Consider the following 111,963-nt stretch of genomic DNA (forward strand, 5'->3'; position numbering starts at 1 on the left):
GATCCAGTGCTCGCCGGAGGGCACGGGGAACGAGGGTGCGGTGTGCTTAGGGGTCATATCGGCGGTAGCCATGGCAATTTCCTCGTTTGCAAAAAAGGACGATGGAGATTCAGTTTCAACGTTCAGGCGTTGATCGACTTGATCGTTATCAAGTGCCCGGTTGCCGGTCATCGCAGCCGCTCGCGTCGAGGTCTATCCTCGGCTCAGGTAACCGTTGGGGTCACCGGAAACGATTGCCTGGCGCATGAGCATGACGAGGGCTCGCGGGCTTGTCTTGATCTTGCTCAGGTTCAGGCAGGGAGGCAGATGACCCTTGGTCTGCCATGGCGCATGGCTCAGACGAAGCAGCTAGTTTTTATATATGCCCTGCATGAGAAAGCGGAGGCATCGTCATGTCAGGCTCTGAAGATTTGGGGGCAAGGCCCCAGGTGAAGTGCCTTGCGTGCTCGTTGAGCCGGCTTTGCCTGCCCGCCAGCCTCAGTGCTGACGAAGTGGACAAGCTCGAGCACATCGTGCGCCGGAATCGCCCGCTAAAGAAGGGCGAGTACCTGTTCAAGGCCGATGAGCCCATGGATCACGTGTTTGCCCTGCGCTCAGGGGCCATCAAGAATTTCCTGCTCGACGCCGAAGGCAACGAGCGGGTCAGCGGATTCATCCTGCCGGGGGAAATGCTGGGCCTGGATGCCATCGGTGCCAGTCATTACCGAAGCTACGCCCTGGCGCTGGACATATCGCTGGTCTGCTCGATCAAGCTCGATCAACTGGTTGACCTGTCGGGGCAGATTCCAGGCTTGCGCTACCAGCTGTTGCACATGCTCAGCCTGGGGATCCAGGGCAAGGATGAACACCTGCGCTGCTGCCATGGGCGTGCCGACCAGCGCCTTGCGATATTCCTGCTGGGCATGTCGGCTCGGTATCACCAGCGAGGCCTACGTACCGACCTGTTCAGACTGCCCATGTCCCGAGGCGACATTGCCAATTACCTGGATCTGACGCTTGAAACCGTCAGCCGGCTGTTCAGCCGATTCACCCAGGCAGGGTTCATTGAATGCGTCGGTCGGGAAGTCCGGCTTGTCGACCAGCAAAGCTTGGTCAATCTCACCCGGGTGGAGGAGGCCGGTTGAGCATCGCGAGCACCCGGTCATAGCGTTGCACCGGGCCTTCCAGCGCAGATCGCCAGCGCTCTGCTTGGGGCGCCACTTGATCCGTACGTAGCCAGATACGCTGTGCAGGTACGCCGTGTTGCCAGCACAGGCGGGCGGCTTGGCGGGCGATGTGCGCCGGCGCGCAGCAGTAGACGGTGTCGGGCTTGAAATGCGTCAGTTGATCTGCAAGTTGCGCCCATCCGCTGCAGCTGTTGCGGGGCAGGGTAGACAGCGTCGAGAGCCTGTGGAGACAATCATCGGGTAGCTGATCGTGGGGGAAGCCTTCGTGTGACAGTTGCACCTGCACCCAGGGCAGCCAGCAGAGGATTTCATCCAGGCAGCCAAGAAGCGCCAGGATCCCTTCTCCTCGGGTGATCGCCAGCAGCCGCGTACTGTGCAACGGAATCGGCCAAGCGCTGCCCAGCGGCCCTGAGTAATCGAGAACATCACCTGCCTGCCCCAATGCTTGGGTGCGATGCGTGGTCACGGTGAAGCGCCTGGCCATGCCTGGCAGGCTGACGTAGCTGCATGACAGGTCAACGCCTCGGCTGCCCAGCAGGCAGTACTGGCCCGGCATCGCTTCCGTGAGCTGCGAGCCGCACAGCTCCAGGCGCAAGCATTGCTGGATGCCTGGGCCCGGTAACACTTCCAGTAACCGGACACCTCCGCTGTCTTCCCGCCTCATACGCGCCTCGAACGTGCAAGCGTTACGTGCTTGCTTCAGGCTAGGCCTCTGCCACAGGCGCACTTTGATCAGGGTCAAACCGGCATCCTCGGGCTTCCTTCAGCCGATGACGCATCGCTACTTGGCCTTCCAGTACTTCTGCATCTCCAGGAACAGGAACGATGCCGTCCAGGTGATCAACACCAGGCCTGTCAGCGCTTGCAGGCCTGTGAGGTACTTGAGATTGCCCGTGGGGGCGATGTCGCCGAAGCCGATGGTGGTGTAGGTGGTGAAGGAGAAGTACACGCAGTCCATGAACGTGCCGTCGAAATTGCCACTGAACGAGCCCCAGCCTTCGGCATTGGCCATCAGGTAGTAGGCCAGGGCGAAGCACCACACCTCCAATGCGTGGGCTAGCAGCGCCCCGAACACACCGACCACGATCCGGAAGCGGCTCCATAGCTTCAGCCGTGGCAGCCAGTCGTTCAGGCGCAGAAGGCATTCGTAGTGAATGATCACCACAAGAATCACGACCAGTGTGTTGATCAGCGTGACGGTGAACATGGCAGGCACCCTGGCCGAAATCGGGTGATTATTTTGCAGTGCCGATCAATGGGCATGCCACAGGCTCCTTGAGCTGCGGCTGCAGGGCGGGAAACTCCTCGGGCGTGATGGTTTCTTTGGCCAGCAGCAAGCGCGCGCCTGCGTCCAGATCGGCACGGCGTTGCTCGAGCAATGCCTGGGCTCGCTTGTAGGCCTGCTCGAGCAGCTCACGAATGCCAAGGTCGATTTCCCGCGCCGTTTGCTCGGAGTAATCCTTGTGCTCCTGACGCAACAGGGCGTCTCCAAGGTAACTGGCCTGCTGGCGCTCCAGCACTGCCTGGCCCAATTCAGGGCTCATGCCGAACCGGGTGATCAGCTGTCGGGCAATATCGGTGGCGCGGCCCAGGTCATCGGCGGCCCCGGTGGACACCTGGCCGAATGCCAGGCTTTCGGCCGCACGGCCTGCCATCAGCACCACGATACGGTCTCTGAGCATCTGCCCGCTGATCAGGAAGCGGTCGTCCGTCGGCCTTTGCAGGGTATAGCCCAGCGAGCCCGCGGCCCGTGGGATGATCGACACCTTGTGGACCGGGTCCATCGCCGGCAGGCTGCTGGCGGCCAGGGCATGGCCCATTTCGTGATACGCCACGACCTGGCGCTCGTCTTCACGCAGCACGGTGCTCTTGCGCTCTACCCCAGCGACCAGGCGCTCGACCGCCTCGGTGAAGTCCTCCAGTTCGACCCACTGACTGGCGCGCCGGGTGGCGACGATGGCCGCCTCGTTGACCAGGTTGGCCAGGTCGGCGCCGGTCAGGCCAGGCGTGATATCGGCGATGCGTTCGCAATCCAGGTCGTTCTTGTAGACGATCTTGTGCAGGTGCACTTTCAGGATCGCCAGGCGGCCCTTGCGATCGGGCCGGTCTATCAAGATCTGCCGGTCGAATCGTCCCGCGCGCAGCAGCGCCGGGTCCAACACCTCGGGGCGATTGGTGGCTGCCAGCAGCACGACGCCTTCGCGCGGATCGAAGCCGTCCAGTTCGGCCAGCAGTTGGTTCAGCGTCTGCTCCTTCTCGTCATTGCCACCCAGGTTGCCGATACCGCGCATCTTGCCCAGGGCGTCCAGCTCATCGATGAAAATGATGCACGGTGCCGCGTGTCGAGCCTGGTCGAACAGGTCGCGCACTCGGGCGGCGCCCACGCCCACGAACATTTCCACGAACTCCGATCCGGAGATCGAGAAGAAGGGGACTCCCGCCTCTCCGGCGATTGCCTTGGCCACCAAGGTCTTGCCGGTTCCGGGGGGACCGACCAGCAAGGTGCCTTTGGGGACGTGGGCCCCCAGGCGTGCGTACCAGGCCTGGTTTTTCAGGAACGAGACGATTTCGATCAGTTCATCCTTGACGTCATCGATCCCGGCAACATCGGCGAAGGTGACCTTGATGTCCCGCTGGGCATAGACCCGCGCACGGGACTTGCCGACACTCATCAAGCCCCCCAGCCCCTGCTTTTCCCCAAACCCACGGAAGATGAAGAACCAGGCGCCGAGCATGACCATCAACGGCAGTAACCAGCCCGCCAAGTCCGCGACCGTGTTGTCTTCTGCCAGACCGGTGAAGGCGACCCCGGACTGGCTGAGCTGCGCCGACAGCGCCGGATCGACGCGGACGGTGGAAAACCGTTCGCGCCCATCGATGGGTTCCTGCAGCCTGCCCTGGATACGATTGCGCTTGATTTGCAGATCACTGACTTTTTGCTGTTCGAGCAGTTGCAGGAACTGGCTGTAAGGGAGGGTTGCGACAGCCGAGCGGTCGAACAGACTGAACAGCAGGGCGGTGAGCAGCGCGATCGCGATCGCCAGGTAATACAGTTTCGATGGCTGATCTTTATTCATGGCCGCAGTTCCTCGAGACGATCACTGGACGGGCCTCGTGCCACGCATTCTATGAAGCGCTTCAGGCGATCAGCAGACAATCGTCGACCTTCCTCACGCCGGGCACCGCCCCCTGAAAGCGTGACGACGCCATTGCCTTTAGTCCTTGTTTTTACCCGTCGATGGCCTGGCGCGATTGACAAAGGTCAAGATCGACGTGCTGCCCACGCCGCAGGAGCTTGATAAATGTCAGGCCGCTGCCCGATGCGCTACGGATACTCAAGTCATCTTAGGCACCTGCGAGGGCATGGACATGCGACGCTATCTGCTTATCGGGTTGTCGATCGTGCTGGTATCCGTTTCAGGCTGCAGTCCTTGGCGCGCCGAGGAAATCGATGCGCGCCTGGAGTCGGCGGAGAACAACGCCGCCACCGCAAGGCTGCGCGCTGACGAGGTCTGCTACCGGATCGATCTGGTCGAGCAGACTGCCAACCAGGCGCTGCGCATCGCGACCCAGACCCAGCAAGAGGTCCAACGGTTGCAGCGGCAGGCCAAACAGAAGTAACCGCCATGTCACGTCGTTGGCTGGACCCGGGCCTGTTGCTCGTGAGTGCAGTGGCCTTGCTGTTTGGCGGGGTCGCCTATGCCGCGCAGCAGCCTGCCTGGGCGGCGCTGATCTGGGCGGGAGGCAGCAGTGTGATGGCCCTGGTGCTGGCCGTGGAGATCGCCAGGCGCCTGGCCAGGCGCGAAGCTGGCATCGATCTCATCGCCCTGGTGTCGATCCTGGCGGCGCTGTGGCTGGAGCAGATGCTGGTCGGTGCGGTGGTCGCGCTGATGCTGGCGACCGGGCGTGCATTGGAGGCGCTCAGCCTGCAACACGCCGAGCGCGAACTGCGGGCCTTGATCGAGCGGGCTCCCCAGCGTGCCTGGATTCAAGAAAACGACGGGCTGCGTGAAGTACCCGTGGACGAAGTTCAGCCCGGTCAAATCGTATGGGTGCGCCTGGGCGAGGTGGTGCCGGTCGATGGTCGTCTGCTGAGCGATCAGGTGATACTGGATGAGGCTGCGCTCACGGGCGAGTCCTTGCCGGTCACACGCTATTGCGGTGAGCTTCTGGCCAGTGGCGTGACCAACACCGGCGCGCCAGTGCTGTTACTGGCCACGCGCACGGCAGCGCAGAGCACCTATGCTGGCATCGTACGTCTGGCCGAAACGGCGCGTCGATCTCGCGCGCCTTTCGTTCGCTTGGCCGATCGTTACGCCTTGGGCTTCATTGCGCTGACGTTGCTGGTCGCGGGGGCCGCCTGGTGGCTCAGTGGCGATGTGTATCGCGTGCTCGCAGTGTTGGTGGTCGCCACCCCCTGTCCGCTCATATTGGCCGTGCCCATCGCCATCATCTCCGGTATTTCCAGGGCCGCGCGACGCAACATCCTCGTGCGGGATGGCCAGGTTCTGGAAGCGCTTGCCGGGATCCGGCAGGTCTTTCTGGACAAGACCGGTACCTTGACCGGTGGTCATGCCCAGATGCAATCGATCGAGCTCCAGGGTGAAGGGCTGCCGCTGCAGCTTCTGCAGTGGGCCGCCTCGCTGGCACAGGCCTCTTCGCACCCGATCGCCCAGGCCATTGTCCAGGCCGCTCGCGTGCGCGGTTTGTCGCTGACACCTCCTCAGGATGTGCAGGAGACTCCCGGGCAGGGGCTTGCCGGCACCGTGCAGGGGCATGCCGTGCGCTTGGGAGCGGTGGGCTATGTGCAAGGCGAAGCGCAAAGCGATGCCTGGGCGCAGGCGCGCTTGCAGCAGCTGGATTACCTGGCCAGCAGTGGCAGTTTTGTCGCGATCGACGGTCAACTCAAAGGGATGATCAGGCTGGCCGACAACCTGCGCCTGGAAGCACCCCAGAGCCTGCGCTTGCTCCGTAACCGAGGTATCGAAAAGATCGTCATGCTGACGGGGGATAGTCTGGAAACGGCACAGGCAATCGCACTGACTGCGGGCATCGACGAACTGCATTCTGGCCTGACGCCCGAGGACAAGGTGCGTCTGGTGCAGGAAGGCTGCCGCCGCGAGCCAACGCTGATGGTCGGCGATGGCATCAATGATGCTCCAGCCCTGGCCGCTGCCGATGTCGGCGTGGCCATGGGGGCGTCTGGCGTCACCGCTTCGGCACAGGCGGCGGGTGTGGTGCTGCTGGTGGACCGATTCGACCGGCTGGTCGAAGCACTGGATATTGCCCGGCATGCCGTGCACATCGCGCGGCAAGGCGTGTGGGCCGGGATGAGCCTGTCGTTGCTGGCCATGCTCATCGCCGCGGCAGGCTATCTGCCGGCCTTGCTCGGCGCCATCCTGCAGGAAGGGATCGATCTGCTGATCATCGGCAATGCCCTGCGCGCATTGGGACCCTGGCCCGGTAGGCGGCGCGCCGGCATCGACGTCGCCGCGATCGATCGGCTCCAGGATGAGCACCGGCAACTGGAGGGGGTGCTAACGGACCTGAGCCAGATGGCTCGCGACTTTTCCAGTCGTCCTTTCGACAAGGCACAGGCCGACTTGAGCAACTTGGTCGCTGCTCTGCACAACCTGCTGGAGCGTCACGAACGCGATGACGAACGCCGGCTCTACCCGCTGCTTAGCCGCTTCATGCCAGGTGATGATCCACTGTCGACCATGAGCCATACCCATCGCGAAATCTTTCGCCTGATTCATCTGCTGTCGCGTATGAGCGAAGATTTCAGCCAGGCAACGCGAGCTCCAAGTGCTGAAGAGATACAGCAACAGCTTGTTCGTCTGGACACCCTGGCCAAGCTTCACTTCGACCAGGAGGACGCGCTGTATCGCTCCTTGGATCGACGCTGAGCTTGGGTGTGAGCGGTTGCTGTATCAGGTGTCCTGCAATTGCTCGGCACGCAGCAGTGTCTGACCGGTGCTGATCAGGTCGTCGAAAACGATGACGGTTCTGCCGGCCACGTCACCTATCAGATGCTCGCCCCTCAGCCCTGCCTTGGCCAGCATCAAGCCTAAACGGTGCGCCACCGCATTCAACCGTGAATGGCCAGAATGCTGGACTGGACCTTGTACAGGGCCTGCTCGGTGGTGCTGCCGACAACCTTGGTGCGCCCTTCATGGTAGAGCGTTCCCATCACCACCACGTCGAAACCCTGTTGATTGGCGAACTCGCTGACGACTTTGCTGGCGGGTCCGCGCACCAGATGCAGGTGATCCTGCCGAATGCTTTGGTCGGCACCCAGCTTTGCCAGACGCTCGCGTGCGCGGCCGGTCATTTCCTCGACCAGCGCCTCGGTCCAGGCCACAGGGGCGGCTGCATAGGCAACGAAGCTGGGGCTGGGTTCGTATGCCTGAAGCAGGTGCAGTTGCGCTTTACAGCGCTGCGCAAGGGTGTGTGCCGCTTGCAAGATGCGATCGTTGAGTTTCTGGATCGTTGGGCCGTTCTCGGCCAGTTCCACAGCGGCAATGACACGTGTTGGCAGCGTGGGCTCGGCATGGGCCACCAGGTGTAGAGGGATCGGGCAACGACGCAGCAACTGCCAATCTAGTGGCGTGAGCAGGGCGCGGCTCAGGGCGGTTTCGTGCTTGATGTCCTTGATCACCATTTCCACACGATGCAGTTGGGCCAGGTGAATCAAGTCCTTCAGCGGATCGTCTTCGTCCACGGTTTCGGCGTAGGCGGTGATGCCGAGCGCCCCCAGCGCCGCGACCTGTTCAGCCAGCCAGGCCTTGCGATGCTCGGCGTCCTGCTTGCGGGCATTGCTGCGCAGTACCTGGTCCAGCGTCGCCAAGCGGCTTGGCAGTTGGCTCAACACCACAAGGTGCAGAGTAGCCCCCGTGCCACTGGCCAGCGCTTGCGCGCGGGCCATGGCGGGCGAGGGGTGCAGGTCTGGATGGCAGATCAACAGGAGTCGCGAATAGGTAGTCATGATGGCCTCCTCGGCGATGGCAGCCTTGAGCAAGGCGCATCGGTACAGGCCAAGGGTGACGTATCGGGCCTTTCAAGCCTTGATTTTTATCAAGCTTGCGCCAGCACCTGCTCTGATAATGACGGGGCTGCGAGTGTCGACCCTCGTCTCGGGAGGTGGCCTATGAGCCCGTACCGCCGGATTCTCTTGATCATGACCCAGCCCGAGTCATGTCCGGCCGCCTTGCTTCGGGCGCTGGCGTTGGCGGATGCTTCGGGCGCGGCGTTGCATGTACTGGCTGTCTATGAGCCCACGGAGCTGCGATTGCACCACGAACTGCAGCAACCCCCGGCATCGACAGCATCGTTCGTGCATTTCAATGCCGAGCTCAATGCGTTGCTCGACGAGCAGTGCGCCCACCGGCCCCGTCCATCGTTCGAGGCCGTGCAGACCCTCAACCCGCGTGATTTCCTCCCCGCCTATATTGCGAAGTTCGCACCTGACCTGGTGATCAAGGATTGCCCCGCCAGCTCGATGTTTGGGCAGATCGCGCAGGCCTCGCTCGACTATGCGTTGTTGCATGCCTGCCAAGGGCTGTTCCAGTTCGTGCCGGTCAATGCGCCGGCCATGCCGGCCCAGGTGTTGATTGCAGTGGATGTGGCCAGTCCCGAGCCTGCTCAGCACGTGCTCAACCACCGGTTGATAGAGGCCGGTCAGCAACTGGCGCTCCAGTGCAATGGGCACGCGCACCTGTTGTCGGCCTACGACCTGCCCATGGCCATGCTGGCCAATGCAGAGCTCGCCGAGCCATGGGCACAGGAGGTGCGAGCGTCACTGCGGGTACCGTTCGATACCTTGGCCGATGCGCACGGTATTGCCTATTCGCATCGGTACTTCGTCGAGGGGGCGCCACTTCGCATCATCAAGGCGCATATCAGCTCGCTGATGATCGATGTGGTCGTGGTGGGCGTGGTGCAGCCCAAGCGTTGGGCCAAACTGATTGGGGACACCACCGAAAGACTCATCGGCAGTGCCCCCTGCAGCATTCTGGCGGTCAAGCCGACACCTGCGGTCTGACACGGTGCTATGTGCACGGCCATGGCGCACCAGCTCAATACAAAGGTCGACTTCATAGGGAGGAACGTGGCACTCGATGATGTCCTGTGCGGTCACCCTGGTGGCCGGTCGCACGGCCGCCCGGGGGGCTAATGCGCACCGACAACCCCCTTGGCATGCCTTGGCAACGCGACCGAAATCAAGGCCGCCAGCAGCACGAAGGCGCAGGAGATCCACAGGCACGCCTGTAGGCCATACGCCTGGAACACCCACCCCGAAAGCAGTGTGCCGATCAGCCGCCCCAGGGCGTTGGACATGTAGTAGAAGCCCACATCCAGCGATACGCCGTCTTCCTTGGCATAGCTGACGATCAGATAGCTGTGCAGCGACGAATTCACCGCAAACAGCACGCCGAACAGCATCAGCCCGCCGAGCAGCACGACCTGGGCTGGCGCCCCGGCAGTCAGGCCCAAGGCGATCAGCGCGGGCACGCCAGCGAGGGCGGTGGCCCAGGCCAAGGCCGCCCGGCCGTCGGGGACATGACCGCGCGCCTTGCCGGTGAGGCGAGGGGCAAGCGATTGGACGATGCCATAGCCGATGATCCAGCTGGCCAGGAAGCCGCCGACCTGCCAGAAATCCCAGCCAAAGGCGGTGCTCAGGTACACCGGCAGTGCCACGACGAACCACACATCGCGGGCGCCGAAGAGAAACAGTCGTGCGCCCGAGAGCAGGTTGATCGCCAGGCTCTTGGACAACAGGTCGCGGAATTTCGGTTTGGCCTTGGCCTTGCCCAGATCCTTTTTCAGCAGGATCAGGCTGGCGAGCCAGATCAAGGCCAGTACTATCGCCATGGCCAGCACAGCCTGGGTGAAGCCGAGCAGGGCAAGCAGTGCGCCGCCAAGGAAGAACCCCACGCCCTTGAGCGCGTTTTTCGAGCCCGTGAGTAGGGCAACCCATTGGTAGAGAGTGCCTTGCTGGCTGCCCGGAACCAGCAGCTTGATAGTGCTTTTGGCACTCATCTTGTTGAGGTCCTTGGCGATGCCGGACAGCGCCTGGGTGGCCATCACCCAAGGCACCGTCAGCCAGGCGGCCGGCACCGTGAGCATCAGCAAGGCCAGCACCTGCAGGCCCAGGCCGATGTTCATGGTGCGGTTGAGCCCCAGACGGGCGCCCAGGTAGCCGCCCACCAGGTTGGTGATCACCCCGAACACTTCGTAGAACAGGAACAGCGCCGCGATCTGCAGCGGCGTGTAGCCCAGTGCATGGAAGTGCAGCACCACCAGCATGCGCAAGGCGCCGTCGGTGAGGGTGAAAGCCCAGTAATTGCCGGTCACCAGCAGGTACTGACGGACTTGCGAAGACAGGGCAGACAACGCCTTCATGATCGCTGCTTACTCCGCCGTGCCGACCAGCCGGGCCAGCTCCGCTGCGCGGTTGGCATAGCCCCATTCGTTGTCGTACCAGGCGTAGACCTTCACCTGGGTGCCGTTGACCACCAGCGTCGACAAGGCATCGATGATCGAGGAGCGTGGATCGGTGCGGTAGTCGATGGACACCAGGGGGCGTTCTTCATAACCCAGGATGTCCTTGAGCGGGCCTTCGGCGGCTGCCTTGAGCAGCGCGTTGACTTCTTCGGCCGTGGTCGCACGCTCCACTTCGAACACGCAGTCGGTCAGCGAGGCGTTGGCCAGCGGGATGCGCACGGCATGGCCGTTCAGCTTGCCGCGCAGTTCGGGGAAAATCTCGGCGATCGCAGTGGCCGAGCCAGTGGTGGTGGGAATCAGGCTCATGCCCGAGGCGCGGGCACGACGCAGGTCCTTGTGCGGCGTGTCGAGAATGCTCTGGGTGTTGGTCAAGTCGTGGATGGTGGTGATCGAGCCGTGGCGGATGCCCAGGTGCTGGTGAATCACCTTGACCACCGGCGCCAGGCAGTTGGTGGTGCAGGAGGCGGCGGTGACGATGCGGTGCTGCGCCGGATCGAACAAGTGCTGGTTGACGCCCATCACCACGTTCAACGCGCCGCTTTCCTTCACCGGGGCACAGACCACCACGCGTTTGACGCCTTGGTCGAGGTAGGCCTGGAGCACGGCCACCGATTTCATCTTGCCGCTGGCCTCGATCACCAGGTCGCAGCCCGACCAATCGGTGTCGGAGATCGTCTTGTTGGCGGTGACTTTGATGCGCTTGCCCTCGATCACCACCGAGTCGCCTTCGGCATTGGCTTGACGGTGCCAGCGTCCGTGGACCGAGTCGAAGTTGATCAGGTGGGCGTGGGTTTCAGCGTCGCCGGCCGGGTCATTGATCTGCACGAACTCGAATTCTGGCCACTCCCAGGACGCACGCAGCGCCAGACGACCAATACGTCCAAAACCATTGATGCCTACTTTGATTGTCATGTTCTTGTGCTCGTAGTGCGGTAAACCCACCTCCGACGGAAGTGAGGAAGGTCATGAGGGGGTCAGATAGAACGTTGATTGACGCGCTTGGACAGTTCCTCGGCCGACTCCTTGCGCTCGGAGTAGCGGTCGACCAGGTAATCGGCGCGGTCGCGCAACAGCAGGGTGAATTTCACCAGTTCCTCCATGACATCGACGACGCGGTCGTAGTACGCAGACGGCTTCATGCGCCCGGCTTCGTCGAACTCCAGGTAGGCCTTGGGCACTGACGACTGGTTAGGGATGGTGAACATGCGCATCCAGCGGCCGAGCACACGCAACTGGTTCACCACGTTGAACGACTGCGATCCACCGCAGACCTGCATCAGTGCAAGGGTCTTGCCCTGGGTCGGACGTACCGCGCCCATGCTCAAAGGAATCCAGTCGATCTGCGACTTGAACACGCCGGTCATTGCGCCGTGGCGCTCAGGCGAGCACCAGACCATGCCTTCGGACCAGAGCACCAGTTCGCGCAGTTCCTTGACCTTGGGATGATCGTCCGGGGCGTCATCGGCCAGCGGCAGGCCTGAGGGGTTGAAGATGCGCGTCTGGGCACCGAAGTGTTCCAGCAGGCGGGCCGCTTCTTCGGTCAACAGCCGGCTGAAGGAGCGCTCGCGGGTCGATCCGTAGAGCAGCAGGATCCGTGGTTTGTGCGTGGAGGTCTGCACGCGCGCCAGTTTGTCCACGGTCGGCAGGTCAACGAGTGCGTTGTCCAGGTTGGGAATAGGGTGTTCGTTCATGATTTCACTCTTGGCAGAGGGACGGCGTTCTTTGCTCGCACGCCAATGGTGGCAATCAGCAGCAGGAGGCGAGGCGCTGGGGCCGCTCGCCCATGACATCCAGGCGTCGAGTGCTGGTGCTGAGCCATTCGCGGTTGGCCTCCAGCGTGGTTGCCAGCACTTCGCGTACCCAGGCGGGCAATGCGGGATGTAACCGGTAATACACCCATTGGCCTTGGCGGCGGTCTTCCAGCAGGCCACAGGTGCGAAGTTGCGCCAGGTGGCGGGAGACCTTGGGTTGGCTTTCATCCAGGGCGCAGATCAGTTCGCACACGCAGAGTTCTTCCTCGCGGGCAATCAGCAGCATCATGCGCACACGGTTCTCGTCGGCGAGGCACTTGAAAACCTGGGTGGGCGACAAAGGGTCAATCATGGCGGTTCTCATGGGCTGACGAGCACGAGTTTCGAGGGATATATGATTTTGTGAATATACGCCTTATCGAATATATCTCAAGCCCCCGCTGATCAGAGGCAGAGCTCAGCGGGGCGGTCAGGCGCCAAGGGCCTGCCCACCTCGTCCGGCATTGGCCGGCGACCGCTCAGCGCATGTGAAGGATGATCGGGCTGCTGCTGGCCGGGTCGGTGTGTTCGCGCAGCTTGGCGACCGCCTGGGCCTGCACTGCACCGCCCCGATTACCCCAGGCGCTGCGCATGAAAGTCAGGACATCGGCAATCTGCCGGTCCGACAGCTGCTCGCGAAACGCCGGCATGCGGTAAGCGTCCGGTTGGCCTTGGGCGACGACCCGTTGCGAGCCGTTGAGGGTGATGTTGATGGCCGAGGCGTCTTCCTCCGCCAGCGCCGAGGTGGCCCCGGCCAGGGGCGGCATCCATTCGGGCTGGCCCTTGCCATCGAGGCCGTGGCAGGAGGCGCAGTGGGTCAGGTAGGTCTGGGCGCCTGGGGTGTCCAAGTGCGTGGCAGGCAAGGTCTGGTATTGCCAGGGCGCACCGTCGCGCTCACGGTCGCCCGGCAATGACTTGAGATAGCGCGCGATCGCCGTCAGGTCCTCGTCGTTCATGAACTGGGTGGAGTTGTTGAAGGCTTCGGTCATCGAGCCGAATACCACGGCATGCTGGTTTCGCCCGGTCTTGAGGAAGTGCACGATGTCCGCCTCGCTCCAGCGCCCAAGGCCGGTGTTGTGGTCGCCGCGCAGGCTCGGGGCATACCAGCCATCGAGCAGGGCACCGGCCAGGAACGGCGCACCTCGCTCATCCAGGGCCTTCTCGTTGAAGGCCAGGCCCCGAGGGGTATGGCAACTGCCGCAATGACCGGGGCCCTGGACGATATAGGCGCCGCGGTTCCACAGTGCATCCTGTGCGGGTTTGACCGCATAGGGTGTGGTGGGCGAGAACAGGCCGTTCCACAGGGCGATGGGCCAGCGCAGGTTGAGCGGCCAGGGAATGTCGCTCTGGATGTTGGCCTGGTTGACGGGCGGTACGCCGTGCATGAAGAAGGCATACAGCGCCCTGACGTCATCGTCGCTGAGCTTGGCGTAAGAGGGGTAGGGCATGGCCGGGTACAGCCGTCGGCCTCCTGGCGCGACGCCCTGGCGCACGGCGCGGTCGAAGTCAGCCAGGCTGTAGGTGCCAATGCCGGTCTGCCGGTCGGGGGTGATGTTGGTGGCATGGATCGAGCCCAGCGGCGTGGCCATTTCCAGACCGCCAGCGAATGGCTTGCCCGCCGGCAGGCTGTGGCAGGCGACACAGTCGCTCAGGCGAGCGACGTACTCGCCACGACTGACCAGCGCAGCGTCCGGTGGCGCCTCGCCGGCCAGGGGCGAGGCTGGCTCACGGGTGACATACCAGGCCAACAGGCCTGCCGCAGCCAGGCACGGCAGGGCCAGCCAACGGGCGGCGGTTGCGAGTCGACGGTTGTGCATGGGTGGCCCCTGGGCGTCAGCTGAAGGTATAGCGACTGAGCGGCATGCTGCGAATGCGCTGACCGGTCAGCCGTGCCACCGCGTTGGCCACGGCAGGCGCCACCGCTGGTAGCGGGGGCTCGCCGATCCCGCCCATCTTCGCGCCGCTCTCGATGATGCGCACATGCACCCTCGCCATGCGCGAAGGCGGCAGCACCGGATACAGGTCGTAGTTGCGCGCCCGCGGCATGCCGTTTTGCCATACCGCTTCCTCCAGCAGCACCTGGGACAGCCCCAGGGCCACCGCGCCGTTGACCTGGGCTTCGATGATCGCCGGGTTGACGATGCTGCCCGGGTCGATCGCCTGCCAAATGTCGTGCACCTTGACCTGGCCGTTCTCGATCGACACCTCGGCGATCACCGCCGCCTCGGAGCCGAATGGCGAGGCCATGGCCACGCCACGGGCGCGCGTGCTGCCATCCTCGGCCGTGAACGGACCGCGCTTCCAACCGCCGGACAATTCGCCGACCGCCTGCAGTAATGTGGTCAAGCGCGCGTTGCCCTGCAGCAGTTGCAGACGCAACGCGTAGGGGTCCTGGCCGCCCTTGTCGGCCAGTTCGTCGAGAAAGGCTTCGTAGAAGAAGTCGTTGAGCGAATTACCCACCGAACGCCAGTAGCCGAGCATGGCCGGCCCTTTGACGTAGATCTGGGCGATGCGCGTGTTGGCGATGGCGTAGGCCTTGCCCGACAGCCCCTCGAGCGCTGTAGGGTCCAGTCGCTCGCCCTGTTTGCCGGCGATGGCTTCGGTAGGACCCTCGGTGGCGCTCACCGCTTCAAGCGCCACCGGCAGCCCTTTGTCATCGAGCCCGGCGCGGAACTTGACCACGGCGACGGGGCGCAGCACATCGCGCAGGAATTCTTCCTCGCGGCTCCAGATCACCTTGACTGGGCGGCCGACCGCCTTGGCCAGCGCGATGGCTTGTGGGTAGGGGTTGGCCGAGTCATAGAGAAAATGCCGACCGAAAAAGCCGCCGAGCAGAGGCGAGTGCAGGGTGATCCGCGCAGGGTCGAGCCCGGTGCGTTTGGCGATGTCGTCGCGGAACATGTCTGGCGCCTGGTTGGGCAGCCACACCTCCAGCGAACCGTCCGGGTTGAAGCGCGCGGTCGCCGAGGGCGGCTCCAGCTGGGCATGGTTGAGGTACTGATTGTGGTAGGTGGCCTCGACGGTGGTCTTGGCGCTGGCCAGGGCCGCAGCTACATCACCATGTTTTTCGTCATCGCGGCCTGGACCTGGTTGGGCTGCCAGGTGCTCGCGCCAGGCATCGCTGGAAAAATCCTTGGGCATGGGCCGTACCGTCGCGTCGGGCCCCGGCTCCTGCCAGTCGACCTGAAGCGCCTCGGCTGCACGCTTGGCGTACCACCAACGCTCGGCGACCACTGCGACCGCACCGGGCAGTAGGTGCACGGAATGTACGCCTTTCATGGCCTTGACCTGGGCTTCGTTGCGGATGCCGCCAGGGGTCATGCCCAGACGTGGCGCATGCTGCACGGCGGCCTGGAGCATGCCGTCGAGGTGGATGTCGATGCTGTACTGGGCCTTGCCGGTGGACTTGTCGTAGGCATCGACGCGCTTGACCGGCTTGCCGATCCAGCGGAACTGGCTGGGGTCGCGCAGCGGGACACTGGCCGGGTCCGGCACGGGCAGGTCCATGGCGCGTCCGGCCAGCTCGCCATAGGTGATGCTGCGCCCAGAGGCGCCATGGACGACCTTGCCAGGCTCGGTGGAGAGTTCGCCCACCGGCACGTCGAAGTGCTCGGCGCCGGCCTGCAGCAGCATGGCGCGGGCCATGGCGCCGAGACGGCGCATGGTCGGGTAGCTCATGCGCACCGACATGCTGCCGCCGGTGATGCGCATGCCGTTTTCCATCACCACGTAGGCTTCGCCAGGTGGGGCGCTGTCGACCACGAACGTGGCCGGGTCGGCATCCAGTTCCTCGCCGACGATCTGCGCCATGGCGGTGTAGGTGCCTTGGCCGCCTTCCATGAACGGGCTGAGCAGGCGCACGGTGTTGTCCGGGCGAATCTCCAGGAAGGCCGGTACCTGGGTGCCGCGTTCAGTGCCGGTGGCTGTGGCCGCCTGCACCCTGGGTGAACCCAGGGGCAGGCCGAAGCCCAGCACCAGTGCACCGACGGCGGTACCGGCGAGAAAACGCCGGCGCGACAGGTTGACGGTTGCACCGAGCGTCAGGCTCAGCAGGTCTTCGGGGAGCTCCAGGGGCGTTTTCATCAGGCTTTACCCCCTTGGGCCAGGTCGTGCATGGCGGCGTGGATGGCGTTGTAGGTGCCGCAGCGGCACAGGTTGACCATCGCCGCGTTGATCTGCTCGTCGCTGGGCGTGGGCGTGTGCTTGAGCAGCGCGGTGGCCGCCATCACCTGGCCGGACTGGCAATAGCCGCACTGGGCCACCTGGTGCTCGACCCACGCCGCCACCACGCGCTTGCCGACCTCATCGGCCTCGATCGCCTCGATGGTGGTCACCTCCCGCCCGACCACACCGGCCACCGGCGTGACGCAGGCGCGCACCACGTTGCCGTCGACCAGCACCGAACAGGCGCCGCACTGGGCCAGGCCGCAGCCGTATTTGGTGCCGGTCAGCCCCAGGTCGTCGCGAATCACCCACAGCAGCGGCGTGTCGGCTTCGGCATCGACCTGGTAGGTCTTTTGGTTGATTTTCAGCTCCATGGCTCACCTGTAATCAGTCGGTTGATGTGTCGATTCTCGTCGGCAGGAGGGCAGGGCACCCAATCAGGAAACGCTAGCACAGGCGCAGCTCGAGGGCGGCAGCATTAGACCGATGCTGGACGATCATTAGCCTGATTGCAGGGTAGCCCACCGGTTGTCTGATTCAGTTCTCATTCCTGCCCATGGAGGTTGCATGCCAGGGCGGTTTCGATAGGGTGGCGCTCTGGACAGGAGTCGCAGGAGGCCGACATGCGTATCAGGGGTAATGTGTTTTGGAACTGGGCTGATGCGACCCTTCATCATCGAACGCATCAGGAGGCGCTCGACGATGGCACCTGTATCGATGTGCAGGTAAGGCTGTCGCGCACCGGGGCCACGCAGTTGTTCATCGGTGTGTATGCACGTGGCGGCAAGGCCTTGCACGAAGAAGCGTTCGATGCTCGCCCAGGCGAGACCATGACCCGGGCGCTGGCCTGGGGGGTGGGCCGCGCCAGGTGGATAGCCGGCGAGCGCGTCGCGGTCCCCGCCTGCGCCAAGTGACCGACACCCCGCGGCGCGGCCGGTGCGCTGCCATTTATCGGCCACCACGAACCGACGTAGCGGGCGATGACTCCACACAGGGCAAGTCTTTGTATTCCATCGACTGATGAGGCCCGACAATGAATGCCATCGAACTGCTGATCCAGGATCATGAAACCGTCAAGAAACTGCTCGAGGAACTGTCCAGCACCACCGAGCGCGCCGTGAAAAAGCGCAGTGAGTTGCTCGCCCGCATCGAACAGGAGCTGCAGATCCATACCGCGCTCGAAGAGCAGATCCTCTACCCGGCCATCAAGCAGGCCGGAGGCAAGGAAGAGGAGAAAATGTACTACGAGGCCAAGGAGGAACACCGCACCGTCGACTCGCTGGTCTTGCCCGACTTGCTGCAGACCGACACTGGCACCGTGGAATTCGCAGGCAGGGTCAAGGTGATGAAGGAGCTGCTGGAGCACCATATCGAGGAGGAGGAAGGCGAGCTCTTTCCGACTGCCAAGAAGCTGCTGGGCAAGCAGGCGCTCGAGGAGATGGGCGTCGCCATGCAGGCCCACAAGAAAATGCTAAAGGCCGACCAGAGCGCCGCCTGACGCCCATACGCGACCGGGTAGCCGGTCGCGTTTCATTTTCTCGACAGGAGCGCCGTCCATGGCCAGTCATCTGTTTCTGATCAGCTACATCCTCGATAACCAACCAGGCACCTGCGAAATGCGCAGCGACGAACAGGACATCAGCGTGGAATGCGCGCGCAGCTATCTGCAGGGGCTGCATCGCGGCGAGTCATCGTCGTTCACCGATGTACAGGTGCAGCGCATCGAGCATGAACATGAGCCGGGCACATCCCCGGCCCACTACCAACAACCCTGAGCGGTGTGGCCGGATGGTAGTCCGCACCGGCGACCGCCCTGAGGAACGCCCGGTCGGCCAGCCGGCGCAGGTCGCGCCATTCGGTCCACTCCACCAACCCGAGTCGGTCCATTTCATCCGCTTGGCGCAACAGCGTCTCGTGGTAGGTGCTGGGGCAGTCCTGGCGTAGCGTGTGATCGTCGAACAGGGCGAACCAGCAATCGATCGCCAGGCGCTTGCGTCGCTCCCGCTCCAAAGGCTCGTTGAATGCATTCATGGCCGTTTTCCTGCGCGCTTTGGCAATCGAGCCCGAGAGCGGGGCCAAGGTTCATTGCGAGCGTTCCGGCGGTCGTTTGGGGCGACTGTACCAAGCGTGTGAATCTCGAATGAATTTTCTTTCCCTGCCCCTGCTCCATAGGCTTGGAACCACTGAGGAGGCTTGTGATGGCAGGGCAGCAATTGTTTGTGATCGAGTACGAACTCCATGGCGAGTACCGCACGTTCATCATCCGCCTGGGGCGCATGGACAATGCCGAGGCCTGGCATTGGGCCTGTTGCGATGCGGGCGTGGGCATCATTCCACGGTTCGGCCAGCACACGATCAAGAAGGTCAGCCGACCCATGGCCGAGCGCTACGGCCTGGCCAACGTGCGTTGGCGTCCAGCGGGGCAGGGGCCCGAATTTGTCGCCCCGCCCATCGATGTGAAGAAGTTCAACGGCTCATGAGCCCGGGGGCACGTCATCATGGAAATCGATCCGCTACTCCACGCACTGCTGCTGGCCCGCGGACCGGGCGGGCAGGAGGATGAAGTCCGGCACATCTGCCTGCGCGAACTGGCTCGTCACTGCGACGAAACCCGCATCGATCGCGCCGGCAACGTGCTCGGCGTGCTGCGCGCAACCCAGCCTTGCGAGCCTGAACAGAGCATCCGATTGATGGCTCACATGGATGAGATCGCCATGATCGTGAAGCGCGTGAAGACCGACGGCACGCTCGAAGTACTGGCACTGGGAGGCGCGCAACCGATCAGTTTTGGCGTGTGCCCGGTGGAGCTGCTCGGCGACCAGCAGTGCCTGCCGGGCGTGCTCTCCTATGGCTCGATGCACAACAGCGGCCGCTCCACCAATGGTCGCGAAGTCCTGTCTGGTGACGTGCATTGGCAGGACGTGCACGTGGTCACACGCCAGGATACCGCTGCACTGGAACGCGCCGGGATCAGGCCTGGCACGCGGGTCGTGCTCAGCCGGCACTGGCGTCAACCCTACGCGGTCAACGACTGCATCGCGGCGCATTTTCTCGATGATCGCGCGCCGGTTGCAGCGCTGCTGGGCTGTGCCCGTGATCTTAAGGCACGCCGCGCCGGGCTGCGCCAGGATGTCTGGTTCGTCTTCACCACCCTGGAGGAAGAGTCCAACGCCGGGGCCATGTACGCCGCGGCGCGCCTGCCGGGCGATACTACCGTGGCAGTCGAAGTGGGCCCGGTGCTGGACGAGTACGGTACCCGGTTGAGCGCCGACCCGATCATCAATACCGGGGATCAAAAAGGTCTCTACAGCCGTAGTGTCGTCCATGGGCTGACGGCGGCGGCGCAGCGCGCCGGGTACAGGCCGCAAGCCGCCTTGCTGGTGGATTTCGCCAGTGACGCGAGCGCGGTCATGAGCGCGGGTGTCGCGGCGCAGGCAGGCTGCCTGGCCATTCCCACGGAGAACACCCATGGCTTCGAGATGATCCATGGCGATGGCATCACGGCCTGTGCAGCGACGTTGGTGGAATACGCGCTGGCGCCGCAAACCCCATCAGCCCCCCACAATCCACGTTGAACCCTCTCCCAGGAGCGACCGGTGCCGCGCATCATCACCCCCGCAACCCCAGAGCACGAAATCAGCGAGCGCAATGCCAAGCTGTTCGGTTCTCCAAAGGAGCGTCTGGATTTCTACCGCCGGGAAATCCAGTACGAGACGAGCATCCTGGCCAACCGCACCGATGCCTTTCTTGCGGCCCAGTCGTTTCTGGTCATCGCGTTCGTGTCCTCCATGGGCAATCTCAATCCGGACTGGGGGGCGGCGTTCACCTTGATCGTGCCGCCGTTTCTCGCCTTGTTGGGGGCGTTGAGTTCGTTGAGTGCCTGGCCGGGCATCCGCGCGGCCTACAAGATCATCGACCATTGGCAGTTCAAGCAGAGCCACCTGCTGCGCAGCGAGCCCTTGATGGGGTTGGCTTATGACGAGTCACCCCTGTTTTGCGAGACGGAAATCTCGCGACCTGGGTATCGCAAGTCATTGCTGTTTTCGTTGCGCACTCCTTGGGTATTCCTGGTGTTCTGGCTGGCCCTAGGGGGTTATGCGGTGGCAATCCAGGTGTTGTGATGTGCCCGGGCCTGGCAGTCGAAGCGAGGCCGCGTGGCGCCTTTAGCGTAGCCGCATGCCCACCTGTCGGTTCGACAGAGTCGAGGCGGGGAACTGGCTTTCACAAGCAGTACCCATCATCCCAAAGAGGCAACGCAACATGACATCCATTACCGACAATCTGCTCGACTGGCTGCGAGATGCCCATGCCATGGAACAGCAAGCCGAGAGCATGCTCAAAGGGCAGGCTGAACGCCTCGAGCATTACCCCACCCTCAAGGCACGGATCGTCCAGCACATCGAAGAAACCCAAGGGCAGCAGCGCGTGCTGGTCGAGTGCATCGAGCGCCTGGGCGGAAGCACTTCGGTGTTCAAGGACATGGCAGCCAAACTCATGGCCTTCGGGCAGGCAGTGGGCGGCATGGCCATGAGCGACGAGGTGGTCAAAGGGGCCATGGCCGGCTATGTCTTCGAAAACATGGAGATCGCCTCGTACACCGTGTTGATCGAGGCGGCGGAGGCGGCCGGCGACAGCGCCACCGCACAGGCCTGTAGGTCGATTCTCAAGGAAGAAGTGGCCATGGCCGAATGGCTGAAGGACCACCTGCCGGAAGTGACCCGTGCCTTCCTGGCCCGGTCCGCCGATCCGGATGCCGAAGCCAAACGCTGAAGCCAATCACCCGCACCGGCGTTTTGCCCGGTGCGGGTCCCATCCTACTCCTGACCGTTGTTGACCTTGCCAAGCTCCGCCCCGGTCAGAGGCTGGGCCTGGGGGTTGGACATCGTCCTGGTTTTCATCGCGTCCAATGCGGTTTGCGACTGCGCGTCGAGCTGCACCGAGGCCTCGCCATCGCCGCCATCCACAGCCGGTTGAGGCTGTTCCACATAGACCCAGTCTTGTCCTTCATTCCAGGCCCCGCGCATTTCGCCACCTTTGGAAAGGTTGAAGTACGTGTTGTTGAACTCAGGATCTCCTGGCAGCTTGCCTTGGGGGAAGTTGGGCTGAATGGCATGCAGGGCTTTTTCGAAAGACAGTTGGTGAGCGATTTCCCGACTCATGAGAAAGCCCAGGGCATCCTTGATGCCGGGATCGTCCGTGACATTGATCAGCCGCTCGTAGACGATCTTGGCACGGGCTTCGGCGGCGATGTTGGAGCGAAGATCTGCAGTGGGTTCGCCAATGGTATCGATGTAGGCCGCCGACCAGGGCACACCGCCGGAATTGACCAAGGGTGCGCCGGCGCCATAGAGCAGGCTGGTGATATGCGAGTCGTTACCGGCACCGGTCAGCGAGCGGTAGAGCTCGCCTTCGGCCTCGATGCCCTCGGCCAGTTGGCCTTTGGCGCCCTTGTTGAGCATCACCACGATCGAGCCGATGATTTCCAGGTGGCTCAGTTCCTCCGTGGCGATATCGAATAGCAGGTCCTTGCGCCCTGGGTCATCCTCGCTCACGGCCTGGGTGAAATAGCGCATGGCGGCGGCCAGTTCCCCTTGGGGGCCGCCGAACTGTTCGAGCAGCAGATTCGCCAGCCCAGGATTGGGCTGCGCCACCCGCACGGTGTACTGCAGGCGTTTGTTGTGCATGAACATTGGAATGTGCCTCATCAACAGCGCCGGGGCGGCAGAACCGCCCCGGCAATCGGTGGGAAGTTAGCGGTCGTCGTCGCTTTTACGGCCGCCCCCATGGCTGTGCTGGCCGCCTACGCGACCGGCTTCGGAGGCCTTTTCACGGTCGTTGGCGAAATTGCCGCCGGACGCCTGGCCGCCTTTCTTGCCGGCCTCAGAGGCACGTTCAGGGTCGTTCTTGAAATTGCCCCCGGACATTTGGCCGCCTTTGTGACCGGCTTCGGCGGCGCGCTCAGGATCGTTCTTGAAGTTACCCCCGGACATCTGGCCGCCTTTGTGGCCGGCCTCGGAGGCGCGTTCAGGATCGTTCTTGAAATTGCCACCGGACGCCTGGCCACCTTTATGCCCAGCTTCAGAAGCTTTCTCCCGGTCGTTGGCGAAGTTGCCTGGGTTGGTGTTGGCGCTGCCGCCATGGTTGCTTTGTTTGTCTTGGTTGTCAGCCATGATCTTTCACCTCATGTCATCTACACAGGAAGGTCTGTGTCTAGTAGTGACAAGGGCGAGGCATTGCGCCTCGCAAAAGGAATTGGAATTTGCTGACGGGTTGCTTTAAGGATTGACGGACCGGCGTTTGAGGTGCCAAAGCCAATAACCCTGGCTTGTCTCGCACTGCTTTCGGGTGCGCAGGTTGTTGCTTTACGGATGACCTTCGCGCAAGTATTCGCAAGGCGCTGGCACTGTGGTGAGATCGATTGGTATGTGTCCCTTCGCTTGAACGGGGCGTCAGGTGTGCAGGTCTTCAGGGAAGAAGCGTCAGTCGGCGCTGCCTATACCCGAACCTTTGCCCAGAACACCCGGTATGCCTGCAAAGAAAAACCGCACAGCCAAAGCCCGCGCCACGATCGTCTGTCTACGCAACGGAAAGGTCCTGCTCGTACGCAAGAAAGGCGCGAGGTGGAACCTGCCAGGCGGCGTCATCGAACCGGGCGAGACGCCGGAAGAGGCCGCCATTAGAGAGTTGCGCGAGGAAGCCTCTTTGCACTGCCAGGGCTTGCATGCGTTGTGTACATTGCCGGTTGGCAATGTGCTTCATCACATCTTCACCATCAACCTCGGCGAGCGGACACGGCCGGTGCCCAGCAACGAAATCGTGGCCTGCAAATGGGTGCTGCGCAGCGTGCTGGGCCGTATGCAATTGAGCAGCACCGCCGCTGCCTTGTTGGCCAAGGAGCTGCCGGTGTTGTCGGCACCGGTGTGACAGCGCCGGCCCATTCATCCGCGCTCAACGAAGCTGTCTGAACTTTACGCCGCCGTGCGCCTTCCTCTGTTCACACCTGTGGTTTTTTCGAATCGCAAGAGGAGGCGGATATGAGTGATCCTGTCACGTATTTCTGGATCGCCCTGGTGGCGATCATTCTGCTGGTCGATCTCTGGGCCATCGTCAGCGTGTTCCGCAGCGACAAGTCCGACGGCACCAAAGTGCTGTGGTCGTTGCTGCTGGTGCTGTTCCCAGTGATCGGGCTGGCCATCTGGGGCGTTGCCGGGCCGCGCGGCATCAAGCGTGGCACCGGACCGACTTCGCCTGAGCACAGCAAAGGATAGGAGGTGATGATGACCCAAGCTGCCCACGAACCTGCCAAGCGCCCGCCCAAGGGTGAGGCCGAACGCGACAACGACGCCCATCGTCCTGATGGCTCGACCGGTACTGCGCACGACTCGACGGCGCAAAAGGCCGCGCGGGACAAAGGCAAACGCCACTGAGCCTGCCCAAGTTGGGCATGGTTAAAGGTCTACCCACGCTTGGCGCGAGGCTTTCGGGGCGTCGTGCTCGCAGCCTGCATCGACGCTACACTTGCATCGTCGAGATAGGCGGGTACGACCGAACCGAGGGCGCCCATGCGCAAGCTTTATCGACCGATGCTCTTGTCACTGATGTGTTTCCTGCTTGCCCCGGCGGCTGCCGGGGCAGCGCCGCCGTGCAAGCACTTGGTGGCAACAGGCAATCCCGAGTACCCGCCTTACCTGTGGCGCGACCCGCAGAACCCGCAACGCCTGATCGGCGCCAATGCCGATCTGCTCCAGCGCCTTGGCAGCGAACTGGGGCTTGAGATCGACGTGGTCTATGGCGGGCCGTGGTCGCGTGCGCAGGAGCAGGTCAAGAGCGGGCGGATCGACTTGATTGCCGGCGCCTTTCGTACCGCATCGCGCGAAGTCACCATGGATTTCATACCCCCGCCGTTCCTGAACACGCCCAGCGTGGTCTGGGTGCGTCACGACGACCCGTTTTCCTACACAGGGTGGGCCGACCTGCAAGGGCGCAGCGGTGGCACCCTGGTCAACAACAGCTACGGCCAGCAATTTGACGACTACGCCAACGCTCACCTGAAACTCGAAGCGGTCCCCAGCGCGGACCAAGCGTTTCGCAAGCTGTTGTTCAAACGCAACGACTACGTCATCTACGAGCTTTACCCAGGACTGGCGCTGGCCCGCACTCTGGGCATCTCCCAGCAAGTGCAGGCGCTGGCGCCGCCTGTTTCCAGCGAAGGGCTGTACCTGACCCTCTCCCATCACTCGGCCTGCAACCAGCCCGAGCTACGGGCGCAACTGGCACAAAAACTCACCGACCTGCTCGACCGTGCCGTGCCCAGGCAACTGCTGGAGCAAAACCTCAAGCGCTGGCAGGACCAGCAGGCTCGGTCGGGTACGACGGGCAAGCCTTGATGGCGGCCTCACTTGAACCAGTTCAGCGATCGGGGTTCGCAGTTGAGCAGCACATGCTTGAGTTCGCTGAATTCCTCTAGCCCTGCCGCCGACAGCTCGCGGCCAATGCCGCTGGCCTTGAAGCCGCCCCAGGGCGCCTGGGGAAAGGCCACGTTGTAGTCGTTCACCCAAAGCGTCCCCACCCGTAGCCGCCGCGCCAGACGATGGGCCCGGCCTAGGTCTGCGGTCCACACGCCCGCCGCCAAGCCATAGGGCGTATCGTTGGCAAGCTGAACGGCATGGTTCTCGTCGGTGAAGCGCTCGACGGTGATCACCGGCCCGAAGATTTCCTCACGGGCGATGCCCATGTCGGCCTGGACCTCGGTGAGTAGGGTAGGGCGCAGCCAGAACCCCTTGCTCAAGTGCGCGTCCCTGGGGATATGGCCACCTGCGCTCAGGCGGGCGCCTTCGCCTTGCGCCGTCTGGACCAGTGCCAGCACACGGTCCCGATGCGCCGCCGAGATCAGCGGGCCCATGCGCGTACGGCTGTCGAAGCCATCGCCCAGGACGATGGCTTCGATGCGTTCGGCCAGGCGCTCGACGAAGCGGTCATGGATGCTCGCCTCCAGCAGCAGGCGCGACCCGGCCGAGCACACTTGCCCGGCATTGAAGAACACTGCGTTGAGCGCTTGGTCCAGCGCCACGTCCAGGTCGGCGTCGGCGAACACGATGTTCGGGTTCTTGCCGCCAAGTTCCAGGGCCAGGCGCTTGAAGTTGCCACTGGCGGCCTGCATGACCTTGGCGCCGGCATTGGCGCCACCGGTGAACGACAGCATGTCCACCCGCGCGCTGAGCGCCAGGCGATGGCCCACGGCGCCATCGCCGCAAACCAGGTTGAACACGCCGGGCGGCAGCGCGAGGGCGGCCAGCAGCGATGTCAGGTGCAAGGCGCTCAGCGGCGTCAGTTCGCTCGGTTTGAGAATCACCGTGTTCCCTGCGGCCAGGGCGGGCGCGAGTTTCCAGGCGGTCTGCAGCAGCGGGTAGTTCCACGGCACGATCAGTGCGCAGACGCCCACCGGCTCATGGCGCGTGACGCTGATGACATGGGCGGGCGCCTGGGGATGGGCGATGTCGGTGCGCGCTTCGAGCAGCCCCGCGTAGTAGCGGAAGGTGGCTACCACGCAGGCCAGGTCGGCCTCGCTTTCGCCGAGGGTCTTGCCAGTGTTGAGGGTTTCCAGGCGCGCCAGATGGGCGGCATCGGTTTCGATGGCCGCCGCGATGCGCAGCAGCACGGCGCTGCGCTCGTTCGGCGGCAGTTGGGGCCAGGGGCCGTGGTCGAAGGCGTGGCGGGCGGCGTCGATCGCGGCGTCGATATCGTCGGCGCTTGCCTCTGGCGCCAGGGCGAGCAGGGTTTCGTCGGCGGGGTTGATGATTTCCCGATAGCGCTTGCTGTGCGGTTCACGCCACTGTCCTGCAATGAAGAGCTGATGATGCGCCATGCTGCGTTTCCTCGTGTGCATTGGAAATGACCGCACCATAGCCAGGCCCCTGGGCGCGATCTTGACCGAATGCGACAGCCATTACCGCCCGTGCATTCGCGACAAGCCAGGTCGCATCGCGTCAAGTCCTCGGTTGTGTGCTCCGTAGACTCGGGGATGTGAATGCGTACCCGGGGGGTGCGCTCGAAGCCCGAGGAACTGCCATGCACAACCCATCCATCGCCGTGTTAGACGCCCATGCCCAGCTCCGCGTCGAGCTCGCTTGCGCGTTTCGCTGGACTGCCCGCCTGGGCATGCACGAGGCCATCGCCAACCATTTCAGCCTGGCCGTGTCCGAGGACGGAAGGCGCTTTCTGATCAACCCCTATGGGCGGCATTTTTCCAGGATGCGCGCCAGCGACCTGTTGCTGCTCGATGCCGATGATCCTTCGGCCCTGCAGCGCCCCGGGGCGCCGGACATCACCGCCTGGGCTTTGCACGGTGCCTTGCATCGCCAGCACCCGCACGCGCGCTGCATCCTGCATGTGCATTCCAAGTACGCCACGGCCTTGGCCTGCCTGGCCGATTCACGCCTGCCGCCGATCGAGCAGAACGCCATGCGCTTCTTCGAGCGCGTGGCCATCGACGAGGGTTTCGATGGCATGGGCCTGGGGGATGAAGCGGAGCGAGTGAGTCGTCAGCTGGGCGACAAGCCGATCCTGCTGATGGGCAACCACGGGGTACTGGTGGCGGCGCCCAGCGTGGCCCAGGCCTTCGACGATCTCTACTACTTCGAGCGCGCCTGCGAGCTCTACCTCACCGCCCTGGCCACCGGCCGCCCGCTGCGCATCGCCAGCGACGCCGTGGCGCGCAAGACGGCCCGGCAGTGGTTGGACTACCCGGACTTCGCCACCCGCCATTTTGCCGCGCTGCAGGAAATCCTCGATGAACAGGAGCCGGACTACCGCGCCTGAACGTCCCAACCCTTTGCCACGCCCACCCTCAACCGTTCTGGAGTCGCTCGCATGCCGAAGAAAACAGCCGTATCCGTGCTCGCCGCATCGCTGTTCGCCGCAGCCTTTGCCACCGCCCAGGCGGGGGAACCCGTCGCCTGCCAGACCGTGCATTTCGCCGAGGTCGGCTGGGCCGACATCGCTGCCACTACAGGCCTTGCCACCACCGTGCTGCAGGGCCTGGGCTACAAGACCAAGACGCAGATGCTGTCGATCCCGATGGCTTACCAAGCCATGGAGATGAAGACGATCGATGTCTATCTCGGCGCATGGATGCCCTCGATGGCGGCGATCTCTACGCCGTTTCTGGAAAAAGGCAGCGTCGAGCGGGTGCGCACCAATCTGACCGGCGCCAAGTACACCCTGGCGGTGCCGGACTATGCCTACGAGGCTGGGCTCAAGGATTTCAAGGACATCGCCCGGCTCAAGGACCAGTTGCAGGGGCGCATCTATGGCATCGAGGCGGGCAACGACGGCAACCAGATCATCCAAGGCCTGATCGACAAGGATCGCTACGGCCTCAAGGATTTTCGCCTGGTCGAGTCGAGCGAGGCCGGCATGCTGGTGGAGGTGCGCCGGGCCGTGCGCTCGAAAAAACCGATCGTGTTCCTGGGCTGGGAGCCGCACCCGATGAACACCCAGTTGTCGATGCGCTACCTCAGTGGCGGCGATGACGACTTCGGGCCCAACTATGGCGCTGCGGTGGTCGATACCCACACCCGCAAAGGCTTTGGCCAGGAGTGCCCGAACGTTGGGGCGCTGTTATCGCGGATGGAGTTCCAGCTTGGGATGGAGAGTCAGATCATGGGCGCGATTCTCAACGACAAGCGAAAGCCTGCGCTGGCATCGCGTGAATGGCTCAAGCGCAATCCGCAGGTGCTGGACAGCTGGTTGGCGGGGGTGACGACCTTCGATGGCCAGCCGGGCGTGTCGGCGGTGCGCCGTTACCTGGGGCTCTAGCGCAAGGCCCCCGGGGCCGCGTTGCGGCCCCAAAGGTTCGCATTGCGCTTAGATCGCCAACGGCTGCCGGTCATGCCCTAACGGTTGACGCATGACCGGCGCGTTCAAACTCTGCGAACGGTCATTGCTCGGCGCACAGCCAAACTTGGCGCGGTAGGCGCGGGAGAAGTGCTCCAACGAGCCGAACCCAGCGCTGGCGGCTACCTGGGCGACGCTCATGCGGGTCTGCTGCAACAGGTTGTGCGCACGCGCCAGGCGCAGGCTGAGGTAGTACTTCAATGGCGTCAGGCCGGTGTGCTGCATGAACTGGCGCTCCAGTTGCCGACGCGACAGCGCCACCCGCTCGGCGATAGCCTCGCAACTCAGCGGCTCTTCCAGGTGCTGCTCCATCAGCTCGATGGCCCGCCCCATCTTGCCCGCTTGGGCGTGCAGGCTGCGGCGATAACCCTCAGCCTGCTGGACCTGCGGCTCACGCACCTGCTCGATGAGCATGTGCATGGCCACCTCGCGCGCCAGATTGCCGCCGGCCAGGTGATCCAGCCAGTTGAGGACCATATCCAGCACGGCGGTGGCGCCCGCGCAGGTCAGACGCTTGCGCCCAAGCGAGTAGAGCTGCGCGCACGCCTGGACCTTGGGGTAGCTTTCCTGGAAGCCTTGCAGGTTGTCCCAGTGCACCGCCGCCGGATGGCCATCGAGCACGCCGGCGGCGGCGAGTAGCTCGGTGCCGGTCTCGATGCCGACCATGATTGCGCCGAATGCGGCCTGGCGCTTGATCCAGGCCTTCAGCGCCGGGTTGCGTGCATGGCGGTGCACGTCGAAGCTGGCAATCACCGCGCAGGCGTCGAACTCGGTGTGCTCGCCGATGCCTGCCTGGGCGCTGGCCAGCAGGCCGTTGCTGGCGGGCACGGGCTGGCCGTCCACCGAGAGCAGGGTCCACTGGAACAGGCTGCGTTGGGCCAGCCAGTTGGCGATCGAGAATGGCTCGATCAGCGAGGCCAGGCCGAAATTGGAAAACGACGGCAACAATAGGATGCCGATGCGCAGGGGAGGGCTGGCGGGGCCCTGCCATTGAAGGCCAAGGGTTTCGGATCGGTTCATGGTTGCACCAGGCTCGACAATGGGCGTCGGCTGCATGGGCCGGCGCCTCGTTCATAGAAAAGGCCCGCTGCGCCTATCCAAGCGCAGCGGGTCGGCTTTGGCAAGCGCGCTTCAGCGCTGGCATTGGCGCCAGTGCGGGTGAATCCACACCGGGGCATCGTTGGCCGGCAACGGGTCATGGCCGCGGATCAAGTCACTGGCCTTCTCGGCGATCATCACCGTGGGCGCGTTGGTGTTGCCACTGACGATCTGCGGCATGATCGAGGCGTCGACCACCCGTAAACCACGCAGGCCATGCACGCGCAACTGCGGGTCGACCACCGCCTCCGGATCGCCGGCCGGGCCCATCTTGCACGTGCCGCTGGCGTGGTAGCCGGTCTCGGTGACGCGCCGCGCCCAGGCGTCGAGCTGCGCATCGCTCACTTGGTCGGCACCGGGTACCAGCTCATCGCCCGCATAGGCACGCATCGCCGGTTGCGCGAGGATCTCGCGCACCAGTCGGGCACCGGCGCGCATGTCGGCCCGGTCGCGTTCGCTGGTGAGGTAGTTGAACAGGATGCGTGGCGCCTGGTGCGGGTCGGCGCTGGTCAGGCTGACACTGCCCAGGCTGGTGGGGCGCATTAGGTCGATGTGCACCTGGAACGCGTGCTCCGGCACCAGATCGACGCTGCCCGGTTGCACCGCCAGGGGCATGAAGGTCAGTTGCAGGTCGGGAAACTCAACGCCCGCCCGCGAACGGATGAAGGCGCCGGCCTCGAAATGATTGCTCGCCGCCAGGCCATCGTGGCTGGCGAACCAGCGCGCGCCGATCAGCCATTTGCCTGGCGCCCGCGTCCAGGGATAGATCGACACCGGCTGCTTGCAGCGGTACTGCACCACGGTGTCGGGATGATCGTTGAGCCGCTGGCCAACCCCTGGCAGATCCCGCACCACGGGAATGCCCAGGCGCTGCAGGTCCTCGGCAGGGCCGACGCCGGAGAGCATCAGCAGTTGGGGCGAGTTGATGGCGCCTGCGCTGAGCAGCACTTCGCGGCGCACGCGCACCTGGTGCACGGCACCGTCCATTTCCAATTCCACCCCGTAGGCCTGGTCGCCGTCGAACAGAATCCGGCGGCTCAGCGCCGAGGTGGCGACCGTGACGTTGCCGCCTTGGAGCGCTTCGGCCAAGTAGCCGCGAGCAGTGCTCCAACGTTTGCCGTCGCGGGTGGTGCGGTCGACCGGGCCGAAGCCTTCCTGGCGGTAGCCATTGAGGTCGCCGCTCGCGCCGTAGCCGGCTTGCTGTCCGGCTTCGATGAAGGCCTGGCACAGCGGTGACGACGTATCGCCTGGGGTGACGTGGAGCAGCCCGGCCCCGCCCCGGTAGCGGTCGGCGCCGTCCCGGTGGTTTTGCGCACGGATGAAGTACGGCAGCACCTCGCGGTAGCTCCAGCCCTCGCAGCCGTGCTCGGCCCAGCCGTCATAGTCGCGGGCATGGCCGCGGATGTAGACCATGCCGTTGATCGACGAGGAACCGCCCAAGGTGCGCCCGCGTGGCGTGCCGATACGCCGGCCGTCCAGGCCCGGCTCCGGTTCGCTGCTGTAGCGCCAGTTGAAACGCGTGCCGCCCACCACGATGCCCACGGCCGAGGGCATGTCGATGGTCCAGCTGGCGTCCGGCGGGCCGGACTCCAGCACCAGGATGCGCAGCGCCGGGTTCTCGCCCAGGCGCTTGGCCAGCACGCAGCCGGCCGAGCCTGCGCCGATGATCACGTAGTCGTATTCATGCCCGAGCATAAGGCTCTCCCTCAACGGTCAGCGGCCTTCGCCGATTCCGTCGAACACCAGCTTGTGGAAGTGATGCACCAGGTGCTCGCTTTCGTTGCTGCGTTCGGCATCGATCATGTAGCGGCCTTGGTCGTAGCCCAGCGAGTGCAGGCCTTTCTGCACACTGATGTTGAGCTCGATGTCTTCCGGGCCCAGATCTTCGTTCATCCATTTCATGCAGGCATGGGAAACCGCCGGCACCTGTTCGTGCGGGCTGTAGTAGCCAAAGCGCAGCAGCGAGCGTTCGGCGTCCAGCGGAATCATGATGAAGGTGCCGAGGAACTCGGAGAACGGGAAGGTATAAAAGGTGTTGTTCGGCCATAGGCCAATGTTGAAGAAGCGCTCGTCGGGGTTGCGCGGCCCGCTGAGTTTCACGCCGTAGGCTTCCTCGGCCTGCAGGTTGGCTGGGGCGATGTAGGTCCACCAGTTGTCACGCTTGGTCAGGCGGTAGCCTTTGAAGTCGATCAGCTTGGCCAGGTCGATATGGCAAGGGCCGGACAGCTTGAAGTGATACCCCTCGATGGAGTTGTCCATGATCACCTTCCAGTTGGCCGGCACGATCACGTCCTGCTCCTCGATCAGGCGCATCTTGCCCAGCTCGGGAAACACCGCTCGCATCTCTTCATCGGCGCCGGGGAACAGTTCGGCCAGCGAGGGGGCTTGGGCGTCGAAGTTGAAGTAGACGAAGCCACCGAGCTCTTCGACGCGGACCTTGGGAATATTGAACTGCTGCTTGTCGAAGGCGATCAGCCGTTCGCTACGTGGTGCGCTGCGCAGGCTGCCGTCCATTTCGTAGCACCAGGAGTGATAGGCGCAGCGCAGCACCCGGGTGTCGCTGCCCCGGCGCACGTCCAGCAAGCGATTGCCGCGGTGCTGGCAGACGTTGTGAAAGGCATTGATCTTGCCATCGTTGCCACAGGCCACCACCACGCTCTGGTCAAAGATGTCGCAAACCACGAATTGCCCGGGCTCTGCGAACTCGTTGCGATGTCCGGCCAGGTGCCAGGCGCTCATGAAGATGCGGTCGCGTTCGGCGGCGAAAATCTGCTCATCGAAGAAGTAACGCGAGGGCAGGGTGAACGCCTGTTCCGGGCGCTGATCGGCCCAATCTGCAATGCAAGTGCTGTGCTTGAACTGTTCGACGGATTGCATGGCTGGTCTCCTCCAGACACTGCCCCTTGGGTTCGGTCAGGGGCTTGCTCGGAAGTTAATCTAGGGGAGGGGCAACAGGCGCTCTTGATGGAAAGCGACAACATTCGCCTGTGTTGGCGGGAGTGCTACGGCGATAGGAGCGTGCCCTTGGGGCGCGGTCTTCGCCCCTGGCCTGGCACCGTTGGCAAAGTTTTTGATTTTTTTGAAAAAAGCGCTTTACAGCTGGGGGGCGCCCCCTTAATATGCGCGCCACACGACAGGCACATAGCTCAGTTGGTTAGAGCACCACCTTGACATGGTGGGGGTCGTTGGTTCGAGTCCAATTGTGCCTACCAAACAAAAGCCCCGGGTTTCCGGGCACGAAAAGGGCGATCCGCAAGGGTCGCCCTTTTTTCGTTTGCAAAGTTGTTGCAAACCCCGCCTAAGAAGGGCCACTTCACACATACAGGTTGGAATTAGGCGCGTGTTCATCTCGAAGTAGGCCTGGACCTGTCCCGTGACAGCGACAGGTCCGCTGAAAGTGTTCAGTGCACCTTTCTAGGCGCCTGGCTGCAGGGCATGGTGTGACGAGGTTGGCTTTGTAACCACTCGATCAACGCCCCCAGTGGCAAGGGATGGGCGAGCCAGAAGCCTTGGCCTTGTTCGCAGCCTTTGTCGCGAAGCCACTCAAGTTGTGCCTGCGTTTCGATACCTTCGGCCACCACCTGCATATCCAGCGCATGGGCAATCCCCAAGATCGCACGGACGATGGCTTGGTCGGAGGTATTATCAGAAAGTTCCTTTACAAAAGACCGATCGATTTTCAATTTATGAAAGTGCAAGCCGCGCAGACGACTCAGTGACGAGTAGCCGGTTCCGAAGTCGTCCATGGACAGTGAAATCCCAGCGTGATTCAGCGCGCGTGCGTGCTCGGTCACCAACTCCAGATTGTGCATGGCGACATCTTCGATGATTTCGATTTCCAGGCGGTTGGTGGGCAGGCGGGCTGCATCGCAAAGGTTGGTCACCGTTTGCACGAAGTCGTAACTGCAAAATGAACTGGCACTGATGTTCACTGCGACGGGGACATCCAACACACCCTCTTCGATCAGTCGGGCATTGTCTTGGCAGGCTTTATCCAGTACCCACCGCGTCAGCTCTGGCATCAGCCCATAGGTTTGCGCGATGGGTAGGAACTCATTCGGCGCAATGAGCGTGCCGCTGTGGTCACGCCAACGTATCAAGGCTTCCAGTCCGCAAGGGGCTCGGCTTTGCAGGTCGAACTGCAATTGGTAATGCAGCTCGAATTCTTCTTTCTGGATGGCCTCGCGCAAACGCGTCGAGAGTTGGAAAACGTACTCTGATTTTTTTCGCATCTCTTGGTCGAACAGGCATGTCTGCATGCGGTCACTGGACTTTGCCTGATACATGGCGATGTCCGCAGCGCTGACCAATGCATCGCTGGTTTCTCCATGTTGGGGATACAAACTTATGCCGATACTGGCGGAGACTCTTAGCGGCATGTCATTGATCAGGAAGGGGTCTTCCAAGCTATGCAACAGGCGATGGGAGACTGCTTGCAGCGTGAGCTCGTCACTCGAGGTGATGAGTGCGATGAACTCATCGCCGCCAATCCGTCCCAAACTGTCGTTTTCGCGAAGGCTGGCACGAAAGCGCTCTGCGACTTGTGTCAGCACTTTATCGCCGATGGTGTGGCTGTAGTTGTCGTTGATCTGCTTGAAACCATCCAGGTCGATATACAACACGGCAAATTGCTCGTGTTGTATCCGGCATTGCACTAGCGCGTTGTCCAGGGTTTTGATCAGTTGATGGCGATTGAGGCAGCCGGTGAGGCTGTCATGCGCAGCCAGTTGGATGATGCGCTCCGATAACCGGCGCCGCTCGCTGATGTCATAGCAGATGCCGACAAAAGCCTTACGCCCGTCGAATTGAAATTCACTGACATTCAGGTACATGGGGAACTGCGAGCCGTCCTTGCGCTGCCCCACGACTTCACGACCTACGCCAATTATCGTTCGATTCCCGGTCTTGGAATAATTGGCCAAATAGCCGTCATGGGCTTTTGCATAATCCGTAGGCATCAAGCACGACACGTTTCGCCCAATGAGTTCTTCTTGCCCATAGCCAAAGTCTTGTTGGACCGAGCGGCTGACCGCTTGGACGATACCCCGTTCATTAATGATTACCACGGTATGCATCGAAGCGTCGGTGAATACTTCAAACATGGAGAGGTCAATGTTGCACAGATCAGTTTTCAAGCGTTGCATTGCGCTTCAAATTCCTTTCGGTCCACGGTCAGGACGCTGCAATTTTGGTGTTGCGCAGTAGGGGTTCGTGCACTGAAAACGTGTTTCAGTAATGGCTAAAACCACATGATTATTAAGCTTTTTAGAGAGTGAGTTTTTGCTGCAGAGAGGAAATCTTTCGCTGGCGGGCAATATTTTTATCGATCGTGGCCGTACAGCTGCAGCGGGCCGGTCCGGGCAAAGTCACATGCGATAGGCTGCATGGATAAAGGCCAATGGCCTTCTTTATAAGCGGGAAGGGGTGCACTTGCCTGATGGGCGGTACCTTGGGTGATCGATGCGAAATCGGCCCCACCAGCCTGCACCGGCAGGTCGCACATGGGCAAAAAAATGACGTAAACAGATTACGTACCCTTTAAACCCAGCACGTACATTGACCCTCTAGTAAAGTAAGAATAATTAGTCGAACAATGCATGTCTCATCAGGCCAATACGGCGAATGTGTGAGAGCTAAATCGTGTCGCTTCCCAAGCGAAAGCTGCTTTCACATTGACGGCTCGCACCCCGTTGGGGCTAAAACAAGTTAGCGTGCTAAGTGGTATTGTTGAACGACGGTTCAAAAAACACGGCGTCTTTGCGACCGCAGGATTAACGTTGCAATTTTCAAATAACTAAAAAAACAAATTTTAATATATCGATTATTTCGAGAATTATTAAAAGTAGCCCTTGATGGGTGCTCGCCTGCATGTCGAAGAGGTATCTGTATGTCGTCGCAAAAGGACGGAAAGCCTGCTCAAAACGGCTTTCCTCCCCAGTCCATCGGCTTTCTTTTGCTGGACAGTTTCACGCTGATCTCCCTGGCGTCCGCCGTCGAACCGCTGCGCATGGCCAACCAGCTTTCTGGACGCGAGCTCTACCGTTGGCACACCCTGACCGTCGATGGTGGCCAAGTCTGGGCCAGCGATGGCTTGCAGATTGTCCCCGACGCCGCCATGCACAACGCGCCGCCGATGGATACCGTGATTGTCTGCGGTGGCGTCGGCATTCAACGCACCGTCACCCGTGAACATATCACTTGGCTACAGGCCCAGGCGCGCAAGTCGCGGCGCTTGGGCGGGGTATGCACCGGCAGTTGGGCGCTTGCCTGCGCCGGGTTGCTCGACGGTTTCGATTGCAGCGTGCATTGGGAGTGCCTGGGCGCGATGCAGGAAGCCTTTCCGCGGGTAAACATGAGTACCCGCTTGTTCAGCCTGGATCGCAACCGCTTCACCAGTTCGGGAGGCACAGCCCCCTTGGACATGATGCTGCACCTGATCAGTCGCGAGCACGGTCGAGAACTCTCGGCGGCCATTTCAGAAATGTTCGTGTATGAGCGTATTCGTAATGAGCAGGACCATCAGCGTGTGCCGCTCAAGCATATGCTCGGCACCAATCAGCCGAAGTTGCAGGAAATCGTCGCGCTGATGGAGGCCAATCTGGAGGAGTTGATTGATCTGGATGAGCTGGCCAAATATGTGAATATTTCACGGCGCCAACTTGAACGATTGTTTCAGAAAAACCTGAACTGTACCCCCTCTCGTTATTATCTGCGGTTGCGTCTTGTCCGGGCGCGTCAATTACTCAAGCAAACGCACATGTCGATCATCGAGGTGGCTTCCGTGGTGGGCTTTGTCTCCACGCCGCACTTTTCCAAGTGCTACCGGGAATACTTCGGCGCGCCACCGAAAAACGAAAGAGCTACCTCCAATACTTCGCAAAAGCTGCTGCTGGATGACGACGAGACAAAGGGGCCAGACGACACCACTAAAAGTTCGCTCGACCAAGCACAAAGCGAGTCGACTTTCGCGAGCGTGAAGTTAAAACTTTAACCCTGCGCAAAACGGGTAGGGGCACAGCGACCCCTCCCGCCAGTGACCCTTCAGTTTCCGTGGGTGTGCTCTTTTCCATCTCGGTGGACATGCGTCGTTGGCGAAGGTGTGGCGGGCTGGGCAACGTCCGTTTCGGCCCCGCCATGCCCATCGTGGTGACCTGAGCTGTGTGCTGAGTCGGAGGGTGGATGATGCGCCTTCGATTGCTCCGTACCCTGACCATGGTGGCCTCCAGCGCTGTGCATCGCACTCTCACCACCGCTGTGCTGGTGGCCGCCACTGCTCGCCACCATCGCCTGATACTGCTGAGCGTCCATCTGGGGCAGTCGATCGAGGAAGGCGACGATCCCCCAGATGTACTGATCCCCCATGCTCTTGCCCCATGCCGGCATGCCTGTGGCCTTGATGCCATGCTTGATGGTCCAGAACGCCACGGCGGGATGATCACCGGTCCCGATCTTGGCCAGGTTCGGAGGCGGGGGGTAGAGCGCTTGGCTGAGTTCGGTCTGGTCAACCCCAGGGGCGAGGTGGCACCCGACGCACATGGCGTTGTAGTTGCCCGCTCCCGTGCGGATCAGTGCTTCATCCTTGAGGTTCGGCACCTCGATATCCCTGGCGCGCACTTCGATGGAGCGCTCCCGGGCCATGACCAGGAAGGCATGCACGGCGGGGAAGTGGGGATCATCGGCCCCCACGTTGACCAGGCCCGAGTAGGCGGCGCCCAACACGGCGGCACTCGCTACCGCGCCTGCGACCACGAGCGTTGTCATTGTTCTTTTCATTCAAGGTCTCAGAACCACATCCGAATCCCGGCAACGAAGCGCGCCTCTTCCACATCCCCGTCTTCGTCGCGAATCAGGTCAGCGGTCTTGCCGTAGGAACGGCTCCAGGTAACGCCGATGTACGGCGCGAATTGACGAACGATTTCATAACGAAGACGCAGGCCGACTTCGGTGTTGGCAAGGCCCGAACCGACGCCGCGCGCAGGATCGTTCTTGCCATAGAAGTTGGCCTCGGCGATGGGCTGCAGGATCAGGCGATTGGTCAACAGAATGTCGTACTCGCCCTCAAGACGCGCGGCTGTCTGACCATTCTCGCCAATAAACGCAGTGGCTTCGGCTTCGAAGTCGTAAAGCGCCATGCCCTGCACACCAAACGCTGCCCAGGTCTGCGGTGATTCGGGCTTGAAGTCCTGGCGAACCCCGGCCACCACGTCCCACCAAGGGCCGATGGCGCGGCCATAGAGCAATTGCAACTCGGCATCCTCGGTCACCCCGTTGGTCCGTTCGCCTTCGGAGCGGATCCACAACCGATTGATATCGCCCCCCACCCATCCCGAGGCATCCCAGGCCAGCGCACTGCCTTCGTCCGCGTCCTGATATTCCAGCTGATCGAGCAAGAAGAAGCTGTTGATCGCGCTGTCATGCATCTTGTGACCGTCCAGCGGGGGAAACGCGGCCTTGCGATCGGCGTCCGTGAGGATCGGAATGGGCGTTCGACTGGTCGTTCGGGGGGCGTCGTCGGTGCCAGGGTTCATCATTGAATGATCCATGGCACCGTGGTCCATCCCCTCCATGCTGCCATGACCCATCTTGCCGTGGTCCATGCCCTGCATGGCGCCGTGGTCCATCGACGAGTGCTCCATTTTTTCAGCCGCGAAGCTCGGCGTCCCGCCCAGTGTGCCGAGGGAAATGGCCAATGCCATGAGCGAGGGTCGCACCCGCCTATTGGTCATCTTTCCCTGCCTTGGCTTTGTCGCCGCCCTGGGATTCCATCATCTTGCGGTGATCCATGCCCTTCATCGCGTCATGGTCCATGCCTTTCATCTTGCCGTGATCCATGCCCTTCATCGCGTCATGGTCCATGCCCTTCATCTTGCCGTGATCCATGCCCTTCATCGCGTCATGGTCCATGCCTTTCATCTTGCTGTGATCCATGCCTTTCATCGAGCCATGGTCCATCCCCTTCATGGCATCGGGCTGGCCGGCAGCCTGGGTAGATTTCTGAACGTGTTGCTCATGATCATCGCTGGACCACGAGGACGGCGTGTAGACCGCCAGCAGGCCTGCCAATGCGGCAGAGAAGACATAGGCGTTTCGTTTCATGGTTTTGCTCATTTCAGATCTCCAGTTCATTCGTCCACACGAACTTCTCGGAACATGCCCATTTCCATGTGGAACAGCAGGTGGCAGTGATAGGCCCAACGACCCAAGGCATCCGCCGTCACGCGGTAGCTTCGTTTGGAGCCTGGGGGGATATCGATCGTATGTTTTCGGACCATGAAGTTGCCGTGTTCATCCTCCAGATCGCTCCACATGCCATGCAGGTGGATGGGGTGAGTCATCATGGTGTCGTTGACCAGCGTGATGCGAAGACGCTCGCCATACTTCAGGCGCAGCGGCTCGGCATCGGAGAACTTGATGCCGTCGAAAGACCAGGCGAACTTTTCCATGTGACCGGTCAGGTGCAGTTCCACGGTCCGCCCCGGCTCACGGCCGTCCGGGTCAGCGAAGGTGCTTCGCAGGTCCGCGTAGGTCAGCACACGGCGGCCGTTTTTGCGCAGGCCAATTCCAGGATCATTGAGCTTGGGCGTCGGGGTCATGGTCTGCATGTCGACCAGAGGGTTGTTGGTTTCCGACGCAGGATGGGTCTGCATGGCACCGTCCATGCCAGCCATGCTGCCGTGATCCATCCCGGCCATCTGGCTGTGGTCCATGCCAGTCATGCTGCCGTGATCCATACCCATGTCGCTCATCGAGATGAGCGGGCGTGGATCGACCGCGGGGACGGGCGCCTGCAGGCCTTCGCTTACTGCCAAGGTGCCCCTGGAATACCCGGTACGGTCCATGGACTGAGCGAAAATGGTGTACGCCTGCGCGTCCTCGGGCTCGACGATGACATCGTAGGTTTCCGCCACGGCGATTCGGAATTCATCGACCGAGACGGGATCGACGTGCTGACCATCCGCTGCGACGACAGTCATCTTCAAGCCGGGGATCCGCACATCGAAATAAGTCATGGCCGAGCCGTTGATGAAGCGCAGCCGAATTTTCTCGCCGGGTTTGAAAAGGCCGGTCCAGTTTCCATCAGGGGCCTGGCCATTCATCAGATAGGTGTAGGTATAGCCACTGACGTCGGCGAGGTCGGTGGGGCTCATCTTCATCTGGGCCCACATCTTGCGATCGGCCATGGCCGCCGACCAGCCCATTTCGCTGACATCGTCGACGAAGTCGCCAACGGTGCGCTTGTGGAAGTTGTAGTAGTCGGACTGTTTCTTGAGCTTGGACAGAACCCGGGCAGGATCCTCATCGGTCCAGTCGCTGAGCATGACCACGTAATCGCGATCATAGGTGAATGGCTCGGGCTCCTTGGCATCGATGACCAGCGCGCCATACACCCCGACCTGTTCCTGAAGGCCAGAGTGACTGTGGTACCAGTAGGTACCGTTCTGCTGGACCTTGAACTTGTACTCGTACATCCCGTCGGGGGCGATGCCGTGAAAGCTCAGCCCAGGCACCCCGTCCATGTTCGCCGGAAGGATAATGCCGTGCCAATGGATGGAGGTGTCCTGCTTCAAGCGGTTGCGCACACGCAGCGTGACAGTGTCGCCCTCGCGCCAGCGGAGAATGGGGCCTGGCAGCGAGCCGTTGATGGCCATGGCCGTACGCGCGGCGCCGGTGAAGTTGACCGGCAGGTCTGCGATATACAGATCGAACTCGGTGCCCGTCAGCACGCTGGGTTGGCCGGGGCTGGTCACGGCCCAGACCGGTGTGCGCCACATGCCCAATCCACCCAGTAGTCCGGTCGCGGCCAGGCCTTTGACGAAGGATCGTCTTGTGGTTTTGCTTTGCATGCCGTTGCGTCCAGTCAGTCATATAGTGGCTGATGTACGGGCTATCGGGTCAGCGTCCTTGGTCCCGAGAGCACTCGCACTTTCCAGGCTTACGATAGGCAGGCAGCGCTGTCAGAAAACTGAGTGCAACATTACAGATCTGTCAGGTGTTGGCGGGCAGCATCAGGATCTTGCTCAAGGTCGAGCTAAGTGCCCTGGTTTTGCGCTCAGAGCATCAATGCCAACAATGCAGCAGTCAGCGCTGGCGGCATCACCAGCAAGCCCAGGCGCAGGAAGCGCCAGGCACTGACATGCTCGCCTTCGCGACGGATTGCCACCAGCCATAGCAAGGTCGCCAGGGAGCCTGTGATCGACAGGTTAGGGCCCAGGTCTACACCAATCAGCAGTGCGGCCGTCGTCTGTCCGGGTAACTCGACCAGATGCCCCATGGCCCCGGCGATCAGCCCGGTGGGCAGGTTGTTCATCAGGTTGCTGGCAAGGGCGACACCCACGCCTGCGGCCCAGCTGGCCTGGGTGGGCGAGACCTGGGCCCGTGCCGCCAGGGCCTGAGCCAGCCGGTCGATGACGCCGGTCTGGGCCACGGCTTCGACGAGCACGAACAAACCTGCCACCAGCGGCAGCACGCCCCAGGCCACGTGCCTGAGCACCGGCATCGGGCTACGTCGCTGACGCAGGTGGATCAGCCCGGTGGTGGCCAGACCTGCGCAAAAGGTGGGCAGGCCCAAGGGCATGTCCAGTGCCGACGCCGTCAGCAACAGGGTACCGGTCAGCACAATCCCCACGGCGCTCAGCCTGGCCCCTTGAGACAAGGGCTGCGGGTCGATTTCCAAGGCCAAGGGTTGGCTAATCTGCCGACGCTGGGTGATCCGCAGGACCGCGTAGGTCAGGCCGATGGCCGCCAGCGACGGCAAAGTGAACTGCCTGAGCCATTCCAGCAGCGGCGGCATCTGGCTGCCGAATACGACCAGGTTGGCGGGGTTGGAAATCGGTAACACGAAGCTGGCGGCGTTGGCGATGAACGCGCAGATGAACAGGTACGGCAGCGGTTCGGCCTTGGCCGCCCGGCAGGCGGCGTAGACCGCCGGGGTCAGCACCACGGCAGTCGCATCGTTGGAGAGGAACACGGTAACCAGCGTGCCTACCAGGAACACCAAGTCGAACAACCGCTGCCCGGAGCCACGGGCGTGGCCCACCGCGTACCGGGCGAGCCAGTCGAACAAACCTTCCTGTCGTGCCAGTTCGGCCAATACCATCATGCCGATGAGAAACAGATAGACATCACCGCCTTCGGCGATAGCGGCCATGGCACGGTGCAATGGAATCAGCCCCAGGCCTGTCAGCAGCAGCGCGCCTCCCATGGCCCAGACGTATTCAGGGATGCGCCAGGGACGCAGGATGACGCCACAGGTGGCCAGGGCGGCCACGGTCCAGATGAAGAGTGAGGGGTTGGAGAGTGTCATGCTCGATTCAGGATCCAGCGGGTAAGGAAATGCCGGTCGTCGTGGCGACATGCAGGCGATTGCGGCCCGCCTGCTTGGCGGTATAGAGCGCCTGGTCGGCGCGTTCGAGCAGCGATTGGCTGCTGTCGAGGGAGGCACCGGCCGCGCAGGCGATGCCGATACTGGCGGTCACCTGGCCAAAAGGGCTGCCTTGGTGGGCGATGGACGCCATGGCCAGGCACTCCAGCATCAGCCGCGCCACGACGACGGCACCGTCGCAGTCGGTGTCGGGCAGGACCACTGTCATTTCTTCGCCTCCGTAACGTGCCAGCAGGTCGCACGGGCGACGGATGCAGCCGGTGAGCAGGCCGGCGATTCGCTGCAGGCAGGCATCGCCGGCCGGATGGCCGTAGGTGTCGTTGTAGCGTTTGAAGTGGTCGATATCGATCATCAGCAGGGACAATGGCGTCCCACTTCGACGGGCTCTTCGAATCTCCTCGTCCAGCACCTCGTCGAAGCGGCGTCGGTTGGCGAGTCCGGTCAGAGCATCGAGCATCGCCTGGCGTTCGAGCTGTTGATTGCTGTCGAGCAACTGTTGTTGGGTCTCTCTGAGTTCACGCTCTGCGGCGATCCGTCGGCCCATGGCGCGAATCAGCAGCCAGCCGATGGCGCCGGTGAGGGCGAGCAGACCGCAGACCACCAACGCCGACAGTTGCGCCTCGAAGCGCCAGGCCGCGAGCGCCTCGCGTTTGCCCAGGGCGACGGTTGTCACCAGGGGGAGGGTGTCGCTCTTGCGAAATGCATACAGGCGCTCCACGCCGTCCAGGCTGGAGGTGAACGAGGCCGTGCCCACTGACTGATCGACGAGGTACTTGGCATAGATGGGCGATTTGGAGAAGTTGCGTCCCATGTCCTGTTCACGAAACGGGTAACGCACCAGTATCGCCCCGTCGGTGTACGACAGCCCGATGGCGCCGTCCTGGCCCACATCCAGCTGTCCGAACAGGTGCAGGAAGTTCTCCACGCCCAGCGTCACGGCAACGACGCCGGCGAAATCGCCATGGGCGTCGTTGAAGCGGCGGCTGATGGTGATGACCCATTCCTGGTTGGTGCGGCTGCGGATAGGAAGGCCGATGAACGGCTCGCGGGAAGGATCGTCGCGGTGATGGATGAAGTAGGCGCGGTCGCTGCTGTTGGCACCGACGGGCATGGGGCTGTTGGAGGACATGAGCCCGCGGCCATCCTTGTCATAGATGGTGATGCCGCTCAACTGCGGCATCAACGGGTGCTGACGGCTCACCAGCTGGCTCAGGCGTTCGATCTGCGAAGGCCCGCTGCCTTCGGTTTCCAGCCGCTCGATGAGGCCGAGCAACAGCAGCGAGCTCTGTCGCACGATGCCCTCAGAATAGGTGGACAGTGCCTGGGTGAGGTTCAAGGCGTGGGTATTGATGTCTTCCAGTGCCCGCTCGCGAGAGGCCATGACCTTCCACAGTGTCAACGATGCGAGCGAACAACCGATGATCGACAGCAGCAGAACGACGAGGTGGATGTCACGCTTCACATAGATACCTGATGGGAATTCCGATTTCTCTTGCGGGTCGCGAATGCGTGGGGGATTCGCAACGGGCACTCCCGGCCCTGTGCCACACATCAAGCAGACTGACACTGCCACGGGTGGCTAACCTAGCGGTCAAGAAGTAACCAGGTGGTCCAATTGGCGAAATATAACACTGCTTATGTCGGAGTGTCTGACAGATATTATGAAGAATACGTCAGATGACTGCCTGCTGAATCATTGCTTCCAGCAGGCAGCCCGGCGGGGATCAAAGCATGAAAACGGCGATCAATAGACTGGCCAGGGCGAGCAGCTCGAGCTGGTGGCCCTGGGTCAGCCTTGCCAGCCAGTGGAAGGTCGCACCACCTTGCGAAGGCAACAGCCTATGTTCAGACGGCTTGGGCCTGAAGTGCCGGCACGGACGTTTTCTTGAATTCATCGCCGACGATTTCCTGGACCTTGGACACTATGTAGGCCCCGATCGGAATGGCTGAGGTGGCCGCCGGGGAAGGCGCATTGCAGACGTTGACGCTACGGGCGGTGTTGACGAACAGGAAGTCATCGATGAGCTTCCCGTCATTGGACACCGCCTGGGCGCGCACGCCGGCCGGGTAGGGCTTGAGGTGTTTCTTCTCGAGGCTCGGGCAGTACTTTTGCACGGTCTTGAGGTAGGCCCCCTTGAACAGCGAGTTCTTCATCTCGATCAGCCCTGGGCGAAGATTGTCCTTGAGCACTTTGCGGATACCACGGTGCCCCAGCATGTTGCCCAGGTCGCTCAGGGAGACATCGGATTTGCGATAGCCCTCGCGCTTCATGGCCAGCACTGCATTCGGCCCGACGGTGACGGTGCCATCGATCATCCGGGTCAGGTGTACACCCAGGAACGGCATGGACGGGTCCGGGATCGGGTAGATCAGGTGATTGACGATCCGGTTGTGCTCCGGTGGCAGCAGGTAATACTCGCCACGGAACGGGCAGATGGTAAAACCTGGCTCGACACCGAGCATGCGTACGACTCGGTCAGCCATCAGGCCCGAGCACGACACCAGGTAGCGGGTCGTGTAAGTGCCCCGGTCGGTCTGGACGACGATCGAGTCTGCCTGTTCGACCAGCCCGGTGACTTCGGTATCGAACTGCAGGGTGCCGCCTTTTTTCTCGAACTGCTTGGCCATCTGAGCGGTCACCGCAGCGTAGTTCACGATGGCGCTGGAGGGCACGAAGATCCCGCCCAGGCCGACGATGTTGGGCTCGCGTTCGCGAAGTTCGCCGGCCGACAGCCAGTGACGCTCCAGGCCATTGGCCGCAGTGCGCTCCCACAGGGCGCGCATACGCTGCATCTCCAGCTCGTTGGTGGCGACGAGCAGTTTTCCGCAGTTGTCGTAGGGGATGGCGTGCTCATCGCAGAAGCGTTTGGTGGCCTTGTTGCCTTCAAGGCAGAACTTTGCTTTCAGGCTGCCGGGCGTGTAGTAGACACCCGCATGGATCACACCACTGTTGTGGCCGGTCTGGTGCTGGGCTGGGCTGCTCTCTTTCTCGAGCAGCAGCAGGCGCGCCTCGGGGTACTGGTCAGCCAGCTGCATCGCTGTCGACATGCCGACGATACCGCCGCCGATGATCACGAAATCGTACATGAGTCTGTTCCTTGCAGATGGCCCCGGCCCACAGGTGCCGAGGCCATGCTGAGCATCAGTTGGAGGTCTGGCCCCGGTGGTGTTCCATTTTCGGGAAGCTGAAGTAGCCGCGCTGACGCATCAACTCGCGGCGCAGGCCCGGGTGAGCGACGAAGCGGTCACGGCCGTGCAGCCAGAACAGGTTGTTGATCAGCAGGAACGAGCCGACCGGAACCGGAATCGACACCTTGTGCGCACTGCCTTCGAGTGACTCGCCCAACTGGAACAGCCAGGTGCCTTCCTCGTAGTTCTCTGGCTGCACGAACTGGTCGATGTAGCGCATGGTCGGGCGACCCACCGAGTCGGTATCGAACACGGCATGGAATACATCCTCCCGGGTGTTCTTGCTCGGTGGCGCGGTCCAGCGCATCACCCGACGGGCGAGCGGGTGCTTGTAGAAACGGTCCAGGTCAGCCCAGTCGTCCAGGTGCAGCAACAGGGAATTGCCGCCTTCCATGTTCTGCTCGTCGATTTTCATCATCAGTACATAGTCGGTGATCTGGTTCACGAAGGTGCCGTCGTTGTGCAGCTCCATCACCCGGTGTGGCTGGCGCAGGTAGCTGTCGGAGTTATCGACGTTCTCGACCACGAAGCGCGCGTAGAACTGGCCGCTCATGGCATCGAAATTCGATCGGCCCAGCAGATGGGCCACAGCGGTAGAGAGTTTCACCATGTCTTCAGCCTGGGAGACGTTGTCCAGGCCCTCAGGGGTGACCAGCAGGCCGCCAGTGCTGCGATCGAGCAGGGTGTTGACGATGACCGGGCGCAAAGTGCCCTGGCACAGGTCATCGAGGATCTTGCCGAACTGGAAACGCAGGAACGATTTGTACTCCAAGGCCTGGACCGGCCATTGGGCGACCGCGGCGACGAAGGCGTCGACGGTCTCCTTGGCAAAGCGCAGTTCCAACAGGCGCTCGGACTGGGAGGTCGACTGCAAGGTGAAACCGTGCAGCAGGGCAGGTTGCTCGAGGACAGGCATATCGATGTGGGTGAGGGCGTTCATGGCGACTCCTTGTTAACCGGGCGGTTGAGAGGACGGGTCAGGTCGTGGGGCAAAAATATCGCCGAAATTAAAAAATGTCTACATTTTTAAATATCGTCGTAATTATTGTGTTTTGTACACGATCTGCGTGTCTGAACGGAGTCCGGTATGATAGGTGCGCCTAGCAAGAGAGCCCTCTGGATGGACCACACAGACCTCGCTGAAACCACATCAGATGCTGCCTATTCGCGCTTGAAATCCGACATTCTCCGTGGCGTCTTCCGCCCCGGTGAAAAACTCTTGATGAGCGCCTTGAAAGACCGTTACGCCGTCGGTGTGGGGCCGATGCGCGAGGTGTTGGCGCGGCTTGTGGCGGAGCGGTTGGTCAGCGCGATCAACCAGAAGGGCTACCGGGTGGCACCGATGTCGTTGGACGAGATGCTCGATGTCTACACCGCCCGGGCTCACCTGGAGGCCTTGATCGTGGGGTTGGCGGTAGAGAAGGGCGATGAAGCCTGGGAGGCGTCCATCGTGGCGTGTTCGCACACACTGTCGAAGGTGGTCGAGTTGCACAGTCCGCAGGAAATGGTCGATATCTGGGATGCCCGGCACAAAGCCTTCCACAATGCCATTGCCAGTGGTTGCGGCTCCAAGAGCCTCCTGCAGGCGCGTGCCTTCCTGCAGGATCAGGCCGAACGCTACCGGCAGATCTGGCTCAAGCGCACGGTGTTGTCCGAAGCGGCGTTGCGGCTCAAGCGCGAAGAGCACGCCGAACTGGTCAGTACCATCCTGGGGCGCGATGCCGCCAAGGCCAGCAAGATGATGCTGGAGCATTTGATGACGCCGGTGCCGATCATCACGCAGATCATCGAACGCGAATCCGACATCTTGTAGCCAAACAGCAGGCGAGTGCTTCGCACTCGATCGCAGGCTGCGCCAGCGTCCACGAACCCTGGCGCAGCGCCCCCAGTGTAAAACCGCCTCACTGGATAGGAGCTGGCCTCAGTCTCCCCGGCGAAAGCTTGGTCCTCTGTTGTAGGCGCTGGCGAAGCCTACGATGGCCGCGCGCCTGACGTCCCCCGACCTCATCTGAATCCCTGGCTATGGGTGGCAGCCGTTTGCTGCGCCTGGCTTGACGCGTGAAATTTTTCATGTATTTTTTCATGAAAAATAAATCCAATAATTTCACGGCTGCCTCTGAGCGATGAAGATGGACGAAGAAGTTGAAGCCTTGGCGATCCTCATTCATGACCTGCGCAAGTTCAAGAATCTGACGCTGGGCGAGCTGGCTGAACGCATCGACCGTTCGGTTGGTTTTCTTTCCCAAGTTGAACGGGGTGTTTCGCGCCCGACCGTGGCCGACCTCACCGCCATCAGCGAAACACTCGGCGTCTCGACCGCGTATTTCTACAACCTGAGCAAGCCCCGCGCCGTCAGCTGGGTGACCCGCCCTCATGAGCGGCGCACGTTGTACTTCGGTTCGGGTATCACCGATGTGCTGGCCTCACCGACGATCTCGGGCGCCTTCTCGATGCTCGACAGCCGCCTCGAGCCTGGTGCGAGCAGTGGCCCCGAGCACCTGAGCGATCGTTCGGAGCAGGGCTGCTTTGTGCTCGAAGGCGAACTGACGGTCTGGCTGGACGACGGCGATGCCGTGACGCTGCACGCCAACGACAGCTTCCAGCTGCAACCTCATGCGCGTTTGCGTTACGCCAACCTCACGGACAGGCTCACCCGCGTGCTCTGGGTCTTCAACTGAATTCGTTTCACCTCACAAGGACAAGAAGATGAGTGTCATCTTTCCGGATCTGCTGACTGAAGTGCGCGCTTTTCGCGCCCAACACCCAGACGTGCGTTACGTCGACCTGATTGCGCTGGATATTCCCGGGCATTTTTATGGCAAGCGCTACCCCATGGACATGCTGGAGAAAGTGGCTGCAGGCGCGCCTTTGAAGTTGCCGCAGAACTGTGTGTTGCTGGGGACCCAGGGCGGCCTCTACAAAATTGGCGACTATTGCTTTGCCGATGGTGACCCGGATGCACCGCGGCGCCTGGTGCCTGGCACCCTGAAACCGGTGCGCTGGGAAAAGGAGGCGATCGCCCAGATGATGATCACCTCCGATGGCACCGCCAAGCCCATCGAGTTCGAGCCCCGCGAAGTGCTGGCCCGGGTGCTGCGACGTCTGGCCAGTCGTGGCATTCGTCCGGTGGTTGCCTTTGAGCTTGAGTTCTACCTGTTCGACCGCGCGCTCAAGGACGGCCTGCCGCAGTACCCACGCGATGTCGCTACCGGCGACCAGGACGACCAGCCGAACATGCACATCGAACGGCTGTCGCGGTTCTCGTCCGTGCTGCATGAGATGGTGGATGTCGCCAACGAGCAGGGTGTGCCGGCGAACGTCATCACCGCGGAACTGGGCCCTGGCCAGTTCGAGATCAACTTCTCCCACAGTGACGACGCGCTGAGCGCGGCGGACTGGTCAGCCTTGTTCTGCCGCAGTACGCGCGGTGTCGCCATGAAACATGGCTATCGCGCCAGCTTCATGAGCAAACCTTACCTGGACGCACCGGGCAGCGGCATGCATGTGCATGTCAGTCTCTACGATGAGGCCGGCAACAACCTGTTGGCCGGTTACGGACAACGCAACCTGCGCCATGCCGTCGCCGGTTGCCTGGAGCTGCTGCCCCACTGCATGCCGATCTTCGCCCCTAATCACAACGCCTACCGCCGCTACGGCGCCATGGTCAACGCCGCGAGTGTGGCCAGCTGGGGCTTCGAGGACCGGGATGCGTGCATTCGCATTCCCGAGTCCGATCCACGCAACCTGCGCATCGAACACCGCCTGGCCGGCGCCGATGCCAACCCGTACCTGGTGCTGGCGGCCATTCTCACTGGCATGGAGCATGGCCTTGATCGCGGCGTGGAGCCCATCGCACCGCTCAATGACGATCGCACGAGCGGTATCGATTTCCCCAAGGATGCCCTGAGCGCGGTGGCTGCGATGCGCAACCATCCGGTGGTCAACGAGGGGCTGGGCAGTGAGTTCGTGATGGTCTATTGCGAAAACAAACGCCAGGAACAACTGGATTTCATGAACGCCATCAACGCGCGTGAATATCGCTGGTTCTTGTGAGCATCCGTTTCACCCAACTGCGCCCCACTTTCTTAATCAGTTTGAATAACTCGCAATATTGATTTGCCGGAGGATGATATGCCACGCGTGCCCGTTATCGGCATCACTGCATGCACTCGCATGATTGAACAGCATGCGACCCAGACGATCAGTGAGAAGTATGCGCGCGCCGCGGCCAAGGCGGCGTGTGGCTTGCCCATCGTGATTCCCAGTCTCGGTGAACTGATGGATACCGCCGACATCGTCGACACAGTGGATGGGCTGATCTTCACCGGCTCGCCGTCCAACATCGAACCATTCCACTACAACGGCCCGGCCAGTGAGCCGGGCACCCATCACGATCCGTTGCGCGATGCCACGACGTTGCCGCTGATGCGTGCGGCCATCGCCGCTGGTGTGCCGGTGCTCGGCATCTGCCGGGGTTTCCAGGAAATGAATGTGGCGCTCGGGGGCACCCTGCACCAGAAGGTCCATGAGACCGGTCTGTTCATGGATCACCGCGAAGGCAAGGACGAGCCTGTGGACCAGCAGTATGGCCCGCGCCACGCAATGCATATCCAGCCAGGCGGCCTGATGGACCGTATGGGCTTGCCCGCGGTCATCGACGTCAACTCCATCCATGGCCAGGGCATCGATGTGCTGGCGCCGGGGCTGAGAGTGGAGGCGTTGGCACCGGATGGGCTTGTGGAAGCGATCTCGGTTGAAGGCAGCAAGAGCTTTGCCCTGGCCGTTCAGTGGCATCCGGAGTTCCGGGTACTTGAAAACCCGCATTACCTGACGATCTTCCAGACCTTTGGCAAAGCCTGCCGGCAACGCTCGGTATTGCGTCAGTTGATGTTGAAAACCGCCTGAGCCGTGAACGCTATTGAAACGTTGAATGTTATTACGCAGCCCGGCTGCGCCTCGTTAAGGAGAGTAATAAATGAGTGAAAAGAATTCCCAGACGCTTGCCTGGCAAGCCATGAGCCGAGACCATCATCTGGCGCCGTTCAGCGACGTCAAGCAACTGGCCGAGAAAGGCCCGCGCATCATCACCTCGGCCAAGGGCGTTTATCTTTGGGACAGCGAAGGCCACAAGATCCTCGACGGCATGGCGGGCCTGTGGTGCGTGGCCGTCGGCTACGGTCGTGACGAACTGGCCGACGTGGCTGCCCGGCAGATGAAAGAACTGCCGTACTACAACCTGTTCTTCCAGACCGCGCACCCGCCGGCGCTGGAGCTGGCCAAGGCAATCGCCGATGTGGCCCCGCAGGGCATGAACCATGTGTTCTTCACCGGCTCCGGCTCCGAAGGCAACGACACCGTGCTGCGCATGGTTCGCCATTACTGGGCGATCAAGGGCAAGAAGGACAAGAAGGTCATCATCGGCCGCATCAACGGCTACCACGGCTCCACCGTGGCGGGTGCCGGCCTGGGCGGCATGAGCGGCATGCACCAGCAGGGCGGTTCGCTGCCGGATATCGTGCATATCCCCCAGCCGTACTGGTTCGGTGAAGGCGGCGACATGTCCGAGGCCGAGTTCGGCGTGTGGGCGGCTGAACAACTGGAGAAGAAGATCCTGGAAGTAGGCGAGGACAATGTCGCCGCCTTCATCGCCGAGCCGATCCAGGGCGCAGGCGGCGTGATCATTGCGCCGCAGACCTACTGGCCGAAGATCAAGCAGATCCTGGCCAAGTACGACATCCTGTTCGTGGCTGACGAAGTGATCTGTGGCTTTGGCCGTACCGGTCAGTGGTTCGGCACCGACTACTACGACCTCAAGCCCGACCTGATGACTATCGCCAAGGGCCTGACCTCCGGCTACATCCCCATGGGCGGTGTGATCGTGCGGGACGACGTGGCCAAAGTGATCAGCGAAGGCGGCGACTTCAACCATGGCTTTACCTATTCCGGCCACCCGGTGGCAGCGGCGGTGGGCCTGGAAAACCTGCGTATCCTGCGCGACGAGAAGATCATCGAGCAGGTGCGTGACGTCACTGCACCGTACTTGCAAAAACGTCTGCGTGAACTGGCCGATCACCCGCTGGTGGGTGAAGTGCGTGGCCTGGGCATGCTCGGCGCGATCGAGCTGGTCAAGGACAAGGCCACACGGGCCCGCTACGAAGGCAAGGGCATCGGCATGATCTGCCGCCAGCACTGCTTCGACAATGGCCTGATCATGCGCGCCGTGGGCGACACCATGATCATCGCACCACCTCTGGTGATCAGCACCCAAGAGATCGACGAGCTGGTGGAAAAGGCCCGCAAGTGCCTGGACCTGACTTACCAGGCTGTCCAGTAAGCCTGCGGCACCTCGGCAGGCTCCCTGCCGAGGTGCTCTTCAGGCATCGTGCCCGCCCAGTCCGTCCCCTTCGATCCTTGATCTTGCCTTGCACGGCCCACTCCAATACCCTCCGTCGACACCATCGCTCCCACCGCCAAGACCACACGATGAAAGTGCACGAAGAAATTGAAGGGCTCGCCATACTCATTCGCGATCTGCGCAAGTTCAAGGGCTTGACTCTGGGCGAACTCGCGCAACGCATCGGTCGTTCGGTGGGCTTTCTATCCCAGGTCGAGCGGGGCGTGTCACGCCCAACCGTGGCGGACCTGACGGCGATCAGCGAGACGCTGGGGGTCTCGACGGCCTACTTCTATAGCCTGGAAAAACCCCGCGCGCTCGACTGGGTCACGCGACCGGATGAGCGCCGTACGCTACATCTGGGAGGGGGGATTACCGATGTGCTCGTGTCGCCCACCATCGCCGGTGGTTTCTCGATGCTCGACAGCCACCTCGAACCTGGGGCCTCGAGCGGGGAAGAGTATCTGGACGACAGTTCGGAGCAGGGCTGTTTCGTGCTCGAAGGCGAACTGACTGTCTGGCTGGATGACGGCGACCCGGTGACGCTCCACCCCAATGACAGTTTCCAGCTCCAACCTCACGCGCGTTTCCGTTATGCCAACCTGACGGACAAGCCGACCCGCGTGCTCTGGGTGTTCAACTGAGGGCTCGTCCAGCGCCTAGAGCTTCCCTCCTATCGGATATTCCACCGCCAGGCGTATCTGGTCGGCATCCAGTTCTGCCTGTGCGGCATTGCCCCGGTGCACGTTGTGCCGCAGCGAAAACACCATGCCCTTGGCATTGCCGCTCTGCACCACATACCGCACCTGTAGGTCCCGCTCCCAATGCTTGCCGCCTTTGCCGTAGCCGAGGTAGGCGTAACCGCCGTCCGGGTCGGCATGGGTGCCGTCGATATCGAACCCGCGCACATACAACGCCGTCAGGTCCAAGCCGGGCACGCCGTAGGGGCCCAGGTCCAGGTCATACCGCGCCTGCCAGGATTTTTCGTTCGGTGCGTTGAAGTCGGACAACTGCACCGCATTGCCGAGGTAGATCGCACCCCGGGTCACGTAGTCGAACGGGGTGCTTCCATCGACCTGTTGCCAGCCGAGGCTGAACGTATGCGGGCCGTCGCTGTAGCGGGACACCAGGCTCCAGGTGGTGTTGTCGATACGGCCTGACAAGGCGTCTGCGGTATTGGTGGTGCGGTACAGGTTCAGGTCCAGGCCCAGGCTGCGTCGATCATCCAGAGCATGGCTCAAGGTGCTGCCGAAGTAGTGCTGGTTCCAGGTGTCTTCGTAGCGCGAGGTATAGAGGCTGGCGCTGACCCGGGCATTGGGAGCCCACACCATGCCGGCCAGGTCGAACGTGTTGCCTTGACGGGCATTGGTGTAGTTCACCACGAAGCCTTGGTCGTGGCTCGACGCATTGCGGTCGGTGTTTTCGTTGAAGTGACCTGCGACCAGCCTGAGCGTCGGGATCTCTTTACTGTCGAGAAACCACCCGGTGGCGGTCTCAGGCAGCAGGCGGCTGTCGGATGAACTGAACACGGGCGTCTTGATCCGTTGTTCGCCATACGACAACACAGTGTTGGAGAAACGCAGTTTCACCGCCGCACCGCCACGGCCGTATTGCGTTTTCGGATGGCCGTCGTTGTCCAGCGCGAGCAAGCGCGCCTTGCCGGCGCGGCCGCCGCCGCTGTCGAGTTGCACGCCGAGGTAGGCGTGCGCGTCCAGGCCGACACCGACTCGCCCTTGGGTGAAACCGGACTGAAGACTACCCATCAGGCCGTAGGCCCATTCTCCGGCCTGGTCGCTGCGTTCGCGGCGCGGCTTGAAGGCGTTGCGGGCACTGCTGTTGCTGGAGCCATGGCGATAGTCGCGCTGGTCGAGCACGCTGCGGTTGAGCACGCTCCAGGTGCTGCCGTCGAGGAACCCTTCGGCGTGCGATTGCGCGGCGTCGGCCATTGCCGCAGACGAGGCGCCTGCCAGCGGCAGCAGCAGGGCGATGCGATTGAACAGGGTCATCGCTGTGACTTCTACAAATACTTGAGCCAGGCAATGTCACGTCGCCGCGCCTTGAGGCGGGCGAAGCTGCGCACCGGCAGGTACAGCGCAATGGCCAACAGCAAGGCGACCAGCCAAACCGCGCCGATGCCGTCGAAGCCGAAGTAGTCACCCTGGTTCAGCCCAAACAGCGCGACGCAGGCGAGGTATAGCAGCTTCAACACATACAGGTGCAGCAGGTAGAAGAACATCGGCGCGGCGCCGAACACCGCCAACGTACTGATCCAACGGGCGCTGCCCGCGCGTTCGAAGCCACGCAGCACCAGCAGGCCGATGCCCAGGGTCAATGCCAGGAACAGCAGCGATGGTGGGTACTTGGTGATGTTGAAGACACTCATCAGCGTTTGCGTGGCGGTGGGATAGCCACTCCAGGGCGCCTCGCCGTAGCCATTGATCATACGCAGCACGGCGAAGCCGAGCAGGGCAGCGGCACCTGTGAGCAGCAGTCGCTGCTGGCGCTCACGGGCATCGCTGCCACGGCCGAACCATGGGCCCAAGCCATAGCCCAGGGCGATCACGCCGATCCACGGCAGCACAGGATATGAAGTGCGCAGACGCAAGTCCTCGGAGACCACCAGCCAACCACGGTCATGCAGGATCGCCCACGGCACGTGCAGGGCCGACTCTGGCCCGAAGTGCAGGCCATCGAGCAGGTTGTGCCCGGCGACGATCACCAGGCCCAGCGCCACCAGCGCAGGCCGCGGCAGCCATACCAGCAGCGACAGGGCGATCATGCTCAGGCCGATGGCCCAGATCACTTGCAGGTAGATCACGCTCGGCGGCAGTTGGAAGGTCCAGGCGAAGTTGACCAGGGTGAACTCGAGCGCCACCAGGAACAGCCCTCGCTTGAACAAGAACACCGCCGCAGCGCCTTGGCCCTGGTGCTTTTCGCCGTAGAGCCAGGCCGAAAGCCCCGTGAGCAGCACGAACACCGGGGCGCACAGATGGGCCAGGGTGCGGCTGGCGAACAGGCCGGGTTCGGTCGTGTCGATGTTCATCGGATCGCCGACCTGGTGATGCAGGAAGAACGTCTCGCGCACGTGGTCGAGCAGCATGAACAGGATCACCAGGCCACGCAGGGCGTCGATGCTCTGCAGGCGCTGGGTGGTTTGGGTAAGGGCGGGAGGGGCACTGGTCATGGGCGAGGAGATAATCAGTATGAATGAAACGTTATCTTATAACGTAAATTCATGCCGTGGCTATCGCCTTGGTGATCGGGACTCCAAGCAAGCCCGCGCGAGGCGGGCGTGCTTGGGGGCGTTTGAGTTCACCGCCCTTGCGGCATCTCTCCCTTCGCCAGGCGTGCATTGATGTCGGCGATGACCTCAGGTAGCTCGGCGATGGTGTCGATCAGATAATGTGGACGCGAGCCTTCGAACAATCGACCGATGCGCAGGCGCTCCTGCGCCAGCCGGTCCGCCGGCAAGGCCTTGTACTGGGCGTAGGTCAAGCCCAAGGCATTGCCCGAGCAGGTGAGGGCGACAGTCCACATGCCGGCGCGCCGGCCCTCGAGAATGCCCGGCCAGGTGTCGTCGACCTTGACGCAGGCCGCGACGTCCTCGATGCCCAGCGCAATCACGTTGGCCAATGCCTGGGCCGGGTGAGGGCGGCCATTGGGGACTTCATCGGTGGCCACTACATGGTCGGCTTCATAGCCGTTGGTCTTGGCCAGGGCAACGACCTTTTCCATCACCACCGCCGGATAACCGGAGCACGAGCCGATCTTCAGGCCTTGCGCACGCAGTTGCATGATGGCTTCCAAGGCGCCTGGAATCAGCGCCGAATGTTCGGCGATCTTCTCGATCTGCAACGGCATGAAGCGGTTGTAGATCGCCGTCACGTCCTGGTCGGTGGGGTAGCGGCCAAAGACCGCGTGATAGCGCTCGGCGATCTGCGGCAGGTCGCACAGGGTGCGGATGTGGTCCCACTTGCCCATGCCCATCGGGCCGCGTGCTTCTTCCAGGCTGACCTGGACGCCGAATTCGGCGAACGCCTCGACGAAGATCTGGGTCGGCGCGAAGGAGCCGAAATCGACGACGGTGCCGGCCCAGTCGAGCACGACAGCCTGCAGTTTGCTGGGGGTGTGATAGTTCATGGTGTTCTCCGGTGAGTGAAATTCAGGGCGTACGAAGCCAGCCCGCACGCGGCGGGCGGCAGGCAAGGCGAAGCATCAATGTGGGGCGTTGGGAGCGGTGCTGGCGTCGAACAGCTCGCAGATGATCGGCCGGTTGCGACGAATGCCCAGACAGCACAGGTAGTAGCTGATGTGGAACGGGTCTTCGGCGAAGGCGATCGAGCGCGTGCCGGGGCGATCGGCATACTCCACCGCAGAGACGAAGCCAATCCCGATGCCATGGACCACTGCATGCACGATCGCCTCGCGGCTGTTGAGTTGCATCGCGCAGTCGAGTGTCACGCCGTGCGCCTGGCAACCTTCCTCCACCAGCTGGCGTGTGCGCGATGCCGGCTCGCGCAACACCACACGCTGATCGGCGATCTCCTGGACGCTGATCCGCTCGCGCTGGGCCCACGGATGGTCGTCGCGCACCACCGCGAGGATCGGGCAGGTGCGATACAGCTGGGTGCTCAGGCGATGGTCGAATTCCGACAGAGCGAGAATCGCCACGTCGATATCGAAGTTGTACAGCCGCTCCAGCGTGCCAGCTTCGCTGGTGAACGAGGTTTCCAGCTCGATGTCCGGATACTGCTGCATCAACGAATAGGTCAGGCTCATGGCGATCGGCGGCGAGACGGCGCCGATGCGCAACATACCCTGCTTGCGCTGGGCAAAGCTCTGCAGTAACTGCAGGGCTTCGTCCTCCTGGCCGAACAACCCTTGCGTGATCTCGTACAACTGCTGTCCGGCAGGGCTGAGCTCGATGAAGCGACCGCGACGATGAAACAGCTCCACCGAGAAGCGTTTTTCCAGGCCGCTGACCTGCTCGCTGATGGTCGGCTGGCCGATGTTGAGCAGCGTGGCGGCCTGGGTGAAGCTCCCGCTCCGGGCAACGGCATGAAACGAACGCAACCACTTGTGGTACTGGTACATGGAGCCTCTCGGTCAGGGGCGCGCGGGCAATGACGGGCATCTTCACACCCTCAGCGCCGGACGAACAGGGCGACCAGGGCACTGCAGGCGCAGGCCGTGGTGACGACGATGAAGATCAACGACGTGTTGCCGGTCGTGTCCAGCATACGTCCAATCAAGGGTTCGGCCAGGCCTGCAAACAGATAAGACGAGAAATTCATGATGCCGGTGGCGGTGCCGGCCCGGCGTGCGCCGACAAGGTCCGGGCACAGCGCCCAGAAACTCGACGCCGGCCCGTAGACGAAGAACCCGCACAGGAACAGCGCCAACAACCCCATCGCGCTGTGCGCCGGCAGGCTCCACATCCACAGGCTGGTCAGGGCGCCCAGTACCATGTAGAGCATGATCGCCAGGTAGCGCTTGCTGCCGAACAGCCGGTCCGAGACCCAGCCGTTGCTCAATGCCCCGACAGCCATGCCTACCGGCAGAGCGACGGTGATCCACTTCGGATCGATGAAGCTGTCACCTTTCTGCCAGTTGGCGCCCAAGAAGTGCACGGGCACCCAGACGATCAGCCCGTAGCGCGCAGCGTTCTGGAAGCCCAGCGAAACAGCGGCCACCAGCAGGCGCGGGTTCTTCAGCACGGCCAGGTAGCGTTGCCGGGAGGTTTCCTGGTCGGCGTGGTCGGCTTCGTTCGCACGGTCCGCCGCATTGGCCACACCTGTGTCTGACAAGGGCTCGAAGCCCATGTCCTGTGGCCGCTCGCGCGCCACCAGGTAGAACACGATGCCACCGGCGAGCATCAGCAGCACCGGCAGGCGGAAGATCCACCGCCACTCCAGGTGCAGCACATCGATGACCACCACCGAGGTCACATACGACAGCACCGAGGCGCAGCCTGCGGCGAACACGTAGAAGCCATAGACCTTGCCGCGTTCTCCTGCGCCCCACCAGTTCGACAGCAGGCGGCTTCCCGGTGCCCAGCCCAAGGCCTGGAAGTAGCCATTGACGCCCCAGGGCAGGACCAGGCTGAACAAGCCTCCGGCAAAACTGGTGACCCAGTTTGCACCGCAAGACAGCACGGCCCCCAGGCTCATGATGCGGCGCCCGCCGAACTTGTCGGCGAGGTTGCCATTGATCGCCTGACCGATGGCGTACATCCACAGCATGGCGCTGGAGGCCCAGCCGAGGGTTTCCTTGCTCAGGCCGAACTCGGCCTGGATGCCGGGGATGGCGAATCCAAAGGTCTGGCGACCGGTGTAGAAGAACAGGTAGCAGAACATCGCCGCCAGCAGCATGCGCCATTGGGCGACGCGAAAAGGCGAGGTTCCGGTCAATGGGCCAGACAGGGTTTGTGTACGGTTCATGACGGTTTTCCTTCTTGTTCGTAGGCGCCGCCGTGAGGCACGGCGGGGCGGCACGCTTGTTCGGTGCAACAGGAAAGGGCGGCGGCGCTGGCCACCGGGGTCTGGACGCGTATCAGGCGGCGTGCGAGCCGATGAAGTTACGGCCGCGTGCGCCCTGCATGGCGAAGTCGATCATCGCTTCGGCCTCGGCATCCGTCACGCCGTAGTCCTCGAACTCGGTCTTGACCCCCAGCCGGTGAAGAAACCCACGCAGCTGATGCTGCGCATCGGCCAGGTCATTGCCGAACACCTTCTTCAGGGCTTGGTCACGTCCGGCGTCGCGCCCCCAGGCAAGGCCCAGCACCAAGGGCAGGGTGAAGGAGCAGGCGATGCCGTGAGGCAGACCGTGGCGCAGGGTCATTTCGTAGGAGATGGAATGGGCCAGGGCAGTCTTGGTGTTGGAGAAGGCCATGCCGGCCTTGAGCGCAGCCAACGCCATGCGCGCACGAAGTTCGCGGTTGCCCAGATCCTGCTCAAGACGCGGCAGGCATTCGAGGATGTCTTCGATGGCCGAAATGGCGAAAGTGTCGGAAATCGGATTGGCGTTGTGGTTCCAGATCGATTCCAGTGCGTGGGACAGCGCATCCAGTCCGGTGGAAACCGTCACCGCCGCAGGCACGCTGAGCATCAGGTCAGGGTCGATCAGCGCCACCTTGGGCCAGGTGCACGCCAGGTGCAGGGAATATTTCTTCTGCTGCGCGGCATCCCACAAAGTCGCCCAAGGGGTCACTTCGCTTCCGGTGCCGGCGGTGGTGGGCGCGGCGACCAGGGTCTTGCAGCGCGCAGGGGTGAACGGTTTGCCACTGGCCAGCAGTTCCAGCAATTCGTCGAAGCGCCCAGAGGCGGTCCCCACGATCAACGCCTTGGCTGTGTCGATCGCGCTACCGCCACCCAAGGCAAGCACGGTGTCGCACTCGGCGTTGACCTGCCAGAAGCGCTCATGGACCGTGCGCAGCCAGGCGACATCGGGGTTGGGCTGGACGTCGTCGATCACGCACACCAGCCGCTCGCCGAGCAGGCCGCGCACGCGTTCGACCAAGCCCAGTTGCGCGGCTTCGGGGAAGGTCACCAGTGCGACTTTGCCCGGGCAGAGCGCGGGCAGGCGTTCCAGGCTGCCACTGCCGAACACGGTGGCGACAGGGTTGTGGAAGAGAGCGGGCATGGACAGTTCCTTGTTTTTGTTGTTGAACGGTGCGCCCATGCTCGGCGGCTTGCGGTTTTCGTTCCAATCGATTGATCGCAGGTAGCTATCGGGTGGGCCGATAATGGGTACGCTCCACGTGCGCCACCCGACCCAACGCGGCCTTACTGCATCACCGCCACCTTCTCCTCCATCATGCGGACCAATACCACGTTCTCCACGGGTTCACTGAGCAAGAACCCTTGCACTTCATGGCACTGGTCATCGCTGAGCAAGGCCAGTTGCTCGGCGGTTTCGACACCTTCAGCGGTCACTGTCATGCCCATAGCGTTGCCGAGGTTGATGATGGCCTGGACCACACTGCGGTCGCTGCCGCTCTTGCCCAGGGACTGAACGAAGCGCTTGTCGATCTTGATGCTGTCGAACGGGTAGGTGCGCAGGTAGCCCAGCGAGGAGTAGCCGGTGCCGAAGTCGTCCATGTTCAGCCGCACCCCCAGCTCCTTGAGCGCATGCATGGTGTGCAGAGCGCCTTCGACGTCATTGAGCATGACGTTCTCGGTGATCTCCAGCTCCAGGCGGTGGGCAGGCAGGCCAGTGGCCCGCAGGGCATCGCCGACGTCCTGGACCACATCGGAGCGGCTGAACTGGGCCGGTGACATGTTCACCGAGACCATCACTGCCTGCGGCCATTCCCTGGCCTTGGTGCACGCCTCGTGCAGCACCCAATTGCCCAGCAGCACGATCAGGTCCGATTCCTCGGCCAGGGCAATGAAACGATCCGGTCGCAACAGGCCGAGCCGGGGGTGTTGCCAGCGCACCAGCGCCTCGACCGAGGCGACCGATATCCCGTCGACCTTGAAGCGCGGCTGGAAATGCAGCACCAGTTCCCCGCGTGGTATGCCCTCGCGCAGCTCGCTTTCCAGCACACGTTTGTCCAGCAGCGCCGCATTCATCTGCGCCGAGAAATAGCGCCAAGTGTTCTTGCCTGCCTGTTTGGCGCTGTACAAGGCCACATCAGCGTAGCGGATCAGGTCGCTAGGGGTGCCGGGGTATTCGGCTGACAGCACCACGCCTAGGCTGACGCCGACATGAACCACATGGCCTTCGACCTGCATGGGGCGCTTGAGCGCTTCGATCACCCGCAGGCAGAAGCGGTCCATGTCCTCTCGATCTCCGGGGTGCGTCAGCACGACGATGAACTCATCGCCCCCCAGCCGGGCCACCAGGTCACTGTCCCGGGTGGCCTGGCCAAGGCGCGCAGCGACCTCGATCAGCACCGCATCCCCGGCAGGATGGCCCAGGCTGTCGTTGATCGGCTTGAAGTTGTCCAGATCCAGCATCAGCACCGCGACCTGGCGCGTCTCCCCGCCCGGACCTGAGGGCTCGAGGAAGCGGAACAGCTTGTTGCGGTTGGGCAGACCGGTGAGTGCGTCGTGCAACGACAGGTGTTGGATCTGAGCGTGGGCAGCCACTTCATCGGTGATGTCGCTGCAGGTCCCGCGAAAACCGGTACAAGCGGCCTGGGCCATGGTCGCTCGCGCGGCGATGCGGCAGATGCGTTGCTGGCCCAGGTGATCCTGGTACTGGCAGCGCAAGGTGCCGGAAGCGCCGGTCGCCGCCAGGCCGTGCAGCCAGGTTGCGAGCTCGCTGGTGTCACAGGACAGCAGCTCGGTGATCGGGCGCTGCAACCAGGCCTCGACGGTATGCCCGGTCAGTTCGGCGAAGCGCGCCGAGAGGTAGGTCAGGCGCAGGTGCGCGTCGGTTTCCCAGATCCAGTCCGAGGCGGCTTCGGCTACGGCCTTGAAGCGCTCTTCGCTGGTCTGCAATGCGTGCTTGGAGGCCGCCAGGTCGCGATGGCTGCGGTCGATGCCGGCGCTTGCGCGCATCGCATGGCGGGCAAACAGGGCCATGGCCAGGGCGATGAGCAGCACCGCGATGGCCAGCGGGACGATCACGGTCTTGATCAGTTCGGTGCCGGGTTGGGGAATCTGCCAGGTCAAGACATGGCCGCTGCCTTCGAGCGGCAGCAGGCCTCGCCCGGTAGGGTCGCTGGCCGTGTCGCTCACGGCAAGGCCGGTCAGCCCTACCGATCGACCCAGCGGGGCGAGTACCGCGGGGGTGAGGATGCGGACGAACACCATCACGGTGGTGGGCTCCGGCACGTGATGGGGCAACGCCTGCGGGCGGATCAACGAGGCTGCGAACACCGCAGGCTGGCCGCGGAACAGCAAATAGCCCGAGGCTGCCTGCTCGGTCTGCGCAGCCTGGCGGGCCAGGAGCAGGACCTTGCCGGCACTGGCGCTGTGCTGCTCGAATCCCGCATCGCTCAAGCGTCCGTCGACCATAGCGTAGTGGGTGCCGTCATCGTTGAGTACGAATACGCCGTCATAGCCATCGGCGGTGTAGAGCGTGGCGCCGACATTGTCTTCATCGTAGGCCCAATGGCTATCGACCGGCCCGGCCAGGTGGTCGTAGGCGGCTTGCCAGTTGGCGTGCGTCAGCAAAAACGTTCTGTCGTTCTTTTGCAACTGGGTCATGGCGGACTCGGCGTGGAAGCGGCTTTGCTCCACCTCACGCGCATCCAAGGCCCCGGCGAGGCGGTACAGCGAAAACAACCCCAGCACCAAAGCCAGCAGCAAGACGGAGGAAAACACCACGATCAGTTGGCGGACCACATGACTACGGGGCGACAGGCCATTGTCAGCAAGCACGTCCATTCGTTCACCATCGCTGCCAGGGGAATGCAAGGTTGACCGGGTGCGGGCCCGGGAGGTCGATGCAGCTGACGACCGGTGGTCTATCCAGCCAGCGACCGCCGCTTTGCCAGCGCCGACAAAGTGCACGCAGGCGTCGTTGGCAGCTATGGGATGTTCGTCGCCAGGTCGGGCAGGCTCCTCGCACCACTCGATAATCCCGAAATTCACTCAGGAGACGGTCGTGAAGCTGGAAACGCGAAGTATCGAGTTTGTCCCTCACGCTGAACGCTATGGCACACCCAGGCGGTTGTTCACCATCTGGTTCAGCTCCAATTTCCAGGTGACCGCCCTGATGGTCGGTACGTTGGGCATCGCCGCAGGCTTGAGCTTTGCCTGGACGCTGCTCGGCCTGCTGATCGGCAATCTCGTCGGCACTATCTTCATGGCCGCGCATTCGGCCCAAGGGCCGCATCTGGGCGTGCCGCAGATGATCCAGAGCCGGGCACAGTTCGGTGTCTACGGCGCGGCGATTCCGTTGCTGGTGATGGTGGTGGCCGCTGTGCTGTTCCTGGCCGCCAGCGGTGTACTGATGCGCGATGCCTTGAAAGCGCTGCTACCGATCAGCGACGACCAAGCCATCGTCCTGGTCGGTGTGTTGACCTTCGTCATCGGCTTCGTCGGCTATGAGCTGATCCACCGACTGGGCGCCTGGATGAGCTTGCTGTCCACGCTGGTGTTCGGTGGCGCCCTGGTGCTGATCCTGCTGCATCCCGGCCAGGCGTCGGCGAATGCCTCGGCCACTGGCGCGTTCTCCTGGACCGCTTTCAACCTGGTGGTAGCGCAGGCGGCGTCATGGACGCTGGGATATGGCCCCTACGTGGCCGATTACTCACGCTATCTGCCGGCCAACGTGAACACCCGCACCACATTCTGGACAACCTATTCGGGTTGCGCGCTAGGCTCCTTCGCCATGATGGCCCTGGGCGCGTTGCTGGCCGTCGCGATTCCGACAGCCCTTGGCCTGAACCCGGCCACCGCGATCGCCACGCTGTTCGGGCCTTCGGCGCCGATGGCGCTGGGCGTGATTGCGCTTGGCGTCATCCAGTACAACGTGCTCTGCCTGTACAGCGCCTACATGTCGTCGGTGACGATTTTCGGCGCTTTCGGTGGGCTGCGATATGTCACCCCCACCGCCAAGGCAGTGGTGATGGCGGTGCTGACCCTCGCCGCCACGCTGATCGCCATTGCCACCCAGTACCATTTCGACACCTTCTTTGCCGACATCCTGATCGGGCAGCTCTACCTGTTGATCCCCTGGAGTGCGATCAACCTGGCGGACTACTACTGGGTGTGCCGCGGTCACTACGACGTCGCTGAGCTGTACAACGCCAAGGGCCGCTACGGACGCTTCAATCGCCGGACCCTGGCGGTGTACGCGGTCTCGATCATCGGCACCATTCCGTTCATGAAGCTGTCGTTCTACACAGGCTTCGTCGCGAGCTGGCTGGACGCGGACATCAGCTGGGTGGTGGGCCTGGTACTGGCGGGGGCGCTGTATTGCATGGTCAACAGCCCATCCTCGGTCAGGCAAGGTCAGTTCCCGTCCTCGGTGCCGGAGTAACTGGCTAGCCGGCTATTTCGATAGGCTGAAAACCCAACACGCCCGCAGGAAGCGGGCTTTTCATCCCTTGCGGGGCGTCTTGGCAGCGGGCATGTGCAAGTAAGCCATCACGCTTTCGGTCAACTCTGTCGCCAGCTTCACCGCTTCCTTGTTGCGCGCCATGACGCCGGCCACCAGCCCCTCGATCAATGCCAGCACGGCAATGTTGGAGCTGGTCAATACCGGATGATCGGCGGGCGCGAACAATACATGGTCAGCGATGGCGGTGAGAGGGGAGGCGGGCGAGTCGGTAATTGCCAGCACCGTGGCGTTGCGCTCGCGAGCAAAGCGAGAAAGCTGGAGGGTGTCCTGGGAGTAGCGCGGCATGGAAATCGCCAGCAGCACGTCTTGCTCGGTGATTGCTGCCAGGCGGTAGGCGGCGTTCTCGTTACCGCCTTCCATGCTGATGGCGCAGGCATCCTTGCAGAACGGCACTAGCGTCGAAGCTGCCAGTCCGGCCATGTAGGCGCTGTTTCCGAAGCCCAGCACATAGATTTTGCGTGCCGAGATCAGCCGGCTGACGAAGGCTTCGAACGCATCGGCTGGATTGTTGCTATCGGTGCTGGCCAAGTTGCTGCCGGCACTTTGGATCTGCTCATGCAGGCCGAAGTCTCCGCTGGGCCGCTGGGCTAGCTCGTTGCGGAGTTTGTCTACGGGCGAGACCATTTGCTGCAAGGTGGCCACCAGCTCGGCTTTCATGCCAGTGTAGCCGCCCAGGTCCAGGGCCTTGGCCAGGCGATTGACCGCAGCAGGCGAGGTCGCGGTGGCCTGGGCCATGTCTTCGATGGTCAGGGTCGCCGCTTTCAGCGGGTGGCGCAGAATGTAGTCGGCGACCTTGCGCAACGACGGTGGTAGGTCGAGCAGTTGCTGCGACAACTTGCGCATGACCGGCGAGGCATAGACGGTATTGTTCTTCGATTTGCTCGGCATCCGGCGCAAGCTCCCTGAGTGATTGGCCGTAGTCTATCTCAAGGCATTCCCCGGCCACAGCCGGGGCGCTCGTGCGGACTTACTTGAGGCTGCCGGCAAGAAACTGCTGCAAGCGTTGGGACTGGGGACGTGCGAGCACCTCCTGAGGGGCGCCGCGTTCCAAGGCCACCCCCTGATGCAAGAACAGCACTTGGTTGGAGACCTCCCTGGCAAAGCCCATCTCATGGGTGACCACGACCATGGTGCGGCCTTCCTGAGCCAGGTCCTGCATGACCTTTAGCACCTCGCCGACCAGCTCCGGGTCGAGCGCCGAGGTCGGCTCGTCGAACAGCATGACCTCCGGCTCCATGGCCAGGGCCCGTGCGATCGCCACGCGCTGCTGCTCGCCTCCGGACATGTGTGCTGGGTAGGCGTCACGGCGATGGCTGACGCCAACCTTGTGCAGGTAGTACTCGGCTTTTTCGCGGGCTTGCTTGCGGTTCATGCCCAGGACATGCACAGGGGCTTGCATGACGTTGTCCAGGGTGCTCATGTGCGACCAGAGGTTGAAATGCTGAAAGACCATGCTCAGCCGTGAGCGCAGGCGCTGCAGTTGGCGAGGGTCGGCGGCGCGCAGACCGCCACGGGGGCAGTTGCGCAATCTCAGTTGTTCGCCATTGACCAGGATCTGCCCCGCATTGGGTTGCTCGAGCAAGTTTATGCAGCGTAGGAAGGTGCTCTTGCCGGAGCCGCTGGAGCCGATGATGCTGATCACATCGCCCGCCTTGGCCTGCAGCGAGACGCCTTTGAGCACCTGATGGCTGCCGTAGCTTTTATGCAGGTCCTGAATTTCCAGTTTGTTCATCGATGGGTACTCGTTGTGTCAGTCGCTGAGCAAGCGACCTTGGCGAATAGGCGTGCTACCGGCGACTTTGGCCAGCCACAGACCTGGTTGGGCGAAGCGCAGGCGTTCGCGGGCATAGAGAATGCCGTCAGTGGTGGCCCTGACCACGCTGTGACGATCGCTGAGCGGATCGATCACTTCGAACAACGGGTCCCCGACCTTCACCTGCGCCCCCAGTGGTTGCAGATAGCTGATCACGCCGGGATGTTCGGCATAGGCGTATTGAGCGCCGGCAAAGGGTGTGGCTTGGCAGCAGTGGCTTGGCGCATCGGGCCATTGGCCGCTGATCAGTCCCTGATCGGCGAGGTAGGCAAGGATGTGCTCGGCGTTGGCCTGGCAGAGTTCACGTTCGGTATCGGCCATGCCGCGCAACTCCACGGTGGTGGCGATACAGGCCAACGGGATGTTGGCCTGCTCGAAGTGCTTGGACAGCTTCGTCCAAGGCACCGCGCAGGCTTCGTCGAATGCGTTGCCGCCGGCGTCTTCGGCCAACAGCGCCACCTGCGCCTCCAGGCGTGCCGCCAGAGCGCGCAGACGTGGCCAGTTCTGCGGCAATGCATACAGCAACATCACCGACTCGAAATCGCAGTGCAGGTCCAGCACCACATCGGCGTCGCACGCGTGTTGCAGGAGCAAGCGACGAAGACCGTCGAGCTCCGACTGCGCGGGGGGCATGTGCTCGAGAATATCGAGCATGGTGCGGCGAATGATGGCTACGTTGGCCTCGCCGTCCTCGCCCAGCAGGCCCTCCAGACGTTCGACCAGTGCTGTGGTCAGTTCCGGAAAATCGCGGTTGAAGTTCTTGCCGCTGTTGAACTCGAAACGGCCTTGGTGTGTGGCCTGGAACATCTGGCCGATTCCGATCGGATTGGCCAGTGGCACCAGTTCGATCACGCCCTTGAGCCGGCCTTGGGCTTCCAGCTCGGCCAGGCGGGACTTCAAGGCTACCGCCACGCGCATACCCGGCAGTTCGTCCGCGTGCAGCGAGGCCTGGATATAGGCTTTGCGCGGGCCGTTACCGAAGCGGAACAGGCTCAGGGTGCGTTGGGTACCGCAGGCACTCCAAGGCAGGATATGGTCGATTTGCTGCATGGATGCTCCTCAGTGCTTGCGTGGGGCCAGGTAGGTCAACCAGCGGCGTTCGGCCAGCTTGAACAGGCGCACCAGTAGAAAGGTCAGGACTAGGTAGATCAGCCCCGCGGTAATGAAAGCCTCGAACGGCAGGTAGTAGCGCGCATTGAAGGTCTTGGCCGCGCCGGTGATGTCTACCAGCGTGACGATCGACGCCAGGCTGGTGGTCTGCAGCATCATCAGCACTTCGTTACTGTATTGCGGCAGGGACCGGCGCAGGGCCGAGGGCAGCAGGATGCGCCGGTACAGGGCGAGACGCGACATGCCCATGGCACGTGCGGCTTCGACTTCGCCCCGTGGGGTGGCCCTCAGGCTACCGGCCAACAACTCGGCGCTGTAGGCGCTTGTGTTGATGGCGAACGCCAGGCAGGTGCAGAAAGTCGCGCTGGACAGGTATGGCCAGAGCAGGCTCTGACGCACAAGCTCGAACTGAGCCAGGCCGTAGTAGACCAGGAACAACTGCACCAGCATCGGTGTGCCGCGAATCACGTAGGTGAAGAGCCAGGCCGGGAAGCGCAGCAGATATAAGTTCGACACGCGCATCAGCGCCAGCGGGATCGCTAGCGCCAGGCCGCAGGCCAGGGAAACCAGCAGCACTTTCAGGGTCAGCGCGATGCCGCTTAGGTACAACGGTAGGTTCTGCCAGATCAGGTGATAGTCAAGCATGATGCAAACCTTCCCTTCACAGGTCCGCGGCTTTGAAGCCGAACGAGTAACGGTTTTCCACGCTGCGCAGGATCCACAGCGACAGGCTGGTCAGCAGCAGGTAGAGCCCTGCCACGGTGAGAAAGAACGTGAACGGTTCATGGGTCGCATCGGCCGCGTTCTTGGCCTTGAACATCATGTCCTGCAGGCCGATCACGGAGATCAGCGCGGTGGACTTGGTCAGCACCAGCCAGTTGTTGGTGAAGCCCGGCAGCGCCAGGCGCACCAACTGCGGTACGCTGATTCGCCAGAACACCTGCAGGCTGCCCATGCCATAAGCGGCACCCGCTTCGGCCTGGCCCTTGGGTATGGCGAGAAAGGCCCCGCGAAAAGTCTCTGAGAGATAGGCCCCAAAAATGAAGCCCATGGTGCAAACCCCGGCTATGAATGGGTTGATGTCGATGTACTGCTCGTAGCCCAGGACCAGCGCCAAGCGGTTGACCAAGTCCTGGCCGCCATAAAACACCAGCAGAATCAAGACCAGGTCAGGAATGCCGCGCACCACCGTGGTGTAGACCTCGCCCAGTGCTGCCAGCCAGCGCAGCGGCGACAGCCGGCAGGCGGCGCCGATCAGACCAAGGCCGATGGCCAGTGCCATCGCCATCAGGGCCAGGCTGATGCTCAACCACGCGCCATCGAGAATGCTCGATCCATAGCCGTGAAGCATGATGTAAGTCCTCGTTAGCCGGCGCTATTGGCCATAGATGTCGAATGGGAAGTACTTGCTTTGCACCTGCTGGTAGGTCCCATTGGCACGAATGGCTGCGATGGCGGCATTCAATCGCGCCAGATTGGCGTGATCGCCTTTGCGCACGGCGATCCCCGCGCCCCGACCGAAGTAGCGTGGGTCGCTGATGTCCGGGCCGACCAGTGCGAAGCCTTGGCCAGCGGGCGTCTTGATGAAGCTCTCTTCGGTATTGACGATGTCCGCCAGGGTGGCGTCCAGCCGGCCGGCCACCAGATCGAGGAAGGCTTCGTTTTGCGAGGCGTAGCGCAACACCTCCACACCCGCGCTTTCCAGTTGCTCGGTGGCGAAGCGGTCATAGGTAGAGGCACGCTGCACGCCGAGCTTTTTGCCTTTGAGGTCGTGGACTGGATCGGTTATCTGGCTGCCGGCCTTCATCGCGAACTTGCCGGGGGTGTGGTAGTACTTGTCGGTGAAGTCGACCGACTTGAGCCGATCTTCAGTGATCGACATCGACGACAACACGGCGTCGATCTTGCGTACCTTCAATGACGGAATCATCCCGTCGAACTCTTGGATCACCCACTGACATTTGACCTTCATCTGCGCGCACAGGGCGTTGCCGATATCGTAGTCAAAGCCCGCCAGCTCGCCTTCGGGCGTGCGGTAAGCGAAGGGCGGATAAGCCGCCTCGATGCCGATGCGCAGGCTTCCTTCATCGGCCTGAGCCAACGCGCTGCAGGCACACAGCGCCAATGCGCCTAGAAGTCCGGTCTTGTTCATATTCTTGTCTCCGGTGGATAGGGCGTTACCGGCCTGCCTCTTTGCGGGGTGCGGCTCGGTGCGAAGAGAAAATGACACGTTTAATTTCACAAATCAACGATTGTGAAAATAAAAGTATCAGCTCCTGATTGCGCAAAGCGCGCGCCTAAGACTGTCGCGTCTTACTCATCGAGGAGGTTGTGTGGAGAACACTGGGAATCGCATTTCGAGCACCAGTGCAACATCGTACGGACAGGTGCCGATAGATTTCCCGCAGAGCCTAGCGGCCCTGCAAGGCGCTTATTCGCAGCTGTTTGTCGCAGACAAGGGACTTGCACACGCTCGCCACGCACGCCAAGGCCGCAAACGCAACGCCGGCCCACAGCGCCAGAAAAGCGCCCTGGGCGGAGTACACCTGGAAGAACCCCGCCACCAACGCCGCGCCCAATACCTGCCCGAGCATTCGCATTGTGCTCGACAGGCCGCCCGCCCCACCGCTGCGCTGCGGTGCGATCGACGAAATCATGTCGCGCATGTTCGGCGACTGGAAGAACCCGAACCCCGCGCCACATACGGCCATGCGCAAGGCGATGTCCCATGGCGCGGGCGAAGACGGTAGGGTGCAGAGCAGTACCAGGCCGATCCCCAGTATGCCCATGCCCATGGCGGTGAGGGTGCCGGTCGCGTAGCGGTCCGAGAGCCTTCCAGCGATGGGGGCCATGAGCGCGGCCATGGCAGGCCAAGGCGTGATCAGAAATCCGGTCTCGACCTGGGAGAGCCCCCACTGGTGCTGCAACATGAAGGGCAGGGCGATGAACGCCAGGCTCTGCGCCGTGAGCGACGCCGCAGCGCTGGCGGCAGACAGCGCGTAGAGCGGCTGGCGCAGCAGGTCAAGAGCAAGGATCGGCGCGGGATGACCGGCCTGGCGCCGCAGCAATAGGCACAGGCAAAGCCCGGCGAGCACCGCGCTGCCCAGCGTGACGCTCCATGGCCCGCCTTGGGCAAGGCCATTCACGGCATACACCAGGGCAGCAAGAAACAGCGCGCAGAGCCCTGCGGCCATGGCATCGAATGCCCGCGCGCTGGTAGGGGTGGGCGGCAGCGAGCGCAGGCCGAGAAACACGCCGACCAAGCCCACCGGGACATTGATCAGGAACAGCCAGTGCCAGCTGGCAAGGCTCAGGATCAGTGAAGCCACGCTCGGTCCGGCAGCCAGCGAGGCGCCCACGACCAGCGCATTGACCCCCATGCCGCGCCCGAGCATGTGATTGGGAAAGACGAAACGCGTCATCGCCACACCCACACCCAGGATCCCGGCGGCGCTCAAACCTTGTACCAGGCGACCGACCAGCAGCCACTCGAACGACGGGGCCAGGCCACACAGCAGCGACGCCAGGATGAACAGCACCAGGCCCGCCATGGAGATGCGCCGGTAGCCGACGATGTCTCCCAGCGAAGCCAGTGGCAGCAGGGCGGCGATCATCGCCAGGTGATAAATGCTCACCACCCAGATCGATTGGGCGTCGGTGGTGCCCAGGTCGGCGGCGATGGTCGGCAAGGCCGTGTTGGCGATCGCCGTTTCCAGGTTGGCCATGGCGATGTTGAGCATGATCGCGATGACGGCGATGAGCCTTTGAGGTTTTGGCACCCCTTCGCCGGGGGGCGGCAGGGTGGTCTGCTTGAAGGCGAACACGGCGAGACTCTTGGCAGGGACTGAACGAGGGAGGCGGCAAGGCGCCTGGCACATACTAGGAAATGTCACCCGGCGCTTGAAATTAAATATCGGCATCCTGGGCAGTGAGAATTTGAATCGGCCAACCCTGTGGCGCATGCTCGATGGCATGGGGTCTGAAGCGCGCTAATGGGCCTTTCCTTACATCTTGTGCCGAGAGTCCTGTTGTTATCGGTAATTTTGCAGGCATAGGATCGATCCGCAGCGCATTCAAGGAGACGCATCCATGCAAATCACCCGCAGCATCAGTACCGTCGAAGTCCACACCGGTGGCGAGCCGTTCCGTATCGTGACATCCGGGCTGCCGCGCATGCCGGGCAAAACCATCGTCGAGCGCCGTGCCTGGTTGCGGGAAAACGCCGATGACATCCGCCAGGCCCTGATGTTCGAGCCTCGCGGTCACGCCGACATGTATGGCGGCTACCTTACCGAACCGGTTTCGCCCACGGCGGACTTCGGCATCATCTTTCTGCACAACGAGGGTTACAGCGACCACTGTGGTCACGGCACTATCGCACTGGCGACGGCAGCGGTCGAACTGGGCTGGGTCGAGCGTACCGAGCCGGAAACGCGTGTGGGTATCGATGCCCCTTGTGGCTTCATCGAAGCGTTCGTGAAGTGGGATGGCAAGCACGCCAACGGCGTACGCTTCATCAACGTGCCGTCGTTCATCTACAAGCGCGATGTGACCGTCACGACCCCAAGCTTCGGTGAGGTCACAGGGGACATCGCCTACGGTGGCGCCTTCTATTTCTACACCAGCGGCGCGCCGCATGGCCTGGAGATCCGCGAGTCCGCGGTGGAGACACTGAAGCAGTTCGGCGCGCAAGTGAAGCAGGCGGCCAACGCTGCATTCGCTGTGGTGCATCCGGACATCCCGGAAATCAACCATATCTACGGCACCATCATCGATGGCGCGCCGCGTTTCGCTGAGTCCACCCAGGCCAACTGTTGCATCTTCGCCGATCGCGAAGTGGACCGCTCGCCGACCGGTTCAGGCACTAGTGGCCGGGTCGCGCAGCTCTATCTGCGCGGGCTGCTGGGCAAGGACGAGGTGTTGGTCAACGAGTCGGTGATCGGTTCGGTCTTCACCGCCAAGGTCATCCAGGAAACCACCGTGGGCGACATTCCAGCGGTGATTCCTGAAGTATCGGGCAACGCTTACATCTCTGGGTTTTGCAACTGGATCATCGATGATCGCGATCCGCAGAAGCACGGCTTCCTCGTGCGTTAATGAAAAGGGCAAGAGGTCGCTTTGCTGGGGCACCGCTCTTGCCTCCACACGGGTGTTGCTTTAGAGGTCTGAAGTCTGTCGAATTATGACTTGGACGGTCTTGGTGGGGGAGGCATAGGATGACGGCCACTGGAGTTCACAACTGACTCCCCTCATCAGGAAAGACATCAATGAGCCTCAAATCGCTTATCGCCAACCCACTGGGCTTCGGCACCGCACCGCTTGGCAACATGTTCCGCGACGTACCCCAAGACGAGGTGCAAGCCACCGTCGATGCCGCCTGGAACAACGGCGTGCGTTACTTCGATACCGCGCCGTTCTACGGCGCTGGTCTCTCCGAGTCGCGTCTGGGCGATGCCCTGGTCGGTCGTCCACGTGACGAGTACGTGCTCAGCAGCAAGGTCGGCCGGATCATCCTCGACGAACTGGAAGACCCCACCAGCCGCGAGCTGGGCGAGAAGAGCGGCCTGTTCGAACACGGCAACCGCAACCGCATCGTCAACGACTACAGTGCCGATGCCACCCTGCGTTCGATCGAAGACAGCCTGCGCCGCCTGAAGACCGACCGCCTGGACATCGTCTGGATTCACGACATCGCCCAGGACTTCTACGGTGACGAGTGGCTGGAGCGTTTCGAGACGGCCCGCAAAGGCGCCTTCCGCGTCCTCACCCGCCTGCGTGAAGAGGGCGTGATCAAGGCCTGGGGCCTGGGTGTGAACCGCGTCGAACCGATCGAACTGACCCTGGATCTTGACGAGCCGCAACCCGATGGCTTCCTGCTCGCCGGCCGTTACTCGCTGCTCGATCATGACCGCGCTCTGCAACGTGTCATGCCGCAGGCGGTCGAGCAGGGCGTCGGCATCGTCGTCGGCGGCCCCTACAGCTCTGGCGTGACCGCCGGTGGCGAGCACTTCGAGTACCAGAAAGCCACCCCAGCGGTACTGGCCAAGCTCGAGCGTATCCGTGCTGTGGCGCGTGCCCATGGCGTCGAGGTCAAGGCCGCCGCCTTGCAGTTCGCCCTGGCTCACCCGGCTGTGGTCGCGGCCATTCCTGGCTCTACCCGCGTGGCGCACGCTAACGAAGACCATGCCGCGCTGAGCGCAGTGATCCCGGCGGCGTTCTGGAACGACCTGCGTCAACAAGGCCTGATCAACGCCCTGGCACCGGTTCCGGCCGCCTGAGCATGACGGGGCAGGGCTGCGCCGCAGCCCTGTCAACATCCGCGCCGCGCGTGGCCGATGGGGCACGCGCGGCGTTTTCATGCGTTGAGCGTGCCGCGCGTTGTAACTCGTCGTCCTCTCGGTGTGGAGCGTTGTAATGCCAGGATGGCCCGTGCAGGCGCTTCTTTCACAGGGGAAAGCGTGCTTGCGCGCGTGGTAAGGTCCAACGCATCAATCAACGAGGAGCCAACATGGATCTAGGTATCAAGGGCCGCTGGGCCATCGTCTGCGCCGCCAGTCAAGGGTTGGGCAAGGGCTGCGCCGAGGCCCTGGGCGGCGAGGGCGTCAACCTGGTGATCAACGCCCGCACTGCCACCACCCTGGAGCAGGCGGCTGCCGAACTGCGTAGCCGCTTCCCGGGCATCGAAGTCCGCACGGTCGCTGGCGATGTGGCCGAGCCTGCGGTGCGCGAAGCCCTGCTCAGCGCCTGCCCGCAGGTCGATATCCTGGTCAACAACGCCGGTGGCCCACCACCAGGCGATTTCCGGAACTGGGATCGGGAAGACTGGCTCAAGGCCTTGGACGCCAACATGCTCACGCCCATCGAGCTGATCAAGGCCGTGGTCGATGGCATGGCCGAGCGCGGTTTTGGACGGGTGGTGAACATCACCTCGGGCGCGGTGAAAGCGCCGATCGATATCCTGGGGCTGTCCAATGGTGCGCGCAGCGGCCTGACCGGTTTCATCGCAGGGCTCGCCCGCCAGCAACGTCTGGCCGGGCGCAACGTGACCCTGAACAACCTGCTGCCAGGCGCCTTCGACACCGCTCGCCTGCAAAAGACCTTGCAGGCGGCCAGCCAGGTCAGCGGCGACCTGCAGGCAACCACCCAGGCACGTCGCCAGGCAATCCCGGCGGCGCGGTTCGGCGATGCCAAGGAGTTCGGGGCGTACTGCGCCTTCCTGTGCAGCGTCCATGGTGGCTATATCACCGGGCAGAACCTGCTGATCGACGGCGGTGCCTACCCGGGCACTTTCTGACCTAGCACGCCTGGGCGAAGCGGCTGGATCACCCCAGCCGCGTCACCCACTTGCCCGATGCATGACCTTCCTTGAGTTGGCGCAATGCCCTCGGTAGCGCATCAAAGGCAAAGTCCAGGCGCTGTGGCATTACCAGTCGGCCCTCGGCGACCATTTGCAGCAAACGCTCCCCTTCGACCTTCAACGCCTGGCGATCGAGCAGTCGACCGTGGGCGTGGATGCTGTTGAGCGCGACTTCATGCAACGAGATCGCTGTGCTGAAGGCAGGCAGCGGCGCGGTTTCCTGGCGGTCCTGGATGCATACCAGATGGCCGTTGTAGCCAAGCAGGCAGGCTAGGCTCGCCGCATGCGCGCCGCTGACGGTATCGAACAGTGCATGCAGCGGGCGTTCGCCCAGGGCGGTTTGCAGGTGTGCCTGCCAGTCCTCGGCGCGGTAGTCGAATACACCTATCACGCCCAGTTGCCTGAGGCGGTCATGGTGTTTCTCGCCAGCGGTGGCCCATACGCGCAGACCGCGCTGCACGGCGAGCTGAACAAGGTAGAAGCCCACCGCACCACCCGCGCCCACCACCAGTACATCACGTGAGGCGCCGTCGGCGACTTTGGCCAAGGCCTGCCAGGCAGTGAGCGCCGGGCAGGGGATGGCGGCTGCGGCGGCATCGTCGAGGTTGGCGGGGATGTGCATCACCAGCGTTGCGTCGAGCAGGCAGTACTGGGCAAAGCTGCCATCACGGGACAGCGACTGGTGATAGGCGACACGGGTGCCCAAGGGCAGGTCGACACCTTCGCCGACGGCGGCAACGAGGCCGGCACCGTCGACGCCGGGCACGGTGCCCTGGCGCCAATCGGCATGGCCCCATTCGCAGATCTTCCAGTCCACCGGGTTCAGGGCGATGGCACGGTTGGCCACCAATACTTGACCGGGGCCGGGTTTGGGGAGGGGTTTGTCGATGAGCTCAAGGCCGTCCAGGCCGGCGCCCGGGGTCCAGCCCCAGGCTCGATGCGTGGTGGACATGGGGAGTCCTCTTGGGGGAAGAAGGGGGAGGGTAGCGAGGTGTTGCGAGGGGAAACAGCAGTGTTGGCGCAAAGGCCTGTTGACCTGCGGTCAACAATGACGAGGGGCCGCTGCGTGGCGGCCCCTTGTGTTCATCTCAGCCCAGGGTCTTGGCCAGGGCTTGCAGGCCACCTTCGTAGATGCCGGTGAACAGTGCGATGGCTTCCTCGTCGCTCACGCCAACCGGGGTGAACTCGCCGAGCCATTCCACCAGGCTGCCCTGGCCGTCGGCCTTGACCCGCAGGGTCGACAGGTAGTCGGTTACCGGGAACGGGCTGGTGAGGATCGAGTAGCTGTAGCTGCGCTGGTGTTCATCGAAGGCCATCAGACGCTCGATGATGGCATTGCCCTCCGGATCTTTCAGCGAGCGTACGCGGCCGCCTTCGCTGGAGAGGCTTTCAGGGATGAATGGCAGCCAGTCGGGCAGGCTGTCGAAGCCGCCGATCAGGGCCCAGACGTGATCAGGGCTGTGTTGGGTTTTCAAGGATGCGTAGGCGTTGGCCATGATGGGATTCTCCAGTTGAATTCAGATAGCGAGGCTGTCGACCACACCGCCGTCGACCCGCAGGGCCGCACCGGTGGTGGCGGAGGAGTAGGGGGATGCGAGGTACACCACCAGGTGGGCGACTTCGTCCACTTCGGCGGCGCGTTGAATGATCGAGCTCGGGCGAGCGGTGCGCACGAAGTTGTCCGCCTCTTCGCGAATGCTGCGGCCGGACACCTTGGCTGCTTCAGCCACCAAGGTGGCAACGCCGTCGGTGAGCGTCGGGCCAGGCAATACCGCGTTGACGGTGACGCCCGTGCCGGCCAGGCGCTTGGCCAGGCCGTGGGAGACGGCGAGGTTGGCGGCCTTGGTCACGCCGTAGTTGATCATGTCGGCCGGGATGGCAATGCCGGATTCGGAGGAGATGAACAGGATCCGCCCCCAGCCTTTGTCGACCATGCCCGGTGCGTAGTGGCGAGCCAGGCGCACGCCGGACAGCACGTTGGTGTCGTAGAAGCGGCTCCACTCGCTGTCGGGGACATCGAAGAAGTCGACGTCATCGTAGATGCCCAAGTTGTTGACCAGGATGTCGGCGCTCGGGTGGGCGTCGAACAGCGTCTGGGCGCCTTCGGCGGTGCCCAGGTCGGCCACCACGCCGTGGACCTTGCCGCGGCCACCTTGGGCGTGCAGCTCGGCCAGGGCGGCGTCGACCGACTTCTGGCTACGGCCGGCGATGACTACGTCGGCGTGGGCGCGGGCCAGGCCGCGGGCGATGGCCAGACCAATACCGCCGGTCGAGCCGCTGATGATGGCGGTACGTCCGCCAAGGTCGATGTTCATGGAATGGCTCCTGTGGATGAGTTGCATCGATGGGAGCCATGCTAGGGCGGTCTGGTAAGACTGTAAAAGACTTAATTCGACTGAGTTAAGACCTATGCGGTCTCTTCTGCCAGCGCCAGCACCCGCTCGCGGAACACGCCCACGATTGGCCGCAGGTCTACCTGGTGCCAGGCTGCCCACAACTGCACGCAGGGGCTGAACCACGGCAGCTTGCGCAGCACGACGGTGGAGCCTGCGCTGGCGGACAGGCTGCTCTGGACCATCGCCAGGCCCAGCCCGGCGGACACCAGCCCGAGCACGCTCAGCGGGTCGTTGGCCTCCAGCGACAGGCGCGGGGTGAAGCCTGCGTCGGCGCAGCGGGCGATGAAATCGTCGCGTTTGTTGATCTGGTCAGGCTGGCCGCCGGTGATGATCCATTCCTGCTCATGCAGGTCGGCGGGCGTGAGTTCGGCCTTGATGGCCAAGGGGTGCCCGGCGGGGATGGCCAGCAGCAGAGGGTCGTCCAGCACGGGGTGGCCACGCAGGTCGGGGTCGGTGCTGGGCGGGGGCTCGCAGACCAGGGCGATGTCCAGGCTGCGCTGGCGCAGGCCTTCGAACTGCTCGCGCGGGGTCATGTTGTACAGGGCGATATGGATGTTCGGACGTTCGCTGCGGATGGCCCGCACCGCGCCGGGCAGCACGCCGGCATGGATGGCGTGGTTGACGTAGCCGATGCACAAGCCGCCTTCCTCGCCCCGGCCCAGTCGCTTGCCCAGCGACTCCAGGCGTTCGGCGTGCTTGAGCAGGCCGCGGGCTTCGGACAGGAAGGTGCGGCCGTCGGCGGTCAGGTACAGGCGCTGATTGCGCCGCTCGAACAGGGCAAGGCCCAGGTTGTCTTCGAGCTGGGCGATCTGCCGGCTAAGGGGGGATTGTGAAATGTGTAGCTGCTCGGCCGCGCGTCCAACGTTCTCGCATTCGGCGACAGCGACGAAGTAGCGCAACTGACGTAGATCTTGCATGAGACCTCCAAGGGAACTGCCCAAAGTTTTACGCGGACAGCTCTGCCTTGGCTAGCCTCCTCAGGTGGGGGAACTATACGGTCTCGCCCACGGCCCTGGCGGCGACCTTGCCGCGTCCGCCCAGCCAGACCAGCAGCAGGCCGCCTGCCGCCAGCATGCCGCCGGCGACCGGTACCGCGGCGTAGCCCAGGTCCAGGCTGATGACCGCGCCACCCAGCGCTGCCCCCACCGCATTGCCGAGGTTGAAGGCGCCCACGTTGATCGACGAGGCCAGGCCCGGAGCCTCGCTGGCGGCGATCATCACGCGCATTTGCAGCGGCGGTACCACGGCGAAGGTGAATATGCCCCAGACCAGCAAGGCCAGCGCCGCGCCGACGTGGGAACCGAGCTCGAACGGCATCAGCACCATGATCAGCGCCAGTACGCCGAGGAAGAGACGTGCCGAGCCGTCCAGCGACCAGTCGGCCAGGCGACCGCCGAGGCTGTTGCCCAGGGTGAAGCCCACACCGATCAGCACCAGGCCCAGGGTGACGAAGCGGTCCGAAGCGCCAGTGAGGTCCGCCAGCACCGGGGCGACGTAGGTGTACAGGGTGAACATCGCGCCAGCACCGAGCACCGTGGTGGCCATGGCCAGCAGCACGTTCGGCCGGGCGATCACTGCGAGCTCCCGACGCACATCGGGCACGCTGCCGCGCTCGCCCTTGGGCAGGGCCCACCACAGGGCGGTCATGGCCAGGATGCCAAGCAGCGCAGTGCCGGCGAAGGCTAGACGCCAGCCGACCTGCTGGCCGATCCAGGTGGCGGCGGGGACGCCGCCGATATTGGCGATGGTCAGACCCATGAACATGGTGGCGATGGCGCTGGCCTGCTTGTCGCGAGGCACGACGCTGGCGGCCACCACCGCACCCAGGCCGAAGAAGGCGCCGTGGTTGAGGCTGGTGACCAGGCGCGAGGCGAGCAGCGTGCCGTAGCCCGGCGCCAGGGCCGACAGCAGGTTGCCCACGGTGAAGATGGCCATCAGCGCGATCAGTGCGCCGCGCTTGCCAAAGCGGCTGAACAGCAAGGTCATGATCGGTGCGCCGACCATCACGCCGACGGCGTAGGCGGTCACCAGCATGCCGGCGCTGGGGATGCTGACATCGATGCCTTCGGCGATCACCGGCAGCAGGCCCATGGGGGTGAATTCGGTGGTACCGATACCAAAGGCCCCGATGGCCAGGGCGAACAGGACGTGTCCGGGTTTCATTGCAAAGGCTCCTGGGGGCGAAGTGTGTGAAGGTGAGGCGCAGTATGGCAACGGCCGGCAGGCCGATTAAGTCACGACTGCGCCAAGGACTTTTGATTTGAAATCAACGATCGCCTGGGCGGCGATCAGTGGATGGCCACCGGATTGATGTTGACCTGGGTCGAGCCCTTGTACAGCGGCTGGCCCAGCACGAAGAGGAACTCGAAGGCCTTGTCGCGCACCAAGGCGCGGGTGTCGATCAGCTCCAGGTTGTAGATACCGCGCTTGGCCAGCATGAACTGGTTGACCGGAAACTCTTCGCCTGTGGGGTTGGGGTAGACCTCCGAGGCCCAGGTGTCACCGCCAAAGGCGACGATGCCCTGGTCGGCGAGCCACTGGGCTGCTGGCAGGTCGATGCCGGGCTCGGTAGCGAGGAACTGCTGGTTGTCCTTGCCGATCAGCTCCAGCCAGCCGGTGTTGAACAGCACCACATCGCCCTTGCGCAGGGTGATGCCTTGTTTCTTCAGCACAGCCTTGATGTCGTTCACGGTGAACGATGTGCCACCCGGCACGATGGCCTTGCCGTAGTAGGCGGTCATGTCCAGCACCACGCCGCGGGTCACCATGGGCGGTACTTTCTCCACGCCGAGCTTGGTGACGCCCTCGACGGTGACGAAGTCCGCTGCCTTGTTGCCGTTGTAGTAGACGTTGTCGATACCGATATGGCCGATGCCGTTGAGCTGGGTGCCGACGCCGGTCCAGCCGTTGACCAGTTCATCGTTGAAGCTGAACTTGTTCTTGCCCAGCGTCTGGCCGGCCTGTTCGCCGGGCTGGATGTTGTAGAGGTGGAAGCTGCGATGGCGGAAGGCGGGCAGGTCCTTGCTCACAGGCACGGCCAAGGGGTAAGTCTTGCCGGTCTTGACCAGACCCACGGCCTGTTTGACCACCTCGGGGGTCAGCAGGTTGGCGGCGCCGATTTCGTCCTGCTTGCCATAAGGCGAATCCTGCCAGTCGGCTGCCAGGGTGGCCTGGGCGGTGGTGGCCAGGGCGGCGGCCAGAAGCAGGGGCTTGAAGTAGTTCATCCGGATTCTCCTGATCGGGAAGTGATGTCAGGGACGGATTCTGGGCGGGTGCAGGGGGGAGAAAAAGCAGCGGGCGGGACAATGACTTTTGCGTACGGGTCAAGGAGCGAAGCCTCAGTCGCAGGTGAGCCCGCTCCCGCAGCGATCAAGCGCAACCGATCCAAATGCCTTTAACATGGTTGCGGATCGGCCCCTTCGTTGAAAGAGACCTGTATGGAGTTACGTCAGCTTCGCTATTTCCTGAGTGTCCTGGAGTACGGCAGCCTGGGCAGGGCTGCAATCGAGCTCGGGGTCGGCGCCTCCGCCTTGAGCCAGCAACTGTCGAAGCTGGAGAGCGAGGTGAGTACCCGGCTTTTGACACGTTCGAGCACGGGCGTCTCGCCGACGGCGGCGGGCCTGGCCTTCGAGTACCACGCACGCCTGGCGCTTCGCCAGGCCGAGCATGCCGTTCTTGCCGCGCAAAGCGGGCGCATGAGTGGCTATGCCAGCGTGGGGCTGGCGCCGACCACCGCCTCGATTCTCGGTCTGGCCTTGATCGACAGGATGCGCGAACGCTATCCCGATATCCGTCTGCATCTGGTGGAAATGCTCTCTGGCTACCTGATGAACCAACTCAATGCCAGACACCTCGACTTGGCGGTGCTGTTCCAAGCGGAGTCGGGGCCACGCCTGGATGTCCGGCCGCTTCTGAACGAGCGGCTGTTCGTTCTGGTTCCCGCCCCGTTGGTCAAGGCCGATTGGGGCGAGTCCCTCACGCTGGAACAGATCGCGACGCTTGCATTGGTGATGCCCAGCACACAGCATGGCCTGCGCACGACACTGCGTTCGATCTTCGAGGGGGCCGGGCTGGAGGCCAACATCGTCATGGAAATCGATGGCCTGTCGCTGTTGATGGATTGTGTCTGTGCAGGTCATGCCGCCACCATCCAGCCCGGCGCGACGGTGGCCCGGGCGCACCAGGCGGGCTTGCGAGTGTTCGCCATCGATGAGGCTCAGGCGCAGCGGCGCAACGTGATCGTCAGCCTCACCGATGACGAACTTTCGCCAGCGGCGTTGGCGACCCGGATCGTTCTGCAGGAGCTCGCACGGGAGCTGGTGGAGCAGGGGCGATGGCCGGGCGCCCGGTTACTTTGAGCCTGGGCACGCCATTGCCGCCCAGGACCGTTTAGCAAAACTGAATGCCTCCCCTCGGCGATCGCGTTTCGCCGTCCATGCCCGCTCATTAGAGTCCCCGGTCACGAGGAGCACCCGAACAGTCGGCTCCTCGTGATCTGGAGGCGAAATGATCGATGTGCTTGTCATCGGAGGGGGCAATGCCGCCCTCTGTGCCGCGCTGATGGCGCGGGAGGCCGGAGCCAGCGTGATGCTGCTCGAAGCGGCCCCACGTGCCTGGCGGGGCGGCAATTCCCAACATACCCGCAACCTGCGCTGCATGCATGATGAGCCGCAGGACGTGCTGGTCGAGTCATACCCGGAAGAAGAGTTCTGGCAGGACCTGCTCAAGGTCACCGGTGGCCAGACCGACGAAACGCTCGCGCGTTTGGTGATTCGCGCGTCCTCCAATTGCCGCGACTGGATGCGCCGCCATGGTGTGCACTTCCAGCCGTCGTTATCCGGTGCGCTGCATACCGCTCGAACCAACGCGTTCTTCATGGGCGGTGGCAAGGCGCTGGTCAATGCGTACTTTCGCAGTGCCGAGCATCTGGGCGTACAGATTCGCTACGACACCCCCGTCGCCGACATCGAACTGCACAACGGACGCTTCGTTGCCGCGCACGTGCCGGCGCGTGAAGTCCAAGGCCGACACTTGCCCGCCGAACGCATCGAGGCGCGCAGTTGTGTGCTCGCCGCCGGAGGTTTCGAGTCCAACCGCCAGTGGTTGCGCGAGGTCTGGGGACAGAACGAACGAGGGGAGTGGCCTTCGGACAATTTCCTGATTCGCGGTACGCGTTTCAACGATGGGGTGCTGTTGCGCCGCATGATCGAACACGGCGCCGACACGATCGGCGACCCGACACAGGCGCACATGGTGGCGATCGATGCCCGTGCGCCGCTGTACGACGGCGGCATCTGTACGCGCATCGATTGTGTGTCGCTGGGCGTGGTGGTCAATCGCGACGGTCAGCGTTTCTATGACGAAGGCGAAGACTTCTGGCCCAAGCGTTATGCCATCTGGGGACGGCTGGTGGCCCAACAGCCCGGGCAAGTGGGCTTCTCGATCATCGACCAGAAAGCCCTTGGCCGCTTCATGCCCCCGGTCTTCCCGGGGGCTACCGCCGATAGCCTGGAAGCCCTGGCCGGCCTGCTCGGCTTGCCCGTGCAGCCCTTCGTCGACACCGTGCGGGCCTACAACCGAGCCTGCCAGGCGGGCACCTTCGACCACACCCGGTTGGACGACTGCCACACCCTGGGCCTGGAGCCTGTGAAGAGCCACTGGGCACGACCGATCGATACCCCTCCTTACTACGGCTACCCGCTGCGTCCTGGCGTCACTTTCACCTACTTGGGGCTGCGCACCGACGAAACCGCCGCGGTCCATTTCGCTGGACAGCCCAGCCCGAACCTGTTCGTCGCCGGCGAAATGATGGCGGGCAATGTGCTCGGCAAGGGCTACACCGCGGGTGTCGGCATGTCCATCGGCACTGCCTTCGGCCGCATCGCCGGGACCAGCGCCGCGGCGGCTGCCGGCCATGTATATCCAGAACAAGAGAATCGCCATGACCGCACAACTGCCTGAACCCCGCCAACCTGATGCCGAGCAGCCAGCCCTCGCCCTGATCCCGGTGTTGAACCTTGAGGAGCAGGAAGTGGACCGGCAGATGCGGATCTGCAATGCCTGCCGATACTGCGAGGGCTTCTGCGCCGTGTTCCCGGCCATGACCCGCAGGCTGGAGTTCGGCAAGGCCGATATCCATTACCTGGCCAACCTGTGCCACAACTGCGGCGCTTGCCTGCACGCCTGTCAGTATGCCCAGCCCCACGAATTCGCCGTCAACGTGCCCCAAGCCATGGCCAAGGTGCGCGGGCAGACCTACGCCGAATACGCCTGGCCGAGCCTCTTCGGGCGGCTGTATCGGCACAACGGCACCTATGTCGCCAGTGCCTTGGCAGTGGCCTTGTCGCTGTTTTTGCTGCTGGCATTGTGGGCCAACGGCACGCTGTTGCCCGGGCGGTTGGCGGGGAATTTCTATGCGGTCTTCCCGCACAACACCTTGGCGTTGATGTTCGGCAGTGTCTTTGCCGCCGCAGGTGTGGCGCTGGCGGTGGCGGTGCGTCGTTTCTGGCGCTCGGTCTCGCCTGCCCAGGCCCAGGCGCAACCGGCCAAGGGAGCGGTGCTCGAGGCCTCGAGCGCGGCGCTGACCCTGAAGTATCTGGACGGTGGGCATGGCCAGGGCTGCAACAACGCCGATGATCGCTACACCCTCTGGCGCCGGCGCTTCCATCACTTCACCTTCTACGGCTTCCTGTTGTGCTTCGCTGCCACAGCGGTCGCCACCGGCTACCACTACCTGTGGGGCTACCCGGTGCCGTATCCGCTGCTGAGCGCACCGGTGTTGCTGGGGACCTTGGGTGGGCTTGGCTTGGTCGTCGGGCCAGCCGGGTTACTGGCGCTGAACCTGCGCCGGGCGCCGGAGCAGGGCGATGTGGCCCAGCGGCCCATGGACCGGGCGTTCATCCTGCTGCTCTTGCTGGTCAGCGTCACGGGCCTTGCCCTGCTGGGCCTGCGCGACACCGCCGCGATGGCGATCCTGCTGGCGATCCATTTGGGCACGGTCATGGCGCTGTTCATCACGCTGCCTTACGGCAAGTTCGCCCATGGCCTGTTCCGCAGCGCGGCACTGCTCAAGTTCGCGATCGAAAAGCGCCGCCCCAATGACCTGGGTCTGGGAGGGGAATGAGCCATGGATGCAGCCGGTTTCTCATCTGCACCGTTTTGCGCGTCTCGCTCACCGGTTGGGCCATTTGTCCAACAGGATCGACACGAACTTCTCCGCCGCCGGCGACAGCGATGCCCCGCGTCGGTAGACCAGCCCCAGGGTGCGGGTCACCTGGGGTTCGATCAGCGGCACGCTGACCAGCGTCGGATGATCGGCGCTGGGCATGGCGAGGCTGGGCATGGCCGAAACACCCAGCCCGGCCTCGACCATGCCCAGCGAGGTGGACAGGTGCTGGACCTCATAGAACCACTTGGGCCGCAGGTTGAGCCCGGACAGGGCATGGTCCAGCAGCATCCGGTTGCCGCTCAGCCGGCCCACGCCGATCAGTCGGTAGTCGGCCAGTTCCGTCCAGGTCACCGCGTCGCGGTTCGCCAGCTTGTGGTCCCGACGGCAGGCCAGGACAAAATGCTCCTGCACCAGGGAGACGAATTCGATGTCCGGGTGCTGGCCGCTCATCATGTTGATGCCGAAGTCGGCCTCGCCGCGCAGCACGGCCTCGAGCCCGTCGTTGGCGCTGAGGTCGAGCAGGCGGATGCGGATCTTGGGGTACTGCTCGTTGTAGTCGCGGATCACCGACGGCAGGAAATAAAACGCCGCAGTCGGGATGCAGGCGAGGGTGACCTGGCCGGTCTGTCGTTCGGCGAGTTCGCGAATGCTCAGGATCGAATCCTCGAAGTCATCCAGCAGGCGCCTGGCTTTGGGCAGAAAGTCCCGCCCGACACTGGTCAAGCTGACGCGGCGGGTCGTGCGCTCCAGCAGGGAGGTGCCCAATCCTTCCTCGAGCTTTTTTATCCGCCGACTCAGGGCGGGTTGGGACAGGTGCAGCGCTTCCGCTGCTTCATGGAAACTGCCAAGTTCGGCGATTTTCACGAAAGATCGTATGTCTTGCAGCTCGTATTCCATCTCGGATCGCTCTTTGGCCCTGGCTCTGGATTGATTCACCAATCGCAATAATGGCTACGATATTTGCATTGGATTGATTTATCCATCCCTGTCAATCTTGTGTCCACAACATCAATGATGTCCATTGATCAACAAGAGTGCGAAATCATGCAACGAATTCCTTGCGTACTCATGCGCGGCGGCACCTCCAAGGGGCCCTTTTTCCATGCATGGGATCTTCCTGCCAATGTGGTCGAACGCGACGAATTGCTGATCAACCTGATGGGTTCCGGGCATGAGCTGGAAATCGACGGAATCGGCGGCGGTAGCCCGCAGACCAGCAAGGTGGCGATCGTCAGCCCCTCGCTGCATGCCGACGCCGATGTCGATTACCTGTTCGTGCAGGTCATGGTCGCCCAGCGCCGGGTCGATACCGCACCCAACTGCGGCAATATGCTCTGCGCCGTTGGCCCGTTCGCCATTGAGCAAGGACTGGTCAAGGCCCAGGATGGCAAGACCTTGGTACGCATCCGTAACTTGAACACCAACACCTTCGTCAATTCGCTGGTGGAAACGCCCGGTGGCATCGTGCGTTACGAAGGCCGCACGGCAATCGACGGCGTACCTGGCACTGCCGCCCCGGTGCACCTGACCTTCCTCGACGCGGTGGGCAGCAAGACTGGCAAGCTGTTCCCCACCGGCCAAGCCCAGGATGTGATCGACGGCGTGCCGGTGACCTGCATCGACATGGCCATGCCGATGATGATCGTCGAGGCCAGCCAGCTGGGCGTGACCGGCTCCGAGACCCCCGCACAGCTGGATGCCGACACCCGCCTGCTGCAACGTCTGGAGGCCTTGCGCCTGAAGGCCGGCAAGGCCATGGGGCTGGGCGATGTCAGCGGCATGGTGATCCCCAAGCCCGTACTGGTTTCTCCGTCCCGCCATGACGGCACGCTGCAAGTGCGCTACTTCATGCCTCACAACTGCCATCGCGCCTTGGCCATCACCGGTGCGATCGGGCTGGCGACTGCCTGCGTCAGCCCGGGCACCGTGATCATGGACATGCTTGGCGAACAAGCACAGCACCTGGATGAAGTGCGCCTGGAGCACCCGAGCGGTGGCATCGACGTCGCGCTTTCGCGCAGCGGCGCCGATGGCAAGACACTCCAGGCCTCTGTGGTTAGAACTGCCCGCCGGCTGTTTTCAGGCTTCGTCTACGCCCCAACCTTGCGCAGGCTGGCGGGGTAGGCAGCTGCTTGCATCACATCGCAACCCGCACATCCGCACAATTTCAACAATGGGTGATGCCTCATGAAACTCGCGAAATCACTGTATTTCCAGATCCTCTGCGCCGTCCTGCTGGGCGTGGTGGTCGGTCACTTCTGGGCGCAACAGGCCGTTGCGCTCAAACCACTGGGCGACGCGTTCATCAAACTGATCAAGATGATGATCGCCCCGGTCGTTTTCTGCACCATCGTGACCGGCATCGCCGGCATGACCGACAAGCGCTCGCTGGGTCGGTTGATGAGCAAGACCTTGCTGTTGTTCCTGGGGCTGACGATCGTCAGCCTGATCATCGGCCTGGCTGCGGTGTACCTGTTCCGCCCGGGTGTGGGGATGAACATCGATCCGGCCACCCTCAGCACCGAGGGCCTTGGCCAGTACGCCGCCTCTGCGGCGAAGCTCAGCGTGGTCGATTTCTTCATGCACATCATTCCGGACACCTTCATCGGGGCGTTCAACAAGGGTGAAGTGCTGCCGGTGCTGTTCATCGCGGTGCTCAGCGGTTTTGCCCTGTCGTCCATGGGCGAGAAGGGCAAGCCGGTACTCGATGTGCTGGAGTCGGCCTCGACCATGGTGTTTCGCATCTTCGGCTACCTGATGCGCTTCGCCCCGGTCGGTGCCTTCGGGGCGCTGGCCTTCACGGTTGGGCAGTACGGGGTGACCTCCTTGGGCGCATTGGCCAAGCTGGTCGGCACGCTCTACATCGCCTGCGCATTCTTCGTGCTGGTGGTGCTCGGTGGCATCTGCCGCGCGCACGGCTTCAGCCTGTGGAAGCTGCTGCGTTACTTCCGCGAGGAGTTTCTGGTGGTGCTCGGCACATCGTCCACCGAGCCGGTACTGCCGCGCATGCTGGAAAAACTCGAGAAGCTGGGGTGCAAGAAAGGTGTGGTGGGGCTGGTGCTGCCGACCGGCTATTCCTTCAACCTCGACGGCACCGCCATCTACCTGTCGCTGGCGGCGGTGTTCATCGCCCAGGCCTGCAACATCGACCTGAGCCTCGGGCAGACGGTGACGATGCTGGCGATCATGCTGTTGTCGTCCAAGGGCGCTGCAGGTGTGACCGGCAGTGGTTTCGTGGCGCTGGCCTCGACCTTGACCGTCATCCACGACATCCCGTTGGCAGGGCTGGCCTTGCTGATCGGCATCGATCGTTTCATGTCCGAAGCGCGGGCCCTGACCAGCCTGGCCAGCAACGCCGTGGCCACCGTGGTCATCTCGCTGTCGGAGAACGCCTGTGAACGGGAAACCTTGCTGCGTCGTCTGAACGGCACCCCGGCTGCACCGGCCGAGACGCAGACTGCGCAGGCCGACTGGTCTGCCGAGCCTCGGCATCACGGCTGAAAGCCTCTTCCACCTCCCATCGTTGACGTAAAATCCCACTCGACATCCCGGCGATGCCGAGTGGGGTAGGGGGCCGTCTGCCTTGCCGATGGCCGCAACACAATAAAAACAAGAGAAAAGACCATGCTCGCACTCCTGGGCCTGATCATGGTGGTGACCTTCACCTACCTGATCATGAGTAAACGCCTGTCGCCGATCGTTGCGCTCACCGTGGTACCCATCGTCTTCGCGGTGATCGGTGGTTTTGCCCCCGAGCTGGGCAAGATGATGCTCGATGGCTTGAAGATGGTGGCGCCCTCGGCGGCACTGTTGCTGTTCGCCATCCTGTTCTTCGGCCTGATGATCGATGCTGGCCTGTTCGACCCGCTGATCCGCAAGATTCTCAAGCGCGTCAATGGCGACCCGATCAAGATCGCCATCGGTACGGCGCTGCTGTCGCTGCTGGTGGCACTGGACGGTGACGGCACCACCACCTACATGATCACCTGTGCGGCCATGCTGCCGCTGTACAAGCGCATTGGCATGAACCCGATGATCCTGGCCACGGTGTCCATGCTGTCGCTGAGCATCATGAGCGGCATGAGCCCCTGGGGCGGGCCGGCCACCCGGGCTATCGCCGCGCTCGGGCTGGATGCGACCGAGTACTTCATTCCGATGCTGCCGACCGTGATCGGGGGGGCGGCCTGGGTGGTGTTCACCGCCTACCTGCTGGGCCGTGCCGAGCGTCGACGCATCGGCAACATCGCCCTGGAGTCCGGCGGGGGCAATTGCTACATCAAGGAAATCCTTGGCGACAACCCGCACAAGCGCCCACGGCTGGCGTACGTGAATCTGGTGCTGGTGATTGCCGTCATGACGGCCTTGGTGATGGGTGTGATGCACTCCGCGCTGCTGTTCATGATCGGTTTCGTCGCGGCGCTGATGATCAACTACCCGCAGTTGGAGTTGCAGAAGGAGCGCATCCTCGCCCATTCGGGCAATGCCATGACCGTAGTGCTGCTGGTGTTCGCCGCCGGCATCTTCGCGGGGATCTTCTCCGGCACCAAGATGGTCGATGCCCTGGCGCAGACCCTGGTCGACTGGATTCCCGAGGCCTGGAGCCACTGGTTCCCGCTGGTGGTGGCGCTGACCAGCATGCCGCTGACCTTCGTGCTGTCCAACGATGCCTACTACTTTGGCGTGGTGCCGATCCTGGCCAACGCGGCTGCCGCCTACGGCATCGACCCGGTCGAAATTGCACGCGCCTCGGTGCTAGGCCAGCCGGTGCACCTGATGAGCCCGCTGGTAGCTTCGACCTTGCTGCTGGTGGGCATGGTCGATCGCGATATCGGCGACTTCCAGAAAGCCACCGTCAAATGGGCGGTACTCACCTCGCTGGTGATCACGGCACTGGCGTTGCTCACGGGGGCGCTGTCCTTCTTCGTCTGATCTGCATGGGGCGCTCCTGGCGCCCACCTCTATCCAAGAACAACAACTAGAGTACCGAACATGTCCCGAGCTGTTTTCCGTGGGGCCACCTGTGGCCTGCTCTGCGGCTGGCTGCCTGTGGCCGGCGCTGCCGGATTCATCGATGACGGCAAGCTCAAGCTGCAACTGCGCAATGTCTATTTCAACGAAAACTTCCGTGACGAACAGGGCATGAGCCCCCGCGCTGCCGCGAACGCCAAGAGTGAGCGGGTGGAATGGGCGCAAGGTTTCCTGCTCGATTACCAATCAGGGTTTACTCAAGGCCCGCTGGGTGTGGGCCTCGATGCCCTTGGCTTGGTCGGTGTCCGGCTCGATTCGGGCCGTGGGCGCAGCGGTACCGGCTTGCTGCCGGTCCACGACGATGGCCGCGCCGCAGACGAATTCTCCAGCGCCGGGGTGACGGCCAAGGCGCGCGTGGGGCAGACCGTGGTCAAGCACGGCACTTTGCTGCCCAAGACGCCGGTGTTGGTCTACAACGATGCGCGGCTGCTGCCTCAGACCTACCAAGGCACACAGCTGATCAGTACCGATGTCGAAGGGCTGACCCTGACCGCCGGCCACCTGGATCGCTTCAAGCAGCGTGATTCCTCCGACAGCACTGGCCTATTTCTGGATGGCTACGGCGGTAGCGAGTCTGGCGATTTCAGTTTTGCCGGCGCGGACTATGCCGTGAGCAAACAGCTGCGTTTGAGTTATTTCCATGGCCAGCTCGAACACTTTTACCGCCAGGACTATATGGGGCTGGTACACGACTTGCCATTGGCCGGCGGGGTGTTCACCACCGACGTGCGTTACTTCAAGAGTCGTGACAGCGGAGCCGCTTACGGTGGCAAGATCGACAACGACATGTTCAGTGGGCAGGTGTCGTATACCCACTCGGGGCACACCGTCGGCGCCGGCTACCAAGTGCTTGATGGCGATGCTGGGCTGCCGTACATCAGCGGCGCGACGGTCTACTCGTTCAGCAACGTCGGCATCGGTAAGTTCATCGAGGAGGAAGAGAAAACCTGGATGGCAAGCTATGCCTACAACTTTGCAGCGGCCGGTGTCCCTGGGCTCACCTTCATGGCGCGCTACTTGAGCGGGGACAACGGTCGCTCCGCTGACGCTGAACTCAACGAATGGGAACGTGATGTGGAACTTGCCTACGTGGTGCAGTCCGGTCCGGTCAAAGGGTTGGGCGTGAAGCTGCGCAACTATGTCTACCGCTCTGATTTCTACCGCGGTCGTGACAGCAACCGGATCTACCTGACCTACGACATCGCGCTCTGGTAATGCAGCGACGCGAGCCGGCGCACTTCGGTGCGCCGGCTCGCGCTGTGTCGGACTTTCTCGAAGACGAACTACACGCCGGACGGCTGTGGCGCTTTTTTGCCCAGCCGGATCAGCTCGTTGCGTCTGGAGCGGGCCCGCTGTCACAGGTATTGTTCGAGTCCGCTCAACCGGGTTGCCTCAGTGGGCCAAGTCGCCTTTGACGTAGCGCACCGTATTTTCCAGCGTGCGCGCCATGTCGGGGTGTGTGAATTGATACTTGTGCTCCAGAAGCTCGCTTTGACGCATGTCGAAGCGCTGGGTCTGAATGAAGTCCAATGATTCGGCGCTGACTGCCAGTCGGGCCGCCAGGCCCGGAATCGTCAAAATCCACCTGAGCAAACCTATCGGTACATGGTAGCGGGGTGCCTTGACCTGCAGCGTTCCTGCGATCTGCTCGAGCATCCCTTGCAGGTTCGGTGTGTGCGCGCAGAGCGCCAGGACCTGCCGGTTGGCCATCGAAGGGTCGAGCGCCACGCAGGTCATCATCTTCACCAGGTAATCGACGCTGACCAATGGCAACCAGTGCCTGGCAGAGCCGGGAATCGCTTTGAACCGGCCTTGTGCCAGGTTTCGAATGAGCTCGGCCAGAGGTTGTCCTTGCGGGATGTGCCCAGTCTCGCTGTGGCCACACACCGTAGCAGGATGGACAACGGTGTAATCCGCACCGGCATCGTGCATGTAACGCATGACTGCGAAATGGGACTCGATCTTGCTGCCTTCGTAGCCCCCAGCACGGGCGTAGACTGCAGGCCAATCTGTGTTTTCAGGGCGCTCGTTATCGACGCCGATCCTGGCAAGGTGGGCCAGGTTTTGCAGCATGAAGCCACCTACCATGAGCAAGCGGATGTCCTGGCTCGCCGCAAGCCTGGCGACTCTGAGCGCCCCTTGCACATTGACGGCGCGGGCGTGCTCCATCGTCAGCCCCCAGGAAAAATCCGCCGCAAGGTGGAAAACCACCGAAGCCGAAGACACGCACGCCTGGTCCGCCTCGCTCAGACCAAGCCCCTCTGTGCTGATGTCGCCTTCAACCGCGTGGACATGTGCAGGGTCACCGCCCAGCCGGCTTACCTGTTCTCTGAGCCGTTCGATGTTTCCAGGATTGCGCATGAGCACCCAGGTCTTGTGCCCTGTCGCAGTAAGACGGGCCAGTAGGTGTTGGCCTATAAATCCGCTGCCGCCCGTGACGAAGCATTCCACGCTCATGCCTGATTCCTTGTTTGGATGATGGGTGCAGGCTAAGGTGTAGAGCGTGCTCTACAGTCAAGGAGTTTCTTTAGGTGAACATTGGAGAGTTGGAGCGCCGAAGTGGACTCGGCCGCCACGCATTGCGCTATTACGAAAAGCTCGGGTTGATCGTGGCCCATCGACAGGCCAACAACTACCGCAGCTACAGCGATCAGACCGTTAGTGACCTGGCATTCATTCAAAGTGCCCAGGGGGCGGGATTTTCACTCGCCGAGATCGGGGACATCCTGGCGGCCAGGCGCGGTAACTCGATCAATTGCGCCCAAGGCGCAGCCTTGGTTGCCGGCAAGATGGCCGAGATTCAAGCGAAGATCTCCACCTTGCAGGCCGCGTATGCCTTTCTCGACGCCGAGCGTGCCAAGCTTGAAGCCAGTGCCATTGCCCAAGGGCTGCCGCTGATTGCCAGCTACACGAGGTAGGTCGTCCGCTCCTTCTTCGACGAAAACGGTGGACAGCAACTGTCGATACGATTTCGACTTCACCCTTACCCCTTGAGCAACACCGCAAACGTCGTCCCTTGCTCTTCATTCGACATGACTTCAATCCTGCCGCCGTGACTGGCAACGATTTCCGCCGCGATGAACAACCCTAGCCCAAGACCTGCAGCTGAACCCTTTTCTCCGGCTGCATAACTGGAATAACGCCCCTCCGGCTTGAAGAGGTAGGGGATCACGTCAGCAGGGATGGGTTCTCCCCAGTTGTGGACTGTCACACGCGGACCGATAGCGTCGTTCTCCACCGTGACCTTGATAGGGCAGGCTATATCGCCGTGGCGGATGGCATTGCCTATCAAATTGGAAAAGACCTGGGCGATACGGGCCGAATCAAACGGGCCGGTCACCTGCGCGACTTCGTCAAAGACGATGTCGGCCACCGGGAAAGCGGTTTGCAACTCCTCGATCACGGTGCGGCATATCGGGTTCAGTTCGACCTCCTCTGGATAGACCGGGATGCCGGTACCCAGATTGCAGCGCGCCAGGTCGAGCAGGTCATTCACAATGGCCGTAGCGCGGCGAGCGCTTGTACAAACCTGGGATGCCAGTGCCTTGCCTTTTTCATCCAGCCCTTTCTGGCGCAAAAGCAGATCGCCAGCCATGTGTACCGCCCCCAACGGTGACCGCAGGTCATGGCCTAACACGGCAAGCACCTTTTTTCGTGTCGACTCCACTGCCACCCCATAAGCTGCGATCGACTCTACCAAGGCTTGGTCTATTGCCTCGTTGAACCGAATCATGTCTTGGACCTGGTATTGGTCGAATGCTTCGTGCTTAAGCCAGAGGGAGAGCACACTGGAGCGCAGCGCTCGATATTCGGAGACCATCTGATCCATGGAGAAGCCTGCCATCAGACGTACCACCGCATGTGTCTGGGCCGCTGTCTCGCTGGATATTTGCGGCCCCCTTCCTTGCGCTTTTTCAGACTGTTGATGGGCTGTCTGAGTCGTTCGCATGTCCTGGGCGACCGTGTGCAGGATCTTCTCGGCGTGATTCCTCAAACCGGTCGCATCCAGATTTGGCTGCTGCGTCTCCACCGAACGCGCGAAATCCTCCCAGGCTTGGAGAATCGGCTCCATGTTGCCCTCGATGAATTCGTACAGTCTCATAACGGTCCCTGGCACTGTCCTCAAACGGCGTCCCAATAGACTAGATCATCGAACTGTAGGGGTATAACAACCAGTGCGTTAACTTCTGTCACGCTTTTGCAACGACGCGCTATATGGCTTGGAATTCACCGATGATCACGATGGTGAAGTCGTAGGGTTTATCCGCGAAGGATGATGTTGCCCGTCAACGGTCGAGCAGCGTTTTCATGAACCGAGCAAATGCCTTGATACGCGTGGACTCGCGATTGGCCGGCAGATACACCATGTTGATGCTCGTGTCGACCGAGGTTGGATTGACTTCGAACATTGGCAGCAAGCGGATCAGCCGGCCGTGCCGCACGTCTTCGGCGACCAGCCAGTCGGCCAGCAGCGCGATGCCTTGACCGGCGACGGCAGCCTGGCGGAGAACGTCGGCGTTGTTGCTCTGCATCTGGCCGTGCACTTGGACCGGCACCGTCTGGTCGTCAATCTGGAACTGCCAGGCGCGCATGGGCCCGCCGTAATCGAAGCGCAGGCATCTGTGACGGGGTAGCTCGAGGGGATGGGCGGGGGCCGCGTGCTGCTCGAGGTAGGCAGGGCTTGCCACCAGCCAACGCTGGAAATGGCCGAGCGGGGTGCAAATGACTTCATCGCTGGAAACCGTTGACCCTAAACGCACGGACAAATCAATGCGCTCCTTGAAAAGGTCCACCCGCTCATCGCTGAGGTTGAGGGTGACTTCCAACCCCGGGTGGCTGTCGAGAAAACGCCCCAGATGCGGTGAAATCAAGTGACGGCCGAACTCCACCGGCACGCTGATCCTGAGCGTGCCTTTGGCCTCGCTCCCCCGGTCCATCACCAGGCTGTCGGCCGCAGCCAACGCATCGAGGATGGCCACCGCGTTCGCAAAGTAGGCCTGGCCCAGGTCGGTCGGGCTGTTTCGCCGCGTGCTGCGGGTGATGAGCGTGGCCCCAAGGTCTGCCTCCAACGCTGCAACCTGACGGGCCACCGACGAGGTGGCCACGCCGAGCTTCCGTGCCGCTGCGGAGTAGCCGCCGCAGCGTACCGTCTCGACGAACATGCTCAATGCCAGAAATTTATCCATACGTACAACCTTGTCGAAGAGGACCGGGAGCGCCAGCCCGAAGGTAACGGCTGCACGGATGATAGCCATGTCAAGGGTCATCGAGATAGCGCGATGCCGGCTCAACGAGCATTCCTGTGTTTGACCACGAACACCAGCAATGCCAAGACCGGGAGCAGGGCAGCGGTATAGAGCGCGGTACTCCATCCGAAACGCTCGTACAGCGGGCTTGCCATCATCGAGCCCACTGCGCCGCCGACGAAGATGCTGGTCATGAACACGGCGTTGAGGCGAGCGCGGCTGTGAGGGTCCAGCGCGTAGACCTCACGTTGCCCCAGGACCATGTTCAACTGCACGGCAAAGTCCAAGGCGACAGCTGCCACTACCAGGCCCAGGTAGCCAAGCCCGGAAATGGCACCGATCAGTAGCGAAGCGGGCGCCAACAGCAAGGCAGCCAAAGTGCTGACCTGCCCGTGACCTGCATCGGCAAGGCGCCCGGCGATGGGGGCTGCAACCGCCCCGACCGCACCGACCAAGGCAAAGAGCGCGACGCCGTTCTGGCTGAGGCCGTAATGACGGATCAGCTCGATGGGCGCCAGGGTCCAGAAGCAGCTGAAGCTTGCGAACAGCAGCCCTTGGTACAGCGAGCGCTCGCGCAGCACTGCATAGCGTCTGGCCAATGCGAACACCGATCCGATCAAGCGGCCATAGGTGGTGTGATGGTTCGGGATCCGTTCAGGCAACAGCACCGCTACCAGGGCTGCGATGGCCACCATCAGCAGGGCGGCACTGAAGAACACGCCCCTCCAGCCAACGTACTCCGACAGTAGGCTCGAGACCGGGCGGGCGAGCAAGATGCCGAGCAACAGGCCACTCATGATGTTGCCCACAACGCGACCCCGGCTGCTTTCTGGCGCCAGGTGCGCGGCCAGGGGCACGAGGATCTGCACGGCGACGGAAGTCAGGCCGATCATCAGCGAGGCGGCCAGAAACAGCGAAGGCGAACCGGCAAAACCTGCCGCCGCCAGGCACACCCCCACTACCAAGGTAAAGCCGATGACCAGGCGTTTGTTTTCCATCAGATCTGCCAGCGGCACCAGCAACAGCAAGCCGACGGCATATCCCAACTGGGTCAGCGACACGATCAGGCTGGCATGCTGCGGCGAAAGCCCGATGCTGGGCGCGATGAGTTCAACGATCGGCTGGGCGTAATACAGGTTGGCAACGACGGCGCCGCAACAGAACGCCAGAAACACAACCAGCGCCTTGGACAGGGCAGGCGTGACGACGGCGGACGCCGACGGTGAAGCAACAATCTCAGGGCTGCTCGCTGACATGGTGGACACTCCAAATGGGTTGACAGGTCAGCGACAAGCCTAGGGCTGCGGTCGGGAAGGCGGTAGACCCACTCGCCGCAACGAACTTGTGCGTGCTGCGCAAAACCCCGGGGCCGCCTCACAGCATCGGCTTGCCCCTGTCTCACCATAGCGTGACCCGGAGATGTAGCTGCCCTCGTCGGAGCCGAGCAGGACAAAGACCGGGTCCGGGGATTGGAAGTTGGTGGCGAGGGGCCGATGACGCGACAGGTGGTGCCGGGTCCTGCAAGGGTGTCGTCGGACCACACCTTCCAGAGCACTCAGCGCCGTTTGCGTCGAAGCGTGGCCAGCGCGCAGCTCCCCAGTATCAGCACCGCCGCAGTGACCAGCAACGCAGGTGCAGGGTGTCCAGCGGTGCGCCAACCCCCTTGCACGCCACGGGTGCCAACAGGGGGCTGGAACAGATTGCCGTCCGACACCGCCGCCTTCGGGCTACGCTCGATGCCCAGACGGGTCAGCCAGCCGGTGAACTGGGCAAGGCGAGGCACCAGATGACTGGCCAGGTGCGCGAGCCGCGCCGCTGAGCCCACAGTGGTGTGAGCACGGGGCGATACTGCGCAGGCCACCATGGCCTTGGCCACCAACGCCGGATCGTAGACGGGCCCCGGCGGTTTGAGCGCATGGCCTGTGTAGTTGCCGCCGTCCCTGAAACCCGGCGTGTCCATCACCGCCGGATAGATATCGCACACATGGATATCCGGATATTCCGTCAACTCGCCCCTGAGCGCTTCGGTCAGGCCACGCAAGCCGAACTTGCTGGCCGAATAGGCCGCTGCATAGGGTTGGGCTACCCAACTGCCGACCGACAAGGTGTTGATCAATATCCCGCGCCCCTGGGCCTTGAAGTACGGCAGCGCCGCGTGAGCGCCACGCAAGTAGCCGAGCAGGTCGGTCTGGATGACTTGCTCATGGGCGGGGAGCGGCGTCTGGTCGAAGCTGCCCACGGCTCCGACACCGGCATTGTTGATCCAGATGTCGATGCGTCCGTGGCCGAACTCCGCCGCCCGTACGGCCAGCGCTTCGACCTGTTCGCTACGGGTGACGTCGGTAACCACGACCAAGGCATCGGTGCCGCACTCGGTGCACTCATCCAGCACCTCGAACAGCGCCTGTTCGTCGCGGGCGGCCAGCACGAGGCGGGCACCTTGGCAAGCAAAGGCCTTGGCCGTGGCCCGACCGATGCCACTGGATGCGCCGGTGATGACCACCAGTTGGCCCTGCAGCCGGTGCTGGGCCGAGGGTCGGTGCGGCGTAGGACTGGGTCGTTCGGTGTGCGACGCAGCCGCTTCGCCAGCGCCGGCATCGACCCTCGACAGCTTAAGGGCCGGACCTTCCACCACATGAAGCGTCAGGTCCTCGACCGTCCCGGCGAAGCGATCCGCGAACACCGGCTCGCCTGTGGGCGTAAGGTTGTCATAGATGAACCGCCGACCTTCCAGCCAGCCGACGGCCGTCAACAGCTCAGGTTCCAGGTAATACTTGCCGTCCAGGAAGAATCCCGGAAACTGCTGGACCTCGTCGGGATCGCTTACCCGGTAGCGTTCACCCGGTTTCATTCCCGTTGCCGGATCAATCATGATCGAACCCTCTCTCAGGCAGCCATCGCCGTGAATGATCAAGGCCAACATGCAAACGGAACCGCCTGTTGGGCCGGTGGTGGTTTAAGTAGAGGAAGCTGGACAGCCTGAGGAAGTTCAGGCCAAACGCTCGATGGTCAGGCCCGCTGACACCGGGCATCCTTTTCCTGCTGGTTGGTCAAGGCATACTGCATCTCCCATCGGTCATGGCTGCAGAACACCTCCAGTCCCGGCCCCTGGGTCAGGACCAGGTCGCGCAGGCGACGCTGGTTGGCCAGGCGCAATTTGTGGTCGGTGTCCATCATGCGCTGATACAGACGCATGCCTGGCGGGCAGCGACGTTGGGGGCTGTGCACCTCCAGGTGGTGGAAGTACGCATCGCCGGCATGCAGCAGCCAGCCCTGTCCGGTGCGCAATGCGATCCCGGCATGGCCATGGGTATGGCCGCCCAGGGGTACCAACAGAATGTCGTCCTGGACATCGATCAGCGCGCGCACGGCATCGAAGCCGAACCATTGTTCGCCCAGCTCGGGATAGAACTCCCAATCCGCCACGGCTTGCCACTGGCGGGCGCGGTAACGCCGTGATCCGATCCAGCCACCGGCCTGGGTGGCATGCGATATTTCCTCGCCCATCACATGTACCCGGGCCTGAGGGAAGTCTTCCAGCCCGCCGGCGTGGTCGAAATCCAGGTGCGTCAGCACGATGTGCCTGACATCCCGCGGATCGAAGCCCAGCCGCCTGATCTGATCCAAGGCTGTCAGGCGGTGGTCGAGGCGGATGTTGTTGAACAGCCGAAAGAAGCGGCTCAAGCGCTGTGGGTGCTGGATATCGTTGTAGCCAAAACCCGTGTCGACCAGTACCAGCCCGTCACGCTCGGTTTCGACCAACAGGCAATGGCACGGCACGGTCGCGGTCAGGCCTGGACTGTAGCCGTCGAACAGCGCACCGCCCCAAGGGCACATGCAACCGCAGTTCAAGTGATGAATGTGCATGGTCTTCCTCCAGTGGCCCGAGCCCTCAACGGCGTGCGCAACGCTGCTGAGCGCGTTGTCGACAGGCGTCGCCGAAGACTTTGAAAATGGCCAGGTAATCCGGGTTGAACATGACCTGCCACTCAGGATGCCATTGCACACCCAGGGCAAAGCTCTGGCTGCCTTCTACCGAAAGCGCTTCCACAAGGCCGTCCTCAGCGACGGCCTCGACACGCAAGCCTTTGCCCACCTCGGCGATACCCTGGCCATGGACCGAGTTGACTTCGATACGGCCCGCCAGGCCCAGACGATAAAGCACACCGCCTGGCAACACGGTCAGGTTGTGTGTGCGCGCATATTGGTCTTCCACCGGCTCGTTGCTCGGCGGTTGATGTTCGGTGCCGGTTTCTGGCAACCGCTGTTCAAGGGTGCCGGCGAAGGCGACGTTCATTTCCTGGAACCCTCGACAGATGCCCAATACCGGCAGGCCGGCGTCGACGGCTTCGCGCCACAGCGGCAGGGCCAGATGGTCACGGGCCGCATCATGCGGGGTGTCGGGTGGGCTGGGAGGACCTTGGTAGTGATGTGGCTCGATGTTCGAGGGCGACCCGGTAAACAGCAGGCCGTCGACACGCTCTATGATGTCGCGGGGCATCAGAAGCTCGGCGAACACAGGAATCACGACAGGCAGGCCATTGGCAGCCAAGGCAACGGCGCGCCCGTATTTGTCGTCCATGATCTGCACCGCATGGGGGCCGATTTTCCAGGAGCTTGCCACTATGCCGATTACAGGAAGACGTGCCATACCTTCAGGCCTACTGGTTTCGAGAGAAAAACAACCTGTGTCTTGGCAAAGGATGCCGCCCTGTCCCGAACGTTCAAACTGCGTATGCAGGCGGTTTGGGAAATCGGCGCAGGCAGGTGCGCGCTAAAGCACGGCCCTAATGGATCGTGCACGAGCCATTGGCACCCCGGCGAACCGTTGCCGATCGCTTGGACTGAACTCCCTGTGTTGCGCCCACGTCCCTCGAATGAATGTCGCAAGTTCCGGCATTCACCCCATCGTCAACTTCGAGGACGTCATGATGGAAAAAAACGACCCCAGCGCCACCTCCAGGCCGGGCAGTACACAGGATCACCTCCACGCCATTGCCGATGAAGCCGGAGCTTTGCTCGATGATGCGAAAACCCAAGGTACCCACCAGTACGAGCAATACCGCGACCGTGCGGCGGAGCAGCTCGACGCTCTCAAGGAAGGCGCGCGTTCGGCGGCTTCGGAGCTTGAGGGCCATGACAGCCTAGGGCTTTCCCACTATCTGAACGAGGCGGCCGCCTGCATCGGCAGCTTCGCCGAGCAGGTTCGTCATGAAAGTGCCGAAAGCCTGCTACAGCGAGGTGCACAGCTGGCGCGGGACAATCCTGCGCTCTTTCTCGCAGGCAGCGTGGCGGTGGGATTTGCCTTGTCGCGTTTCGCCAGTGCCAGCAACCGCCACGCAACCGCCGAACCCCCTCAACCTACGACGCACGCGCGCCCTGAGCCCGATCACACCCTACCAGCCGTGCCCGATCGGGCGAGCGATGTTTCCACCCACAAACCCTACACCCCCGTCGACCCTGTGGGGCTCGGCGCCGGAAGGCCGGTGACTGACAGCCCACTGGATCGCGATCCACTCAAAGGAGGCGAGTGATGAACAAGGACCCTTTGCAACACACCCCAACTGCACATTCGACGGTCGACGATCCCGTGGGCGTGACGGGCCTGCTGCGCCAATTGATGCGCGAAGTCCCGGAACTGTTCGCCAAGGAGCTGGCACTGGCCAAGGCCGAACTGCAACAGAACCTGGCCACGCTCAAGGCCGGCACGGCGGCCGTAGCGACCGGCGCGATCGTGTTGCTGGCAGGTTTTGTCATCCTCCTGCTGGCGGCGGTCTATGCCCTGGCGATGGTGCTGGAGCCGTGGCTGGCTGCGCTGATCGTGGGTGCCGTCACCGTCATCGTCGGCTTGATCATGGTGCAATCGGGCAAGAAGCAGTTCGAGCCTTCGCACCTCAGACCTGACCGTACGTTGCATGCCATGGAGCAGGACAAGGACACCTTGAAGAGGAAACTGCCATGACCAGCACCTTCGAACGCGACGCACAAAAAGACCCCGACTTGCTCGAGCAGGAAATCAACGCCAAGCGCGAGCACATCAACGAACTGGTCGATGCACTGGAGCAACGACTGAGCCCTGGGCAATTGGTCGACAGGCTGCTTGCCTATGGCAAAGGCAATGGTGGCGAGTTCCTGCACAACCTGGGCACCACCCTCAAGAACAACCCGGTACCTGCGACCCTGACGGTCCTTGGCCTGGCTTGGCTGGGCCTTAACCAGCACCGGCCCTTTAATCCAGGCCCTGCATCCACAGGGCCTGGGCTGGGCGAAAAACTGGGTGATGCGGTCGATTCCGTGAAAGGTGCATTCGCCCAAGCCGCACAGACGGTGCACGATGCCAGCCACAAGGTGCGCAGCAAAGCCCACGATGCGAGGGACCGCGCCAGCGAGCTCGGCCAGGGCGCACGCGCCTCGGTGAGCGATTCTGCCCAATCCTTGGGCAGCCGCGCACATCAGATAGGCGACCAGGCCACCGCCCTGAAGGGCCAGATGGACCACCTGCTCAAGGAGCAGCCGCTGGTGCTGGCCGCGCTGGGCGTACTGCTGGGGGCGGCGCTGGGCGCTGCGCTGCCCGGCACGCGTCAGGAGGATCGACTCGTGGGGCCCAGCAGCGATCGGGTCACCGACGCGCTCAAGGCCAAGGGCGAGGGGCTCAAGGCGTCGGTGAAACATGCCGTCGACGATACCTCGGGGCAGCAGGCGCCTGGCACGGCGCGTGATGCCAAGGGGGCCGATCTTTCCGCAGGGTTGGGTTTTCCACCTTGATCTGCCGGTAATGGCCGCCAGCCTCCGGAGCGTCCCAGGAGGCTGGCGCTACTGCATGCTCACCCCCAGAACGCCTGGCCGCCATCGAGCGGCAGCGTGGCGCCGGTCAGATAGCCTGCTTCGTCGCTGGCCAACCACGCGACCGTTCGGCCGATATCGTTTTCGCAATCCCCGACCCTGCGCAGCGGAATGCCCTGCAGGAACGCTTCGGCTTCTTGCGGGTGGGCTTGCATCCAGCCTTCGAGCCCTGGAGACAAGGCGTGGGGCGCGATCACATTGACGCGTATGCCATCAGGCCCCCATTCGCATGCGGCTGCGCGGCTGAGGCAGCGGATGGCTTCCTTGGCCGCCGCATAGGCACCATAGCCGCAGGCGTCCCAGCGCACTGCGGCAGAGGAGGCCAGGTTGACCACCACGCCGCCGCCCCGCAGATACGGGTGGCATGCACGCATCAAGCGCAGGGTGGCCAGGGGGCCTGAGTCCATGCCTTGGGCGAAGGCCTCGTCGCTGACCTCCAGCAATCGGCCCAGGGGTACGATCTGGGCGTTGTTGACCAGGATGTCGATCGTGCCGAACGCTTCCAGCACCTGGGCCACGCACCGCTCGATGGCCTGCGCCTGGGTGACGTCGCAGACCACCGCCAGTGCCTCGCCACCGCGCGCGCGGATTTGCGCGCAGGTCGCTTCCAAGGGGGCCAGTGTGCGTCCTGCGACGGCCACCCGCGCGCCCTCGGCGCACAACGCCAGGGCAATGCCTTGGCCTACGCCCTGACCCCCGCCGGTGACCAGGGCTGTCTTGCCGGTAAGACGGTTCATGCGAGGAACTCCAGTGACAGGGGGTATTGGCTGGTGGGCAGTACGCCCAGCTGGTCGAAATCGATGAAGCGCTGGCAGCTGTCCATCATCAGCGCCAGGTTGTGCTGGAACTTCGCCTCATCGCCCGGCGCATCGAAGAACGCCTGCGGATCGTCCATGGCTGCCGGCGGGAAGCATTCCTCGACGATGGCCGCCAACGCGGTGGCGCCAGGGGTGAGCACCTGCACCACCAGGTTTTGCACGTACTGGAAGTTGTCCTGGGTATCGATGGCTATCGGTGTGTGGTGGTTTTGCCAGACCTCGAGCCAGGCCTCGTGGCTCAAGCGCGTCGGCCGTTGCAGGAAGGCTAGTTGCGAGAAGCCGTGGGTGCGCTGGCCGGGGCTGGCGGGGAATCGCGTGTTGCGGATGGGCACCGACTCGCAGACCAGGTACCCCGCAATGCGCGAACAGATCGCCTGCAAGGCCTCGTCGAATGGGCGGCGGAATTCGCCGACGGCGCTGTCCAGCCAGAAGCTCAGTACGGCCTGGGGCAGGGGGCCTGCCTGTGTCTGGCGCAAGCCGTTGGCGGCGCTCACGTCGGCGTCGGCCAGGTTCAGCTGCAGGTGCCGGGCGCCGAGGGTGTGCAGGCGGTCGGCGAGGGGGCCGCTCAATTGCTGGGAGAACGAATCGAACGTGTCGTGCTCGGGTTGCCAAAGCAGGTAGATGACTTTCTGCACGGAGCGCTCCTTGACACAAGGCATGGTTGAGAGATGACCGTGACCATGGTTGATCGCCGTCGCTGCAGAGGAATCCTCCAAACGGACTATCCCGCGCCGATGAGCAGGCTCGCCTTACTTGTTGCCGGGCGATCTTTGCCTATGCTGCGTAGCGAGGGGCTGTATGAAATGTATTCGCGCAAAGGCCAGACAAGGCGAAACCAACACGTCACGAGGGTCGATACCATGTATTACGTGCAACGCGATGCCGCAGGCCAACTGCTGCGGGTCGAAGCCGCTCCTTACGCCGAGTACACGGAGATACTCCCCGCCGACCATGGCGAAATCCAGGCCTGGTTCGCGGACGATGTGGTGGAAAACAGCCTTCGCCAGCTCAAGCAGAGTGACCTGGACATGATCCGTGTGCTCGAAGACCTGATCGACGTGCTGACCACCAAGGGCGTGATCAGCATCACCGACCTGCCGCCGGATGCTCAGTCCAAACTGCTCAACCGCTCTTCGGCGCGCAAGGCGCTCGGCAGCCTGAACAACCTGATCGAGGAAGACGAGGGCGGTGGTCTGATCTGACCCCGTCCGGGGGGCGGCAGCGCTGACGTCAGCGCCAGGGCACAGGCTCGCCCACCCGCCGCCCTTGCATCCCTTGCACGCCCATTTCGCGCAGAACGTTCGATTCCCCTTCGGACTCCACCCGCTCGGCAATCAGCGGCAGGTCGATGCTGTGCGCTGCCCGTTGAATGGCTTCGATGAACAGGCGTTTATGCTGCTCCTGATCGATGTGGCGAATGTAGCTACCATCGATCTTCAAGTAGGCAAGTCCCAGGTTTTCCAGGTTACCGATCATGCTGAAGCGCCCGCCGAAGCGCTGCAGCGCCAGGCCAACGCCCAACTCGCGCAGGCGTCGGGTCAAGTGCTCGAGCGAGGCCTGCCGGGGCAGTTGCTCTTCGCCGATTTCCAGGGTCAAGCGTGCGGCCAATGCGCGATGATGGCCGAGCTTTTCGTAGACCTGGCGCATTGCGCCGTCATCGGCCAGGGTGGCGGCCGAGAGGTTCAGTGCCAGGGAGGCATCGTGGCCTTCCAGATGCCTGAGGACCTTATCCAGCATCAACAGGTCCAGGCGCGGCATCCAACCGAAACGTTCGAGCCACGGCAGGAAGCGACCCGCCGCCAACGGCTCGCCCTGATCATCGTGCAGACGGGAAATGACCTTGTAATGCAGGATCCGGCTCGGCACCTGGCAATCGACCACCGGCTGGAAGAACAGCTCGAACAGCCCCCGGTCCAGGGCCCGGTCGAGCCGCGAGTGCCAGGCATTTTGACTGTCGGGTGCCTGTGTCGCGGCGCTGCGTTCCAGGCACACCCAGCTCGGTGCTCCCTGGTGCTCGGCGCGCGCCAGGGCTTCATCGGCCAGCTTGAGCAGTGCGTCGGGCTGATCGCCTGGCGTGTAGGGGGCAAGGCCCATGCGGGCCACCGGGCTGACATCGCTGGCCTCGGTCTGGTGCAGGCTGTGCAAGGCCTGCTCCAATGCCTGGGCCAGGTGTACGGCTTGCTCGGAGTCCAGGCCAGGGGCCAGCACGGCGAACTCGCCGCCACGGCTGCGCGCGATCAGGTCGCGGGTCTGGGGATGGGAGGCGCAAGCGCGGCGTAGCTGTTCGGCCACCGCCTGGATCAACTGATCGGTACGTTGCCCGCCCAGGCGCGCGTTGAGGCCGGCCAGGTCCTGAATGCGCAGCAGCAGCAGGTAGCCAGCCCGGGCGTCCTCGACGTTGCTGACTTGGTCGTTGAGCTGCATCTGGAAGTAACGCCGGTTGGCCAGGCCAGTGAGGCTGTCCTGATACGATTCGGCACGCAGCTGCTCGCTGCGCTCGGCCTGTTCGTGGAACAGCGCCTTGAGCTTCTCGACCATCTGGTTCATGGCCTGGACGACGCGGCGCAGTTCGGGCGTGCGGGGAAGATCCGGAAGGCTGAGGAATTCCCGGCGGGCGATGGCATGGGACTGGGCAACCATGTAATCGAGCGGGCGCAATTGGCGGCGCAGCAGCAAGGCGCCCAGCACGGCGCTCAAGGCCCCGCACAGCAGCAGCCAGCCCAGGCTGCCCAAGGCGCCTTGCCAGAGCTTGGCCAGGGCGAACATCGGGTGGCTGACCACCTCGACCCGTGCCGCCTGCTGCCAGCCGCGGCTGACGATGGCGTCCGCGCCGGCGGCCTGCAATCCCGCCAGGCGAATGAACCAGGCGGGCACGCCATTGCTGTCGGGTTCGGCGTGGCGCTCCACGAGCACGGCGTTGGAGGCCAGGTCGATGACCTTGATGCTGGCGTAGTACCCGCTGTCGAACAGCGAGCTCACCATCAGCTCGACCATGGCTGGATCGTCGATGTTCGGCGTCAGCGACAGGGCCAATGCAGTGGCACCGTCCTGGGCATGCGAGCGCAGCTGGTTCACGTACTGGCTACGCGAGCTTTCCAGGCTGACCATGAAGCTGCCGGTGAAGGCAACCACCAGGAACAGGCAAATGGCGAACAGCAATTGTTTGAACAGTGACATCTGCGCTCCTTAGTAGACCGGTTCGGCCGGGAAGCCTTCGGCCTGCATCTTTTTCAGCACGTCCTGCCAGCGCGACAGCCGTTTGGTATCGCCGACTTTCTTGTTCCCCGAGGCGCCGGTCAGCCAGAGACCCTCACCGTTGAAGGCGTAGACCGGCAACAGGTCGGTGCGCTCGCCCGCCGGCTTGATCGCGTCCATCAGGCTGTCGAGCACCAGCGGCTGGGCCTGTGGGGTCGAATAATAGGTCAGGACCATGTGCGCCCGATTCTGGCGCAGGGCCTTGACATAGGTGATACGTAGCTTCTCGCTGGGGATGCCCATGCGCCGCAGGCTGAAGTACTTGGCGATAGCGTAGTCCTCGCAATCGCCTGCGCCCTTGATCAGTGACTGGATCGGTGTGGCCCAGTAATCGATGTCGCGCCACAGGTCGATGTCTTCGACGTAGCGCAACTGCTGGTTGAAGAAGAGATTGACCTGCCGCAGCCGTTCCAGCTCGCTGCCTTGTTGCTGGGTGGCGAGCAGCTGCTGCCAGGCATCGATGCGCGCCTGGCCTGGGCCCAGAGGGCCATAGAGGGCCTGGGCCCGTCGGCTGATCTGCGAGAAATCCCAATCGGCGCGCAGGCTGCCCAGCAGCACAAGCGCCAACAGGACGGCGAGGCCGAGGCGCCACACGACGGTTTCGAGCATCCTGGGTTTCGCCACTGCTAAGGCCTATTGAGTACCGATCCTTGACAACCGTGGTGCTGTCGTCCGGGAAAAGCGCAGGGCACGTCACTGCCCGGCGACAACGAGCAGTGTAGATGATCGGCGCCCAGCTATGGCCATGCGCCAGCTATGCAATGAAATCCGATTCGGCGGGCGGCTCTGCCCGGGCATCCTGCTGGATCGTGCCATGCACGGCAATGCCACACACACCGCACAAGCCAACGCTGGCGAGCACGATGTCGCCCAGGATCATGCCGACGATCAACAGCAGCAGGCTGGCGCGAAAGAGGGTGGTCATGACTGCCTCCATGGCAATTGACGTGGGGATGGTGCTAACCATAACGCCTTTGGATCCCAGGATGCAGCCTGGTTTTTGGCAGACGGCAGGCTTTCCATCGGAATTGGCCGATTGGTCCTGTCCGCGTGCTCGGCCCTGATGGCCGCTGGCCGTTGCAGGGCTGGAAACCTCATCCCGACCGAGGCCAGCCTTGGGGGAGGCGAAAGCGGCGGATCAGGCCGGGCGACGCGGAACTTCAAGCGGCGGGCCCGGTCGATAGCATCCCTTGCCTTCCGAACAAGGGCCCAGCCAACCTGGACGGCTGCAAACCTGCCCATCGTGTGGCAGTCCACCCGGTCTTGTCGAGTTCGTTTCCGATGCCAAGCACGCCTGTATGGTTGGCTTTATGCCTGTGTCTGACGGTGGTCGTATCCCAGTGTGCCATGGCTGGCGGCCGTGCCACTCAAGCCCGTAGCAACAACGCCTCCACCGCGTTGATCGAAGCCGCCTCGCAGCAATATGCAGAAGGTCATCTGGACCAGGCGGCGGCGACATTGGAACGCGCGCTGCACATACAGCCGAACAATCCCGCCACCTTGCATTACCTGGGTGTGTTGCGCCTGCAGCAGGGGCAATACCAGCAGGCCGAGACGCTGGCGGCCCGCTCCAACCTTCGTGTCGGCGCCAATCGTGCGCTGTACGCTCGCAATCTTCAGCTGATAACGGCGGCCCGCAACGCTCAGCGCTCAGGTGCAATGCCTGCGGCGATCAAGGACTCCGAGCGGGCCGGCGGCGATGCCAGCGGCATGATCACCGCCGAACAACTCATCCGCTACTGACCCCGGCAGGGCGCCTAGGCCTCACGGGCAAAGCACAGCACCTTGCTCGTCATGCGCTGCAAGGTTTCGCCCCGCTGGTTGGACGTGATGCATTCGACCACCACCATGCCGCGGTCGCGGCGCGTGCGCGAGGGCGTGATGCTCACGATGGTGCTCTGCACACGCAGCCGGTCGCCTGCTCGGGTGGGCTGCGGCCAGGAAACCTCGGCAGTGGCACCGATCACGCCGCGGGCCAGGGGCAGGCTGCTCACCAACAGTTTCATGGTCAGCGCACTGGTCTGCCAGCCGCTGGCGGCCAACCCTTCGAAGAACGTGTCCTTGGCAAGGCTTTCGTCCAGGTGAAACGGCTGCGGATCGTACTCACGGGCAAAGCGAATGATCTGTTCAACATCCAGGCAATGCTCACCGCTGGTGAAGGTATCACCTACGGCCAGGTCCTCCAGATAGATCGGGTCGGTCATGTCAGGCTCCTCACGGGGCAGAGGCCGGGAGCGGCACGCTGCGCTCGGCCCATCAAACGCGATAGTGGGGCCTTGTTCAAGTAGGCCGACACTTGTAGCCAGAGGTCGCGGCGCTGGAAAGCGCCAAGCGAAACCTTGACCTGACTCGAAGTCCACTCTCGCTGTCGACAACACCCCAGGCGGCCTTGCGTCGTGAAAGCACTGCGAGGCCTTCGCCAGGGCCGATACTGCTGGTATCGGCGGCGTCTGGCTGGTGGCGCGGGCCGCGAGGAGGTGTGAGGTGAACAAATTGTCCATTGTGGGTGCCGGAATGGTGGGTGAGGCGGCGGCGCAAATCATCGCCCGGGAGGAGTTCTGCCGTGAGCTGACGTTGATCGATGTGCAAGGGGACATGGCGCAGGGCAAGGCACTGGATGTCTGGCAGGCAGCCGTCGAGTCCGGTTCCGATACCCGGGTCTACGGAGGGGGCGATGCTCAGTTGCTGCAGGATTCCGAGTTGGTGGTGATCACCGCGGGCGTGCCGCGCAAGCCGGGTCAGTCGCGCCAGGATGTACTGAGCATCAACCTGCCGATACTCGACGGCATCATGCGGGACATCAATCGGCATGCCCCGTCGGCGATCGTACTGGTGGTGTCGAACCCGGTCGATGTGCTCACTTACCGGGCCTGGAGCCTCAGTGAGCTGGGCCGCGACAAGGTGTTCGGGCAGGCCGGGGTGCTGGATACCGCGCGGATGAAGTGCTTCATTGCCGAACAGACAGGCTTTTCTGCCCGGGATATCGCGGCGCTGGTGCTCGGAGGCCATGGCGACAGCATGGTGCCGTTGATGCGCTACTGCACGGTCGGCTCTGTACCGCTTTCGCACTTTTTGACCTCTGAGCAGATCGAGCGGATCGTGCAGCGTACCCGTCAGGGAGGCGGCGAAATCCTGGGCCTGAAGAAGGTGGGGAGCGCATGCGATGCACCGGGCGTGGCAATCGCCCAGATGGTGGATGCGATCGCCAACGGTCGAAACCGCATTCTGCCTGCGGTCGCGATCCTCGAGGGCGAGTACGGGCGCCGGGACATTGCCATGGGGGTGCCTTGCGTGCTGGGAGAGCAAGGGCTGACGCGGGTCGTCGAACTGCCCCTGGATGCGCAGGAGCAATCGATGTTCGACCACTCAGCCGACCAGGTGGCGCGTGACATCGGCGAAATGAAAGCGCTGTGAGCCTGCAGGGCGCGGGTTCAGCCGCAGCGCCCCTCAGGCGTGCCCGCGGGCCAACGCCTGCGCGAGATAGGGCGCAGTGCGGCTGCCCTGAACCTGGGCAACCTCGGCGGCGGTGCCGGTCGCGACGACCAGGCCACCGGCCTGGCCTGCCCCGGGTCCAATGTCGATCACCCAGTCGGCCTGGGCCACCATGCGCATGTCGTGCTCGATCATCACCACGCTGTTGCCGGCATCGACCAGCTGTTGCAACTGCGCCATCAGCCGGTCGGCATCGGCCACATGCAGGCCGGTGGTCGGCTCGTCGAGCACGTACAGTGTGCGCCCTCGCTGGCTGCGCTGCAGCTCGGTGGCCAGCTTGATGCGCTGCGCCTCGCCGCCGGACAGCTCGGTGGCCGGCTGGCCCAGGCGCAGGTAACCCAGGCCGATCTCGCGCAGCACCTGCAGCGAGCGCGATACCGCTTGCTCGTCGACGAAGAAATCGCAGGCTTCTTCTACGGTCATGCGCAGCACGTCGGCGATGTTGCGGCCATTCCATTGCACCGCAAGGGTGTCCGCGTTGTAGCGGGCGCCGTGACAGGTGGGGCAGGGGGCATAGACGCTGGGCATGAACAGCAGCTCGACGCTGACGAAGCCTTCGCCTTCACAGGTGTCGCAACGCCCCTTGGCCACGTTGAACGAGAAACGCCCCGCGTCATAGCGGCGCTTGCGGGCTTCGTCGGTCGCGGCGAACAGTTTGCGCACAGGGTCGAACAGCCCGGTATAGGTCGCCAGGTTGGAGCGAGGCGTGCGACCGATCGGCTTCTGGTCCACCTGCACGACCCGTTGCACGGCCTGTACATCGCCGCCCAGGTGACCGCCGGTGCGCTCGATGATCGTCGGGCCTTCGGTGCTGGCTTCGCTGTCTTGCTCCTCAGGTTCGTGCCCCAGGTGCAGCAGCATCAACTCGGGCAATGCCTGGGCGATCAGGCTCGACTTGCCGGAGCCGGAGATGCCGGTCACCGCCGTGAGCACACCCAGCGGCACGCGTGCGTCCACGCCGTGCAGGTTATGACGTCGGATGGCCTTCAGCTCCAGCCAGCCGGTGGGTGTGCGGGCGCGAGTGCTGGGGGCGGGCAGTTGGTCGAACAGGTAGCGGGCGGTGTGCGATTCGGCCACTTCGCGCAGGCCCGCCGGGGCCCCGCTGTAGAGCACGCGGCCGCCGCGCTCACCGGCATCGGGACCGACATCCACCAGCCATTGGGCGCGGCGCATCAGTTCCAGATCATGCTCGACCACGAACACCGAGTTGCCGGCGTCGCGCAGGCGGTCGAGGGCGTCGTAAAGCGCCTGGCTGTCGGAAGGGTGCAGGCCGGCTGAAGGCTCGTCGAGCACATAGACCACGCCGAACAGCAGGGCGCTCAGTTGCGTGGCCAGGCGCAGTCGCTGAAGCTCGCCGGTCGACAGTGTCGGTGTGGCGCGTTCCAGGGTGAGATAGCCAAGGCCCAGCTGCTGCAGCGTGCGCAGGCGCGCCAACACCCCTTCGGCCAGGCGCTGCGCGGCCAGTTGTTTTTCGCTCGAGCGGGTGTCCTGGGCAGAGACTTGGCCTCGGCTGACCGGTTCGAGCAAGGCCACGACCTGGTCCAGCGGCATCTGGGCCAGGGTGCCGATGTCCACCCCGCAGAACGTCACTGACAATGCCTCTGGCTTCAGACGCTTGCCGTCGCACGCTGGGCAGGGGCGACCCTCCATGAAGCGCGACACACGCTTGCGCATCAGCGCGCTCTGGGTGTTGGCGAATGTGTGCAGTACGTAACGCCGGGCACCGGTGAACGTCCCCATGTAGCTGGGCTCGAGTTTGCGCTTGAGGGCGGTGCGGGTTTCGGCCGGCGTGAGGCCCGCATAGACCGGCACGGTGGGCGCTTCTTCGGTGAACAGGATCCAGTCGCGGTCTGCCTGCGGCAGGTCTTTCCAGGGCCTGTCGACGTCATAGCCCAGGGTGACCAGGATGTCGCGCAGGTTCTGCCCATGCCAGGCCGTTGGCCAGGCGGCGATGGCCCGGTCGCGGATGCTCAAGGTCGGGTCGGGGACCAGGCTCGCCTCGCTGACCTCATAGACGTGCCCCAGGCCATGGCACGCCGGGCAGGCCCCTTGCGGTGTATTGGCCGAGAAGTCTTCGGCATACAGCATCGGCTGGCCGCTGGGGTAGGTGCCAGCGCGCGAGTACAACATGCGCACCAGGCTCGACAGGTTGGTCACGCTGCCGACCGAGGAACGGGCATTGCTCGCACCGCGTTGTTGTTGCAGCGCCACAGCCGGGGGCAATCCATCGATCGCGTCGACATCCGGCACGCCCACCTGGTCGATCAGTCGCCGGGCGTAAGGCGCTACGGATTCGAAGTAGCGGCGCTGCGCTTCGGCATACAGAGTGCCGAAGGCCAGCGATGACTTGCCGGAGCCGGAAACGCCGGAAAACACCACCAGTGCATCGCGGGGGATGGCGACATCCACATCCTTGAGGTTGTGTTCGCGCGCGCCGCGCACCATCACATAGCCGTCTTCGGTCTCGAGGTGGGCACGGTCGGTCGGGGAGGGGGTGCGTGTCATGGGGCGGCGGCTCGGCGGCTGGCAAAAGGGTTACGGTAGCCGTTGTCGGGCCTCGGCGCCTACCCCTGGGTGTCTTGAGGGCGTTGGGTGTGGAGTCTGGTGTGCATGTTCTCTGGCGTGCCCTTGTCCTTTGCCAGAAGCTTGCGGGCTGTCTCTATAAAGGGCGTGACCACCAGACTGTACAGCGTCAGGTAACGCTGCTGGTCTTGTTCTGCGGTGCCGAAGCGGATGTCTTCAGGCGTTGAGGTGGTGACATAGAGCGTGCCGAACATCCAGTCCCAGAGGGACAGGTTGGTGCCGAAGTTGCGGTTGAAATGGCGCGGGGCGTCACTGTGGTGGATCTGGTGCTGGGCCGGACTGTTCAATACATGCTCAAGCCGCGGACCGAACGACAGCCAGACATGGCTATGGCGAAGGTTGGCCGCCAGGCCATTGAAGATGAACACCAGGTAGGTCACCCCGAACAAGGTGTAGCGGCTGATTTCGCCGCCGCAGGCGTACCAGAAGCAACCGGCGTACAGGCCGATGAATAGACTGGTGCTCAGTTTTTCGACGATCTTTTCCACGAAGTGCACCCGGCTTGCCGTCACGGGTACCAACACGGGCGCTGAATGATGAACCTTGTGAAAAGCCCAGAGCCAGCGGGAATGAAACGCCCGATGCGCCCAGTAATGAATGAAGTCTTTGACCAGGAACACCCCCTACCCGTACAGCAGTGAGAGCCCGAGGTTTTCACCCACGCGCGGGCGTTCGCCCCAGAGATTGACGAAAAAGGCCTGGTAGTCGCCTGAATGCAGGATGTAGGGATCGACCCAGTTGACGATAGGCAGCACCAGCGCGACTTTGAGGACGGCTCGCACGAAGTAGTAGCGGTAATCCAGCAGCGCCGAGGGATGCAGGTGTACTCGGCCAGCGCCGATGAACTGCCAGAACGAAGGGGCGTCGGTCAGGCCGTGATGCTTTCTGAAGCGGAACAGGCTATAGGCGACGCCATAGGAGATGCAAAGGAACAGGACCCCGAAACGGCCGTTCAGGTTGAATATGCCGAGAAACTGCTCGGTGACGGGCGCGATCACCCACTCGGTCAGATGTTCGAAGGCAAGCGATAGTGCATCCACGAAACGGCGGCCTCGGCGAAAGAAACGGCATTGTAAATCAGATTGATTTACTTAAGCGTCTTTATATGAAGCCTCAACCGTGGGTTTGTGGGCGCTACGCCACGGTATGATAAGCGCAACGCGATCCCGCCAGAGTGAATCATGAACCGTCAGAAAAAAATCAAGCAGTTGCTCAAGGCCCATGCCAAGAAAGCCAGCGCCAAGCTCGCAC

The 111,963-nt window shown here is 62.9% G+C and carries 105 protein-coding genes, 1 tRNA gene and 2 pseudogenes (2 of these 108 cut by a window edge); 44 read left to right on the plus strand and 64 right to left on the minus strand.

Features of this window, described 5'->3' with window-relative positions; translation table 11 throughout:
- A protein-coding gene (locus BLS27_RS10585) for a GNAT family N-acetyltransferase (protein WP_043209041.1) crosses the window boundary here: on the minus strand, positions 1-72 show its start. The gene continues 498 nt to the left of window position 1, outside the view; only the first 72 of its 570 coding nucleotides appear in the window; its start codon is at positions 70-72; its stop codon lies off the left edge, out of view.
- 320 nt (positions 73-392) lie between these two features.
- Here BLS27_RS10585 and fnr point away from each other — a divergent pair, with 320 nt between their 5' ends.
- Entirely contained in the window at positions 393-1,124 is a 732-nt protein-coding gene (gene fnr, locus BLS27_RS10590) for a fumarate/nitrate reduction transcriptional regulator Fnr (protein ID WP_070571237.1), read from the plus strand.
- Here the strand turns inward: fnr and BLS27_RS10595 are convergent.
- Genes BLS27_RS10595 through ftsH form a run of 3 tightly spaced genes read right to left on the minus strand, consistent with a single transcriptional unit; the run spans position 1,099 to position 4,243 of the window.
- Positions 1,099-1,908 (minus strand): ferredoxin reductase domain-containing protein, encoded by an 810-nt coding sequence (locus tag BLS27_RS10595; protein WP_244155229.1) that lies wholly within the window; start codon positions 1,906-1,908, stop codon positions 1,099-1,101. The genes fnr and BLS27_RS10595 overlap by 26 nt on opposite strands.
- A 39-nt stretch (positions 1,909-1,947) precedes the next feature.
- Positions 1,948-2,373 (minus strand): potassium channel family protein, encoded by a 426-nt coding sequence (locus BLS27_RS10600; RefSeq protein WP_043209039.1) that lies wholly within the window; start codon positions 2,371-2,373, stop codon positions 1,948-1,950.
- Between the two features lie 28 nt (positions 2,374-2,401).
- Positions 2,402-4,243, minus strand: a complete 1,842-nt coding sequence (ftsH, locus tag BLS27_RS10605; protein WP_090344612.1) for an ATP-dependent zinc metalloprotease FtsH — start codon at positions 4,241-4,243, stop codon at positions 2,402-2,404.
- 292 nt (positions 4,244-4,535) lie between these two features.
- Between ftsH and BLS27_RS10610 the strand changes: the two genes are divergently transcribed.
- Entirely contained in the window at positions 4,536-4,787 is a 252-nt protein-coding gene (locus BLS27_RS10610) for an Lpp/OprI family alanine-zipper lipoprotein (protein WP_043209082.1), read from the plus strand.
- 5 nt (positions 4,788-4,792) lie between these two features.
- Complete coding sequence (locus tag BLS27_RS10615) at positions 4,793-7,075, plus strand: heavy metal translocating P-type ATPase (RefSeq protein WP_090344614.1); 2,283 nt, start codon at positions 4,793-4,795, stop codon at positions 7,073-7,075.
- A gap of 39 nt (positions 7,076-7,114) precedes the next feature.
- Here BLS27_RS10615 and BLS27_RS23640 read toward each other — a convergent pair.
- Positions 7,115-7,222: pseudogene (locus BLS27_RS23640) on the minus strand (ribose-phosphate diphosphokinase); the annotation flags it as partial.
- A 35-nt stretch (positions 7,223-7,257) separates the two neighbouring features.
- A complete protein-coding gene (locus BLS27_RS10620) occupies positions 7,258-8,154 on the minus strand; it encodes a universal stress protein (RefSeq protein ID WP_070571233.1) in 897 nt (298 codons plus the stop codon).
- Positions 8,155-8,316: 162 nt separating this feature from the next.
- Here BLS27_RS10620 and BLS27_RS10625 point away from each other — a divergent pair, with 162 nt between their 5' ends.
- Complete coding sequence (locus BLS27_RS10625; RefSeq protein ID WP_090344617.1) at positions 8,317-9,210, plus strand: universal stress protein; 894 nt, start codon at positions 8,317-8,319, stop codon at positions 9,208-9,210.
- Positions 9,211-9,338: 128 nt separating this feature from the next.
- Here the strand turns inward: BLS27_RS10625 and arsJ are convergent, their stop codons facing one another.
- From arsJ to BLS27_RS10660, 7 genes are all read right to left on the minus strand, one after another.
- Positions 9,339-10,571: an organoarsenical effux MFS transporter ArsJ gene (gene arsJ / locus BLS27_RS10630; protein ID WP_090344620.1), complete on the minus strand. Its 1,233-nt coding sequence runs from the start codon at positions 10,569-10,571 to the stop codon at positions 9,339-9,341.
- A gap of 9 nt (positions 10,572-10,580) precedes the next feature.
- Complete coding sequence (locus tag BLS27_RS10635) at positions 10,581-11,585, minus strand: ArsJ-associated glyceraldehyde-3-phosphate dehydrogenase (RefSeq protein ID WP_090344622.1); 1,005 nt, start codon at positions 11,583-11,585, stop codon at positions 10,581-10,583.
- A 62-nt stretch (positions 11,586-11,647) separates the two neighbouring features.
- Positions 11,648-12,364, minus strand: a complete 717-nt coding sequence (gene arsH / locus BLS27_RS10640) for an arsenical resistance protein ArsH (protein ID WP_043209028.1) — start codon at positions 12,362-12,364, stop codon at positions 11,648-11,650.
- A 55-nt stretch (positions 12,365-12,419) separates the two neighbouring features.
- Positions 12,420-12,776, minus strand: a complete 357-nt coding sequence (locus BLS27_RS10645) for a metalloregulator ArsR/SmtB family transcription factor (RefSeq protein ID WP_043209026.1) — start codon at positions 12,774-12,776, stop codon at positions 12,420-12,422.
- Between the two features lie 166 nt (positions 12,777-12,942).
- Positions 12,943-14,280, minus strand: a complete 1,338-nt coding sequence (locus tag BLS27_RS10650) for a c-type cytochrome (RefSeq protein ID WP_090344623.1) — start codon at positions 14,278-14,280, stop codon at positions 12,943-12,945.
- A gap of 16 nt (positions 14,281-14,296) precedes the next feature.
- The gene (locus BLS27_RS10655; protein WP_090344624.1) at positions 14,297-16,546 is read right to left on the minus strand and encodes a xanthine dehydrogenase family protein molybdopterin-binding subunit; all 2,250 of its coding nucleotides are present in this window, start codon (positions 16,544-16,546) and stop codon (positions 14,297-14,299) included.
- On the minus strand, positions 16,546-17,001 hold the full coding sequence (locus BLS27_RS10660; protein WP_090344626.1) for a (2Fe-2S)-binding protein: 456 nt from the start codon (positions 16,999-17,001) through the stop codon (positions 16,546-16,548). The genes BLS27_RS10655 and BLS27_RS10660 overlap by 1 nt, the downstream gene beginning before the upstream one ends.
- A 249-nt stretch (positions 17,002-17,250) precedes the next feature.
- Between BLS27_RS10660 and BLS27_RS10665 the strand changes: the two genes are divergently transcribed.
- From BLS27_RS10665 to BLS27_RS10700, 7 genes are all read left to right on the plus strand, one after another.
- On the plus strand, positions 17,251-17,541 hold the full coding sequence (locus tag BLS27_RS10665; RefSeq protein ID WP_090344628.1) for a hypothetical protein: 291 nt from the start codon (positions 17,251-17,253) through the stop codon (positions 17,539-17,541).
- 119 nt (positions 17,542-17,660) lie between these two features.
- On the plus strand, positions 17,661-18,125 hold the full coding sequence (locus BLS27_RS10670) for a hemerythrin domain-containing protein (protein ID WP_043209016.1): 465 nt from the start codon (positions 17,661-17,663) through the stop codon (positions 18,123-18,125).
- Positions 18,126-18,183: 58 nt separating this feature from the next.
- The gene (locus tag BLS27_RS10675; RefSeq protein ID WP_043209014.1) at positions 18,184-18,402 is read left to right on the plus strand and encodes a hypothetical protein; all 219 of its coding nucleotides are present in this window, start codon (positions 18,184-18,186) and stop codon (positions 18,400-18,402) included.
- A 423-nt stretch (positions 18,403-18,825) separates the two neighbouring features.
- Entirely contained in the window at positions 18,826-19,107 is a 282-nt protein-coding gene (locus tag BLS27_RS10685) for a DUF6555 family protein (protein ID WP_043209012.1), read from the plus strand.
- Between the two features lie 18 nt (positions 19,108-19,125).
- Entirely contained in the window at positions 19,126-20,202 is a 1,077-nt protein-coding gene (locus BLS27_RS10690; protein WP_090344631.1) for a M28 family peptidase, read from the plus strand.
- Positions 20,203-20,223: 21 nt separating this feature from the next.
- Positions 20,224-20,748 carry a hypothetical protein gene (locus BLS27_RS10695; RefSeq protein WP_090344633.1) on the plus strand — a complete coding sequence of 175 codons (525 nt, stop codon included), beginning with the start codon at positions 20,224-20,226 and terminating at the stop codon, positions 20,746-20,748.
- A 139-nt stretch (positions 20,749-20,887) separates the two neighbouring features.
- Positions 20,888-21,397, plus strand: coding sequence for a ferritin-like domain-containing protein (locus BLS27_RS10700; RefSeq protein WP_043209008.1), 510 nt, complete (start codon positions 20,888-20,890; stop codon positions 21,395-21,397).
- Between the two features lie 44 nt (positions 21,398-21,441).
- Here BLS27_RS10700 and BLS27_RS10705 read toward each other — a convergent pair whose 3' ends face one another.
- Together BLS27_RS10705 and BLS27_RS10710 are read right to left on the minus strand one after the other, a co-directional pair.
- Entirely contained in the window at positions 21,442-22,317 is an 876-nt protein-coding gene (locus BLS27_RS10705; RefSeq protein WP_043209006.1) for a manganese catalase family protein, read from the minus strand.
- A gap of 60 nt (positions 22,318-22,377) precedes the next feature.
- Positions 22,378-22,797 (minus strand): con-10 family general stress protein, encoded by a 420-nt coding sequence (locus tag BLS27_RS10710; protein WP_090344636.1) that lies wholly within the window; start codon positions 22,795-22,797, stop codon positions 22,378-22,380.
- A gap of 355 nt (positions 22,798-23,152) precedes the next feature.
- Here BLS27_RS10710 and BLS27_RS10715 point away from each other — a divergent pair, with 355 nt between their 5' ends.
- The 4 genes from BLS27_RS10715 to BLS27_RS10725 all read left to right on the plus strand — a co-directional run bounded on the left by BLS27_RS10715 (position 23,153) and on the right by BLS27_RS10725 (position 25,014).
- The gene (locus BLS27_RS10715; protein WP_043209002.1) at positions 23,153-23,551 is read left to right on the plus strand and encodes an NUDIX domain-containing protein; all 399 of its coding nucleotides are present in this window, start codon (positions 23,153-23,155) and stop codon (positions 23,549-23,551) included.
- A 110-nt stretch (positions 23,552-23,661) separates the two neighbouring features.
- A complete protein-coding gene (locus tag BLS27_RS10720; protein WP_043209000.1) occupies positions 23,662-23,895 on the plus strand; it encodes a PLD nuclease N-terminal domain-containing protein in 234 nt (77 codons plus the stop codon).
- A 6-nt stretch (positions 23,896-23,901) separates the two neighbouring features.
- A complete protein-coding gene (locus BLS27_RS23820) occupies positions 23,902-24,054 on the plus strand; it encodes a hypothetical protein (RefSeq protein ID WP_167358083.1) in 153 nt (50 codons plus the stop codon).
- 135 nt (positions 24,055-24,189) lie between these two features.
- Positions 24,190-25,014, plus strand: a complete 825-nt coding sequence (locus BLS27_RS10725) for a substrate-binding periplasmic protein (RefSeq protein WP_043208999.1) — start codon at positions 24,190-24,192, stop codon at positions 25,012-25,014.
- A gap of 8 nt (positions 25,015-25,022) precedes the next feature.
- On the opposite strand, the gene BLS27_RS10730 is transcribed toward BLS27_RS10725, so the two are convergent.
- Positions 25,023-26,492, minus strand: coding sequence for an aldehyde dehydrogenase family protein (locus BLS27_RS10730; protein WP_090344638.1), 1,470 nt, complete (start codon positions 26,490-26,492; stop codon positions 25,023-25,025).
- Between the two features lie 203 nt (positions 26,493-26,695).
- Here BLS27_RS10730 and BLS27_RS10735 point away from each other — a divergent pair, with 203 nt between their 5' ends.
- Positions 26,696-27,445: a class II aldolase and adducin N-terminal domain-containing protein gene (locus BLS27_RS10735; RefSeq protein WP_090344640.1), complete on the plus strand. Its 750-nt coding sequence runs from the start codon at positions 26,696-26,698 to the stop codon at positions 27,443-27,445.
- Between the two features lie 51 nt (positions 27,446-27,496).
- Positions 27,497-28,444 carry a choline ABC transporter substrate-binding protein gene (locus BLS27_RS10740; RefSeq protein ID WP_090344642.1) on the plus strand — a complete coding sequence of 316 codons (948 nt, stop codon included), beginning with the start codon at positions 27,497-27,499 and terminating at the stop codon, positions 28,442-28,444.
- Between the two features lie 48 nt (positions 28,445-28,492).
- Here the strand turns inward: BLS27_RS10740 and BLS27_RS10745 are convergent, their stop codons facing one another.
- The 3 genes from BLS27_RS10745 to BLS27_RS10755 all read right to left on the minus strand — a co-directional run bounded on the left by BLS27_RS10745 (position 28,493) and on the right by BLS27_RS10755 (position 32,497).
- Complete coding sequence (locus BLS27_RS10745) at positions 28,493-29,542, minus strand: GlxA family transcriptional regulator (protein ID WP_052352424.1); 1,050 nt, start codon at positions 29,540-29,542, stop codon at positions 28,493-28,495.
- 111 nt (positions 29,543-29,653) lie between these two features.
- Positions 29,654-31,315, minus strand: coding sequence for a choline dehydrogenase (locus BLS27_RS10750; RefSeq protein WP_043208993.1), 1,662 nt, complete (start codon positions 31,313-31,315; stop codon positions 29,654-29,656).
- A gap of 18 nt (positions 31,316-31,333) precedes the next feature.
- Positions 31,334-32,497, minus strand: coding sequence for an aromatic ring-hydroxylating oxygenase subunit alpha (locus tag BLS27_RS10755; protein WP_090344645.1), 1,164 nt, complete (start codon positions 32,495-32,497; stop codon positions 31,334-31,336).
- Positions 32,498-32,755: 258 nt separating this feature from the next.
- Here BLS27_RS10755 and BLS27_RS10760 point away from each other — a divergent pair.
- A tRNA-Val gene (locus BLS27_RS10760) sits at positions 32,756-32,832 on the plus strand.
- Positions 32,833-33,021: 189 nt separating this feature from the next.
- Here BLS27_RS10760 and BLS27_RS10765 read toward each other — a convergent pair.
- Positions 33,022-34,764: a sensor domain-containing protein gene (locus tag BLS27_RS10765; RefSeq protein WP_090344648.1), complete on the minus strand. Its 1,743-nt coding sequence runs from the start codon at positions 34,762-34,764 to the stop codon at positions 33,022-33,024.
- A gap of 743 nt (positions 34,765-35,507) precedes the next feature.
- Here BLS27_RS10765 and gbdR point away from each other — a divergent pair.
- Positions 35,508-36,611, plus strand: coding sequence for a choline metabolism transcriptional regulator GbdR (gbdR, locus tag BLS27_RS10770; RefSeq protein ID WP_043208990.1), 1,104 nt, complete (start codon positions 35,508-35,510; stop codon positions 36,609-36,611).
- A 50-nt stretch (positions 36,612-36,661) separates the two neighbouring features.
- Here gbdR and BLS27_RS10775 read toward each other — a convergent pair whose 3' ends face one another.
- The 8 genes from BLS27_RS10775 to glaH form a co-directional block, all read right to left on the minus strand.
- Positions 36,662-37,393, minus strand: a complete 732-nt coding sequence (locus BLS27_RS10775) for a c-type cytochrome (protein ID WP_090344651.1) — start codon at positions 37,391-37,393, stop codon at positions 36,662-36,664.
- An 8-nt stretch (positions 37,394-37,401) separates the two neighbouring features.
- Complete coding sequence (locus tag BLS27_RS10780; protein ID WP_090344654.1) at positions 37,402-38,346, minus strand: copper resistance protein B; 945 nt, start codon at positions 38,344-38,346, stop codon at positions 37,402-37,404.
- The gene (locus BLS27_RS10785; protein ID WP_437343461.1) at positions 38,336-38,728 is read right to left on the minus strand and encodes a hypothetical protein; all 393 of its coding nucleotides are present in this window, start codon (positions 38,726-38,728) and stop codon (positions 38,336-38,338) included. The genes BLS27_RS10780 and BLS27_RS10785 overlap by 11 nt, the downstream gene beginning before the upstream one ends.
- Positions 38,729-38,742: 14 nt before the next feature.
- Positions 38,743-40,464 carry a copper resistance system multicopper oxidase gene (locus tag BLS27_RS10790; RefSeq protein WP_090344662.1) on the minus strand — a complete coding sequence of 574 codons (1,722 nt, stop codon included), beginning with the start codon at positions 40,462-40,464 and terminating at the stop codon, positions 38,743-38,745.
- Between the two features lie 206 nt (positions 40,465-40,670).
- Positions 40,671-41,924, minus strand: a complete 1,254-nt coding sequence (locus tag BLS27_RS10795) for an arsenic transporter (RefSeq protein ID WP_090344665.1) — start codon at positions 41,922-41,924, stop codon at positions 40,671-40,673.
- Between the two features lie 7 nt (positions 41,925-41,931).
- Complete coding sequence (locus BLS27_RS10800; protein ID WP_043208981.1) at positions 41,932-43,464, minus strand: sensor domain-containing diguanylate cyclase; 1,533 nt, start codon at positions 43,462-43,464, stop codon at positions 41,932-41,934.
- Positions 43,465-43,847: 383 nt separating this feature from the next.
- Positions 43,848-45,089 (minus strand): L-2-hydroxyglutarate oxidase, encoded by a 1,242-nt coding sequence (lhgO, locus tag BLS27_RS10805; protein WP_090344668.1) that lies wholly within the window; start codon positions 45,087-45,089, stop codon positions 43,848-43,850.
- A gap of 55 nt (positions 45,090-45,144) precedes the next feature.
- Positions 45,145-46,131 (minus strand): glutarate dioxygenase GlaH, encoded by a 987-nt coding sequence (glaH, locus tag BLS27_RS10810; RefSeq protein WP_043208977.1) that lies wholly within the window; start codon positions 46,129-46,131, stop codon positions 45,145-45,147.
- 180 nt (positions 46,132-46,311) lie between these two features.
- Between glaH and csiR the strand changes: the two genes are divergently transcribed.
- The 6 genes from csiR to BLS27_RS10840 all read left to right on the plus strand — a co-directional run bounded on the left by csiR (position 46,312) and on the right by BLS27_RS10840 (position 52,229).
- Positions 46,312-47,004 carry a DNA-binding transcriptional regulator CsiR gene (gene csiR / locus BLS27_RS10815; protein WP_090344670.1) on the plus strand — a complete coding sequence of 231 codons (693 nt, stop codon included), beginning with the start codon at positions 46,312-46,314 and terminating at the stop codon, positions 47,002-47,004.
- Positions 47,005-47,314: 310 nt separating this feature from the next.
- Positions 47,315-47,869, plus strand: coding sequence for a helix-turn-helix domain-containing protein (locus BLS27_RS10820; RefSeq protein ID WP_043208973.1), 555 nt, complete (start codon positions 47,315-47,317; stop codon positions 47,867-47,869).
- Positions 47,870-47,897: 28 nt separating this feature from the next.
- Positions 47,898-49,244, plus strand: coding sequence for a glutamine synthetase family protein (locus BLS27_RS10825; RefSeq protein ID WP_090344672.1), 1,347 nt, complete (start codon positions 47,898-47,900; stop codon positions 49,242-49,244).
- A gap of 78 nt (positions 49,245-49,322) precedes the next feature.
- Positions 49,323-50,096, plus strand: a complete 774-nt coding sequence (locus tag BLS27_RS10830; protein ID WP_043208971.1) for a gamma-glutamyl-gamma-aminobutyrate hydrolase family protein — start codon at positions 49,323-49,325, stop codon at positions 50,094-50,096.
- A gap of 70 nt (positions 50,097-50,166) precedes the next feature.
- The gene (locus BLS27_RS10835; RefSeq protein ID WP_090344674.1) at positions 50,167-51,525 is read left to right on the plus strand and encodes an aspartate aminotransferase family protein; all 1,359 of its coding nucleotides are present in this window, start codon (positions 50,167-50,169) and stop codon (positions 51,523-51,525) included.
- A 149-nt stretch (positions 51,526-51,674) separates the two neighbouring features.
- The gene (locus BLS27_RS10840) at positions 51,675-52,229 is read left to right on the plus strand and encodes a helix-turn-helix domain-containing protein (protein WP_043208966.1); all 555 of its coding nucleotides are present in this window, start codon (positions 51,675-51,677) and stop codon (positions 52,227-52,229) included.
- Positions 52,230-52,244: 15 nt separating this feature from the next.
- On the opposite strand, the gene BLS27_RS10845 is transcribed toward BLS27_RS10840, so the two are convergent.
- The 7 genes from BLS27_RS10845 to BLS27_RS10875 all read right to left on the minus strand — a co-directional run bounded on the left by BLS27_RS10845 (position 52,245) and on the right by BLS27_RS10875 (position 61,922).
- Positions 52,245-53,591, minus strand: a complete 1,347-nt coding sequence (locus BLS27_RS10845) for an OprD family porin (RefSeq protein WP_090344676.1) — start codon at positions 53,589-53,591, stop codon at positions 52,245-52,247.
- Positions 53,592-53,602: 11 nt separating this feature from the next.
- A complete protein-coding gene (locus BLS27_RS10850; protein ID WP_090344679.1) occupies positions 53,603-54,769 on the minus strand; it encodes an acetyltransferase domain-containing protein in 1,167 nt (388 codons plus the stop codon).
- A 128-nt stretch (positions 54,770-54,897) separates the two neighbouring features.
- Positions 54,898-55,725, minus strand: coding sequence for a phosphonoacetaldehyde hydrolase (gene phnX, locus BLS27_RS10855; RefSeq protein WP_090344682.1), 828 nt, complete (start codon positions 55,723-55,725; stop codon positions 54,898-54,900).
- A gap of 75 nt (positions 55,726-55,800) precedes the next feature.
- Positions 55,801-56,679, minus strand: a complete 879-nt coding sequence (locus BLS27_RS10860; RefSeq protein ID WP_070571198.1) for a LysR substrate-binding domain-containing protein — start codon at positions 56,677-56,679, stop codon at positions 55,801-55,803.
- Between the two features lie 50 nt (positions 56,680-56,729).
- The gene (locus BLS27_RS10865) at positions 56,730-58,025 is read right to left on the minus strand and encodes an MFS transporter (protein WP_043208955.1); all 1,296 of its coding nucleotides are present in this window, start codon (positions 58,023-58,025) and stop codon (positions 56,730-56,732) included.
- A gap of 112 nt (positions 58,026-58,137) precedes the next feature.
- Positions 58,138-59,226, minus strand: coding sequence for an iron-containing alcohol dehydrogenase PsrA (gene psrA / locus BLS27_RS10870; RefSeq protein ID WP_090344861.1), 1,089 nt, complete (start codon positions 59,224-59,226; stop codon positions 58,138-58,140).
- A 143-nt stretch (positions 59,227-59,369) separates the two neighbouring features.
- Positions 59,370-61,922: a bifunctional diguanylate cyclase/phosphodiesterase gene (locus BLS27_RS10875; RefSeq protein ID WP_090344685.1), complete on the minus strand. Its 2,553-nt coding sequence runs from the start codon at positions 61,920-61,922 to the stop codon at positions 59,370-59,372.
- 220 nt (positions 61,923-62,142) lie between these two features.
- Between BLS27_RS10875 and BLS27_RS10880 the strand changes: the two genes are divergently transcribed.
- Entirely contained in the window at positions 62,143-63,522 is a 1,380-nt protein-coding gene (locus BLS27_RS10880) for a purine-cytosine permease family protein (RefSeq protein WP_043208950.1), read from the plus strand.
- A 60-nt stretch (positions 63,523-63,582) separates the two neighbouring features.
- Here BLS27_RS10880 and BLS27_RS10885 read toward each other — a convergent pair whose 3' ends face one another.
- The 7 genes from BLS27_RS10885 to BLS27_RS10915 form a co-directional block, all read right to left on the minus strand.
- Entirely contained in the window at positions 63,583-64,491 is a 909-nt protein-coding gene (locus tag BLS27_RS10885; protein WP_043208948.1) for a MurR/RpiR family transcriptional regulator, read from the minus strand.
- 79 nt (positions 64,492-64,570) lie between these two features.
- Complete coding sequence (locus BLS27_RS10890; RefSeq protein WP_043208946.1) at positions 64,571-65,335, minus strand: ABC transporter ATP-binding protein; 765 nt, start codon at positions 65,333-65,335, stop codon at positions 64,571-64,573.
- Between the two features lie 18 nt (positions 65,336-65,353).
- A complete protein-coding gene (locus BLS27_RS10895) occupies positions 65,354-66,466 on the minus strand; it encodes a succinylglutamate desuccinylase/aspartoacylase family protein (protein WP_090344687.1) in 1,113 nt (370 codons plus the stop codon).
- Between the two features lie 9 nt (positions 66,467-66,475).
- Complete coding sequence (locus tag BLS27_RS10900; RefSeq protein WP_290446781.1) at positions 66,476-67,171, minus strand: ABC transporter permease; 696 nt, start codon at positions 67,169-67,171, stop codon at positions 66,476-66,478.
- A gap of 16 nt (positions 67,172-67,187) precedes the next feature.
- Entirely contained in the window at positions 67,188-67,877 is a 690-nt protein-coding gene (locus tag BLS27_RS10905) for an ABC transporter permease (protein ID WP_043208939.1), read from the minus strand.
- Positions 67,878-67,901: 24 nt separating this feature from the next.
- A complete protein-coding gene (locus tag BLS27_RS10910) occupies positions 67,902-68,678 on the minus strand; it encodes an ABC transporter substrate-binding protein (protein WP_043208937.1) in 777 nt (258 codons plus the stop codon).
- Between the two features lie 259 nt (positions 68,679-68,937).
- Positions 68,938-70,350, minus strand: coding sequence for an MFS transporter (locus BLS27_RS10915; protein WP_341845458.1), 1,413 nt, complete (start codon positions 70,348-70,350; stop codon positions 68,938-68,940).
- 265 nt (positions 70,351-70,615) lie between these two features.
- Between BLS27_RS10915 and lhpH the strand changes: the two genes are divergently transcribed.
- The 3 genes from lhpH to BLS27_RS10930 all read left to right on the plus strand — a co-directional run bounded on the left by lhpH (position 70,616) and on the right by BLS27_RS10930 (position 73,820).
- Positions 70,616-71,623 (plus strand): trans-3-hydroxy-L-proline dehydratase, encoded by a 1,008-nt coding sequence (gene lhpH, locus BLS27_RS10920; protein WP_090344691.1) that lies wholly within the window; start codon positions 70,616-70,618, stop codon positions 71,621-71,623.
- A 170-nt stretch (positions 71,624-71,793) separates the two neighbouring features.
- Complete coding sequence (locus BLS27_RS10925) at positions 71,794-72,804, plus strand: aldo/keto reductase (RefSeq protein WP_090344693.1); 1,011 nt, start codon at positions 71,794-71,796, stop codon at positions 72,802-72,804.
- A 230-nt stretch (positions 72,805-73,034) separates the two neighbouring features.
- A complete protein-coding gene (locus tag BLS27_RS10930; protein WP_043208929.1) occupies positions 73,035-73,820 on the plus strand; it encodes an SDR family oxidoreductase in 786 nt (261 codons plus the stop codon).
- Between the two features lie 28 nt (positions 73,821-73,848).
- Here BLS27_RS10930 and BLS27_RS10935 read toward each other — a convergent pair whose 3' ends face one another.
- From BLS27_RS10935 to BLS27_RS10960, 6 genes are all read right to left on the minus strand, one after another.
- Positions 73,849-74,835, minus strand: coding sequence for a zinc-binding dehydrogenase (locus BLS27_RS10935; RefSeq protein ID WP_090344695.1), 987 nt, complete (start codon positions 74,833-74,835; stop codon positions 73,849-73,851).
- 136 nt (positions 74,836-74,971) lie between these two features.
- Entirely contained in the window at positions 74,972-75,379 is a 408-nt protein-coding gene (locus BLS27_RS10940; protein ID WP_043208925.1) for an SRPBCC family protein, read from the minus strand.
- A gap of 21 nt (positions 75,380-75,400) precedes the next feature.
- Positions 75,401-76,198: an SDR family NAD(P)-dependent oxidoreductase gene (locus BLS27_RS10945; RefSeq protein ID WP_090344698.1), complete on the minus strand. Its 798-nt coding sequence runs from the start codon at positions 76,196-76,198 to the stop codon at positions 75,401-75,403.
- Positions 76,199-76,290: 92 nt separating this feature from the next.
- Positions 76,291-77,196 (minus strand): LysR family transcriptional regulator, encoded by a 906-nt coding sequence (locus BLS27_RS10950; RefSeq protein ID WP_043208918.1) that lies wholly within the window; start codon positions 77,194-77,196, stop codon positions 76,291-76,293.
- Between the two features lie 73 nt (positions 77,197-77,269).
- Entirely contained in the window at positions 77,270-78,442 is a 1,173-nt protein-coding gene (locus tag BLS27_RS10955; RefSeq protein WP_090344700.1) for an MFS transporter, read from the minus strand.
- Positions 78,443-78,567: 125 nt separating this feature from the next.
- The gene (locus tag BLS27_RS10960) at positions 78,568-79,503 is read right to left on the minus strand and encodes a cyclase family protein (protein WP_090344703.1); all 936 of its coding nucleotides are present in this window, start codon (positions 79,501-79,503) and stop codon (positions 78,568-78,570) included.
- A gap of 213 nt (positions 79,504-79,716) precedes the next feature.
- Between BLS27_RS10960 and BLS27_RS10965 the strand changes: the two genes are divergently transcribed.
- The 3 genes from BLS27_RS10965 to tcuB all read left to right on the plus strand — a co-directional run bounded on the left by BLS27_RS10965 (position 79,717) and on the right by tcuB (position 83,402).
- Positions 79,717-80,637 carry a LysR family transcriptional regulator gene (locus tag BLS27_RS10965; protein ID WP_043215834.1) on the plus strand — a complete coding sequence of 307 codons (921 nt, stop codon included), beginning with the start codon at positions 79,717-79,719 and terminating at the stop codon, positions 80,635-80,637.
- A 148-nt stretch (positions 80,638-80,785) separates the two neighbouring features.
- Positions 80,786-82,240, plus strand: a complete 1,455-nt coding sequence (gene tcuA / locus BLS27_RS10970) for an FAD-dependent tricarballylate dehydrogenase TcuA (RefSeq protein ID WP_090344706.1) — start codon at positions 80,786-80,788, stop codon at positions 82,238-82,240.
- The gene (gene tcuB / locus BLS27_RS10975; protein WP_090344709.1) at positions 82,221-83,402 is read left to right on the plus strand and encodes a tricarballylate utilization 4Fe-4S protein TcuB; all 1,182 of its coding nucleotides are present in this window, start codon (positions 82,221-82,223) and stop codon (positions 83,400-83,402) included. The genes tcuA and tcuB overlap by 20 nt, the downstream gene beginning before the upstream one ends.
- 48 nt (positions 83,403-83,450) lie before the next feature.
- Here tcuB and BLS27_RS10980 read toward each other — a convergent pair whose 3' ends face one another.
- Entirely contained in the window at positions 83,451-84,344 is an 894-nt protein-coding gene (locus BLS27_RS10980; RefSeq protein ID WP_043215830.1) for a LysR family transcriptional regulator, read from the minus strand.
- A gap of 147 nt (positions 84,345-84,491) precedes the next feature.
- Between BLS27_RS10980 and BLS27_RS10985 the strand changes: the two genes are divergently transcribed.
- From BLS27_RS10985 to BLS27_RS11000, 4 genes are all read left to right on the plus strand, one after another.
- A complete protein-coding gene (locus BLS27_RS10985; protein WP_090344711.1) occupies positions 84,492-85,571 on the plus strand; it encodes a 4-oxalomesaconate tautomerase in 1,080 nt (359 codons plus the stop codon).
- A gap of 63 nt (positions 85,572-85,634) precedes the next feature.
- Positions 85,635-86,948: a dicarboxylate/amino acid:cation symporter gene (locus BLS27_RS10990; RefSeq protein WP_090344713.1), complete on the plus strand. Its 1,314-nt coding sequence runs from the start codon at positions 85,635-85,637 to the stop codon at positions 86,946-86,948.
- A 123-nt stretch (positions 86,949-87,071) separates the two neighbouring features.
- Positions 87,072-88,376, plus strand: a complete 1,305-nt coding sequence (locus BLS27_RS10995; RefSeq protein WP_043215617.1) for a CitMHS family transporter — start codon at positions 87,072-87,074, stop codon at positions 88,374-88,376.
- A gap of 60 nt (positions 88,377-88,436) precedes the next feature.
- On the plus strand, positions 88,437-89,690 hold the full coding sequence (locus BLS27_RS11000) for an OprD family porin (protein ID WP_090344715.1): 1,254 nt from the start codon (positions 88,437-88,439) through the stop codon (positions 89,688-89,690).
- 177 nt (positions 89,691-89,867) lie between these two features.
- Here BLS27_RS11000 and BLS27_RS11005 read toward each other — a convergent pair whose 3' ends face one another.
- Positions 89,868-90,932 (minus strand): SDR family oxidoreductase, encoded by a 1,065-nt coding sequence (locus BLS27_RS11005; protein WP_090344717.1) that lies wholly within the window; start codon positions 90,930-90,932, stop codon positions 89,868-89,870.
- A 74-nt stretch (positions 90,933-91,006) separates the two neighbouring features.
- Here BLS27_RS11005 and BLS27_RS11010 point away from each other — a divergent pair, with 74 nt between their 5' ends.
- Positions 91,007-91,393 (plus strand): MerR family transcriptional regulator, encoded by a 387-nt coding sequence (locus BLS27_RS11010; RefSeq protein ID WP_090344719.1) that lies wholly within the window; start codon positions 91,007-91,009, stop codon positions 91,391-91,393.
- A 65-nt stretch (positions 91,394-91,458) separates the two neighbouring features.
- Here BLS27_RS11010 and BLS27_RS11015 read toward each other — a convergent pair whose 3' ends face one another.
- The 6 genes from BLS27_RS11015 to BLS27_RS11040 form a co-directional block, all read right to left on the minus strand.
- A complete protein-coding gene (locus BLS27_RS11015; protein ID WP_090344721.1) occupies positions 91,459-92,577 on the minus strand; it encodes a sensor histidine kinase in 1,119 nt (372 codons plus the stop codon).
- A gap of 184 nt (positions 92,578-92,761) precedes the next feature.
- Positions 92,762-93,661 carry a LysR family transcriptional regulator gene (locus tag BLS27_RS11020; RefSeq protein ID WP_090344863.1) on the minus strand — a complete coding sequence of 300 codons (900 nt, stop codon included), beginning with the start codon at positions 93,659-93,661 and terminating at the stop codon, positions 92,762-92,764.
- Between the two features lie 101 nt (positions 93,662-93,762).
- Complete coding sequence (locus tag BLS27_RS11025; RefSeq protein WP_090344723.1) at positions 93,763-94,977, minus strand: MFS transporter; 1,215 nt, start codon at positions 94,975-94,977, stop codon at positions 93,763-93,765.
- Between the two features lie 299 nt (positions 94,978-95,276).
- Positions 95,277-96,593: an SDR family oxidoreductase gene (locus BLS27_RS11030; protein ID WP_090344865.1), complete on the minus strand. Its 1,317-nt coding sequence runs from the start codon at positions 96,591-96,593 to the stop codon at positions 95,277-95,279.
- A 137-nt stretch (positions 96,594-96,730) separates the two neighbouring features.
- Entirely contained in the window at positions 96,731-97,588 is an 858-nt protein-coding gene (locus BLS27_RS11035) for an MBL fold metallo-hydrolase (protein WP_043207057.1), read from the minus strand.
- 25 nt (positions 97,589-97,613) lie between these two features.
- A complete protein-coding gene (locus tag BLS27_RS11040; RefSeq protein WP_043207055.1) occupies positions 97,614-98,372 on the minus strand; it encodes a gamma-glutamyl-gamma-aminobutyrate hydrolase family protein in 759 nt (252 codons plus the stop codon).
- Between the two features lie 226 nt (positions 98,373-98,598).
- Here BLS27_RS11040 and BLS27_RS11045 point away from each other — a divergent pair, with 226 nt between their 5' ends.
- Genes BLS27_RS11045 through BLS27_RS11055 form a run of 3 tightly spaced genes read left to right on the plus strand, consistent with a single transcriptional unit; the run spans position 98,599 to position 100,486 of the window.
- Complete coding sequence (locus tag BLS27_RS11045; RefSeq protein WP_232092082.1) at positions 98,599-99,255, plus strand: hypothetical protein; 657 nt, start codon at positions 98,599-98,601, stop codon at positions 99,253-99,255.
- On the plus strand, positions 99,255-99,683 hold the full coding sequence (locus tag BLS27_RS11050; RefSeq protein ID WP_043207053.1) for a phage holin family protein: 429 nt from the start codon (positions 99,255-99,257) through the stop codon (positions 99,681-99,683). Before BLS27_RS11045 ends, BLS27_RS11050 begins: the two co-directional genes overlap by 1 nt.
- The gene (locus tag BLS27_RS11055) at positions 99,680-100,486 is read left to right on the plus strand and encodes a DUF3618 domain-containing protein (protein ID WP_090344725.1); all 807 of its coding nucleotides are present in this window, start codon (positions 99,680-99,682) and stop codon (positions 100,484-100,486) included. The genes BLS27_RS11050 and BLS27_RS11055 overlap by 4 nt, the downstream gene beginning before the upstream one ends.
- Positions 100,487-100,545: 59 nt before the next feature.
- On the opposite strand, the gene BLS27_RS11060 is transcribed toward BLS27_RS11055, so the two are convergent.
- Positions 100,546-101,301: an SDR family NAD(P)-dependent oxidoreductase gene (locus BLS27_RS11060; protein WP_090344727.1), complete on the minus strand. Its 756-nt coding sequence runs from the start codon at positions 101,299-101,301 to the stop codon at positions 100,546-100,548.
- Complete coding sequence (locus tag BLS27_RS11065; protein WP_090344731.1) at positions 101,298-102,017, minus strand: EthD domain-containing protein; 720 nt, start codon at positions 102,015-102,017, stop codon at positions 101,298-101,300. The genes BLS27_RS11060 and BLS27_RS11065 overlap by 4 nt, the downstream gene beginning before the upstream one ends.
- Before the next feature lie 225 nt (positions 102,018-102,242).
- Here BLS27_RS11065 and BLS27_RS11070 point away from each other — a divergent pair, with 225 nt between their 5' ends.
- Positions 102,243-102,584 carry a tryptophan synthase subunit beta gene (locus BLS27_RS11070; protein ID WP_070571167.1) on the plus strand — a complete coding sequence of 114 codons (342 nt, stop codon included), beginning with the start codon at positions 102,243-102,245 and terminating at the stop codon, positions 102,582-102,584.
- 28 nt (positions 102,585-102,612) lie between these two features.
- Here the strand turns inward: BLS27_RS11070 and lapD are convergent, their stop codons facing one another.
- The 3 genes from lapD to BLS27_RS23825 all read right to left on the minus strand — a co-directional run bounded on the left by lapD (position 102,613) and on the right by BLS27_RS23825 (position 105,562).
- The gene (gene lapD, locus BLS27_RS11075) at positions 102,613-104,559 is read right to left on the minus strand and encodes a cyclic di-GMP receptor LapD (protein WP_090344733.1); all 1,947 of its coding nucleotides are present in this window, start codon (positions 104,557-104,559) and stop codon (positions 102,613-102,615) included.
- 9 nt (positions 104,560-104,568) lie between these two features.
- Positions 104,569-105,246, minus strand: a complete 678-nt coding sequence (gene lapG / locus BLS27_RS11080; protein WP_090344735.1) for a cysteine protease LapG — start codon at positions 105,244-105,246, stop codon at positions 104,569-104,571.
- 145 nt (positions 105,247-105,391) lie between these two features.
- Positions 105,392-105,562: a hypothetical protein gene (locus tag BLS27_RS23825; protein WP_167358089.1), complete on the minus strand. Its 171-nt coding sequence runs from the start codon at positions 105,560-105,562 to the stop codon at positions 105,392-105,394.
- A gap of 422 nt (positions 105,563-105,984) precedes the next feature.
- On the opposite strand from BLS27_RS23825, the gene BLS27_RS11085 reads away from it, so the two are divergent.
- Positions 105,985-106,380 carry a tetratricopeptide repeat protein gene (locus BLS27_RS11085; RefSeq protein ID WP_070571164.1) on the plus strand — a complete coding sequence of 132 codons (396 nt, stop codon included), beginning with the start codon at positions 105,985-105,987 and terminating at the stop codon, positions 106,378-106,380.
- Positions 106,381-106,394: 14 nt separating this feature from the next.
- Here BLS27_RS11085 and BLS27_RS11090 read toward each other — a convergent pair whose 3' ends face one another.
- On the minus strand, positions 106,395-106,841 hold the full coding sequence (locus BLS27_RS11090) for a MaoC family dehydratase (protein ID WP_043207036.1): 447 nt from the start codon (positions 106,839-106,841) through the stop codon (positions 106,395-106,397).
- Between the two features lie 280 nt (positions 106,842-107,121).
- On the opposite strand from BLS27_RS11090, the gene BLS27_RS11095 reads away from it, so the two are divergent.
- On the plus strand, positions 107,122-108,051 hold the full coding sequence (locus tag BLS27_RS11095; protein WP_043207034.1) for a malate dehydrogenase: 930 nt from the start codon (positions 107,122-107,124) through the stop codon (positions 108,049-108,051).
- A 33-nt stretch (positions 108,052-108,084) separates the two neighbouring features.
- Here BLS27_RS11095 and BLS27_RS11100 read toward each other — a convergent pair whose 3' ends face one another.
- Both BLS27_RS11100 and BLS27_RS11105 read right to left on the minus strand, forming a co-directional pair.
- Positions 108,085-110,634, minus strand: coding sequence for an excinuclease ABC subunit UvrA (locus BLS27_RS11100; RefSeq protein WP_167358090.1), 2,550 nt, complete (start codon positions 110,632-110,634; stop codon positions 108,085-108,087).
- A gap of 59 nt (positions 110,635-110,693) precedes the next feature.
- Positions 110,694-111,752 (minus strand): annotated as a pseudogene (locus BLS27_RS11105) (sterol desaturase family protein).
- A 141-nt stretch (positions 111,753-111,893) separates the two neighbouring features.
- Between BLS27_RS11105 and BLS27_RS11110 the strand changes: the two are divergent.
- Positions 111,894-111,963, plus strand: partial view of a DUF2986 domain-containing protein gene (locus BLS27_RS11110; RefSeq protein WP_090344738.1) — the 5' end (the start) only. 104 nt of this gene lie beyond the right edge of the window; 70 of the gene's 174 nt are visible here — the first part of the coding sequence; it begins with the start codon at positions 111,894-111,896; the stop codon falls past the right edge of the window.

The organism is Pseudomonas guariconensis, from assembly GCF_900102675.1.
GTDB classification, from domain to species: Bacteria; Pseudomonadota; Gammaproteobacteria; order Pseudomonadales; family Pseudomonadaceae; genus Aquipseudomonas; species Aquipseudomonas guariconensis.

What these genes read in the sequence shown, in the direction of transcription:
- BLS27_RS10720 (WP_043209000.1), top strand. Translation starts at nt 23,662, where the DNA reads ATGAGTGATCCTGTCACGTATTTCTGGATCGCCCTGGTGGCGATCATT.
- fnr (WP_070571237.1), top strand. Translation starts at nt 393, where the DNA reads ATGTCAGGCTCTGAAGATTTGGGGGCAAGGCCCCAGGTGAAGTGCCTT.
- tcuB (WP_090344709.1), top strand. Translation starts at nt 82,221, where the DNA reads ATGACCGCACAACTGCCTGAACCCCGCCAACCTGATGCCGAGCAGCCA.
- BLS27_RS10955 (WP_090344700.1), bottom strand. Translation starts at nt 78,442, where the DNA reads ATGAAACCCGGACACGTCCTGTTCGCCCTGGCCATCGGGGCCTTTGGT.
- BLS27_RS11015 (WP_090344721.1), bottom strand. Translation starts at nt 92,577, where the DNA reads ATGAGACTGTACGAATTCATCGAGGGCAACATGGAGCCGATTCTCCAA.
- phnX (WP_090344682.1), bottom strand. Translation starts at nt 55,725, where the DNA reads ATGAACTATCACACCCCCAGCAAACTGCAGGCTGTCGTGCTCGACTGG.
- BLS27_RS10795 (WP_090344665.1), bottom strand. Translation starts at nt 41,924, where the DNA reads ATGACACTCTCCAACCCCTCACTCTTCATCTGGACCGTGGCCGCCCTG.
- BLS27_RS10840 (WP_043208966.1), top strand. Translation starts at nt 51,675, where the DNA reads ATGAAAGTGCACGAAGAAATTGAAGGGCTCGCCATACTCATTCGCGAT.
- BLS27_RS10865 (WP_043208955.1), bottom strand. Translation starts at nt 58,025, where the DNA reads ATGAACCGTACACAAACCCTGTCTGGCCCATTGACCGGAACCTCGCCT.
- BLS27_RS11035 (WP_043207057.1), bottom strand. Translation starts at nt 97,588, where the DNA reads ATGCACATTCATCACTTGAACTGCGGTTGCATGTGCCCTTGGGGCGGT.
- BLS27_RS11020 (WP_090344863.1), bottom strand. Translation starts at nt 93,661, where the DNA reads ATGGATAAATTTCTGGCATTGAGCATGTTCGTCGAGACGGTACGCTGC.
- BLS27_RS10600 (WP_043209039.1), bottom strand. Translation starts at nt 2,373, where the DNA reads ATGTTCACCGTCACGCTGATCAACACACTGGTCGTGATTCTTGTGGTG.
- BLS27_RS10995 (WP_043215617.1), top strand. Translation starts at nt 87,072, where the DNA reads ATGCTCGCACTCCTGGGCCTGATCATGGTGGTGACCTTCACCTACCTG.
- arsJ (WP_090344620.1), bottom strand. Translation starts at nt 10,571, where the DNA reads ATGAAGGCGTTGTCTGCCCTGTCTTCGCAAGTCCGTCAGTACCTGCTG.
- BLS27_RS10690 (WP_090344631.1), top strand. Translation starts at nt 19,126, where the DNA reads ATGGAAATCGATCCGCTACTCCACGCACTGCTGCTGGCCCGCGGACCG.
- BLS27_RS10960 (WP_090344703.1), bottom strand. Translation starts at nt 79,503, where the DNA reads ATGAACTACTTCAAGCCCCTGCTTCTGGCCGCCGCCCTGGCCACCACC.
- BLS27_RS10820 (WP_043208973.1), top strand. Translation starts at nt 47,315, where the DNA reads ATGAAGATGGACGAAGAAGTTGAAGCCTTGGCGATCCTCATTCATGAC.
- BLS27_RS10655 (WP_090344624.1), bottom strand. Translation starts at nt 16,546, where the DNA reads ATGAAAACGCCCCTGGAGCTCCCCGAAGACCTGCTGAGCCTGACGCTC.
- BLS27_RS10775 (WP_090344651.1), bottom strand. Translation starts at nt 37,393, where the DNA reads ATGAAAAGAACAATGACAACGCTCGTGGTCGCAGGCGCGGTAGCGAGT.
- BLS27_RS10825 (WP_090344672.1), top strand. Translation starts at nt 47,898, where the DNA reads ATGAGTGTCATCTTTCCGGATCTGCTGACTGAAGTGCGCGCTTTTCGC.
- BLS27_RS10725 (WP_043208999.1), top strand. Translation starts at nt 24,190, where the DNA reads ATGCGCAAGCTTTATCGACCGATGCTCTTGTCACTGATGTGTTTCCTG.
- BLS27_RS10980 (WP_043215830.1), bottom strand. Translation starts at nt 84,344, where the DNA reads ATGGAATACGAGCTGCAAGACATACGATCTTTCGTGAAAATCGCCGAA.
- BLS27_RS11025 (WP_090344723.1), bottom strand. Translation starts at nt 94,977, where the DNA reads ATGTCAGCGAGCAGCCCTGAGATTGTTGCTTCACCGTCGGCGTCCGCC.
- BLS27_RS11045 (WP_232092082.1), top strand. Translation starts at nt 98,599, where the DNA reads ATGAATGTCGCAAGTTCCGGCATTCACCCCATCGTCAACTTCGAGGAC.
- lhgO (WP_090344668.1), bottom strand. Translation starts at nt 45,089, where the DNA reads ATGTACGATTTCGTGATCATCGGCGGCGGTATCGTCGGCATGTCGACA.
- BLS27_RS10645 (WP_043209026.1), bottom strand. Translation starts at nt 12,776, where the DNA reads ATGATTGACCCTTTGTCGCCCACCCAGGTTTTCAAGTGCCTCGCCGAC.
- ftsH (WP_090344612.1), bottom strand. Translation starts at nt 4,243, where the DNA reads ATGAATAAAGATCAGCCATCGAAACTGTATTACCTGGCGATCGCGATC.
- BLS27_RS11055 (WP_090344725.1), top strand. Translation starts at nt 99,680, where the DNA reads ATGACCAGCACCTTCGAACGCGACGCACAAAAAGACCCCGACTTGCTC.
- BLS27_RS10740 (WP_090344642.1), top strand. Translation starts at nt 27,497, where the DNA reads ATGCCGAAGAAAACAGCCGTATCCGTGCTCGCCGCATCGCTGTTCGCC.
- BLS27_RS11040 (WP_043207055.1), bottom strand. Translation starts at nt 98,372, where the DNA reads ATGGCACGTCTTCCTGTAATCGGCATAGTGGCAAGCTCCTGGAAAATC.
- BLS27_RS10830 (WP_043208971.1), top strand. Translation starts at nt 49,323, where the DNA reads ATGCCACGCGTGCCCGTTATCGGCATCACTGCATGCACTCGCATGATT.
- lapG (WP_090344735.1), bottom strand. Translation starts at nt 105,246, where the DNA reads ATGCTCGAAACCGTCGTGTGGCGCCTCGGCCTCGCCGTCCTGTTGGCG.
- csiR (WP_090344670.1), top strand. Translation starts at nt 46,312, where the DNA reads ATGGACCACACAGACCTCGCTGAAACCACATCAGATGCTGCCTATTCG.
- BLS27_RS11090 (WP_043207036.1), bottom strand. Translation starts at nt 106,841, where the DNA reads ATGACCGACCCGATCTATCTGGAGGACCTGGCCGTAGGTGATACCTTC.
- lhpH (WP_090344691.1), top strand. Translation starts at nt 70,616, where the DNA reads ATGCAAATCACCCGCAGCATCAGTACCGTCGAAGTCCACACCGGTGGC.
- gbdR (WP_043208990.1), top strand. Translation starts at nt 35,508, where the DNA reads ATGTCGTCGCAAAAGGACGGAAAGCCTGCTCAAAACGGCTTTCCTCCC.
- BLS27_RS11070 (WP_070571167.1), top strand. Translation starts at nt 102,243, where the DNA reads ATGTATTACGTGCAACGCGATGCCGCAGGCCAACTGCTGCGGGTCGAA.
- BLS27_RS11085 (WP_070571164.1), top strand. Translation starts at nt 105,985, where the DNA reads ATGGCTGGCGGCCGTGCCACTCAAGCCCGTAGCAACAACGCCTCCACC.
- BLS27_RS10990 (WP_090344713.1), top strand. Translation starts at nt 85,635, where the DNA reads ATGAAACTCGCGAAATCACTGTATTTCCAGATCCTCTGCGCCGTCCTG.
- glaH (WP_043208977.1), bottom strand. Translation starts at nt 46,131, where the DNA reads ATGAACGCCCTCACCCACATCGATATGCCTGTCCTCGAGCAACCTGCC.
- BLS27_RS23820 (WP_167358083.1), top strand. Translation starts at nt 23,902, where the DNA reads ATGATGACCCAAGCTGCCCACGAACCTGCCAAGCGCCCGCCCAAGGGT.
- BLS27_RS10835 (WP_090344674.1), top strand. Translation starts at nt 50,167, where the DNA reads ATGAGTGAAAAGAATTCCCAGACGCTTGCCTGGCAAGCCATGAGCCGA.
- BLS27_RS10625 (WP_090344617.1), top strand. Translation starts at nt 8,317, where the DNA reads ATGAGCCCGTACCGCCGGATTCTCTTGATCATGACCCAGCCCGAGTCA.
- BLS27_RS10665 (WP_090344628.1), top strand. Translation starts at nt 17,251, where the DNA reads ATGCGTATCAGGGGTAATGTGTTTTGGAACTGGGCTGATGCGACCCTT.
- BLS27_RS23825 (WP_167358089.1), bottom strand. Translation starts at nt 105,562, where the DNA reads ATGACCACCCTCTTTCGCGCCAGCCTGCTGCTGTTGATCGTCGGCATG.
- BLS27_RS10660 (WP_090344626.1), bottom strand. Translation starts at nt 17,001, where the DNA reads ATGGAGCTGAAAATCAACCAAAAGACCTACCAGGTCGATGCCGAAGCC.
- BLS27_RS10890 (WP_043208946.1), bottom strand. Translation starts at nt 65,335, where the DNA reads ATGAACAAACTGGAAATTCAGGACCTGCATAAAAGCTACGGCAGCCAT.
- BLS27_RS10790 (WP_090344662.1), bottom strand. Translation starts at nt 40,464, where the DNA reads ATGCAAAGCAAAACCACAAGACGATCCTTCGTCAAAGGCCTGGCCGCG.
- BLS27_RS10750 (WP_043208993.1), bottom strand. Translation starts at nt 31,315, where the DNA reads ATGCTCGGGCATGAATACGACTACGTGATCATCGGCGCAGGCTCGGCC.
- BLS27_RS10650 (WP_090344623.1), bottom strand. Translation starts at nt 14,280, where the DNA reads ATGCACAACCGTCGACTCGCAACCGCCGCCCGTTGGCTGGCCCTGCCG.
- BLS27_RS10670 (WP_043209016.1), top strand. Translation starts at nt 17,661, where the DNA reads ATGAATGCCATCGAACTGCTGATCCAGGATCATGAAACCGTCAAGAAA.
- BLS27_RS10620 (WP_070571233.1), bottom strand. Translation starts at nt 8,154, where the DNA reads ATGACTACCTATTCGCGACTCCTGTTGATCTGCCATCCAGACCTGCAC.
- BLS27_RS10930 (WP_043208929.1), top strand. Translation starts at nt 73,035, where the DNA reads ATGGATCTAGGTATCAAGGGCCGCTGGGCCATCGTCTGCGCCGCCAGT.
- BLS27_RS11005 (WP_090344717.1), bottom strand. Translation starts at nt 90,932, where the DNA reads ATGAGCGTGGAATGCTTCGTCACGGGCGGCAGCGGATTTATAGGCCAA.
- BLS27_RS11050 (WP_043207053.1), top strand. Translation starts at nt 99,255, where the DNA reads ATGAACAAGGACCCTTTGCAACACACCCCAACTGCACATTCGACGGTC.
- BLS27_RS10965 (WP_043215834.1), top strand. Translation starts at nt 79,717, where the DNA reads ATGGAGTTACGTCAGCTTCGCTATTTCCTGAGTGTCCTGGAGTACGGC.
- BLS27_RS11060 (WP_090344727.1), bottom strand. Translation starts at nt 101,301, where the DNA reads ATGAACCGTCTTACCGGCAAGACAGCCCTGGTCACCGGCGGGGGTCAG.
- BLS27_RS10895 (WP_090344687.1), bottom strand. Translation starts at nt 66,466, where the DNA reads ATGCAGCAAATCGACCATATCCTGCCTTGGAGTGCCTGCGGTACCCAA.
- BLS27_RS10685 (WP_043209012.1), top strand. Translation starts at nt 18,826, where the DNA reads ATGGCAGGGCAGCAATTGTTTGTGATCGAGTACGAACTCCATGGCGAG.
- BLS27_RS10905 (WP_043208939.1), bottom strand. Translation starts at nt 67,877, where the DNA reads ATGCTTCACGGCTATGGATCGAGCATTCTCGATGGCGCGTGGTTGAGC.
- BLS27_RS10910 (WP_043208937.1), bottom strand. Translation starts at nt 68,678, where the DNA reads ATGAACAAGACCGGACTTCTAGGCGCATTGGCGCTGTGTGCCTGCAGC.
- BLS27_RS10715 (WP_043209002.1), top strand. Translation starts at nt 23,153, where the DNA reads ATGCCTGCAAAGAAAAACCGCACAGCCAAAGCCCGCGCCACGATCGTC.
- BLS27_RS10675 (WP_043209014.1), top strand. Translation starts at nt 18,184, where the DNA reads ATGGCCAGTCATCTGTTTCTGATCAGCTACATCCTCGATAACCAACCA.
- BLS27_RS10945 (WP_090344698.1), bottom strand. Translation starts at nt 76,198, where the DNA reads ATGAACATCGACCTTGGCGGACGTACCGCCATCATCAGCGGCTCGACC.
- BLS27_RS11100 (WP_167358090.1), bottom strand. Translation starts at nt 110,634, where the DNA reads ATGACACGCACCCCCTCCCCGACCGACCGTGCCCACCTCGAGACCGAA.
- BLS27_RS10925 (WP_090344693.1), top strand. Translation starts at nt 71,794, where the DNA reads ATGAGCCTCAAATCGCTTATCGCCAACCCACTGGGCTTCGGCACCGCA.
- BLS27_RS10780 (WP_090344654.1), bottom strand. Translation starts at nt 38,346, where the DNA reads ATGACCAATAGGCGGGTGCGACCCTCGCTCATGGCATTGGCCATTTCC.
- BLS27_RS10985 (WP_090344711.1), top strand. Translation starts at nt 84,492, where the DNA reads ATGCAACGAATTCCTTGCGTACTCATGCGCGGCGGCACCTCCAAGGGG.
- BLS27_RS10745 (WP_052352424.1), bottom strand. Translation starts at nt 29,542, where the DNA reads ATGAACCGATCCGAAACCCTTGGCCTTCAATGGCAGGGCCCCGCCAGC.
- lapD (WP_090344733.1), bottom strand. Translation starts at nt 104,559, where the DNA reads ATGTCACTGTTCAAACAATTGCTGTTCGCCATTTGCCTGTTCCTGGTG.
- BLS27_RS10735 (WP_090344640.1), top strand. Translation starts at nt 26,696, where the DNA reads ATGCACAACCCATCCATCGCCGTGTTAGACGCCCATGCCCAGCTCCGC.
- BLS27_RS10705 (WP_043209006.1), bottom strand. Translation starts at nt 22,317, where the DNA reads ATGTTCATGCACAACAAACGCCTGCAGTACACCGTGCGGGTGGCGCAG.
- BLS27_RS10885 (WP_043208948.1), bottom strand. Translation starts at nt 64,491, where the DNA reads ATGCCGAGCAAATCGAAGAACAATACCGTCTATGCCTCGCCGGTCATG.
- BLS27_RS10875 (WP_090344685.1), bottom strand. Translation starts at nt 61,922, where the DNA reads ATGGACGTGCTTGCTGACAATGGCCTGTCGCCCCGTAGTCATGTGGTC.
- BLS27_RS10940 (WP_043208925.1), bottom strand. Translation starts at nt 75,379, where the DNA reads ATGGCCAACGCCTACGCATCCTTGAAAACCCAACACAGCCCTGATCAC.
- BLS27_RS10860 (WP_070571198.1), bottom strand. Translation starts at nt 56,679, where the DNA reads ATGTACCAGTACCACAAGTGGTTGCGTTCGTTTCATGCCGTTGCCCGG.
- BLS27_RS10765 (WP_090344648.1), bottom strand. Translation starts at nt 34,764, where the DNA reads ATGCAACGCTTGAAAACTGATCTGTGCAACATTGACCTCTCCATGTTT.
- BLS27_RS10700 (WP_043209008.1), top strand. Translation starts at nt 20,888, where the DNA reads ATGACATCCATTACCGACAATCTGCTCGACTGGCTGCGAGATGCCCAT.
- BLS27_RS10785 (WP_437343461.1), bottom strand. Translation starts at nt 38,728, where the DNA reads ATGAGCAAAACCATGAAACGAAACGCCTATGTCTTCTCTGCCGCATTG.
- BLS27_RS10900 (WP_290446781.1), bottom strand. Translation starts at nt 67,171, where the DNA reads ATGCTTGACTATCACCTGATCTGGCAGAACCTACCGTTGTACCTAAGC.
- BLS27_RS11030 (WP_090344865.1), bottom strand. Translation starts at nt 96,593, where the DNA reads ATGATTGATCCGGCAACGGGAATGAAACCGGGTGAACGCTACCGGGTA.
- psrA (WP_090344861.1), bottom strand. Translation starts at nt 59,226, where the DNA reads ATGCCCGCTCTCTTCCACAACCCTGTCGCCACCGTGTTCGGCAGTGGC.
- arsH (WP_043209028.1), bottom strand. Translation starts at nt 12,364, where the DNA reads ATGAACGAACACCCTATTCCCAACCTGGACAACGCACTCGTTGACCTG.
- BLS27_RS10610 (WP_043209082.1), top strand. Translation starts at nt 4,536, where the DNA reads ATGCGACGCTATCTGCTTATCGGGTTGTCGATCGTGCTGGTATCCGTT.
- BLS27_RS10850 (WP_090344679.1), bottom strand. Translation starts at nt 54,769, where the DNA reads ATGACCAGTGCCCCTCCCGCCCTTACCCAAACCACCCAGCGCCTGCAG.
- BLS27_RS10730 (WP_090344638.1), bottom strand. Translation starts at nt 26,492, where the DNA reads ATGGCGCATCATCAGCTCTTCATTGCAGGACAGTGGCGTGAACCGCAC.
- BLS27_RS10935 (WP_090344695.1), bottom strand. Translation starts at nt 74,835, where the DNA reads ATGTCCACCACGCATCGAGCCTGGGGCTGGACCCCGGGCGCCGGCCTG.
- BLS27_RS10845 (WP_090344676.1), bottom strand. Translation starts at nt 53,591, where the DNA reads ATGACCCTGTTCAATCGCATCGCCCTGCTGCTGCCGCTGGCAGGCGCC.
- BLS27_RS11000 (WP_090344715.1), top strand. Translation starts at nt 88,437, where the DNA reads ATGTCCCGAGCTGTTTTCCGTGGGGCCACCTGTGGCCTGCTCTGCGGC.
- BLS27_RS10635 (WP_090344622.1), bottom strand. Translation starts at nt 11,585, where the DNA reads ATGACAATCAAAGTAGGCATCAATGGTTTTGGACGTATTGGTCGTCTG.
- BLS27_RS10615 (WP_090344614.1), top strand. Translation starts at nt 4,793, where the DNA reads ATGTCACGTCGTTGGCTGGACCCGGGCCTGTTGCTCGTGAGTGCAGTG.
- BLS27_RS10710 (WP_090344636.1), bottom strand. Translation starts at nt 22,797, where the DNA reads ATGGCTGACAACCAAGACAAACAAAGCAACCATGGCGGCAGCGCCAAC.
- BLS27_RS10950 (WP_043208918.1), bottom strand. Translation starts at nt 77,196, where the DNA reads ATGCAAGATCTACGTCAGTTGCGCTACTTCGTCGCTGTCGCCGAATGC.
- tcuA (WP_090344706.1), top strand. Translation starts at nt 80,786, where the DNA reads ATGATCGATGTGCTTGTCATCGGAGGGGGCAATGCCGCCCTCTGTGCC.
- BLS27_RS10755 (WP_090344645.1), bottom strand. Translation starts at nt 32,497, where the DNA reads ATGCAATCCGTCGAACAGTTCAAGCACAGCACTTGCATTGCAGATTGG.